Genomic DNA, 99,633 nt, shown 5'->3' on the forward strand with positions numbered 1-99,633 from the left:
TTGGAGCCGATGTAGAAGGCCGAGTCGTCGACGGAGACCACCTTGTGGTGCTGCGCGTACGGGTGGCCGTCGGCCCAGGTCGGGCTCTGGGAGCTGCGGAACGTGGCGAGCTGGAGGTTGGAGCACATCGTGGCCCTGGCCGCGCCCTGGTCGCCGGTCAGCAGGGCGAGGCGGTCGCGCAGGGTGTCGCTGATCTCCGAGAGCGACTTGATCTGGGAGTAGCCGCCGCTGCCCACGGCGCCGCGGTTGGCGGGGTCGCTGACGACGATGCGGACCTTGACCCCGGCCGCCATCCGCGCCGCGAGGGCGTCGTAGACGCGGATGTCGTAGCGGGGCAGGGGCGGGCAGGTCGCGTTGACGTCCTGCTGGGAGATCTCGATGTGCCGGTTCGCGCTGGAGATCAGCGTCCGCAGGGCGCTCTCCTCCGGGTTGACCGTGTCGTAGTCGCGGTCGGCGTTGGTGTTGTCGTGCAGGCCGACGACGCACTTGGTGTCCGGGGCACTGGGCAGTGCGGGCCGGAAGGCCGACGACGGATCGTTGCGCTTGATGCCGACGCCGAGTCCGCCGACGGCGACGGCCGGTACGTCGCCCGGGGCCGCCGGAGGCGTGGCGGGGGCGCTGTCCTTGGCCATGGTCGGCATGCAGGCGGCGCCGTTGGAGGAGGCGAACCAGACGCTGGCGATGTTGCTCTTGTTCTGGCAGGTCCAGGACCACAGCTCGTCCAGGTAGCGGCCAGCGGACGCGGCGGCCGGCCCGCGCAGGGCGAGGTCGACGTCGGCGACGGGGTGGGCCGTCTCCAGGTAGTCGTCCTTCCAGTCGTTGATGCCGCCGGTGATCACGGACTGGCCGTCGACCACGAGGAGCTTGGAGTGGTTCCAGGAGAACGCCGTCTTCGAGGTCGTCATCGAGGCGACGTTGAGGTCGACGTTGCGGGCGTCCGCGCCCAGCTTGGCGACGAGCTCGTCCCGGTACTTCGAGGGCAGCACGTTGAGGTGGTAGACCGGCGCGGCGCCGACCAGCACGCGCACCTTGAGCTTGTTGCCCCGCGCGGCCGAGGACTTGAGGCCCGAGACGATCGCGTCCTGGAAGGCTCCGTTGGGGAACGGCGCCAGGGTCGATATGTCGATGGTGCGCGTCGCCTGGGAGATGTTCCGGGTCATCTTCGCGAGCAGCTGCTCGGTCCCCGGGCGCGCGGTGCACGTGTCGTCGCCCCAGCAACCGGGGGTCTGCAGCAGCCAGTCGGCGCCGCCGGGCGTCGAGGCATCGAGGAGGTTGCCGCCGGTGCGCTCCCAGACCTGGCCTTCGAGGCCGGGGGAAACCTGGCGGAGGGTCTGCTCCACCGCGTCGAGGTGGGGCGCCGGGGCGGAGGGCCCGGGGCCGGCCGCCGGGGCGGCCGCGGCCGGGACGGCGGCGAACAGGGCCAGCAGGGCCGCCGGAACCGCCGCGCGGGCGGCGAGGGCTGACGGACGGTGAACGGACGGGCGGCGGAGCGGGGGGGTGTGGCGGTGCACGGTGACTTCCTTGCGAGAGGGATCGCCGTCGCCGCGAGGGGGCGACCGGCAAGATCAACTCGCGGAAGTTACCACCGGGTCACAAGGCCGGGGAATTCGCACTCATCGGATTCGGCCACCGCGGTGCGGCCGGCCGAACGCGAGGGCCGAAAAGGAGCCGTTCTGGCCGGATTGGACAAGTGGTCGATGGAGCGACCACGATGATGCGCGCTAGATCGCGGCAGCTCAGGGGGGCAAACCGGATACATGGTGATGTTCCTCCGATCCATCCGCTACGTCCCCGTTTCCGACACCGGAGAGTTTTCGCCATGAGCTTCGGCGACCCGAACAACCCGTACGGCCAGCAGCCCCCGCAGGGTCAGCCCGGCTACCCGCAGCAGGCCCCGCAGGGCGTGCCCCCGCAGTACGGCTACCCGCAGCAGCCTCCGCAGGGCGTCCCGCCGCAGTACGGCTACCCCCAGCAGGCCCCGCAGCAGACCCCTCCGCCGTACGGCGCCTACCCGCCGCCCGGCATGCCCGGCATGCCGGGTTCGGGCATGCCCCCGCTCGCGCACTGGGGCCAGCGCTTCGGTGCGTACCTGCTCGACGGACTCATCATCGCGGGCCCGATGTACGCCCTCGGCTTCATCGACCTGGCCGCCAGCAGCGACCCCGCGAACTCCGGCCCCGGCGTTTTCTTCATGATCGGGTGGCTGTACGCCCTGGGCATGGCCATCTTCCAGCTCTACAAGGAAGGCACCACCGGCCAGACGATCGGCAAGAAGGTCGTGGGCATCAGCCTGCGCCGCGAGGCCGACGGCGCCTTCCTCGGGTTCGGCATGGCCTTCGTCCGCAAGCTGGCCCACGCCCTCGACGGCATCCCCTGCTACATCGGCTTCCTGTGGCCGCTGTGGGACGACAAGAAGCAGACCTTCGCCGACAAGGTGTGCAACACCGTCGTCATCCAGGTCCCCAAGAGCTGAGTCCTCGAGGGCCGGCTCCTCACGGGCCGCGTCCTCAAGGGCCGCGCGCCCGAGGGGTGAGGCCGCTTCTCCCCCCTCCCCTCTCTCCCCACCGCCCACCCGGCAGCGGAGCTCCTCCGCCGCCGGGTGGGCGCGTTTGCGCGGCCGCCGCGGACGAGCGCCGTGCTCTTCCCGCCGGTGATGAAGGCGCCGACGGACCGGCCCGGGAGGAGGAGTCGGTTCGGCGGTACGGGCTGTGCGCATCCGTCGGCCCGTCACCTCCTCCTCCCGGTGGCGTTATCGGGCTGCCGCCCTGCGGGGACGCCGACCCGGGAGGACCCCCGATGCCACGATCCGACCGGCCCAGGCCGTCCCGCCGGTCCGGGCTCCCGGCCCTCCTCGCGCTGTTGGCCCTGGCGGCCGCCCCGGGCGGGGCCCCGGCCCTGCCCGTCCCCCGGCCTGCGGTCGCGGCCGCACCGGCCCCGGCCGTCCCCTCCGCCGGGTCGGCACGCTCCCGGCTGCCCGCCGCCCGGGCCGCGCTGCGCCGGCTGCTGCCGCCGCGGCACGCCCTCCAGTTCACCCTCCTGCCCGGCCCCCGCGGCGCCGACGGCCAGGACCGCTTCACCGTGTCCGGCCGGCCGGGAGCCGTCGTGGTCCGGGGCAGTACGCCCGCGACCGCGCTGACCGGGGTCGGCTGGTACCTGCGCAACGTGGCCCGGGTGGACATCGGCTGGCCGGGCGACAGCCTGGGCGCGCTCCCCGACGTCCTGCCCGGCCTCCCGCGGCCGGTCACCCGCACCGCCCTGGTCCGCCACCGGTACGCCCTCAACGACACCGACGACGGGTACGCGGGCGCGTACCGCACCTGGGAGGAGCGCCTGCGCCAGATCGACCTGCTCGCCCTGCACGGCATCAACGAGGTACTGGTCCAGGTCGGCGCCGAGTATCCGTACTACGCGGCCCTGCGGCGGCACGGGTACACGGCGGCGGAACTGCGCGCGTGGATCCCGGGCCCCGCCCACCAGGGCTGGTGGCTGCTGCAGAACCTGAGCGGGTTCGGCGGGCCGGTCGGCGAGCGGCTGGTCGAGGAGCGGGCGGCGCTCGGCGCGCGGGTCGCCGACGAGCTGCGCGCCCTCGGCATGACCCCGGTCCTGCCCGGCTACTTCGGCACCGTGCCGCCCGGCTTCGCCGACCGCAACCCCGGCGCCCGGGTCCACCCGCAGGGCACCTGGGACGGTTTCGCCCGGCCCGACTGGCTGGATCCCGCCGGTCCCGTCTTCGCCGATCTCGCCGCCGACTACTACGCCGCTCAGCGCGCCCGGTTCGGCGACAGCGCGATGTACCGGATGAGCCCGCTGCACGAGGGCGGGACGGCGGCCTCCGTCGACGTGCGGGCGGCCGCGGGCGCCGTGCAGCGGGCCCTCGACGCGGCGCACCCGGGCGCGATCTGGGCCGTACTGGGCTGGCAGGACGATCCGACCAGGGAACTGCTCTCCGGGGTGGACACCTCGCGGATGCTGATCGTGGACGGGATGTCCGAGCGCTACGAGAACCTGGACCGCGAGACCTCCTGGGCGCACACCCCGTACGCGCTGGGCACGATCCACAACTTCGGCGGGCACACGACGATCGGCGCCAACACGGGCGTCTGGCTGCGCCGGTTCGACGCGTGGCGGGCCAAGCCGGACAGCGCGCTGGCCGGCATCGCGTACATGCCGGAGGCGGGCGGGGTCGATCCGGCGGCCTTCGCGCTCTTCACCGATCTGGCCTGGGAGCCCGGTCCCCTCGACCGGAAGGAGTGGTTCGCCGCCTATGCGCGCCGCCGCTACGGCGGCGGGGACGGGTACGCGGCGGCCGCCTGGGAGGCCCTGCGCACCGGCCCCTACAGCACGGGGACGGACTCCGCCCAGCCGCAGGACGGCCTGTTCACGGCCCGCCCGAGCCTGACGGCGAACAGGTCGAGCGCCTGGACGCCCGGGGGCATGCGCTATCCGGCGGCCTCGGTGCGCACCGCGCTGGACGCGCTGCTGAAGGTCTCGCCCCGGCTGCGCGGTTCGAGCGCGTACCGCTACGACCTGGTGGACACGGCCCGCCAGGCCCTCGCCAACCACTCCCGGGTGCTGCTGCCGCGGATCAGGGCCGCCTACGGGGCCGAGGACCTGGGCCGGTTCCGGCTGCTGGTCGGGGAGTGGCAGCGCGACGAGCGGCTGCTGGCGGCCGTCACCGGCTCCGACCGGCACTTCCTGTTCGGGCGGTGGGCGGCCGCCGCCCGGTCCTGGGGCGCGGACGAGGCGGAGCGCGACCGCCTGGAATACGACGCCCGCTCCCTGCTGACCACGTGGGGCGCCCGTACCGCCAGCGAGCCGCCCTCCTCGCTGCACGACTACGCGAACCGCGAATGGGCCGGGCTGCTGGAGGAGTTCTACGCACCGCGCTGGGCGCGGTACTTCGACTCGCTGGACCGGGCCCTGGTCTCGGGAGCGGCGCCGCGGCCCGTCGACTGGTACGCCGTCGAGGACGCCTGGGCGCACCGTACGACCGGTCATCCGACCCGGCCGAGCGGGGATCCGTACGCCCTCGCGCGCGCCGTCGCGGACGCGCTGCCGCCCGCCGGCGCCCTCGCGTGAGCGGGGCCGGTCACTCCCCCGATCTGCCCGGGGCGAGCCGTTCGACGACCTCGGCCAGGTCCTCGCACACCCGCTCGATCTCCTCGCGGATGTTGTTCTGCTCGGTGACCAGTGCGGAGAGCAGCAGCGCGGTCAGGGCCGCCGAGCCGTTGAGCGCCTGGAGGTTGACCATGATCTCGAAGAGGGAGTGGCCGGCGAAGGGTCCGGCCTCGTCGGTCGCCGCCGAGATCGCCACGACGGACACGAGCAGCACGCAGGGCGCGCTGCCCGCCAGTTGGAAGCGTACGGCCGACCAGATGAGCAGCGGGAAGACGAGGAAGAGCAGCGACAGCGAGCTCCGGGTCGCCACGAGCACGACGATCCCGGCGGCGACGGCCAGCCCCACCCCCTCGGCGACCCGGTAGGCGTCCTGGGGCATCCGCACCCTGGGCACCACGAGCAGCAGCGGAGTCAGCACCAGCACGCCCATCGCGTCGCCGGCCCACCACGCCGACCACACCGGCCAGAAGCCGGAGGGATCCAGGTCACCGGTGGCCACCAGCACCGCGGTGCCGATGGAGGCGCTGAGCATCATCGGCACCAGCCCGCCCAGGAACACCAGGGCCAGGCCGTCCCGCAGCCGGTCGATCTCGACGCGGAAGCCCACGCGGCGCAGCAGCAGGTACGCGCACACCGGCGCGACGGTGTTCCCCACGATGATGCCCACGTCGGCGAGCTGGAAGCTGGCGAGGTGTTCGATGGCGAAGAAGGTGCCGAGGGCGATGCCCGGCCACATCCGCAGTCCGAACCAGAGCAGGGCGGCGACCGCGATGCCGGTGGGCAGCCACAGGGGCGTCACCACCGCGCCCTCGACCTCCACGCGCAGCAGGAGGCCGATCCGTCCTGAGGCGTAGTAGGCGGTGGCGACGACGAGGATCCCGAGAAGGGTTCCCCTGAAACGCCGCCATTCCTCGGTGCGCACCACAGCATCAGACAACAACCGCCGCCCCGGGCGGGCCGTGACACGCGCTAGGGGGTGTCTTGTCGATCGGGCCGGATCAGGGAGCGGCGGTGGGCGCCGTGGATCGCAAGGCGGACGAGGGAGGCGACGCGGTGGGGGCACCTCCCAGCGGTAGCTGGGGGACGTCGGCGACCGAGGACAACGCGGCGAGGCGCGGTGCCCACCGCCGCGAGCCCGGCATGATCGGCGAGACACCCCCTAGGGGGTGTCCGCAAAGTAGCGCCGTCCGCCCGAAGGGCGGTCTCGCGGCGTTCGGTGCGTGCTCTCGGTGTGCCGGGCGGAAGCCCGTGTACTGGACGTACTCGGGATTTCGTCCGGTGCGCCGAGAGCGCGTGCCGGGCGCCGCGGGGCAGGCGGGACTTTGCGGACGCCCCCTAGCGGCGCGCGGGTCCTGCCGCGTCGTGGCTGAGGACGAGCACCGCCGCGTCGTCCGCGTGGCCGGTGGAATCGGCCACCTTCATGATTTCGGCGGCGATCTCGTCGGGGTCGGCGCCCGCCGCCTCCCTGACCACGCGGGCCACCCGGTCCAGTCCCTCGTCGATGGGGAACGAGGGGCCCTCGACCACGCCGTCGGTGAGCAGGACGATGGAGCCCGCCTGGTCCAGCCTGCGCCGGGTCACCGCGTACCGCGCCCCGGGCTCCACCCCGAGCGGCAGGCCGCCCTCGTCGTCGGTGATGCCGTAGCGGCCGTCGACGGTGGCCCAGACGGCGGGCACGTGTCCGGCGCGGGCGCTTTCGAGCACCCGGGTCTCGGGGTCGAAGCGGAGCAGGGTGCAGGTGGCGAAGAGCTCGCAGTCCATCGACAGCAGGACGTCGTTGGCCCGGCTCAGCACCTCGCCGGGGTCCACGACGACGGTGGACACCGCGCGCACGCCGACGCGGACCTGGCCCATGAAGGCGGCCGCCTCCACATCGTGGCCCTGTACGTCGCCGATGGAGAAGGCCAGCCCGCCTCCGGACAGCCGGAATCCGTCGTACCAGTCACCGCCGATGTCCAGGCCGTGCCGGGCGGGCGCGTAGCGGGCCGCGCTGCGCAGCCCGGGCAGGGCGGGCAGGGAGCCCGGCAGCATCTCGCGCTGCAGGGCCTCGGCGAGCTCCACCCTGGCCAGTTGCAGTTCCGCCCCCGCGCGGGCCCGGGCGGTGAGCCGTCCCAGGGTGCTCAGGAGGTCGGCGGCGCTCACCGACTTCGGGGCTCGGCGCGGGGTCATGGACCGCTCCCGGGTGCATCCATAGGTCCCTGCTTATGTCCCTGCTCTCGGCACTCGGCTCCCGGCTTTCGCGGTGGGCGCTGCGCCGGGGAACCGACCACATCATATTTCCGCCATCCGGGGGTCGCGAGAGATGCGGACCATGCCCCCGGCACCGGCCCGGCCCGACCACAGGGCGTGAGCTATGTTTGAAGACGAGTGACATGAGAGGGAGGCCCATCGGTGTCATCGGGGCAGCAGGCACGCGCACAGGCGGCTGCGATCACGCCGAGTGGGCAGGCGCCGCCGGTCCATGAGCGGGCCCCCGGGGACCGGGTCCGCGCCCTCTTCGACGGCCACCGGCTGTCCCCGGGGCAGCGGCGGATCGCCCAGTACCTGGTCGACCACCTCACCGAGGCCGCGTTCCTCTCGATCACCGAGCTCGCGGAGCGGGTGGGCGTCAGCCAGCCGTCGGTGACACGTTTCGCCACCTCCCTCGGCTTCAGCGGCTATCCGGCGCTGCGCGACGCCCTGCAGCCGATGGCGCTGAGCGCGGTGGCGGGCTCCCCGGAGAGCCGCGAGCAGTTCCGCCGCAACGAGCTGCAGGCGGCCGTGGACGCCGAGATCGTGAACCTGGAGAACGTACGGCGCCTGCTCGCCGACACCGACCAGGTGCTCGACATCGGCCGCGAGCTGGCCCGCTCGGTGCCGCTGACGGTCCTGGGCCTGCGGATCTCGGTCTCGCTCGCGGAGTACTTCGCGTACGCGGCACGGCGCATCCACCCCGATGTCCGGCTGGTGACACGTGGAGGCAGCGTCGCCTACGACGCGCTGCTCCAGTCCCGGGAGGCCGGCGGGACCTGGGCGCTGGCCTTCGCGATGCCCCGGCACGCCAAGGAGACCCTGTCGGCGCTGCGGGCGGCCCGCAGCGCCGGGCTGAAGATCGCGCTGATCACCGACACCACTCTGGGTCCGCTGGTGGACGAGGCGGACGTGGCACTGACCGCGGGTACCGGTGCGCGGCTGGTCTTCGACTCGTACGCGGCCCCGGGAATGCTGTCCGCGGCCCTGCTGCAGGCGATGGCCGACGCGGACCCCGAGCGGACGCAGGCGCGGCTCGAGGGGTACGAGCAGGTCGCCGACCAGCACGGATTCTTCCTGTAAGGCCGATTTTCAACCGGTACGAGGCAGTCCACTTTCACGTCCCGTAGGCGTATGTAATTTTTCATTCTCTTGTCTACTCGACGGTATATATGTTTACTAAGCAGCGCGCCGGATCCACGGACGCCAAGGAGAGCGACCCCACGCCCTCCCAGAACGGACACCCGCGCGGGACGGCTCCTCCTCACGCCCCGCGCCGGGTGCCCGTTCCCGGCACCGACATCCACCAGAGCGCTTGTGGCGGCCTCGGTCAACCCCTGGGCCGAGGCCGCCCACCAACGTCTCGATCAGAGTTCGACACCATTCGGAAGCGACGAGAATGCGCCAGACGGCCTCCACCACGCTCAGCCCGGACTGGCCCTGCCAGGTCAAGGCCCCCGGTACCCACGACTGGGAACGCACGGCCATGCGCTGGCTGCGGGATCTGCTCCCGGCCCGCTACGGCAGCTACTCGACGCTGACCCGCAGCCCCGTCCTCCTCACCCGGCACGCCCAGCTCCAGCTGCAGCACGAGATGCGCGCGGTCCGGGTCGCCCTGGAGACCAGCCGGGCCGAACTGCCCTCGATGGGCGTGGCCGAGATCGTCATCGAGAGCTCCATCCGGATGTACGCCGTCGAACTCCAGCAGCTGGGCCGCCTCTCCCGCGCGGTACGCCTGGTCGGCGACGCGCTGCGCGTCACGCAGAGTTGACGCGGTTTCTCCTCGACGGGGACCGGCGGGACCGCATGGTCCCATGGCAGGCTGTCCCGCATGAGAATCCTGACAGTCGGCGCCGGCGCCGTGGGCGGCTGGTTCGGCGCCCGTCTCGCCCAGGCCGGGCAGGACGTCACCTTCCTGGTCCGCCCGGCGCGGGCCGCCGTCCTGCGCGAGCGCGGGCTGCGGGTGACGGGCCTCGGCGAAGACCTCACGCTCACCCCCGAGTTGGTGACCGCGGACGCGCTGACCGGCCCGTACGACCTCGTGCTGCTCTCGGTGAAGTCCACGGCCCTCGACCGCGCGGCGAAGGACCTGGCCCCGGCCGTCGGGCCGGGGACCGCGATCGTGCCGCTGCTGAACGGCATGGCCCACCTCGACCTGCTCACGGACCGCTTCGGCGGGGCGCCGGTCCTCGGCGGCGTCGCCAAGGTGGTGACCACCCTGAACGGGCACGGCGACATCGTGCGCATGGCCCCGCCGTCCGTCGTGGTCACCGGTGAACTCGACGGCCGCCCCTCCGCGCGCGTGGCCGCCGTGCGCGCCACGCTGACCGGGGCGGGCATCGACAGCCCCGGGACCTCGGACGTCGTCGGATCGATGTGGCACAAGTGGGTGTTCATCAGCACCCTGGCGGCCGTCACCTGCCTGGCGCGCGGCTCCGTCGGCGAGGTCGGCGCCGTGCCAGGGGGCGCCGCGCTCGGGGAGTCCGTACTCGCCGAGGCGGCGGCCGTCTCGGCAGCGGCCGGGCATCCCGTGCCGGACGCCGAGCTCGCGTTCACGGCCCGTACGGTGACCGCGCCCGGCTCCCCGCTCACCCCGTCGATGTACCGCGACCTGATCGCCGGCCTTCCCACGGAGGTCGAGCAGGTCTTCGGCGACCTGACCGCCCGGGCCCGCGCGCTCGGCGTGCCCACCCCGCTGCTGGACCTCGCCACCCTGCAGCTGCGGGTGCACCAGCGGCGCGTACTGCCGGCCGGCGGCGGCGCGTGATCCGCGGGGCGTGACCTCCGGGACCGCCCGTCGTTGAACACGGCGGTCAAGCGAAGTGCACCAGTGAAGTCCCGGGTCTCCCCGCGAGGCCCGGGATTTCGCTTGCGTGGACCCCGGGCCGATCCGGCCGGCGCGGCCGCCGCACCGGGCCCGGCCGGCGCCCCGCCCCCGCCCGGCCCGCGCCCCTGGAACGGAACTCGCTGGTCAGGGGGGACGGAGGGTGACAGACTGGGACGGCTTCAGGTCGACCCAGGAGGACACATGGCAGAAGAGTCGGACACCCCGCAGGACGAATCGCCGGCCGAGGAGGCCAAGCGCAAGTTCCGGGAGGCCCTCGACCGCAATGCCCGCAGTGCCCACGCACAGCAGGCCCACCAGAGCCGGGCGAAGATCCAGGGCGCCAGTGGTGGCGCGGGCGGCAAGAACAAGAAGACCCGCCGCAAGACGGGCTGACCGCCCGAGGTCGTCTCCACGGCGACGCCCTGAAGATGTCGGACGCAGGGGCCGTCTCCCGCTCACGGAGCAGGAGGGGGCCCCTTCGCGCACCCCGGGGCACGGCGGGCCCATTGGGCCACCCGGGTGACAGCCGATAACCAAGCGCGCGTATTGCAGTTGATCAGCTCGTCCCGCCGGGGGCAGCCATCCCATGCAACAGCGCTACAGAAGGAACCACCTCATGCTCAAGAAGCTCATGGCCACCACTGCGGTCACCGCCTCCGTGATGGGCCTCGGCGCCGCGGTTGCCGCCCCGGCGATGGCGATCGGCAACGACAACGGCGTCAACACGGTCAACGGCAACGACGCCGCGCAGATCTACGGCAACCAGGAGACCAAGGGCGCGATGAGCCCGCAGCTCAGCCTGGTCCAGGGCACCCTCAACAAGACCTGCATCGGCCTGCCGGCGAAGGTCAACGCCCAGTCCCTGCTGGCCCTCATCGCCAACGTCGGCGTCCAGGACATCAACGTCCTGCACAACCCGATGAACCAGCAGTGCACCGAGAACTCCACGCAGGCCAAGGGCGACGACTCCGCCTCGCACATCCTCAGCAACATCCCGGTCCTCTCCGGCAACCTCTCCGCCGGCAGCTGACCGCTTCCGAACGACCGGCAGGGCCCGTACGCGCCGTTGCGCGTACGGGCCCTGCCCGTTCGCGGGAGCGGGCGGCCCGGATGTTGTCCGAAACGGATGAATGCTGGTCTAGACCTTGACAGGTCCAGACCAGCTTCGCTTCAGTGGCGAGGAATGCCCCCCACGGCAATTCCCCCCATTGAAGGAGCAGTTACGTGATACGTGCGCTTCGCCGCCGAGCACTCGCCCTGGCCGTCGCCGCGGCCGCCACCGTCGGCCTCGCGGTCGCCCTCCCCGCCTCACCGGCCTCCGCGGCCGCGGCCTGCGCCTCCCCCTGGTCCTCCTCCGCCGTCTACACGGGCGGCATGAACGCCTCGTACAGCGGGCACAACTGGCAGGCCAAGTGGTGGACGCAGGGCGAGACTCCCGGCACCACCGGGCAGTGGGGCGTCTGGTCCGACCTCGGCACCTGCGGCGGTGGCGGCCAGGACCCGGACCCCGGCAACCCGTCCGGTTTCGTGGTATCGCAGGCCCAGTTCAACCAGATGTTCCCGAACCGGAACCCCTTCTACACGTACAACGGCCTGGTCGCGGCCCTGTCGGCGTACCCCGGCTTCGCCAACACCGGTGACGACACCGTCAAGCGGCGCGAGGCGGCGGCCTTCCTGGCGAACGTCTCGCACGAGACGGGCGGGCTCGTCTACATCGTCGAGCAGAACACCGCCAACTACCCCCACTACTGCGACGCGAGCCAGCCGTACGGCTGTCCCGCCGGGCAGGCCGCCTACTACGGCCGCGGCCCGATCCAGCTCAGCTGGAACTTCAACTACAAGGCGGCCGGCGACGCCCTCGGCATCAACCTGCTCGCCAACCCGTACCTCGTGGAGCAGGATCCGGCCGTCGCCATGAAGACCGCCCTGTGGTACTGGAACACCCAGAACGGGCCGGGCACCATGACCGCCCACGCCGCCATGGTCAACGGAGCCGGGTTCGGCGAGACGATCCGCTCCATCAACGGCTCCCTGGAGTGCAACGGCGGCAACCCGGCCCAGGTCCAGAGCCGGATCAACGCGTACCAGTCCTTCACGCAGATCCTGGGCGTGAGCCCGGGCGGCAACCTCGGCTGCTGACGCCCGCGCCCTGCGCTCCCGTCAGCGGGTGCGCAGGGTGGTGGCCAGCTGGGCGCGGGAGCGGACGTCCAGCTTCTGGTAGATCCGGGTCAGCCGGGCCTCGACCGTCTTGACGCTGACGAACAGCTTCGCGGCGGCCTCCTGGTTGCTGGCGCCCTCCGCGACGAGCAGGGCGAGCCGGGCCTCCGCCTCGGTCAGCGCCGCCAGGACCACGGCTCCGCCGCCCGGGGCGGGGGCAGGCTCCCGGTGCTCCGCGGCGAGTTCGGCCCACGGCTTCGCACCGGCCGCGGTGAACACCTCGGCGGCGGCGCGCAGCGCGGCGCGGGCGGGAGCGCGACGGCGCCGGCGCCGCTCCACCCGGGCCAGGGCGAGCAGCGTACGGCCGCGCTCCACGGGGAGCTCGAGCGCGGTGAAGCGCTCGGCCGTGGCCTCCAGCAGGTCCACGGCGGCGTCCGCCTCGCCGTGCGCCGACAGGCACAGCCCGCGGGCCCGGTCGAGCGCGGCGACCACGGCGGTGCGTCCGAGGCCGACGGCCACCGTGCGGACGGAACCGATCAGTTCGGCGGCCTCGTCGGGTGCATCGGCGGCCACCAGGGCCTCGGCCAGCTCCCCGTGCCAGCGCAGGATCGAGGGGTCGACGACCTGCTGGGCCTCCTCCAGTTCGGCGACGCGGCGCAGGGTCGCCACGGCTCTGGCGGCCTCCCCCGTCGCCAGCTCGGTCAGGCCGAGTGCGTACAGGCTGCGCGAGAGGAACACCTGGTCGTGTTCCTCCTCCGAGGCCTGGATGCCGCGCCGGGCGTATCCGGCGGCGCGGGCGAAGCTGCCGCCCATGGCCTCGGCCATCGCGGAGGCGTACCAGGCGGGGCCGGGCGAGAGGCCCGCCTCGATGGTGAGTTCGAGGGCGCGGCGGGCGTGCGCGGACGCGGACGTACAGCGGCCCCGGCGCAGCTCCACCTCGGTGAGGCTGCGCAGGACCTCGAAGACGTCCTCGGCGGATCCGGTGCGCCGCACGGCGGGGAGCAGGACGAGGAGCTGGCGCCGGGCGTCGTCGAGGCGGTCGTCGAACAGGGCGTGCCGTACGGCGAGGTACTGCGGCGCGTTGCGCATGCCGAGCGGCACCTCGGGGGCGGGCAGGGCCAGGGCCTCGGCCAGGATGTCCTCGGCGTCCGGGTCGCCGAGGATGCGGCCCATCCGGGCCCGTACGGTCAGGGCCATGGCCTCGGCGACCTGGTCGCCGCCGAGTGCGGCGAGCGCGCCGGCCTCGGCCGCGGCGTCGCGGGAGCGGACGGGGTCGCCGTCGCTGAGGTTGTACTTCGTGGCGATCCGCAGCTGTACGGCCGCTTGCAGGGCGGGGTCTCCGGCGGCGTCGTCCATGGCGTGGGCGAACGTCTCGTCGAGGGCGGCGAGGGCCTGTCCCGCGGCGTCGATCACGGCGAGCCGCGCCCGTACACGGTCGGCGGGCGAGGCGTCGCGGGCCAGCACGGCGCGGGTGGCGCGGCGGGCGAGGTCGGCGCGGCCGGCCCAGCCGGCGTCCTCGGCGGCGGCGACGAGCCGGGCCAGTTCGTCCCCGGGCCGGTTGGTGGGCGTACGCTCCGCCGCGAGCAGGCCGAGCTCGGCGGCCAGGGCCCGCTGGCCGCGTCTGCGGCAGGCGGCGGCGGCCTCGGTGATCTCGGCGGCGAGCCACTCGTCGGGGGTGTCCACGGCGAGGGCGCGGTGGCGTACGGCCTGGACGGGGTCGTCGACGGCGGCGGCGAGCGCGGAGTGTCCGGCGGCGCGTTCGGGCCAGCCGGCGTCGGCGGCCAGGGCCATGGGCAGGGCCCCGGCGGTGAAGGTGACCGCGCCGTCCTCCCCCACGGTGACCAGCGCGGCCCGTTCCGCCTCGGCGAGTTCGGCCTCGGCGTCCGGGCGGCCGGCCCGGCGCAGCAGGGCGGTGGTCGGGCGGGCCGCGAGGGCGGCGAGCAGCAGGGTGCGGCGGGCGGGGGCCGGGGCTTCGGCGAGGAGCCGGCGGGCGACCTCGCGGGCCTGGCCGGACAGGGGCAGGGGGTCGGCGTGGTGGGCGCTGGCGTCGCGGGCCTCGGCGGCTTCGGCGAGGGAGTGGCCGAGGGCGAGGGCCAGGCGCGGGTTTCCGCCGCTGGCCTGGTGGATGCGGCCGGCGAGGCGGGCGGGGAGGCCGTGGCGGGCGAGGAGTTCGGCGACCTCGTCGGCGCCGAGCGCCGGGACCCGGATCGCGGGGGTGCCGGGGCCGCACAGGGGGCCGCCGACGGGGGCGCCGCCCTGGACGCACTCGGCCACGAGGACCCGTACGCGGGGCGGGGTCAGCCGCAGGGCGAAACGGAGCAGATCGGTGCTTTCCGCGTCCAGCCACTGGGCGTTGTCGAGGACGAGCAGGACGGGGGTGCGGGCCGCGAGGGTGCGCAGGACCTCGACGATGGCGAGGCGCAGCGCGACGTGGTCGCGGCCGGCGCGGGGTGCGTCGGTCTCGCGGCGCAGGAGGGCGATGGCGGTGCGCTGGGGTCCGGAGAGCCGGTCGAGCGCGGCGCAGGGCACGGAGGCGAGGAGCGCGGCGGCCGAGGCCTCCGGTATCCACTGGTCGGCGGCTTCGGGGGCGAGGCGCAGCACGGTCTCGTGGCGGGCCTCGGCCGCGGCCGCGACGGCGCCCGCCACCTCGGTCTTGCCCGCGCCGGCGGGTCCGGTGAGGAGGGCCCTGCCGTGAGCGGTCAGCGCACGTTCGACCTCCTTGATCAGTTCACCGTGTCCGACGGTCGTGTCAGCGTTCCCCGTCGCCGCCACCACGCAACAGCCACCAGCCTCTCGTCCCCACTTCTGTGCATGTCCTGTGAGACGCGACAATACGAGGTCGGATGCCGGGTGGACCCGGATTGTGACGCAGAATTCAGTCAGCTGTCAGGAAACGGCTGCGGACCTGCCGATACGAGGTGTATCGGCAGGTCCGCGGGCTCATTGGTCCGTACTGCGCGGCCGGCCGGTGCTACCGGCCGGCGCGGCCGTCAGGTCCTCAGAAGCCGAGGCTCCAGGAGTCGATGAAGCCGGTGTCGCCGCCCGCGTTGTCGTTGACGCGGAGCTTCCAGGTGCCGTTGGCGACCTCGGAGGAGGCGTTCACGGTGTACTGCTGGTTGATGTTGGCGGTGCTGCCGCCCGCGCGGTTGTGCAGGGTGTAGACGGAGCCGTCCGGGGCGACCAGGTCGACCTTCAGGTCACCGATGTACGTGTGCACGATGTTCACGTTCACCTTGAGCGCGGCCGGGGCGTTGCCCGCGACTCCGCTGACGGTGATCGGGCTCTCGACGGTGGTGTTGTCGAGGATGTTCACGTTCGTACCGTTCTCGAAGCCCGGGGCGGGCGCCGAGGTGACGGCGGTGATGGTCGCGGCGGCGTCGGCGATGCCGGTGCCGCAGCCGCCGGTGCAGGTGCCGGGCAGCGGGCGGGCGTTGGCCTTGATGGCCGACTCGACCTGCGCCGGGGTCAGCGAGGGCTTGGCGGCGACGACGAGCGCGGCGAGGCCCGCGATGTGCGGGGCGGCCATGCTGGTGCCCTGGTAGGGCTTGTAGATCTCCGAGCCCGGGGTGGTGGCGCCGTTGTTCAGCGTGGAGAGGATGCCGTTCTCCGGGGTGGTGACGGTGCCGGGCGTGTCGGTGGCGCGGCGGGTCTCACCGCCCGGCGCGGAGACGTCGACGCGGCTGCCGTAGTTCGAGTAGAACGAGCGGTCGCCGGTGCGGTTGGTGGCGGCCACGGAGACCACGTTGTTGCAGCTGGCGGGCGAGAAGCCGGCCGCGTCCGCGTTGCTGTTGCCGGCGGCGACCACGACCGTGGTGCCGCGGGCGACGGCCGCGTTGATGGCGTTCTGGTAGCTGGAGGTGCAGGCGCCGGAGCCGCCGAGGCTCATGTTGATGACCTTGGCGGGGGTGGCGTTCGCCGGGATGCCCGCGACGGTGCCGCCGGAGGCCCAGGTGATGGCGTCGACGATGTCGGAGGTGGTGCCACCGCACTTGCCGAGCACGCGGACGGGCTGGATCTTCGCGTTGTACGCGATGCCCGCGACGCCCTTGGCGTTGTTGGTGGCGGCGGCGATGGTGCCCGCGACGTGGGTGCCGTGCCAGGAGGAGCCGCTGGCCGGGGAGCCGGTGCCGCACTCGCCGGCCGCGCTCCAGTCGCCCGCGTCGGCGGGGTTGTTGTCGCGGCCGTTGCCGTCACGGGCGCCGGCGGCGTCGGAGATGAAGTCGTAGCCCGCGACGATGTTCGGGGCGACGTCGGAGTGGGCCACGTAGCCGGTGTCGATCACGGCGACGGTGACGCCGGAGCCGGTGGTCTTGTCCCAGGCGGCAGGAACGTTCATGCCGCCGGTGGGCTCGAAGAGGTCCCACTGCTTGGAGTACTCGGTGTCGTTCGGGGTGGCCATCGCGTAGGCGCGGGAGTCCGCCTCGACGTACGCGACGTCCGGGTCGGCGCGGAACTGGGCCATCACGTCGGCCGCGGCGGCCGGGGCGACGGAGCCGCCCAGGTTGACGAGGGCGGCACCGGTGCCGAGGCGGCGGTCGAACTTCGCCTTCTTGCCGGCCTTCTTGCCCTTGGCGGCCGCGTCGTCCGCGGCGGCCTTGTTGGAGCTGGCCTCGGTGGCGGAGGACTTGTAGCCGACGATCAGGTTCTGCACCGGCGCGGCGTCCGGAGCGGCCGGCGCCCCCGCGGCCGGCAGGGTGGAGGCGGCGGCCGGGGCCGGCGCGGGCTCCGAGCCGGCGAGGGCCACGGAAGCGGTGGCGGAGCCGGCGAGCAGGGTGACGGACATCGCCACCACGGATATGAGCCTGCGTCGTCTCGTTGCGTGCACGGTGTTCCCTTTCGCGAGCCCTTTCCGGGCAGGCCGGAGCGGGCGGTTGGAGCTGTGTGGGAGGTGAACCGGCGGCTACGGGGCCGGGGACGGGTCGGTCAGTCCCGTCCCGGCCACCGCTGCTCGCCGCGTTGTCCCGGCCGCTTCGGCGGGGCTGGGGCAACGGCGGTGCGGGCGATCCGCCCGCCCGGACGGTTTCACACCATGTGGGGTTGGCGCGGGGTCCGTTCGGAGCGGGAGAGATCGCCGGTGGGCAGACAGTAGGCAACGCGGGGATGAACCCGATACAGGGAAAACCCTTGTCCGCACCCCTGCCGCCCCCCTACACCTCCCCCGGACCCTACCCCCCGCCCCCACGGCCCCGATCCCCAGGTCCCCCCGTGTCCCGCACCCCGCAACCGCGCCCCGAACCCCCCTCGGCCACCGGCCCGGCACAACCCGTGCCAGACCCCCTGAACCCGGACACGAACCTCGGCGCCGGGGGCCGCGTCCGGGCGCGTACGACCGCCCTCGGCGTCAGGGGCGGCCGTGGTGGGTGCGGAAGTAGGTCCAGCTCGTCTCGTTGGGCTCCGTCCACTTCTCCGGGGCGTGGGCGTACTCCGGGTGGCGGGCCGCGATGTAGGCGCGGGTGCGCTCCGGGACCTCGGCGTACGAGCCCAGCTTCCGGCCCCGGCAGTGGAAGGTGAGGCCGCCCGGGCGCCGGCCCTGCTCCATCCACGGCAGCCACGGGGACATCCGCGTCCAGGACATGGTGGACGGGACGCTCGGCTCGTCGGTCGTCAGCACCGTGGCCGGCGCGAAGAACTGGAAGAGCTCCAGCGCCCGGTACGTGTCGTCGGCGGAGTTCAGCGGGTAGTCGGCGACCGGCAGCGGCGACGGATAGGCGAGCGGGATCTCCAGGCTGAAGCAGACCTGGTCCCCGAGCTCGGTCAGCGGCACCGGGAAGGGCCGCAGCCGCAGATTGGCCGGATCGTTCCACACGTGGACGACGGGCTTGTCCTCCCAGGTCTCCAGGATCTCCCGGGTCTGCGGATCCAGGTAGAAGGCGGCCTCCCTGGTCAGCAGTTGGAAGCCGCCGCTGTCCGCGTCCGTGACGAGGCGGGCGACGTTGAGGCCTTCGAAGCCGAAGACGCGCCGGTACGGCTGGTCCGGGGCCCAGGACCAGATGTCCCCGGACCACCAGAAGGTCACCTCGCCGCCGTCGAGGCGGGCGCGGGCGCGGGCGAACGCGTGCAGGAGCTCAGCGGGTGTCATGCCGGTCACTGTGCGCGGTCCGCCGACGGCTCGGCAAGTTCGCAAGGTGCCCTGCGGCGGGCTCCGGCCGACATGCGGGACGCCAGGTTGACGCTGCGGCGCGCAGCGGCAACCGTGACCCGCATGGGGAACGAACGCCGACTGCTCACACTGCTCGTCTGCCTGGTGCTCGGCATCGGGCTGACGGCCGCCGTGCTGGGCGCCGCCAGGGTGGCGGGCCCCGACGGAACCTCGCATTCCGGGATGAACTCCCGCGACTACGTGGACATACGGGACGTTCCGCCCGGACCCCGCGATCCGGCGCCCGGACCCGACGCCTCGACGGGCACCGTGACGGTGGACTGCGGGCGCAACGAGGAGCGCCACTACAACGAGGACAACCTGGTGGTGTCGCCCGGGCTGCGCTCGGGCGCCCACCACACCCACGCGTACGTGGGGAACCTGACCACGGACGCGATGTCGACCGCCGCCTCCCTGGCGGCCGCCCCGACCAGTTGCCGCGGCGGTGACCGCTCCACGTACTACTGGCCCGTCCTGCGCCGGACCGACCGGGCCGGCAGCCGCCCCCACGAGGGCTCCGCCGGTCACGGCAACACGGGCGAGATCCTGCCCGAGGCGGCGGTCTCCGTGGAGTTCCGCGGCAACCCGGTGGGCAAGGTCGTGCCGATGCCGCGCTTCCTGCGCGCGATGACCGGCGACGCGGTGGCGTACACCGCGGCGAGCGACGCCGACGTGCGTGCCCGCTGGGGCTGTTCCGGCTCCCCGGACCGGTTCACCACCCGCTACCCGCGCTGCCCGGCCGGGGAGCGCCTCACCCGTACGCTCGTCTTCCCCAGCTGCTGGAACGGACTGGACACCGAGAGCCCGGGCCACCGCTCGCACCTCGGCTTCCCCGCGGCCAACGGGGTCTGCCCGCAGGGCACGTTCGCCGTGCCCCAGCTGCGCGTCTCCCTCGCGTACGACGTGCCGCAGGGGGCGCCGGTCGCCGTCGACTCCTTCCCCGAGCAGCGGCACAGCCCCAAGACGGACCACGCGATGTTCGTGGACGCCATGACGGACGCGCAGATGGCGGCCGTCGTCCGCTGCCTCAACGAGGGGCGTACCTGCCGCACCTGAGCGCCACCGCACGGGAGTGACGCGGGTCACATGAACCGGGTGCCGCCGGAGCGCGTGTTCTGACCGCACCAGATGGGCGAGGAAGACGGAGAGGGTGAGATGGCCGGACCACTGTGGCCCCGTACACGGCGGGGCTCGACCGATGAGGCACTGATCAGGTCGGTGTACGAGGAGCACGGCCACGCCCTGCTCGCGTACGCCACCCGGCTGACCGGAGACCGGGCCGCCGCCGAGGACGTCGTCCAGGAGACGCTCATCCGCGCCTGGCGGCATTCCGAGGTGCTGGTCAACGGGAAGGGTTCGGTGCGCGGCTGGCTGCTGACGGTGGCCCGCAACATCATCACCGACCGCTACCGGGCCAAGGCGGCACGCCCCGCCGAGGTTTCCGGGGAGGCGGCCGCTCCTCCGGTGGAGCTGGACCACGCGGACTCCATCGTGGACACGATGACCGTGCTGGGCGCCCTCGACCAGTTGTCCCCGGAACACCGGGACGTTCTCAAGGAGCTGTACTACCGCCAGCTGAGCGTGGCCGAGGCGGCCGACAGCCTCGGCATCCCGGCGGGCACGGTCAAATCAAGGGCGCACTACGCGCTGAAGGCACTGCGCGAGGTGTTCCGCCAAGGCGGGACCACGGAGGGCCGAGCGGGCAATCGAATGGGCAGGCCACCCCGGCAGGGCGCTGGACTGCGGGAGGTGGTGGCATGAACCGGCAGCGGCACGAGGAGGAGGAGCTGCTCGGCCCGTACGTTCTCGGCGTCCTGGCCGAGTGGGAGGTCCGCCGGGTCGAGGAGCACATGAGCGGCTGCGTGCAATGCCGTGAGGAGGTGAACGCGTTGCGCGAGATGGAAGCGGCGTTGGGCGAGGTGCCCGCGGAGGCCTTCCTCGACGGACCGCCGCAGGGCGGCGACCTGCTGCTGCAGCGCACGCTGCGGCAGGTGCGGGGAGAGGCGGCGAACGAGCGGCGCCGACGATGGGGCATCGCGGGACTGGCCGCGGCGGCCTCGCTGGCCGCCGTGTTCTGGGCCGGGGCGCAGTCGGGCTCGGCGGACGGCACGCCGGTGGCCCTGCCGCCGACGCCCTCGCCGTCGGTCTCGGCACAGCCTTCGCCGCCGCCGGCGGGTACGAAGGTGGCCTCGGCGACCGACGCGCGCACCAATGCGCGGATGACCGTACAGGTCACGCCGGCGGCCAAGTGGGTCCGGGTGCACGCGGCCGTGGCGGGGATCCCGCCGGGCGAGCGCTGCATGCTGATCGTGGTCGGGAAGGACGGCAAGCGCACCTCCGCCGGCAGCTGGGTGGTCGGGAGCCAGAACGGCGAGGGCAAGGGTGCTTCGCTGGACGGCTCGGCGGCGGTCGACCCGACCGACGTCAAGGAGGTCGTGGTCGAGAACGAGTCGGGCAAGCGGTTCGTGTCGGTGCCCATGCCGGTGTGACCGGCGGTCCGCCACGCGACGGGGCCCGGGCGGCCGTGAGGACGGCCGCCCGGGCCCCCTGCCGTGGGCGTCCGCCGGGAAACCCGCTTTCTCCCCGGCGGCGCCGCTGGGCACACTGGCCCCATGCAACAGTCTGTCGAACACCTGCTCGCCGAGCTCGATCCGCTCCCGCACGCCGCCCGGCTGCGGCTGCTCGCCACCACCGCCCGCGACCTCGCCCGCACCGGCGAACTGAGTGGCGTACTTGACGGATTGGCCGGCCGGGGCCGCTACGAGCGGCGGCTGGCCGCGCTGGCGGCCTTCGCGGGGCGGCAGACCGAGTACCTGGCGCGGCGGCTGGCCGACCCGGACCCGGTGGTCCGGTCCTTCGCCCACCGGGCCGTCCGTACGCTGCCCGTACCGGACGAGGCGATCGAGGCGGCGTACGACGACGCCTCCGCCGCGATCCGCTCGGAACTGACGTACGCCGTCTTCCGCGGCTCGCGCCGGGCGCTCGCACAGCGCTTGGCGCCCCTCGTGCGGGCCGAGTGGGGCGACCGCGAGGCGGCCGCCCTGCTCCCCGCCTGCGGCCCGGAGTTCGTCTCCCGGCTGCTGCCCGAGCTCGCCGACGCCGTCACGCACTGGGTCCGGCTGGGGCGCTGCCATCCCGGCCCGGTGCTGGACCAGGCGGCGGCCGAACTGGCGGAGCTGCCGGAGAACCTGCGCCCCGGCTGGTGGCTCCGCCGGGCGCCGGGAGTCGCCGCGGCCCTGCCCGCCGCGCCGGAGCGCGTGCTCGACCTGCTGGAGCGGTACGGGCCGGCCCGGCTGCCCCAGCCCCTGGAGGGCGGGATCCGCCACCTGATCGCCGCCGACGCGGAGCGGTTCGTACGCTGGCTGACCGCGCCCGAGCGGCCGACCGGGTACCAGGAGTACCTCCCGCCGTCCAACCGCCTGCACCAGCTCGTCCGGGCCGATCCGCCGTCCCTGCCCGCCCTCGGGCGCCGCTGGGCGGAGCGACCCGCGTACCTGGCCGCGCTGCTGAAGGCGCTGCCCCCGAGCGGGCGCGAGGCGTTCCACGACGCGGCCACCGCGCACACCCCCGCTCCGGGCGGGACCCCCTCCGACACCGTGCTGGCCCTGCTCCCGCACGAGCGCCGCCGGGCCGAGGCGCGGCGCGAAGTGGACCGCGCCCGCCGCAAGGCATTGCCGGACGAGCGGCTCCTCGCAGCCGTCTCGCGGCTTCCGGTCGCCGAGGCCCGGCCCGAACTCCTCGCCGCGACGCGGCGGTCCGACGCCGACGTCCGCCGGACGGCCTGGCCCCGGCTCGTCGAGAACGCGGTCCACGCGCGCGACGCCGAAGCGCTGGGCGAGGTGCTCGAGCTGGCGGCGGGGCGGCTGCGCAACGACCGCGACCCCGTCCGCGCCGCCGCGCTCACGGCGCTGGCCCGGGTGCCGGTGGCGCTGCTGGCCACCGAGGCGTCGGTCGCCTCCCTGGAGCGGATCGCCCTGGACGCCGTCGAGGCCCGCGACTGCTCCGCCGAGACCCGCGAGGCCGTGGAACGCCTGGTGTTCGCGGTACTGGAGAACCGGGCCCCCTCCGCCGTCCTGCTCGACTGGGCGCTGCGCACCCTCCACGGGCTCACCGTCCGCACGGGCCGTCTCGTGCACGGCGGTTACGGGGAGGGGCTCCCGCGCGGCCGGGAGCGGCAGGTCTTCGAGGCGCTGCGCCCCTGGCTCGACGTGCGCGCGGCCAAGGGCGAGTACGGGCCGCTGGTCACCTTCGCGTCCGCCCTCGGCGAGCGCGGCCACCGGCTGCCGGAGCTCCAGCGGATGCTCGACGAGGCCCGGACGCGCTGCTCCGACGGGCTGTTCACCCAGTTCGCCCGGGTCTGGCTGGCCGACCCGCGGACGCGCGGCGAGCGGGTGGCCGCGCTGCTGGAACAGGAGCCCTCGGCGGCGGCGCTGGCGCCCGTACTGGAGGTGCTGTCGGCGCACCGCACCGATCTGCTGGACCGCGTGCTCGCCGCGCGCCCGCCGTACGGCCGGTTCCTGCGCGAGGGGGCGGCGCGGCCGCTCCCCCGGTTCGACCGGGCGCCGCTGTGGTTGCCCCGGCAGCAGGAGGAGGCGGCGTGGCTGGCCGAGGTCGCCGTCGGCGACGAGTCCAGGGCGGTGTACGAGCGCTCGGAGATCCTGCGGGCCGCGGCGCACATCCCCGACCACGGGCTGGAGCTCGCACGTCGGCACGCGTCCTCGGCGGAGACGCGGCTCGCGGAGAGCGCGCTCGCCGCCTCGGCCCGGACGGTGGAGCCCGCCGCGGCCTTGGCCGACCTGCTCTCGCACGCGGGCGGCGACCAGGCCCGCGTCGCCGTGTACGCCGCCGGGCGGGCGGCGGCCGCGACCGCGCCGACGCGGCTCGCGGAGCTGCTGGACGGGCTGTTGGGGGCGTCCTCGGGGGTCAAGGTGACCAGCCGCAAGGAGGCGGTCCGGCTGACCGTGCGCTTCCTGCCGCCCCGGCGGGCCGTGGCGCTGCTGGCGCGCATCGCCGCCGACGACGACAGCCACCCCGATGTGGTGACCGCGGCGGTGAGCCTGGCGATCGGGCTCCTGTCGACCGGGGAGGTGTGGCCCCTGCTGGAGAGGGCCGCGGCGAGCGGAACGGCGGAGGCCGGGGCGGTGATCGCGCGTACCCCGGCGCTGTGGGTGGCGCGGCGGCACCGGCCGCGCTACGCCCGGCTGGTGGCGCTCCTGGCCGCGTCCTCCCACCGGTCCGTGGCCGCTCATGCGGTCACCGCGCTGCCGGACTGGGTCGCGTACGCGCCCGAGGTGGCGGACCCCGCACGGCGGGCCGTCTGCGATCTGGAGGACTCCCCCGGGTGGAAGAACGCAGCAGCGGCGCTGGAGAAGATCGCCGCTTCGGGGCTGGCGCACCCGGTCGGCGGCGGTGAGCCCGGGAGCCAGTTCCACCGTGCCGTGGAGGAGCTGTTGGCCACCGTGCGCTCCGGTGACGACCCGGAGGCCGAGGTCGAACGGGACCTGCCGGCTCTTCAGCGGGTGCGGTTCCTGAGCCGGATCGTCGCGGCGGAGCACCACGAGCTGCGTGCGGCCCTGGTGCGGCAGCTCGCAGGTGAACCGGCCCTGGCCACGGACCGCGTGGCGCTGCTGCGTCGCTCGGTGGACCTGCGCGCGGATCTCCCCGAGCTGCGTGCGGCCCTGGGCGCCCTGGTCGAGGCGCATGAGGGCCGGCCCGGGCTGGCCGCTTCGACGGCGGACTCGCTGCGCGAGGGGAACTGGCACGGCGACCTGGTCCGGGATCCCGCCGTGGTGCTGGAGGCCGTACGCGCACTCGCGCAGGACGGCGCTCCGGTGCCGGGGCTGTTCGCCGTCGCGCTCACCGCGGCCATGGGCCGGCGCTGCGACTGGCCGGCGCAGTGGCGTGAGGTGCTGCGGGAGCTGAGGCGCCACCCGGAGCAGGAGGTACGGGACGCGGCACTGGGGGCGTTCACGCACCGCGAGTGACCGGCGGCCGGCGGCAGGGCGGGCGCCCTCCCCATCCGGACTGATCATCACAATGCGGTCCATGACATCCTGTGACGTCACAACTCGCCGGACGGGATCGGCGGACGTCCGGGGAATATGGGGAAGGTCGATGAGGCTCTGCTTCCTGGTGGAGGAGCACTACCGCCACGACGGCATGCCGAACGAGGTGATCCGGCAGCTCACCGCATGGGGACACCAGGTGGACGTGGTGCGGCCGGGCGGCTCGCTGCTGCGCATGGACGAGGCCGTGGCCTCGGGCACGCACGACGCCTGGGTGCTCAAGACCGTGTCCGGCGGCCCGGGTCTGACCCTGCTCGAAGCCGCGGCCGCGGCCGGGATGACCACCGTCAACGACGCCCGCTCGATCCGGGGCGTACGGGACAAGGCGCTGGCCGCCGCCATCGGCCGGGCCGGAGGGCTGCCGATGCCGCCGACGTACGCCGTGGCGCGGCCGGACCTGCTGCGGGAGATATCCGCGGCGCAGTACCCGCTCGTGGTCAAGCCGGCGGACGGCAGCTCCGGGCGGGGCGTGCACCTGGTGTCCTCGCCCGGGGAGCTCGAAGCGCTGCTCCCGGAGCTGGCGGGCGAGCACATGCTCATCGCCCAGCCGTACGTGGCCAACTCGGGCACCGACATCAAGGTGTACGCGGTCGGCGGGGAGCTCTTCGCCACCGAGCGCTGCTCGCCCCTGCACCCGGATCCGGCGGTGCGGGAGCGGCGCGTGCCGCTGTCGGCCGAGGTGGCGGCGATCGCCGCACAGGTGGGGGCGGTGTACGGGCTCGACCTGTACGGGGTGGACGTGCTGCTGGGGCCGGACGGGCCGGTGGTGGTGGACGTGAACGACTTCCCGAGCTTCCGTCAGGTCCCGGACGCGGCGGCCCGGGTGGGGCGGGCCGTGCTGGGGCTGGCCCGGAAGGGCGGCCCGGCGGCAGCGGCAGCGGCCTGCCGTCCGCCGGCTCACGGACTGACGCCGCTGTCGATACCGGCGCAGGCGTCCGGGGTTGCCGTGGCACCGGCCTCGGCGCGGGCCGGCGAGGCCGCGCTGTGAGGGCGGTCAGGGTCTGCCTGGTCACGCCGGAGCCCGGCCATCCGCTGCTGGCCGCCGCGACGGCGCTGCTCGAAGCCGCCGGACACCGGGTGGAGTCGCTGGATCCGGGTGCGGCGGGCGCGGCCCCCGAGGACCTGGCCGACGTGTACCTGCTGAAGTCGAGGACACCGCGGGGGCTGGAGCTCGCGCGGGAGCTGGAGCGGCGCGGAGCCCCCGTGCTGAACTCCGCGGCGGCCACCGCGGCCTGCCAGGACCGCACCGGGATGGCGGAGCTCGCCCTGCGCGCCGGTCTGCCGTTCGCGGGCACCCGTACCTACGACTCCCTCGCGGCCTGGGCGGCCGGCGCACCGCTCGGCGGCCCGCCGCTGGTGGTCAAGAGCCGGCACAGCCGACGGCACGACCTGGTCGCCCGGGTCGACGACGTCGAGGGGCTGCGCGAGCTCGCGGACGCCTGGCCGCAGGAGCCCGTCGTGGTGCAGGAGTTCGCGCCCAACAGCGGCTGGGACCACAAGCTGTGGGCGATCGGCGACCGGGTCTTCGCCGCCCTGCGCCGCTCCGAGCTCGCTCCGGAGGGCCGGGGTCCGACCCGGTCGCTGCCCGTGGCCGAACTGCCGCACGGTTGGGCGGACCTGGTGCGCCGGACCGGCGAGGCGTTCTCGCTCGACGTCTACGGGGTGGACCTCATCGAGACCGGCGACGGCACCCCGCTCATCGTGGACGTCAACGCCTTCCCCGGCATCCGCGGCCAGGCCGGCGCCCCGGAGGCCCTGGCGGCCCTCGCCCTGGACCGGGCCGCCCGTCGCTGATCAGGGGTGAATCCGCGCCCCGGGGCGTGTCGGCGGGCCGGGCCGTCGCGGGCGCGTGAGGATCGGCGGATGGGCGTCGTACTGCCGGTCCTCTTCGCGCTGTTCGCGGCGCTCAGCAATGCGCTGGCCACCGTGCTCCAGCGGCGGGCCGCGCTCACCGTGCCGCAGAGCGAGGGCTTCCGGTTCGGGCTGGTCCTCGACCTGCTGCGCAGGCCCGTCTGGATCGCCGGGATCCTGGCGGTGATCGCGGCCGGGGTGGGGCAGGCCGCGGCGCTGGCGACCGGTGCGCTGGTCCTCGTACAGCCGCTGTTCGTACTGGAGCTGCCGCTGGCGCTGCTGATCGCCTCGCTGGTGACCCGGCGGCCGCTGCCCCGGGCGCTGTGGCTGGCCGTCGCGGGGGTGGTGGCCGGGCTGGGGGTGGCGCTGGCCGCGGCCTCCCCCGCCGGGAACCGGACGCACGTGCCGGTCGACCGGTGGATCCCGGCCCTCGTGGCGTGCGCGGGCGTCGTCGCGGTCTTGACGGTGGCCGGGCTGCGCCGCCCGCCGGGGCGCGCCCGGGCCGGCTGCCTCGGCGCGGCCACCGCCGTCTGCTACGCGATCACGGCCGCGCTGATGAAGCATTCCGTCTTCGTGCTGACCGAGCACGGCATCGTCGGGTTCCTGACCGCGTGGCAGACGTACGCCTTCGGCGCGACCGGCATCTGCGCCCTGCTGCTGCTCGAACACGCCATGCAGGGTGGGCCGCTGGTCGCCTCGCAGCCCGCGCTGACGCTGGGCGACGCGAGCGTGAGCGTCGCGCTGGGCGTGGTCCTGTACGAGGAGCACCTGCGGGCGGGCTGGTGGGTGCTGCCCCAGCTGCTGGGCGTGGCGCTGATCTGCGTGGGCGTCGTCGCCCTGGCCCGGGCCGGTGCGGGCGCCCCCTGACGCGGCGCCGCCCCCGGGGGTAGCGTGCGGGCAGTCGAGTGGAGGCGGTTTCCATGCGCGCGGTGGTGTTCGAGCGGTACGGGCGGCCGGCCGAGGTCCGTGAGGTGCCCGATCCGAGCCCGTCCCCCGGCGGGGTCGTGGTGCGCGTCGAGGCGACCGGGCTGTGCCGCAGCGACTGGCACGGGTGGATGGGGCACGATCCCGACATCGTGCTGCCGCACGTGCCCGGGCACGAACTCGCCGGTGTGGTGGAGGCGGTGGGCTCCGGGGTGACGGGCTGGCGGCCCGGGGACCGGGTCACGGTGCCGTTCGTGTGCGCCTGCGGGAGCTGCGCCGACTGCGCGGCCGGCGAGCAGCAGGTGTGCGCGCGGCAGACGCAGCCCGGGTTCACGCACTGGGGGTCGTTCGCCCGGTACGTGGCCCTGGAGCACGCGGACGTCAATCTCGTGGCCGTGCCGGAGGAGCTCTCGTACGCGACGGCCGCCGGGCTGGGCTGCCGGTTCGCGACGGCGTTCCGGGCCGTGGCCCAGCGGGGGCGGGTGGCGCCGGGCGAGTGGGTCGCCGTGCACGGGTGCGGCGGGGTGGGACTGTCGGCGGTGATGGTCGCCGTGGCGGCCGGGGCGCGGGTGGTCGCGGTGGACACGGCGCCGGGGGCGCTGGAGCTGGCGCGGGAGTTCGGGGCGGCGCACTGCGTGGACGCGCGGCCGGGCGGCACGGCCGAGGCCGTACGGGAGCTGACGGGTGGCGGCGCGCACCTCTCGCTCGACGCGCTGGGCTCGCCGGCGACCGCGGCGGCCTCGGTGGCGGGCCTGCGCCGGCGGGGCCGGCACGTACAGGTGGGGCTGCTGCCGGCAGCGGCGGGGGAAACGGTACTGCCGATGGACCGGGTCATCGGCTGGGAGTTGGAGGTCCTCGGCAGCCACGGGATGGCCGCGCACGCGTACCCGCCGATGATGGAGCTGGTCCGGTCCGGTGCCTTGCGTCCCGACCGGCTGGTCACCTCGACGATCCCGCTGGACGCGGCCCCCGCCGCCCTGGCCGCGATGGGCACGGCGCCCGGGCGCGGGGTCACGATCATCCTGCCGGGAGCCTCCGCGCGGGTCTGAGCTACGCTCTGCGCGCATCGACCGGATCGTGTTCCAGGAGGTGGCCGGTGGGCGTCAGCCCCCACGGCAGAGCGCCGATGTCCGTGACCGCCCTGCTGGCGGGCGCCCTGCTGCTCGGCGGGTGCGCCGAAGGCGCGTCGCCGGCGCCGGAGAAGTCCGGTTCGCCGACGCCCGGCACGAGCGCGAGCCCGAGCACGAGTCCGACGCCCTCGCCGGCCTCCGCGTCACCGACGCCCTCGCCCGCCTCCCCCGAGCCGGGCGGAACCCCGGACCCGGCGGACACTCCCGGCGCCCGGCCGCAGAAGCCCTCGCCGCCGCGCACCTCGCAGATCCCGCAGAACCCGAACCGCGGCCCCCACCCGCCGCCGGCTCCGCCGCGGCCCGGTCTGACGCCGGACTGGACGCCCAGCCCGAAGTACACGATCGCGCCGCTGCCTTAAGCCGTGTCTTGTCGACCAGGCCGGGGCGGGACCGGGCGGGGACGGTCTACGCCGTCTCCTCCAGGCCCGTGATCGTGCGGACGTGGCGCAGGCTCGGGTCCAGCAGGACCGCGTGGAGCTGCTGGAAGAGCTGGCGGGCCGCGACCGCGTTCCAGTCGGCCGGCAGGAGTTCGCTCGGCAGGCCCGGGTCGAGGTACGGGAGGCGGCGCCACTGCGTGAGCAGCGGCACGTAGTGGCGGAAGGCCTCGGCCGGGTCGGGCTCCCCCTCGGCCGCGAGGCGCGCGGCGACGGGGGCGTAGGTGTCCGTGAAGGCCGCGTACTGGGTCTGGATCGCCGGGAAGTCCCACCAGTCGCTGACCGTCTGCGCCAGGTCGCTGAAGGCGGCGTAGTCGGCGGCGAACAGGTGCACGTACTCGCTGAGGCCCAGCCGTACGAGCATCACGCGGGCGTCGTCGAGCAGCCGCCCGGGGGCCAGCCACACACCCGGCGCGATGTTGCCGAAGCCGAGCCAGGTCAGCCGGGTGCGCAACTGGTAGCGGTGGGAGCGCTCGGACTCCGGTACGGAGAACACCGCCATGGCCCAGCCGTCGGCCAGGTCCGCGGGTTCGAGGCTGGCGAAGATGCGGCGGTCGCCCTCGTCGAAGACGGGGTGCACGGCCGGGCTGAGCCGGTACCCGGTGGCGCCCCGGCGCTCCGGCTCCAGCACGCCGCGCTTCTTGAGCCGCGAGATGGCCGACCGCACCGCCGGGCCGTCCACGTCCAGCTCGCCCATCAGCGTGATCAGGTCCGCGATGGAGATCCAGCCGCCGAGGCGGCGCAGGAACGCTCCGTAGACCGTGTTGATCAACGAGCTGGGCCTGAGGGGGCTGTCCGACATGATCGCCTTCCGTAGTGCGCGGTCGCGATCATATCGAGCGCCTCCCCCCAGGGCCCCGGCCCCTACTGCGGAAGCGGCGTCCGTTCGTACGCGCCGGAGAGCAGGTGGCCCGCGCCCGGGGCCACCGCCGGCAGGTCGAGGGCGCGCAGCATCTGGTGGGCGGTGCAGACGGCCGCCGACACCACCGGCTTGCCCAGCAGCTGTTCCGCCTCCTCGATGGCGCCCAGGGAGGGCATCTGCACGCAGGCGGAGAGCACGACCGCGTCGGCGTCCGCGTACTCCAGCGCACGGGCGAGCCCGGGCAGCCTGGCCGGGTCGTGGGCGGCCACGTCGAGGTTGTCCGGGATTTCGAGGGCCTCGTAGTCGAGGACCTCGATGCCCTCGTGCGTGAGGTAGTCCACGACCGTCCGCGTGAGCGGGCGCATGTACGGGGCGAGCAGGGCGATCTTGCGCGCGCCCATGGTGTGCAGTCCGTGGACGAGGGCGCCCGCGCTGGTGACGACGGGTGCGGGGGCGCCGTTCTCGACCGTGCGGGAGTGCAGGCGCTGCTCCGAGGTGCGGTGGTAGCCGAGGCCCATGCTCATGATCGCGACCAGGCAGGCGTAGCCGAGCACGTCGACGCGGGCGTCGGACAGCTCCACCGCGCAGCGGTCGGAGTCGGCGTCCATGGCCTTGAGCTGTTCCGGGGTCACATGGGTCATGCGCATCCGGCTGGAGTGGAAGGTGAACCTCTCGTCGGGCAGGACCGCCTGGCGGGCGCGCAGGATGGCGGGGACCTCGGTCTCCATGGTCACGTTCGAGCTCGGCACGATCTGGCCGATGCGGTAGGTGCGGGGCGGCACGGGTGCTCCTCGGTGCTTGCTGGGCCTGCGGCGGTCAGCGGGCGTCGACGACGGGGTTGGCCAGGGTCCCGATGCGCTCGACGGTCGCCTCGACCGTGTCGCCCGGGACCAGGAACTCCGGCGGCACCATGCCCGCGCCGACCCCGGACGGCGATCCCGTCGCGATGACGTCGCCGGGCTCCAGGGTCACGCCGGAGCTGATGTCGGCGATGAGGCGGGCGATCGGGAACAGCATGTGCCGCGTGTTCGACTTCTGCTTGGTGACGCCGTTGACGCGCAGCGAGAGGTCCAGGCCCATCGGGTCGGGGATCTCGTCCGCCGTGACCACCACCGGGCCGAACGGCGCGTACGAGTCCTGCCCCTTGGAGAAGAACCACTGGCCGGAGCGGCGCTGGTCGCGGGCGCTGATGTCGTTGACGATGCTGAAGCCGAAGATGTGCTCGTACGCGTCCTCCTCGCTCACCCGGAAGGCGGTTCGGCCGATGACGACGGCCAGTTCGCACTCCCAGTCGAGCTGCTGCGTGAGGTCGCCGTTGTGCAGGATCGGCGCGCCGGGGCCGGTGACGGCGGTGGCGGGCTTGCTGAACAGGACCGGGCGGGGCGGGAGTTCCTTGTCGGTGTCCAGGCTGCGGCTGGACTCCTCGACGTGCTCCACGTAGTTGAGGCCGACGCCGATGATCTTTCCGGGGCGCAGCGGCGCGGCCAGGGTGACGTCTTCGAGCCGGTGGACGGACCCGGCCGGGCGGGCGGCGGGGTCGGCGTCGACGAGGCGCCGGGCGGCGTCCCGCGCGGCGGGGCCCGCCTGGACGAGGGCGAGCAGATCGCGCGGGAGGTCGACGCCGGCGTGGTCGGCCAGGACGCCGAGGTCGAGGACGAGGCCGTCGACGTCGGCTCCGAGGCGGGGTGCGCGGTCGCCGGCGGTGGTGGTGAAGGTCAGCAGTCGCATGGTGGGCTCCTCGGGGTCAGGCGGTGGCGGTCGGCGCGGCGGCCGGCATCGGCTGGTGGCCGTCGTTGTCCGGGTACGCCTCTTCGCGGTGGAAGCCGAGCGAGCGCATGACCGGGAAGTCGTTGAAGGAGAACAGGCAGGCGTCCTCGGACTGGTCGAGGTTGTGGTGTTCGTGCCAGGCCCAGGACGGGACGCAGAAGATGTCCCCCTGGCGCCATTCGAAGCGCTGTCCGGCGACGACCGAGACCCCGTGCCCCTTTGCGGCCGTGTAGATCACCGAGCCGGTGTGCCGGTGGGCGCGGGTGGCCTGCCCGGGGCGCAGCAGCTGCATGTGGGCGCCCATGGTGGGCATCACGGAGCCGCCCGTGACCGGGTTGGTGTACTCGGCGATGATCCCGTCGTACGGGGAGCCCTCGCTCGCCTTGGCGAGGCCGAGCAGGGCCTCGTACGTCGGCTCCCAGGGGTAGGCGAGCAGCGGCGAGTAGGGCCGGCTCCAGCGCTCGGAGCCGTACGGGAGGAGGTTCGCGGCGTACTCGAGCACGGAGGAGTTGACCACCTTGCCGGGTGTCTGGCGGAGCTCGGGGTGGACCTCGTAGAACCCGGCGTCCAGGGCGTTGACGAGCGGGATGTCGAGGCCGTCCTGCCAGATGACGGGCCCGTCCTCGCCGTCGTTGCCGTGCTCGTGCCAGGTGCCGTTGGGAGTGATCGCGAAGTCGCGCGGGCCGACCTTCAGCTTCTGGCCGTCGACGATGGTCCAGGCGCCGGTGCCCTCGTGGACGAAGCGCAGGGCGGCGGCCTGGTGGCGGTGGGCGGTCATGGCCTCGCCGGGGCCCATGATCTGGAGCCCGGTGTAGAGGAGGCCGGCCGCGGCGCTGACGTCCCTGCGGCCGGGGTTGACGAGCATCACGACGCGGCGCCCCGCGTCATCGGCCTTGACCATGCCGAGGGCCTTGTGGACGAGGGGCCGCAGCTCCTCGTAACGCCACAGCACGGGAACGGACTTGGGCTGCGGGTACCAGGGCTCGATGTCGTTGGCGACGGTCCACAGGGCGCCGGCGTCCAGGGCTTCGAGCTCGCCGTAGTAGGCGGTGAGCTCGGGGGTGTCGGTGACCCGGGCGCGGCCGAGCATGGTGTCGTCCTGCTCGATGGTCATACGTCCTCCTCAGGCGTGGTGGTCCGGGGGCCCGCGGGCGGCGCGGTGAAGGTCACCGGCAGGCGCGGGCGGTTGTCGACTTCGAGACGGAAGATGTCGAAGCGGTTGTAGTGGCCGGTGATGTCGTGCATCTGCTTGGGCTGTATGCACCGGCCGAGGTCGATCTCGCCGTAGACGATCCCCTCTTCGTCGACGAGCGGTTCGGTGACCGGGCGGCCGTCGGGGCCGAAGATCCCGGACAGGGCGCTGCGGGGCCGCTGGAACAGGGCGCGCAGTTCCTCGTCCTCACCGGCGAGCAGGTCCACGATCTCCGGGGAGACGGTGGAGCAGGCGACGACGGAGAAGACCTTGCCCTCGAAGCTGTGGGCGGCGGTTCGGACGGCGATGGCGTCGGCCATGTCGTAGTCGGCCGGGGCCACGGGCAGGGCGATGTAGCAGGAGGCGTGGACGAGTTCGCCCTGCGCCAGCAGGGTGAACCGGGCCAGCGTGTTGGTGTTCTCGCCGCAGGCGAGGGCCCCGAGCGGGCCGACGGCGGTGGGGTGGACGCGCAGGGAGCTGCCGTCGCCGCCGGTCCAGGTGAGCTTCTCGGCCCAGGTGGGCACCAGTTTGCGGTGCACGCCGAGGAGCGCGCCGTCGGAGCCGATGGTGAGCAGCGTGTTGTAGAGCACTCCGAGGCTGTGCGCGGCGCGCTCGTTGACGCCGATGACGAGGACGACCCCGTACTGGCGGGCCGCCGCGCGCAGGGCGTCCACGTACGGGCCGGGGACGTCCACCGAGGCGCGCTGGAGGCGCTCGAACCAGGGCGAGCCCTGGACGGGGTTCATCGTCCAGTTCCAGTACGGGTAGCCGGGGACGAACACCTCGGGGAAGACGACGAGTTCGGCGCCGTTCCCGGCCGCCTCGGCGATGAGCGCGATGGCCTTGTCGACGGTGGCGGCGGGGTCGAGGTAGACGGGCGAGGCCTGGACGGCCGCCGCCGTGAAGCGGGGCAGGTGGCTCAGGGGCAGGGGCGGACGGCCCTGGGCGGCCGGGGCCTTCGGGGGCGTGGCGCTCGGGGACGTGCCGTTCGGGGGCGGGGTTTCCATCGGTGTCTCCTCAGTTGGCCGGCGCGGTGGCGGCGAGGCGCGGCAGCCAGCGCTGGTGCACCGGCGCGGCGGGCTGCCGCAGCAGCTCCAGGCGCGGCGGGACCCGGTCGGTGCGGGCGGCGGGCGGTCTGCCGCTGCCCGCCTGCCAGCCGGGCGCCCAGGGCGCGGCCGGTCCGCGGTAGCCCTGGGCGGCCGCGGCGTGCAGGGTCCAGAGCGGGTCGTGGAGCTGGGCGCGGCCCACCCCGCAGAGGTCGGCCCGGCCGGCCAGGATGATCGAGTTCACGTCGTCGTACGTGGAGATCGCTCCGACGGCGATGGTGGGCACCCCGGTGGCGTTGCGGATCAGGTCGGCGTAAGGGGTCTGGTAGCTGCGGCCGTAGCGGGGCCGCTCGTGGGAGACGACCTCGCCGGTGGAGACGTCGATCCCGTCGGCTCCCGCGTCGGCCAGGGCCCGGGCGATCTCCACGGCGTCGGCCTCGCCGAGCCCCCCCTCGGCCCAGTCGGCCGCGGAGATCCGGACGAGCAGCGCCTTGCCGGCCGGCCACACCTCCCGTACCGCGTGCAGCACTTCGAGCGGGAAGCGCAGCCGCCCGGCGAGGTCGCCGCCGTACCCGTCGGTGCGCAGGTTGGTGAGCGGCGAGAGGAACCCGGAGAGCAGCTGCCCGTGCCCGTACTGGAGTTCCAGTGCGTCGAAGCCGGCCCGGTCGGCGCGCGCGGCCGCGCGGACGAAGTCCCGTACGACGAGGTCCATGTCGGCCCGGGTGGCCTCGCGGGGGACCCGGCTCCGCTCGTCCCAGGCCACGGCGGAGGCGGCGATCGGCGGGCCGTCTCCGACGTCGGCGCGGCGGCCGGCGTGGGTGAGCTGGATGCCGAGGCAGGTGTCGGACTGGCCGTGGACGAAGTCGGTGATCCGCCGCCAGGCGGCCTCCTGCTCGTCGGTGTACAGGCCCGGGCAGCCGGGGGTGGCCCGGCCTTCGGCGCCGACGGCGGTCATCCCGGCGAGGACCAGCCCGGCGCCGCCGAGGGCCTGGGTGCTCAGGTGGACGAGGTCGAAGTCCCCCGGGACGCCTTCGCGGGCCGTGCCGAGGGCGGTGGGCGGCACCACGACCCGGTTGCGCAGGAGCAGCCCGCCGAGGGGGAAGGGGCGGAACATCGGGGGCACGGGAGCGGAGGAGTTGACGGCGCTCGTGAACTCCTCGTCGCGCACCCGCAGGTTGTCGTAGGTCACGCGGCGGCTGCGGGTCAGCAGGTTGAAGGCGAACTGCGGCGGCTCCTGGGCCGTGTAGCGGCCGATGTTCTCGAACCATTCGAGGCTGGCCTGGGCGGCGCGCTGGGTGGATTCCACCACCGGGCGCCGCTCGTCCTCGTACGCGGCGAGCGCGCCCGGCACGTCCGGGTGCTCGTGCAGACAGGCGGCCAGGGCCAGGGCGTCCTCCATGGCCAGCTTGGTGCCGGAGCCGATGGAGAAGTGGGCCGTGTGGGCGGCGTCCCCGAGCAGGACCACGTTCTCGTGCCGCCAGGTGCGGTTGCGCACGGTGGTGAACCGCAGCCACTTGGAGTTGTTGGGCAGGAGCCGGTGACCGTCGAGGTGGGCGGCGAGCAGCTCCTCGCAGCGGCCGATGCTGTCGAGGTCGCTGGTGCCGGGCGGGTGGTCGCGGTCCGCGAACTCCGCGAACCCGGCGCGCCGCCACGCGGCCTCGTCCATCTCCACGATGAAGGTGGAGCGGGTGGAGTCGTAGGGGTAGGCGTGCACCTGGAGGGTGCCGAAGTCCCGCTCCTCGACGAGGAAGGTGAAGGCCTCGAAGACCTTGTCCGTGCCGAGCCACATGTAGCGGCCGGAGCGTTCGTCCAGGTCGGGCCCGAAGGTGTCCGCATAGGCGGCGCGGGTGGCGGACCGTACGCCGTCGCAGGCGACGACGAGGTCGTACGTGGCCGCCAGCTCGGCAGCGGGCGGGGACTGCGTGCGGTAGCGGACGTCCACGGCGAGCGCGGCGCAGCGCTCCTGCAGGATCCGCAGCAGCTGCCGGCGGCCGAGGGCGGCGAACCCGTGGCCGCCGGAGGTGAGGGTCCGGCTCCGGTGGGTGACGTCGATGTCGCTCCAGCGGGCGAACTCCGCCGACATGGCCGCGTAGATCTCGGGATCGGCCTGCGCGATGCCGTCGAGGGTCTCGTCGGAGAAGACGACCCCGAAGCCGAACGTGTCGTCGGGGGCATTGCGCTCCCAGACGGTGACGTCCCAGTGGGGGGAGAGCTGCTTGGCCAGGGCTGCGAAGTACAGCCCGCCGGGCCCTCCTCCGATGACTGCTACGCGCACGGCGTACCTCCTCGTGGTTCCGGAACAACATATGGCGCAGAATTAGCGACCGTCAACAATGCTCGACATCTCTCGTGGGGAGGTGAGGAGCTCGGGCGCCTGCGTGCCCGATTTCGTCAGCACCTCGCGTACGTCGGCGGGCCAGGGGGTGGTCCCGGTCGCGCGGGCCGCGGAGTGGGCGATGACCATCCGCCCGGTGGCGGCTTCGACACCCTCCTCGCCCTGGACCGTGAACACGTAAGTCAGCGAGCTGGAGCCGACCTTGGCGACGCTCAGCTCGATGCGCACGGCCTCGCCGAACCACAGCCGGGCCCGGTAGTCGGCCTCGAAGTGGACGCGCGGGGTGCTGCCGAAGAGGTGCGCCAGGCCCAGGCGGCGCAGCAGTACGGCTTCGGCCGCTTCGACCCAGCGCACGACGGTGGAGTGGTGGTAGTGCCCGGCGGCGTCGGTGTCGGGCCATTCGACGCGGCGCTCGATCACCACGCTGGGAAGGTGCGGGACGAGGGCCTCGGGGCAGCCGGCGGCGCAGCCCGCGTCGGCCTCGGCGGGCACTTCGGCCTCGGCGGGCACGTCGGCCGATGCTTCGACCGGCGCTTCGAGCGGCGCCTCGGCGGGCTGCGGCTGCCCCTCCGCCCGGCCGGGCCGGGCCTGCCCCGCGGCGGAGGCCCTGGCCCACTCGCGCAGTTCGCCGCGCTGGAGCTTTCCGTTGCCGGTGCGCGGGAGCCGCGGGACGAACTCCACGGCGCGGGGGTACTTGTACGGGGCGATGGCCCCCTTGACGTGGACCTGGAGCTCCCGGGCCGTCGCCTCGTCCGCCGGGACCCCGGCGCCGAGCACCACGTACGCCTTGACCAGCATGCCGCGCCGCTCGTCGGGGGCGCCGACGACCCCGCACTCCTCGACGTACGGATGGGCGGCGAGGGCCTTCTCGACCTCCGGGCCCGCGATGTTGTAGCCCGAGGAGACGATCATGTCGTCACTGCGGGCGACGTACCAGTAGTAGCCGTCCGCATCCCGGACGTAGGTGTCGCCGGTGATGTTCCAGCCGTTCCTGACGTACGCCGTCTGGCGCGGATCGGCCAGGTAGCGGCAGCCGGTGGGACCGGTGACCGCCAGCAGGCCGGGCTGCCCGTCGGGGACGGGATCGCCGTACCGGTCCACCACCGCGGCGCGGAAGCCGGGCACGGGCCGGCCCGTGGCGCCGGGCCGGATGTCGTCGTCGGCCGCGGAGATGAAGACGTGCAGCATCTCGGTGGCGCCGATGCCGTCGATGATGCGCAGCCCGGTGGCGGCGTGGAACTCCTCCCACACGGCGGCCGGCAGCGCCTCTCCGGCGGACACGCAGCGGCGCAGCCCGGCCAGCCGGCCCACCGCGCCGGCCGCCATGATCGCGCGGTAGGCGGTGGGCGCGGTGAACAGGACGGTCACCCCGTGGGCGGCGACCAGCTCGGCCAGCTGCTCCGGGGTCGCCTGCTCGATCAGCAGGGTCGCGGCCCCGACGTGGAGCGGGAAGACCACGAGTCCGCCGAGGCCGAAGGTGAAGGCGAGCGGCGGCGTGCCCGTGAAGACGTCGTCGGGGCGGGGCCTCAGCACGTGCCGCGAGAACGTGTCCGCGTTGGCGAGGACGTCGCGGTGGAAGTGCAGGGTCGCCTTGGGCCGCCCGGTCGTACCGGAGGTGAAGGCGATCAGCGCCACGTCGTCCGCGGCGGTGGGGACGGTGGCGAACACGCCGCTCTTGGCCGCGCAGCGCGCGGTCAGGTCCATGACGCCGGGGCCGCCGTACGCGAGGACCGGCAGGTCCGCGGGGCTCTGGGCGGCCGCGGTGGCGAGTTCCTCGACGTAGCGGTGGTCGCAGACGGCGACGGTGGGACGGCTGATCTCGCAGAGCTCGGCGAGTTCGGCGGCGCGCAGCAGCGGCATCGTCGTGACGGCCACGCCGCCCGCCTTGAGGACACCGAACCAGGCGGCCACGAGCCAGGGGTTGTTGGGGGCCCGCAGCAGGACGCGGTTGCCGGGCACGAGGCCGAAGTCCTCGGTGAGCACCTGCGCGACCTGGTTGGCGCGCTGCTGGAGCTCGCCGTACGTCCAGCGCTCGGTCGGGGTGAGGAGGCACGGGCGGTCGGGGCCCCAGCGCTCGACGGCATCGTCGAGCAGGCGTGCGGCGCAGTTGAGGCGGTCCGGGTAGTCCAGTTCGGGAAGGTCGAAGTGGAGTTCGGGCCAGAGGGGGAAGGCCGGCAGCCGGTCTCTGCAGAAGGAGTCGGCGTGGGCGGAAGGGGAGAGCTCCATGGGGCGGCACCTCAATCAGGGAGCAGCGGGGGAGATGCATGGAAGTTATCTCGATAATTTTGCGTCCGTCAACATTGCTCGATATTTCGATGAACGCCGGACCGTGGTCACGTCGACTCCGAGCAGGCCCCGGGACGCCCGCGGAAGGGTTCAGGCGACCGGCAGTACCACTCGCGCGGCGGCGCCGAACTCGCTTGCCGTGAAGGTGAGTTCGCCACCCGCCTCGGCGGCGAGCAGTTGGACGATCAGCAGCCCGCGACCGCTCTCGGCGTCCGGGTCGGCTTCCTCGGCGGGATCCGGCAGTCGGGGCGGCCGGGCACCCTGATCGGCGACTTCCAGCCACAGCCATCCCGCGCCGAAGGCCAGCCCGACCCGCATCCGGCCGCCGGCGGGGGCGTGCCGCACGACGTTGCCGGCGAGCTCGCTCAGGGCCAGCAGCAGGACGTCCGCCACCTCGGCGGAGACCGGCCAGCCCGCCAGGACGGACCGGGCCCGGGTGCGCAGCAGCGGGACGGAGGCCGGCTCGGGCTCCGCCACCCAGTGGGCGAAGCCGCGGACGCGGGGCGCGACCGGGGCGCTGACGGACGGGGCACTGCCGGACAGGGCACTGCCGGACGGGGCGCCGACAGGCGGGGCGCCGACGGGCACGACGCCGACAGGGGCACCTGCGGCCACGGCGCCGGCAGGGGCGCTCGAGGCGATCGCCCCGGCGGGGAGGGCGGCGGTGGTGAGCATGACGTGCTCCCGGAGGGGGAAGGCGACGGTCGCTGCGAGTGTCTCGTGTAACTACCTGGGAACTCAGATGCCCCGTGGGCTTGTGGTCAGCGGAAACGCGTCGCTAAAGTTGTGATTACACGTGTAACACGCTAAGCCTCCCCCGGTGCCCGCGCAAGCATTTCGGACAAAACGTTACGAAGCCCGGGCCGCCCGCACCGGACCCGCCGGCCGCCGAGGCCGCACACCGAATTGGGAAGAGCCTCAATGACGCAATCTCTCCCGGCCGAGTTCGACATCGCCGACATGACCTGGCCGCCCCCGCCGTACCAGCCGCCCGTCCCGTCCGTGACCGGCGCGGACGGCGTACGCCGCTTCGACGGGATCACGTACGCGACCACCCCCGGCTACCGCCCCCGCCTCCTCGACGTACAGGTTCCGGCGGGCGAGGGCCCCTTCCCGGCGGTGGTCTGGATCCACGGCGGCGGCTGGCTGGACGGCGACCGGCGCTACCCGCCGCCGACCGTGCCCGCCGCCCTGCTGCACGGCGCGGTCCTCGGCGCCGGGCTCGCGCTCGTCTCCATCGACTACCGGCACAGCCTCGAAGCCCCCTTCCCGGCCCAGCTGCACGACGTCAAGGCCGCCATCCGCTACGTCCGGCAGTTCGCCCCCGCCCTCGACATCGACCCGGACCGGATCGGCGTCTGGGGCGAGTCCGCGGGCGGCCACCTGGCCTCGCTCGCCGGGCTCGTCCGTCCCGGCGGCACGGACGCCGAGACCCTGGCGGCGCTGGAGGGCTCCCACGGGGTCGGCTCCGGCGACACCGGCGTCCTGGCCGTCGTCGACTGGTACGGGGTCCACGACCTGCCCGCCCTGGCCGCGCACCCGCTGCCGATGCCGACCGGCGCCGAGTTCCCCAACCCGTACGACGCCCTGCTGGGCGTCCCCGCGGCCGAGCAGGCGGAGCCGGCCCGGGTCGCGAGCCCGGTCACGTACGCCGTTCCCGGCTCGAACCCGCCGCCGTTCCTGCTGGTGCACGGCACCGCGGACGGGCTCGTCCCGTACAGCCAGAGCGAGACCCTGGCCGCCGCGCTGACGGGGGCGGGGGGCGAGGTGACGCTGAAGCCGGTGGCCGACGCCGACCACATCTTCCTCGGCTCCCCCGACATCCCCGCGATCGTCGCGGAGAGCGTGGCCTTCCTGGCCCGCCACCTGGGCGCGGGGGCCTGAGCCCCACCCCGGTCCCACTGCTGTCCCCTCGTGGGGGCGCGGCCCGGCCGCGCCCCCACGCGTACGTCGAAAGGCAGTCATGTCCCGGCACACACTCGCTCCGGCCCCTTCCGCCGCGGCCCGGCCGGGGGTGGCGGACCCGCGCCGCCGCCCCGGCATCCTGCTCCTGGCCGCGTTGCTGCTCGGCTCGGCCGCCGCACTGACCCTCACCGTCCGGGCGGACGTCGTGAACCCGCCCTTCCAGGCCGCGGACGACCGGTGGCTGGAGTGGATGGGCGGCCCGCACGAAGGGTTCCCGGCGGCCGTCGCGGCCGTACTCAACTGGTTCGGCGGCCCGCTGGGCGCCGTCGTACCGCTCGCGCTGCTGGCCTTCCTGCTCGTCCGCAGGCGCTGGGTCTCGGCGGGCTTCCTGCTCGGGGTCTACCTGCTGGGCAGCATGCTGGTGGTGCAGGGGCTCAAGCACCTGGTGGACCGCCCGCGTCCGGCGAACCCGATGGTCCGCGTCGACCACGGCTCGTTCCCCTCGGGCCATGCGGCGGGGGCGGCCCTGCTCGTCGTCCTGGTCGGCGTCCTGCTGATCCCGGCCGCGCGGCGGCGGGCCTGGTGGATCGGGGGCGCGGTGTTCACGCTCGCCATGATGTGGAGCCGCACCTGGCTGCACGCCCACTGGCTGAGCGACACGGTGGCGGGGGCCGCGGCCGGCGCCGGGGCCGCACTGCTGGCGTGGTGGGCCTTCTCCCCCGCCCTCGCCCGCGAACCCGCACGCGAAGGCGGCCGCGCCCGCAGCCGCAGCCGCGACGGCCTGCCGCGTCCCACCCCCTAGGCGGTGTTCTCGGCGCGGCCTTCTCCGGCCATGAACCGCCAGACCAGGGCGTGGCCCAGGACGATCAGTCCGATCAGCAGCAGGGCTTCGGCCTGGATGGGGCGCAGGCCGATGTGGCCGGCGAGTTCGGGACGGGCGCCGACGACGGCGATCAGTGCGTAGAGCAGAGCGGCCCCGGCCTGCTGCCGGGTGACGAACCGGTTGCCCCGGGCGCGGGCCAGCAGCCGCAGGGTGCACGCGCAGCCGACCAGGGAGAGGGCGACGAAGGCCGCCCGCCAGATCTGCGGCTGCTCGGTACCGCCGATCTGTGCGAAGAGACCCATCAGGGCGGGCAGCAGGAAGGAGAGGTAGATCCCTCCGACCACGCGCCGCAGGGAGGGGTCGCTCATCCAGGCGGCATGGCTCTGGACGACGTTCCACCACAGGCCGACCAGGGTGAAGCAGGTGGCGGAGAAGAGGGCGTAGAAGGCGCTGACATCCATGGACCACGAGAGTGGCAGCGGGTCCGGGAGCGGCGGGCGCCACACGCCCTGACACGGCCCCGGCCGCGCCGGGACGGCCTACGCGCCGCCACCCGGAACCCGCCCCCTCGGGGCTGCCGCACCCGCGTCGCCCACGCCCGCGTCGACCCTGGGCGGCCCGGCCCGGCAGGAGGTGCAGGTCCGCCAGGAGGCGCCGGTCCGTCAGGAAGTGCCGCGGTGGACGAGGAGCGCCTCGATGGCGGGGACCGGTGGCGTCGTCCCGGTCTCGATCAGCTCGTGCAGGGCGTCGGCGACGCCGGCCGGCGAGGGCAGGTCCAGGCGGACCGTGGTGAGGGCCGGCTGCTGCAGGGCGGAGAGGACCAGGTCGTCGGATCCGACGATGGCGACCTCGTCCGGCACCGCGATGCCCTCGGCCTGGAGGGCGTGCAGCAGCAGCGCCGCGTACTCGTCGTTGTACGCGAAGACGGCGTCCAGGCCCAGGCTCGGCCAGCGCCGGGCGAGGGCGGTCGCGGACTCCCGGGTGTACGCGAGCTCCACCGGGGTCACCGTCGCCATGTGCCGCGCGGCGACCGACTCGGCTCCGGCGAGGCGCGGGCGCGCCAGGGTGCCGAGGCCGCGCTCCTGGGGCAGGACCACGCCGATGCGCGTCCGGCCCCGGGCGATGAGGTGCTCGGCTGCGGTGGCGCCGATGTCGGCGTGGTCGAAGCCGATGGTGTGGACGCCCGCCACCGGGCGGGCGGCGAAGGCGAGCAGACCGCGCACACCGGCGCGGCTCAGCAGTTCGGCTGCCTGCTCGGTGAAGCGGTCGCCGTCGAGGGCGATGACCGCGGCCGGGCGCAGCTCGGCCCAGGCACGGGCGGCGTCGAGGGGGTCCGCGAAGCGGCCCGCGTGCAGGACGGCCGTGTAGCCGTGCCGGTCGAGCTCGCTGTGCAGGTCGTCGACCCAGTCGCTGACGAGCCGGCCGATGGCGGAGATCGAAGCGGGCATCAGGACGAGGTTGCTGCGGCCGGCGCGCAGGGACCGGGCCGCGGCGTGCGGTACGTAGCCGAGCTGCCGGGCCGCGTCGAGCACCCGCGTGCGGGTGCTCTCGCTGACCCGGTGGCCGGGGGTGTCGTTCAGTACGAACGACACGGTGGCGCGTGACACCCCGGCCAGCCGGGCCACGTCCGCGCTGGTGATCGACACGGGTGGCGCGGGGCTGCTCGCCACCTTGGCCTTGGGCTCCCTGGGCATGGTCCTCGGTGCTCCTCGGGTAGACCGGCACGCCTTTCTCCCCAGGTTACACGAGTTAGATCATTCGGCCTTGCGGGCTTCGTGCAGGCGCCGCGAGGCCCCGGCGAGGTCGTCGAGGGCGGTGACGGCCGAGTCGAATCGCATCGTGGTCCGCGTCCGCGCGCCGTACGGCTGCCACCGCGGCATGCCGGGGTGGTTCGGGTCGCCGGTGCGGACGAACGCGATCCACGCCCGGTGCATGGTGCGGGCGAGGCCGTCGCGTACGCCGGGGGCGAGCCCGGCGAGGAAGGGCGCCTGCGACCACTGCTCGAAGTTGTCGAACACGAAGGGGAGTTCGAGGCAGTGGGCGGCGCCGAGCCGGCCCTCGTACGCGGCCGCCTGGAAGTCGAACTGGTAGGCCCAGACGGGGTGCTCCGAGTCGGCGCGGGCCTCGGCCAGCCCGACGGACGGGACGCGGAAGAGCTCGTCCGTGATCAGGTCCATGAGGACGTCGGCGGGGCGGGCGCCCGCGCGGGCCGCCTCGTACGCGGCGTAGACCTCGGGGGCGGCCTCGGCTCCGAAGGTCTCCGCGATCCGGTCGGTCACCTGCTCCCGCGTGGCGGCGGCATACCCCTCGTCGAGGCCGAAGCCGAAGTTGGCCTCCTCGCGGGTCCAGCCGATCATGACGTCGACCTCGGCCGCGGCCCCGTGCAGCAGGGCCTCGACCGGGTGGCGCCCGAGGGTGGCCCCGTCGACCACGGGCAGGAACGGGGTCGGCCAGTAGCCCCAGCGCATCGTGCGGGCGAAGAGGCCGCCGGTCGCACCGATCAGGGCCGGCCAGGGCAGGGCGCGCAGCTCCTCCGCGGTCGCGGCGCCGGCCAGCTCCCGGAAGGCGGCGGTGCGCTCCCGGTAGGCGTCGGGGTCGGGGAGGTCCAGCCCGAAGGGCGGGCTCTGCAGGATCACCCGGCGGATCAGCCCAGCGGCCTGCGGATGCCCTGCGAGGGCGGCGGTGGAGACGGCGCCGCCGGACTGGCCGGCGACGGTGATGTTCCCGGGGTCGCCGCCGAAGGAGGCGATGTTCTCCCGCACCCAGTGCAGGGCGGCGAGCTGATCGGAGAGCCAGGGGTTGGCCGCCTCGTCGTCCTCGTCCGGGGAGAAGTAACCGAGCGGCCCGATGCGGTAGTTGATGCCGACGAACACCAGGTCGCCGTCGCGCGCGAAGGTCGCGCCGCCGTAGCCGGGCAGCGAGCCCGATCCGGATACGAACCCGCCGCCGTGGATCCACAGCAGTACCGGGCGCCGGGCGTCGTCCGCCCCGGGCGTCCAGACGTTGAGCGTCAGGCAGTCCTCGTCGAAGGGGGGTGACCCGTGGCCGCCGAGGACGGGGTCGCCGCCTTCGCTGTACATCTGCGGGGCGCTGGGGCCGTCGGTGCTCGCGTCGCGCGTACCGCTCCAGCCGGGGTGCGGCCGGGCGGGCCGCCAGCGCAGGTCGCCGACCGGGGGTGCGGCGTACGGGACGGTCCGGAAGACGGAGAGTCCGTCTTCGACCGCCCCGCGCAGTCGCCCCGCGGGGAGGTCGACCACGGGCGGCGGATTGCGGTGCTCGGTGTGTGCCATGGAGCCCTTCCTTCGTCGTTCCGGGGGCCGGCGGGCGGTGGACGCACGCCGGCCCCGGTCACGAGAATATGGTGAATCTCGGACGACCGTCAATGATTCTCTATATGAGCGAGGCGGGTCCTCAGAGCCACAGGCTGTCGGCCGCCATCCGCTCGGCCTCGACCCTCAGCAGCGGTTCGAACGCCCTCCACAGCAGCATGCAGCTGCCGGCCGCGGCCAGCGCCCCGGCGACGGTGTCGCTGAGCCACTGGGCGTGCAGCCAGGTCCGGCTGGCCATCATGGCGACGACGTACAGCGCCCCGAAGAGCCACCACCAGCGGCGGGCCCGCGGGGGGAACACGAGCACGGCGGCCACCACCACCAGCGCCACGGCGTTGAACACCTGGCCGGAGGGGAACGAGCCGTCGTTGACCAGGACCCACGGGTGCGGCGGGCGGGGACGGTCGACGAGCTGCTTGAGCGGGAGCACCACGAAGACGTTCGCCACGATGGCGGCGGTGAGGGCGAACAGCCCCGAACGCCAGCGCCCGTAGACGCAGAGGCAGCCGATCAGACCGAGCGGCAGGACCGTGCCGAACGGGCCGCCGAGCCGGTCGAGAACCGTGGCGAAGCCGGTGAGGGCGTCACCGCGCGAGCCGTTCACGGACGCGGCCCAGGCGTCGTCGAGGCCCTGGAAGAAGGGGCGTCGGGTGACCGAGACCAGGAGGCCGATCAGCAGCGAGCCGAGGAGGAGGGCGGAGCCGATGGCGACCGCGTGGCGGGGAGGGGCCGCCGGGAGGTGGTGCCGGGGAGCGGGGATCAGGGAGCGGGATGCGCGGTGCGCGGGCGGGGGCACGGCGGAGGGACGTGGCATGACGGGCCTTTCACGGCGGCCCCCCGAGCGGTGGGGGCACGCGGGGAGCGGACAGGCACGGGCGGGTGGAGGCATCGCGGGGGCGGTGAAGGACGGGGCGGGGTACGGCGGAAGCCATACGGCGGGAGCGAGTGCGGCCGAAGCGGGAACGGCCGAAGCGAGTACGGCGGGAGCGGGTACGGCGGGAGCGGGTACGGCGGGAGCGGGGATCGCGGACCGGCGAGGGGGACCGGGGAACGCGGGCCGGGAGCCATGGGCGCGGGCCGAAGAGCCGAGGACCAGGGGCCGCGGACCGGTAGGCCGGGGGAGGCCGGAGAGATGCGGGGAGTTCGGGGAGAGCCGGCAGCCGGCAGCCGGCCGCGAGCCCGTGCGATGAGCGGCGACGGGAGCCATCGCGATGCGGCACGGAGTATTGCGGATGCGTGACCGCCGCCACAAGTGCAAGACAGATTCCGGACACGTTCTCCCTGCTCAGTGGCCTTGACCGGGTGGTTACACGTCCTCGCAGCCCGGAGCTCGCCTCGATCACGATCCGCATACCGCCCGGCCTCAACCTCTAGCGGGACCCCGGAATGGGTGCTACACAGTGTCCAAGCGCCGAAGGTGACACGTGTAACAACATCACGTGAACGAATTGCGATCGCCTGCCGGGCCACCCCCGGGCGCCGTCACAACCGCCGAAGCCGCAGGTTGCGCCGCCTCCCCCGCGCCACACTTCCGCACCCCCTTCTCGCCCCGTCCCCCGAGGAGTCGTCATGGCCCAGAACGAAACCATCGACCCGCCCGCCCAGGCGGATCCGGAACCGCCCCGCCAGCGCGCGCTCCTGCCCCTGCTGCTGGTCGCCAACTCCGCCCTGCTGGCGGTGTACATGGGCGTCGGATCGATCCTGCTGCCCACGCAGATCGCGGAGATCGATCCCGCCAACAAGGTCGCCGTACTCGGTGTGATCGGCGGGATCAGCGCGGTCTTCGCGACCGCCTTCAACCCGATCGCCGGCGCGCTCTCCGACCGCAGCGGCCGTCGCAACCCCTGGATCCTCGGCGGTGCCTTCGCCTCGCTCGCCGCACTGGCCTTCCTCGGCTACGCGACCACCGCGCTCGTCGTCGGCATCGGCTGGTGCCTCGTCCAGGCGACCATGAACGTCTACCAGGCCGCGGTCACCGCGATCGTCCCCGACCGGGTGCCCGTCGCCCGGCGCGGTACCGCGTCCGCGCTGGTCGGGCTGGGCCTGCCGATCGGCGGTACGGTCGGGGTGCTGATCGCCTCCGCCACCGCGGAGCACCTCACCACCGGGTACCTGGTCTTCGGCGCGATCGTCGCCGTGTCCGCGCTGCTGCTCACCACGCTCTGCCGAGACGTGCCGCGCACCGGTCCCGCCCCGGCCGCCGTCTCCAAGCGGGCCCAACTGGCCGCGTTCCTCTCGGCGTTGGCGAACCACGACTTCCGGTGGGCGTTCATCGGCCGGGCCCTGATGGTCCTCGGCTACTTCTCCGTCGTCGGCTACCAGCTGTACATCCTCGACGACCACATCACCCTGCCCTCCGGGCTGACCCCGCCCGCCGCGATGGCGGTGCTGACCCCCGTGTCGATGGTGGCGATGGCCGTCTCGACCGTGGTGGGCGGGATGCTGTCCGACCGCTGGGACCGCCGCAAGGTGTTCGTCGGCGTCTCGGCCGCGCTCGCCGGGCTCGTCATGGTGGTCCCCGTGATCAGCCCGACCTGGACCGGCATGCTCGTCTTCAGCGCGCTCAACGGGCTCGCCTTCGGCTGCTTCATGGCCGTCGACACCGCCCTCGTCACGCTGGTCCTGCCCCGGGCCGAGGACGCCGCCCGCGACATGGGCGTCCTCAACATCGCGAACGCCGGGCCGCAGATCATCGCCCCCTTCGTCGCCTCGGCCGTCGTGACCGCCCTCGGCGGGTACACCCCGCTCTTCCTCGTCGGCGGAGCCCTCTCGCTGATCGGCGCCCTGGCGATCCTCCCGATCCGCAGCGTGCGCTGACCGCCCGCCGACCGCGTGCCGGCCACCCGCCGACCGTGCGTCGGTCACCCGCCGCTCCCCCGCCCGGGCCGCCGCTTCCGCTTCGCCGCGGCCCGGCCCCCGACTCCGGCGGGCGCATGCCGAGGGTCGTGCGCCCGCCGGTCCCCACCCACCGCACCCTCAGCGCACCTTCGCCTCCTCCCCTCCCTTTCCAAGGAGCCCTCTGTGAGACGCAAGCGAGTCCTGCCGCCGACCGTGCTCATCCTGTGCACGGCCGCCCTCGCGGGTACGGCCCCCGCGGTCGCCTCGCCGCTGACCGCGCCCGCGCAGCCTGCGGCAACTCCCGCTGCCCCGCTGCGCATCCTGCTGACGAACGACGACGGGTACAACGCGCCCGGCATCCGCAAGGCGTTCGAGCGGCTGACCGCCGCCGGGTACGACGTCACCATCGTCGCCCCGCTCACCAACCAGAGCGGCACCGGCACGAAGATGATGAGCGCCCCCTCCATCACGGTGAAGCACCCCGAGCCGAAGGTGTGGGCCGTCGACGGCACCCCCGGCGACTCCGTGCTCTTCGGCCTCTCCGAGGTCTTCGAGGGCCACGCCCCCGACCTGGTGGTCTCCGGCACCAACTTCGGCCCGAACGTCGCCGGTCTCGCCACCCACTCCGGTACGGTCGGCGGCGCCGTCGCCGCCCTCGAGAACGGGGTGCCGGCGATCGCGCTGAGCACCGGCGGCCTGGCCGTCCCCGACCCCACCGCCACGGTCAACGCGATGGGCCCCACCATGGACTTCGCGGTCAAGCTGATCGACCGCCTGCGCACCCGGGCGAAGTCCGGACCGCTGCTGCCCAAGGGCGTCGGCCTGAACGTCAACCACCCGGTCGTCGGCGCGGACGGCAAGGGCACCGCCGCCGGCGTGGCCGCGACCTTCCAGGACCCCCAGGCCCCGCTCCAGCCGGACTTCACCGACTCCGGGGACGGCACCTGGAAGGTGGACGTGCAGTTCCGCCCGCAGCCGGCCGCCAAGGGCGGTGACGTGGAGGCCGTGAGCGCCGGAAAGATCGCCGTGAGCCCGATGAACGCCGACTGGAACGCCGGACCCGCCGAGTCCGCCGTCGCCGCGGCCCTGATCGCGGGAGTCCGCCCATGAGGCGACCTCGTACCCGCACGGTACGGTCGCTGCTGGCCGCCGCCTGCGCGGCGGCGGCCCTGCTCACCTCGGCGCTCCCCGCCGCGGCGGCGACGGGGGCTTCGTCCGGCGGGTCCCCGCGCCCGCAGGCCACCGTGGCGCAGGGCGTACTGCGCGGGCAGGACCACGCCGGCGCCCAGGAGTTCCTCGGTGTCCCTTACGCCGCTCCCCCGGTCGGGGACGCCCGGCTGCGCCCGCCCCGGGAGCCGCGCCGCTGGACCGGGGTCCGCGAAGCCGTCCGACAGGCCCCGGCCTGCCTGCAGTTCTCGCCGTTCGGGCTGCGCGATCCGGCGGACGTCAGCGAGGACTGCCTGTACCTCGACGTGTACCGGCCCCGCACGGCCCGCCCCGGGGCCCGGCTGCCGGTGGTCGTGTGGCTGCACGGGGGTGCGTACAGCCAGGGCACGGGTACGCAGTTCGGCGGCCGCACCATGGCCGATCTCACCGGCAGTGTCGTCGTCAGCATCAACTACCGCCTGGGGCAGCTCGGTTACCTCGGCCTGCCCGAGATCACCGGCCAGAACGCGCAGCACTCCGGCTCCTTCGGACTGATGGACCAGATGGCCGCACTGCGCTGGACGCGGGAGAACGTCGCCGCGTTCGGCGGGGACCCCGGGAACGTCACGGTCTCGGGGCAGTCGGCCGGCAGCGGTTCCGTCTGCGCGCTGCTCGCCGCGCCGTCGGCGGCCGGGCTCTTCCACCGGGCCGTGCTGCAGAGCGGTCCGTGCACGCTGCTCCGTACGCCGGACGGCGCGCGGGCCGAGTCCGAGGCGCGGGCCTTCGCCGCGGCCGCGGGCTGTACGGATCCGGCCTCGCCGGCCGCGTGCCTGCGGTCCGCTTCCGGTCCGGCGCTGGTCGAGGCGGCCCGTACGGTTCCCGCCTCGGGTCCGGCGTCCGGTGACGGGCTGCTGCCGGTCGATCCGGCGACGGCCATCGCCGGCGGGCACTGGAACAAGGTGCCCGTGATGATCGGGAGCACCCGCTCCGAGGCACGCCTGTTCGTTGCGCTGACGCAGCCGTACCTGACGCAGGAGCAGTACACGGCGCAGGTCCTGGCGGGGTACGGGGCCGCCGGGCCCGAGGTGCTCGGCCGGTATCCGGTGTCGGCGTACGGGTCGCCGTACCTGGCGCTGTCCGCGGTCATGACGGACTCGACGTTCGCCTGCCAGACGGCGTGGACGGCGCAGCTGTTCGCCGCCCAAGTGCCCACCTTCGTCTACGAGTTCGATGACCCGGACTCGCCGACGCTGTACGGGGCGCAGGTGCCCGGCCTGGACGAGTCGAACGCGCACAGCGCGGAGCTGGCGTACCTGCACGACTTCACCATGGGTGAGCGCCCGCTGACGAGCGATCAGGTGGCGCTCGCAACGCGGATGAAGCGCTACTGGGGCGCGTTCGCGCGCCACGGGGCCCCCGTGGCGCCGGGTCAGACGGCCTGGCCCGCGGCCGGGTCCGGGTCCGGGTCCGGTGCCACGGTCCTCACGCTGAGCCCGTCGGCAACGCGGGCCGGCACTTCGTTCGGGTCGGACCACCAGTGCGCGTTCTGGCGGACCCAGCCACCCCGCCCGCTCTGACCGGCCGGGCACGGCCGTGCCCCGGGACCCCTGCGGTCCCGGGGCACGGCCGCGTCGCCGTGTCCGGGCGGGGCGGGCGGGCTCGCCCGAGCGGCCGGCGGTGCGTGGTGAGCGGCTACGCGAGGGCCTCGCGCAGCGTGTCGATCGCGAGGCCGATGGCGAGGCCTGCGGCCCGGGTCTCGCGCAGTACGTTCAGCATGACGAAATCGTGGATGGTCCCCTGCACGCGCAGGGCCGTGACCGGCACTCCTGCTCCGCGCAGCTTGGCGGCGTACGCCTCGCCCTCGTCGCGCAGGACGTCGGCCTCGGCGGTGATGACGAGGGCCGGCGGCAGCCCGGTGAGCTGTTCGACGGTGGCGCGCAGCGGGGAGGCGGTGATCTCGGCGCGCTGCGCGGCGTCGGTCGTGTACTGGTCCCAGAACCACTGCATGCCCTCGCGGCGCAGGTAGTGGTCGGTGGCGAACTGCCGGTAGGAGTCGGTGTCGAAGGAGGCGTCGGTGACCGGGTAGAAGAGCACCTGGTGGACGAGGCGGACGTCGCCGCGCTGCCGGGCCATCAGGGTGAGCGCGGCGCTCATGTTGCCTCCGACCGAGTCGCCCGCGACGGCGAGGCGGCTGCCGTCGAGGTCCTTGCCGGCGCCCTCGCGGACGATCCACTGGGCGACGGCGTAGTTCTGCTCGATGGCGACGGGGTAGCGGGCCTCGGGCGAGAGGTCGTACTCGGGGAAGACCACGGCCGCGCCCGTGCCCACGGCCAGCTCGCGGACGAGCCGGTCGTGGGTGCGGGCGTCTCCGAAGACCCAGCCCGCGCCGTGGATGTACAGCACGACGGGGAGCGGGCCGGTGGCTCCGCGCGCGCGCAGGATGCGGGCCCGCACCTCGCCGGTCGGGCCCGGCACGGTGACCCACTCCTCGTCGACGGCGGGCAGGGTGACGCCGTCGCCGCTCTGGAGGTCGTCCAGGGCCTTGCGGCCCTCGGCGACCGGGAGCTGGTACAGGAACGGCGGCTGGGCGGTGCTGTCGGCGAACGCCTGGGCGGCGGGCTCCAGCACGAGCCGGTTCGTCATGATCGGTGCTCTCCTCGGAGGATTCGTCACGGATTGCTCAGTACCGTCCTCCAGGATCACACCGATGACCGCCCCGGACCGGGACCCGGCCACGGCGTGTGGCGCGTGGTCGGGCGAGTGGTCAGGCGCGGCAGCGCAGCATCCGAAGCGGCGGGTACGCGAGGAGGTCCGCCCAGAAGTCCTTGCCGAACTCGCGGATGCCGGCGTCGGACACCTCCAGCGGGACCCAGGTCAGTTCGGTGAATCCGGCCGCCCGCAGGCACGCTTCGTAGACCTCGCGGCGCGGGGCGGTGGAGACGATGCTGATCGGCTGGGGTTCGAGGAAGGCCGTGACCCGCACGCGCGGACCCGTCTCGATCTCCTCGCCGGTCGGCTCACAGCGGAAGCCGTACTCCTCCAGGGACGGACAGTCGAACCGGTAGTCGGGATTCTGTGCCAGTACGAAGAACTCTCCGCCCGGCACCAGGCCGCGGTGGATGTTGCGGCACATCCGCTCCATCGTGGCGATGTCCTCGGCGTAGTTGAGGCACTGCACCCCGATCGCGATGTCGAAGCGCGGGTCGAGGGGCGCCAGCTCCGCCACGTCGCCCACCTCGTAGCGCACGCCCAGGGGGCCGCGCCGCTCGATCTCCCGCGCGGCGGCGATCATCTCGACGGAGATGTCGACGCCGAAGACGTCCGAGGCGCCGCGCCGCTTGAACTCCCTGCTGTAGAAGCCGGTGCCGCAGGCCACGTCGAGAACCGACTTGCCGCTCACGTCCCCGACCAGGCCCAGGAAGCTGGGCACCTCTCCGTACCGCATCATCGGCAGGGACTTGAACCCCTCGAACGCCTCGCCGATCTCGTCGTACTGCTGTCCGCTCATCGTGCCGTCCTCCCCGTGGTGGGTCTTGGCTGGCAGTCTCACCGAAGCCTGACGGACCGTCGCACTGGCAGAACGCACAAAGATCCGGATGCCGTCCCGGCTCCCCGTACGGGCGGGCGTCAGACGCGCCCGGTGCGGGACCCGCGCCGGCGGAGGGTGAACACGGCGGCCGCGAGGGCGAGGAGGACGGCCGCCACGGTCAGCAGCCAGGCCGGGATCCCGCCGACGGTGAGCAGTTCCCCGTGGTAGATCACCTTGCGGTACGGCGTGTCGGCGGCGGCGCGCAGTTCGTGGTCGCCGTCGATGCGGCCCGGCTCCGGGAACTCCTGGTCGATGGCGGTCAGGAACGCCGGCTTGCCGCCGGTGAGCGCGGCGAGGCCGCCCTCCGGGGTGACCTCGCCGGCGAAGGTGACCTTCGGCTTGGCACCGCCGATCGCGGAGGCGGGCTCCATCCGGTGGTCGGCCAGGATGTACAGACCGAGCGACTGCGGGCTCTTGGCCAGCCGGGACAGCCGCATGGGGTAGACCAGCCGGTCGCTGTCGAAGCGGATCTTCAACGGGTCGAGGGTGCCCGTCAGGGTCTTGCCCGGCCGGCTGGGGGCGAGGCGTACGGCGACGTACTCCCACTTCTGGTCCACGTACGGCTTCAGCTCGGCGGAGAGCCCGTCGGGCAGCTTGAAGCCGTTGGCCTCCAGCCAGCCGCGCAGCGCGTCGGGGTCGGTCGCGGTCAGGCGCGCGACATCGAAGTCGCCGAGCTGCTCACGGCCGACGACGCCGACCGAGGGCGCGCCCGCGCCGGGCGCCGCGTCGCCGACGGAGCGGGAGCCCGAGGCGAAGGGCCAGTCCCGGTCCCGGGGCCAGAAGTAGCTGCGGGTCTTGAACTCGGGCCGGGTCAGCCAGGTCAGCTGCCGGAACATCTCCCCGTCGCCCAGCTCCACCGTCGCCCGCCCCGGCACCGGCATGATCCAGGCCGCCCGCGGGGCGTCCCCGCGGACGACGAACCGCATCACGATCTGTTCCGTGCGGCCGTCGAAGCCCACGACCGAGGTCTCGCGTTCGACGCCGATCCGGGCGTAGCCCTCGGGGATCATCGCCCCGCAGCCGCACGCGTACGCCGGGCTGATCAGGGATCCCAACTGGGTCGCGAGCAGGGCCAGGAGCAGGGCGGCGATTCTTCGTTTCATCCACACGGGGTCTCAGACGAAGGCCCCCGTGATCCGGTTCCGGCCGGGGCGGTCACAGGGCTGTTCCGACTCGCGGAACCCCCTGGTCAGGCCGGTTCCCGATGCCCATACTGCTCGCATGAGAGGGACGGACAGCACGCCGCGCAGCAGCCCCCTGGTGCCCGACGCGGTGGGGGCGGAGATCGGCCGGCACGACTGGGATGCCGTCACGTGCGGCTGCGGCCGGGGCGCGGGGCATCTCGTGGACACCCTGTGGGCGGCGGCCGAGGGACACCCGGCCGCCTTCCGCGCCCTGGAGGGACACGCCTTCCTGTCCGGCCGTCTGCACCCGCCCGCTCCCGCGGTGTGCGGGGTGCTGATGGCCGTCTGGTCGGCGGGGCCGCCGCGGCTGGCCACCCGCGAGGCGCTGCTGTGGACGCTGCTGTCGCTGCTCGGCACCGAGGACGACGGGTCCTCGCACGAGGCCGGGCTGTACGGGCAGTGCGCGGCCTTCGTCCGTGCCGGTCTGCCCTCGCTGCGCCACGCGGCGGCCGCCGCTCCGGGCACCGCGACGGCCGCCTACGTGGACGGCGTCGTGGAGTTGCTCGGCCTGGGCTCCTGAGGCCGCCGCTCCCGACGGTCCTGCCGCGGCAGGACCGCGACGGCGCCGAGGCAGCTCCGCAGCAGCTCCGGGGTGACCTCCTCCAGGGACCGCGCGAAGGTGCGTACGGGCGAGGCCGGCACCTCCAGCAGGGAGGGCACCACCAGCACCCCGCACCCGGCCGCCTCCGCGGAGGCGGCGCCGTCCGGCGAGTCCTCCACCGCCACGCAGTCGCGTACGTCGGCGCCGAACCGCTCGGCGGCGCTCCGGTACGGGTCCGGGTGCGGCTTCGTGCGGTCGGTGTCGTCGGCGGACAGCGTGAACGCGAACGGGACATGGGCCAGCGAACCGCCGACGACCGAGTCGACCACCAGCCGCGGCGAGGCGCTGACCAGGGCGAAGGGCACGCCCTGGGCTTCGAGCGCGGTCAGCAGCTCCTGGGCGCCGGGCCGCATCGGCGCCCCGGCCTCCACCCGGCCGAAGAAGTCCGCGGTCAGGGCCCGCGCCACCTCGGACGGGTCTCCCCCTCCCGAGACCCGTACGAGGTGGGCGGCGGTGTCCTCGACGGCGCGCCCGACGACCTCGGGGGCGTCCGCGTCGGTGAGTGCGTGGCCGAGGCCCTGGGCGACCTGCTCGGCGGACTGCCACCAGAGCACCTCGGTGTCCACCAGGGTGCCGTCCATGTCGAACAGGACGGCGGCGAGGCCGCTCACGCGGGCCGGGCCACGACGAGCACCGGACGTTCGGCCAGGCCGACGGCGGCCCGCGCCCCCGGCGCCAGCTCGCCGGCGGCCCGCGAGGGCAGGTCCGCCTTGACGGAGGTGCCGCCGGGCAGGTCGAGGTGGAGCCGGGTCACCGCGCCGAAGAAGGACGCGGAGACCACGGTGGCCGTGCCCTCGGGGTCGGCGGTCGCGGTGACGTTCTCGGGCCGGACCAGCACCTCCACCTCCCGCGTGGCCGTCGGGACTGGGCCGTCGACGGGCAGCCGGGCGCCGGCCACCTCCACCAGGCCGGAGTCGGTGAGCCGTCCGGGCAGCCGGTTCATGGTGCCGACGAACTCGGCGACGAACGGCGTCGCGGGGCGCTCGTACAGCTCGGCGGGGGCCGCGCACTGCTCCAGGCGTCCGGCGTTCAGGACGGCGACCCGGTCGGCCATGGACAGCGCCTCCTCCTGGTCGTGCGTGACGAACACGGTGGTGATGCCGAGGGAGAGCTGGAGCCGGCGGATCTCGTCGCGCAGGTTGGCCCGCACCTTGGCGTCGAGCGCGGAGAGCGGCTCGTCGAGCAGCAGGACGCGGGGGCGCAGTGCCAGGGCGCGGGCGAGGGCCACGCGCTGCTGCTGGCCGCCGGACATCTGGTGCGGGTAGCGGTCGCCGTGGTCGGGCAGGCCGACCAGGTCCAGGAGTTCGGCGGCGCGCTCGCGGCGCTCGGCCGCGCCGACCTTGCGTACGCGCAGGCCGAAGGCCACGTTGTCGCGGGCGCTGAGGTTCGGGAAGAGGCTGTACGACTGGAAGACCATGCCGGCGTCGCGGCGGTTGGCCGGTACGCGGGTGATGTCCTGGCCGTCGACGAGGACTTCACCGGAGTCGGGCTGCTCGAAGCCCGCGACCACGCGCAGCGCGGTGGTCTTTCCGCAGCCCGACGGGCCGAGCAGGGCGACGAGTTCGCCCGGCTCGATGGTCAGGTCGAGCCCGTCGAGGGCGACGGTGGAGCCGAACGCCCGCCGCAGGCCGCGGAATTCGACGCGCGCGCCCGGCGTGGAGTCCGCGGACCGCTCGGGCTTCCTGGCCGCGGGAAGGGTGGTGGACATGGAGGTCAGGACTCCTTGCGGGAGGTGGGGGACGTACGGGGGGCGGAGGACACCGTGGCGGGGTTGGTCCCGGCCCGCGAGAGGAGGAGCAGCAGCAGCCAGGTGATGAGCAGGCTGAGGATGGAGACGGCGACCGACATCCGGGCGTGGGCTCCGGAGATGGTGACGATCCACACGGCGAAGGGCCGGAAGCCCAGCAGGGAGGCGATGGTGAACTCGCCGAGGACCAGCGCCAGGGTGAGGAAGGCGGCTCCGGCGAGCGAGGCCCGCAGGTTGGGCAGCAGCACGCGCAGGACCACGTACGGCCAGCTCGCGCCGCAGCTGCGGGCGGCCTCGACCAGCGTCGGCACGTCGATGGCGCGCAGGCCGGCGTCGAGCGAGCGGTAGACGAAGGGCAGCGCCAGCACGGTGTACGCGAGGACCAGTACGACGGGGAACCGCTCGTCCTGGACGGCCAGGAAGGTCTGGTAGAGCGGGGTCCGCGAGAGGTGCTCGGGGCCCCAGCGCAGCACGGTGGTGATACCGGTGACCAGCGCGATCGGCGGGACCACCAGCGGCAGCATGCACATCACCTCCACGACCGGGCGCAGCCGCGGCGAGCCGAGGCGCACGGCCACCAGCGCGGGCACGGCGAGCAGCAGCGAGGTCGCGATGGTGGCGGCGGCCAGCCCGAGGGAGAGCAGCATGCTCTCGGTGAACCCGTCGGCGGCCAGGAGCTGGGTGTACGCCTCGAAGTCGATGCCCTGGCCGGGCACGTGCACGGTGAACACGAAGGAGGCGATGAGCGGTACGAGGAAGTACGCGCCCGCCGGCAGGAGGACGGCTCCGCGCCAGACGCGGGGCCGGGGGCGGCGGCGCGGGGCGCCGGCCCGCGCCGTGACGCCGGCCGGTGCCTCGCCGGAGTCCGGGGTGGTCTCCGCGGCGCCCGGGGCGGTCGGTGCGGGCGTCGGGGTCATCGCAGCCATCGGGCGCTCCGTCGCTGGAGGGGCAGGTAGACCGCCATGACGAGGCCGGCGATCAGGATCATGTCGAGGCCGAGGGCGAGCGCCACGTTCTCCTGTCCGGTCAGCACGTTGCCGGACAGCGCGTCGGCGATCTTGAGCGTGACCAGCGGTACGGAGCCGCCGACGAGGGCGGCGGCGGTGGCGTGCGCGGCGAAGGCGGTGCCGAAGAGCAGCACGAACCCGCCGAGCAGGGAGGGGGCGAGCACCGGCAGGCCGACGTGGCGCCAGAACTGCCACCCGGTGGCCCCGTTGTTCTGGGCGGCCTCGCGCCACTGCGGGCGCAGTCCGTCGAGCGCCGGGGCGATCACGAGCACCATGAGCGGGATCAGGAAGTACAGGTAGACCACGGTCAGGCCGGTGAAGGAGTACAGGTTCCAGCCGAATCCGGTGAGGTCGGCGAGCTGGGTGACGACTCCGGAGATGCCGACGGTGGCGATGAACGCGAACGCGAGCGGCACGCCGCCGAAGTTGGCGAGGACGCCGGACGCGGTCAGCGCGGCGCTGCGCAGGGCCTGCGAGCGGGAGGTGACCACGGCCTGTGCGATCAGGACCCCGAGCACGCCGCCGATCAGTGCGGTGAGGGCGGAGAGCTGGACGCTGCCGACGAGCGAGCCGAGGTACGGGCCCTGGAGCGAGCGCGAGAGGTGCTCGCCGGTCAGCCGGGTGGCGCCGGTCGAGGGGTCGGTGCGGGTGACCGCGCCGAAGGCGATGGCGCCGAGCGGGATACCGAAGCAGAGCCCGGTGAAGGCGAGGAGCGGGAGGGCGGCCAGCCAGGTGCGCGGGCCGCGCCGCCGGCGGCGGCTGGTGGTGCTGCCGCCGGCGGTCCGCTCCGGGTGGGAGGCGGGGGTGGAGGGGGACATCAGGAGAGGGCCTTGTCCCACTTCTCGGCGAGGGTGGCCTTGGCCTTGTCCAGCTCCGCGGAGGCGGGGAAGGCCGGGGTGCCCTGGATCTGCGGGAGCTTGGCGGCGGCGTCCTTGTCGACGGTGCCGTCCTGGGTCAGGGCCGGGAGCAGGACCGCGCGGGCGTGGCCCTTGAGGTAGAGGTTCTGGCCCTCGGCGCTGTAGAGGAACTCCATCCACAGGCGGGCGGCCGCCGGGTTCGGGGCCTCCTTGTTGACGGCCTGGGAGTAGTACTGGGCGTAGACGCCGTCGGTGGGGACGGCGACCTTCCAGTCGACGCCCTTGCCCTTGAACTGCTCGGCGTAGCCGGCGTTCAGGTAGTCCCAGTCGATGGAGATGGGCGTCTCGCCCTTCTCGACGGTGGCCGGGGTGGACTCGACCGGGATGAAGTTGCCGCTCTTGCGCAGCTGGCCGAAGAAGTCGATGCCGGGCTGGATGTCGGCGAAGGAGCCCTTGTTGGCGAGGGCGGCCGCGTAGACGCCGCCGAAGGCGGAGCCGGACTTGGTCGGGTTGCCGTTGAGGGCGACCTTGCCCTTGTACTCGGGCTTCAGCAGGTCCGCGAAGGTCGCCGGGCAGTTCGGGATCTTGGCCGCGTCGCAGCCGATGGAGACGTAGCCGCCGTAGTCGTTGTACCAGCGGCCGTCGGCGTCCTTCTGGCCGGCCGGGATCTTGTCCCAGGCGGTGACCTTGTACGGGGCGAACAGGTTCTCGGCGGCGCCGCTGCGCGCGAAGGCGATGCCCAGGTCCATGACGTCGGGGGCGCGCTTCTGGCCCTTGCGGGACTTCACGGCGGCGATCTCGTCGGCGCTGGAGGCGTCCGGGTTCTCGCTGTTGACCTTGATCTTGTACTTGGCCTCGAAGGCCTTGATGATCTCGCCGTAGTTCGCCCAGTCCGGCGGCAGCGCGATGACGTTGAGCTGGCCTTCCTTCTGGGCGGCCGCGACGAGGGCGTCCATGCCGCCGAGGTCGGCCGCCGAGGCGGCGGCGCCCGGCTGGACCTTGGACTTGCCGTCGCCGGCGGCACCGGCGGCCTTGTCCGGAGCGGCGCCACACGCGCTGAGCGTGGTGAGGACGGCGGCGCTGAGCAGTACGGCTGCACCACGGCGAGCGGAGGAACTGAGCACGGTCTCTCCCGGAGACGGGTTCCTGACGGGGGTCGACTTGTCTGAACAAGTTGGCTCCAGTTCGCCCGGCCTCGCCATACGGGAGGTGAACGGCGACTGGACCGCGGGGCACGAGTCGAGGAAGAGACGAGATTGACCGAAAGAAGCCGTGACAAGGAGGGTGTAATGATCTTCAACGCCCTGGTCGGCAAACGCGCCGGGATACCGTCGGCGGCGTCAGGGGACACACCACGGCCGACGGCTTGGGGGCGGAGTACGGCATGGGCACGATCCGGTATCTGGAGATCGCCGACGCGCTGCGCGCGGCGATCCTGTCCGGCGAGTACGCGGTGGGCGCCCAGCTGCCCTCCGAGAGCGACCTGGCCGCCCGCTGGTCCGCCTCGCGCGGAACGGTCCGGCAAGCGGTGGCCACGCTCGCCGCGGAGGGGCTGATCGGCTCGCGGCAGGGCGCCCGGAGGATCGTCCTGCGCCACGAGCGGCGGCACAGCTTCGGCGAACTGAACAGCTTCGCCCAGTGGGCGGAGGGTCTCGGCCAGGAGGTCACGAGCCGCTTCCTCTCCCGGGTCCGCCGGCCGGCCACCGCCGAGGAGGCGGAGCGCCTCGCGCTCGCGCCGGACACCGAGGTCCTGGCCGTCGTACGGCTGCGGCTCCTCGACGGGGAGCCCACCATGGTGGAGCGGACCGCGTACGCCGACTGGGTCGCGGCCGCGGTCGAGGCGCTGCCGGACGACGTCCGCTCGGTGATGGACAGCCTCGCGAACGACTCCGGGATCGTCGCCCACTACGGCGAGCACCTCATCGACGCGCTCGGGGCCGGCAGCGAGGACGCGCGGCTGCTGGAGATCCGGCGCGGGAGCCCGCTGCTGCGCCAGCGACATGTATCGGCCACCGCCACCGGTCGCCCGATCGAGTGGACCGACGACCGCTACCGGCCCGGCAGCGTCACGTTCAGTGTGAGCAACTCCGCGGTAGCCACTCCCCTGGAGCGCCGTACGGGCGAGGGGTGACGGGGGGGCCGGGTCAGAGCGTGCCCTCGGCCATCACCTCGTCGATCGCCCCGGGCAGCCAGTCCGCCACCCGACCGAAGCGGTAACCCAGGCCCTCGGCACGGCTGTTGTCGAGGGCGTAGCCGCGGTCGAAGGAGAACGGCGAGGCGGGGGAGCCCTGTTCGACGATCCGGAAGGTGGCGGGGCGGCCGACCCGCTCGGCGACGCGCGCGCACAGCCCGAGGACGTCCAGCGCCCCGTGGGAGGCGGCGTCGACCACACCGGTGAAGGACTGCCCGGCCGTCCACCGCAGGAACCGCGCGATCTCGTGGTGGTGGACGAACGAGGTGGCGTACGGGGCCTCGTGCACGTCCACCGGGGTTCCGGCGGCGATCCGTCCGACGTAGTGCGCCAGGCGTCCGGTGAACTCCTCCCGGCCGCCGCCGAGTACGTGCGCGGTCCGTACGGCGGCGAAGCCGAAGGGGCCGCCGTCTTCGCCCGGACCGCGCAAGACGGCCTCGGCCTGCCGCTTCCCCTCCGCGTAGGCCCGGGCCTCGGGGGTGGGCGGCGCCGGGTCGTAGACCTCCATCGTCGAGGTCATCACGTAGCGCGCGGTCCGGCCGGCGAAGACCCGGCGGGCGACGGCGGCCTGGAGCGGCGTGTAGCAGACCTGGTCGACCACGGTGTCGAAGGTGCGCCCGCCGAGGGCTTCCAGCAGCCGGCCCTCGTCGTCGCGGTCGGCGACGAGGTGGCCGACGCCGGGCGGCGGGACGGCGGAGCCGCGGTTGAGGACGGTCACCTCGTCGCCCGCGTCCCGCAGGAGGGTGACCAGGTGCTTTCCGAAGTACCGGCTTCCGCCGATCACGAGAATCTTCTGCATGGGCTCGACTGTGCCGCTGTATGGTCCCCAGCAGAACCGATCACCTGCTGTACCGGTATGAAGGAAAACTGATGATCGACGTGCAGCGGCTGCGCATCCTGCGGTCCGTCGCCGAGCACGGCAGCTTCAACAAGGCGGCCGCGGCCCTGCTCCTGACCCCGTCCGCGGTCTCGCAGCACATCGCCTCGCTGGAGCGGAGCCTGGGCCATCCGGTGGCGGTCCGCAGCACGCGCGGGGTCACCCTGACCGAACCGGGGCGGCTGCTGGTGGAGGCGGCGGAGACGATCTCCGCCGAGCTGGACCAGGTGCGCCACGCGATCGACCGGCTGACAGCGGACCGGCCCCGGCTGACGGTGGCCACCTTCACCAGCGGCGGCCGACGGCTGCTGCCGGCGGCCCTGGCCCGGTTCGTGGCCGCGCACCCCGAGGTCGAGCTGACCGTACGGGAGGCGGAACCGGAGGCCGCGGTCCCCATGGTGCGCTCGGGCGACGCCGACCTGGCCCTCGCCTACCACTTCGACGGCCCGCCGCCCCTGCGCGCCGGGCTCGACTGGACGCCGCTGATGGACGATCCGCTCTGGCTGGCCCTGCCGCCCGGACACCCGCTCGCCGGCCGCTCCTCGCTCAGCCTGTCCGAACTCGCCGCCGACCGCTGGGTGCTGGGGTGCCTGAAGACGGAAGCCCATCTGCGCCGGTACGCGGAGCTCGCGCGCTTCGACCTGCGGGTGGCCGCCTCCACCACCGACTACTTCTTCGCCCAGACCCTGGTCGCGGCGGGCGTCGGCGTCTCGCTGATCCCGCACGTGTCGCTGGCCCCGGAGGCCGCCGTCGCCCTGGTGCCGATCGAACCCCCGCGCCCCGCCCGCCACATCGGCGTGGTCACCCCGCGCCGGCGGCGCCCCCACCCGTACGCGCGGGCGCTGACCTCGGCGCTGGCCGAGGCGGCGCAGCGGTGAGCCGGTCAGTCGTCCGAGGGGCCTGAGGCGTCGACGATGCGGCCGTCGCGCAGCTCCACCACACGGTCCGCGAGTTCGATCAGAGCCGGGTCGTGGGTGGCGACCAGGGCGGTGACCCCCTCGCTGCGCACCACCGCGCGCAGCAGCTGCATGATCGAGCGGCCCGTCTCGGAGTCGAGCTGACCGGTGGGCTCGTCGGCGATGATCAGGGCCGGCTCGTTGGCCAGGGCTCGGGCCACGGCGACCCGCTGCTGCTGACCGCCGGAGAGCTCGCCGGGCCGCTGCTCCGCGTGTTCGGCGAGGCCGACCAGCGCGAGCAGGGTGCGGGCGCGCTCCTCGCGCTGCTTGGCCGGGACCTTCCGCATCCGCATCGGGACGCCGACGTTCTCCACCGCGGTCAGGACGGGGATCAGCCCGAAGGACTGGAACACGAAGCCGATCCGGTCGCGGCGCAGCGCGAGCAGGCCCTCCTCGTCCAGCCCGGCGAGATCGGTGCCGTCGAGCACGACGCTGCCGCCGGTCGGGGCGTCGAGGCCGCCGACCAGGTTCAGCAGGGTCGTCTTGCCGGAGCCGGAGCGGCCCTTGAGCGCGGTCAGCCGCCCGCGTTCGACCTCGAACGACACCCCGCGCAGGGCGTGCACCGCGCGTTCGCCGCTGCCGAAACTGCGCTGGAGGCCGTGGGCCACGACCATGGGCGTCTGCGCCTCGTCGGCCTGGTTCTGCGTCATGGTGTGGACTCCCCCTGGAATCTGCCGACGATCGCCGCGGCGGCCAACGCAACCGCCTCAATCGCCCTCAATCGCTTCGTTTCGAATTTGTTCATCCGCCCCACCCTTCGCGCAAGCCCCTTCCGTCGCGCGTTCGAATCTGACAGCATCGTCCGCTATCCGGTGCCAACGGTCCGGATGGGGGAGGAAAACGGCACATGCTCGGCTTCGTCGTGCGTCGGCTGCGCGGGCGAGTGCCGCTCGCCGCCGCCGTGCTGCTGACCGTACTGATCACCACGACCGTGCTGACCGCACTGTCCGCGTTCACCCGCGGCGTGGGCGAGGCCGGGCTGCGCCAGGCCCTGCAGGGCCCGGACCGGGCCCGGACCACCGTCCTGGTGACCGCCGAGCACGCCGCGGCCGACCGCGGCAAGGACGACGAGGCCGTACGGGCCTTCGCAGCCGAGCTGTTCGGCCGGCTGCCCGTCGCCGTCGAGAGCGTGGCGCGCAGCCGTTCGTACGGACTCCCCGGCGCGCGCACCCCCGGCCGGGACGCCGACCTCACCCTGCTCGCCGCCCTCGACCACGCGAACGTGAAGCTGCTGGCCGGCCAGTGGCCCGAGGCCGTCGGCGCCCCGGGCGGCCGGGTGCCGGTGGCCGTACCCCGGGCGGCGCTGACCCGGCTCGGGCTGAGCCCGCAGGCGCTGCCCGCCGAGGTGCGGCTCGACGACCGGTACGGCGGCGCCCCGCTGACCGTGCTGGTCACCGGCGTGTACCGGGCCGCCGACCCCGAGGCGCCGTACTGGCGGCTGGACCCGCTCGGCGGCCGGGAGCTCCAGGTCGGCAGTTTCACCACGTACGGCCCGCTGCTCGTGGACGACACCGCCTTCACCGCGGGCGGGCTGGTGCAGAACAACCGCGGCTCGCTCCTCACCCCGGACCTCACCACCACCGCCGGCTCCGACGCGGAGGCGATCCGGGACCGTACGGGCTCGGCCGCCGAGACGCTGAAGCGCACCAAGTCCCTCCAGGCCAGAACCGAACTGCCGGAATTCCTCGGCGAATTGGCTTCGGCCCAGCTGGTCGCCCGGTCGACCCTGCTCATCGGCGCGCTGCAGCTGGCCGTCCTGGCCGCAGCCGCCCTGCTGCTCGTCGCACACCTCCTGACGGAGCGCCAGGAAGGCGAGCGCGTGCTGCTCGCGGCGCGCGGCGCCTCCCGCCGCCGCCTCGGCGCGCTGAGCGCCGCCGAGGCGCTGCTGCTCGCCCTGCCCGCCGCGGTGCTGGCTCCACTGCTCACCCCGCCGCTGCTGCGGCTGCTCGGCGGGTTCGGCCCGCTCGCGCGGGTGCCGTTCGACACCGCCGGGACCTGGCTGCTGTGGCCGGTCGCGGCCGGCTGCGCGCTGGCCTGCGTACTGCTGGCCGCACTGCCCGCCCTGCTGCGCGGGGTCGCGGCCGCGGCCCTGCGCCGCAGCGGACGCCGTCAGGCGCTGGTGGCCGGGGCCGCCCGCTCGGGCGCCGACCTGGCACTGGTGGCGCTCGCCGCCCTCGCCTACCAGCAGCTGTCGCAGCACGCCGGCGACGGGCTCACCGCCGGTGCGGCGGGCGACGGCGGGCCGATCGGCGTGGACCCGGTGCTGGTGGCCGCTCCGACGCTGGCGCTGTGCGCGGGCACGCTGCTGGTGCTGCGACTGCTGCCGTTCGCCGCGCGGCTGGGCGGACGGATCGCCGCCCGGGGCCGCGGGCTGGGCCCCGCGCTCGTCGGCTGGCAGCTCGCGCGCCGGCCCGGGCGGGCGACGGGTCCCGTGCTGCTGCTCGTACTGGCCGTCTCCAGCGGGGTGCTGGCCCTCGGCCAGCACACGGCGTGGTCCGCGTCCCAGCGCGACCAGGCCGAGTTCGCCACCGCCGGGGGGCTGCGGATCTCCGGCAGCGACCTCCCCGCGATGGGCCAGGGCGGCCGGTACGCGGCGCTGCCCGGCGGCGAGGGCGTGATCCCGGTGATCCGCAGGCCCCAGGAGCTGCCGGGCGGGCGGTCCGCGCAGGTGCTCGCGCTGGACGCGGCCGGGGTGGCCGAACGGGTGCCGTTGCGGGCCGACTTGCGCGACGGGCGCGGGATGTCCGCGCTGTTCGCTCCCCTGTCGGCGCGGCCCGCCTCCGGTGCGGGCGGCGTCGCCCTGCCCGGGAAGCCGCAGCGCATCGACCTCGACGTGGAGCTGCGGGTGTCCGGCGGTGACAGCGGCCACGCCGGGATCGGGCTGCTGCTGCGCGACCGGTTCGGGCTGACCTACCGGACGCCGATGGTCCAGCTGCCCGCGGCCGGCCCCGCCACCGCCTCGGTGGACCTCGGAGCGCTGACCGGCGCCCCGCTCGGTTCGGCCGCGGCTCCGCTGACCCTGGCCGGGATCGCGCTGTCGTACGGCGCCGGCGAGGAGGGCTCCGACTTCGGTGCGGGTGGATCCGCGGCCGCGGGCGCGGAGCTGACCGTACGCCGGGTGGCCGTGGCCGACACGGCGGCCGGCCGGGCCGAACCGGTGACCGCCGCGGCCGGCTGGTCGCTGTCCGGACCCGCGCTCACCGACGGCTCCCCCGCCGCGGAGCTGCTGCCGGTCGCGCAGGACGGCTCGGAGCTGCTGAAACTGCGCTATCGGGGCGGCCACGAGGCCAAGGGCGGGATCCAGCTGGCGCTGGTCCCGCCGGGTGCGCAGGGCGCCGCCGAGGTGCCGGGGATCGCCACCCGCGCCTACCTCGCCGGGGTCGGTGCGGCCGTGGGCGACCTGGTGCCCGTACCGCTGGGCGGGGTCTCCGTACCCGTGCGGATCACCGCCGCGATCGGCTCGCTGCCCGTGGCCGGGGACACCGCGCTCGCCGTCGATCTGGGCTCCGCGGGGCGCCTGCTGGCCGCGGGCGGCGCGCGGGAGCTGCCCGCGCCCACCGAGTGGTGGCTGCCCGCGAAGTCCGCCGCCGACACCGCGCCGGCCCGGGCCGCCGCCGAACTGCGGGCCGGCGCCGGGGTGCAGCAGGTGCGGCTGCGCGAGGAAGTCGCGGCGGGTCTGCTGGACGACCCGCTGAGCGCCGGCCCGCAGAGCGCGCTGGCCGCCCTCGCCGCGGCCTGCGCCGTGCTGGCGGCGATCGGCTTCGCCGCCTCGGCCGCGGCGGGTGCCCGCGAGCGGGCCCGGGAGTCGGCGGTGCTGCTGGCGCTCGGGTCGCCCGGGCGGACCCTGGCCCGGACGGCGGCCGCCGAGAGCTGCCTGCTGGTCGGGCTCGGCTGCGCCGTCGGGGTCGGGCTCGGCGCCGCGATCGTCCATCTGGTGGTGCCGCTGGTGGTGTTGACGCCCGCCGCGCGCCGTCCGGTGCCGCAGGTGGTCGTCGACCTGCCGAACGCCACGACGCTGCTGCTGACCGTCGCGATCGCGGCGGTGCCGCTGCTGTCGGCGGTTCTCGGCGGCCGCCGCGACCGGAACGTCTCGAACGCGGCCGCCCGGCTGCGGTACGTGGAGGAGCTGTGACCAGGCCCGCAGACACCCCGGACAGCGCGCGGGACGGCGCTCCGGACGCCGCGCCGGACGGCCCGCCGGGCCAGGCGCCGGCGTCCGGTCCCGCCCGAGTGCCCGGGGCACGACCGGCTCCGCCCGAGGACCGGCCCGCGGCCCCCTCCGGGGTGCGGCCGGCGCCGTGGGTGCGCACCCGCTTGCGGTCGGCGCCGTCGAGCGCCCTGCTCGCCGCCGCCCTCGCCTTCGTCGCCGTACTGCTGGCGGCCTCCCTGCCGCGCGCCCTGGACCGGGGCTCCGATCAGGCGCTGCGCTCCTTCCTGCACGACCGCGGTCCCGTCGCGACGAGCCTCCTCGCCACCTCCACCTCCCGGTACGGGCAGGAGTCCCCCGAGGACCTGGACTCCGTACGCAACGCGCTGCTCGCCCGCACCGGCGCCGGCTTCGCCATCGCCCCCACGGGAGTGGTCCACGGCACCCAGGCGGCCAAGCAGCGCGGCCTCGCCAACCCCGGACTGCCCAGCCCCGACGGCGTCCCGCCCCGGCTGGACCTGCTGTACCTGCGGGAGGCCGCCGCGCACACCGAGTTGGTGGAGGGCCGCTGGCCGAGCGGCGGCGCCCCGGGCGGGCCCGTGCCGATCGCGCTGTCCCAGCAGGCCGCGCAGACCCTGGGCGTCCGGGTCGGCACGGTGCTGGAGTCCATCGCCAACAGCTCCGAACCGATGAACGCCGAGATCGTCGGCCTCTACCGGGCCGCCGACGAGGGCGACGTCTTCTGGGCCGGGCTGCCCTGCCTCACCCGCGCCTGCCAGACCAACACCCCCACCGCTCCGCCGCAGCGGTACTGGCACACCGCCGCGCTCGTCGGGCCCGACGGGCTCGACCGGCTCGGGCCGTGGGGCGAGGGCGCCGAGGACTTCTGGCGGCTCCCGGTGGACACCGCGCGGCTGCGCGCGGACCTGCTGCCGGGCGTCGCCCGGGAAGTCGCCGCGTACGTGGGCGGCCCCACGGCCTCCGCGCTGCGCGCCACCACCCGGCGCAGCGATCTGCGGATCACCTCCCGGCTTCCCGAGCTGTTCAAGCAGGCCGAGGCCCGGCAGCAGGCGGTCGCACCGCTCGCCGCGATCGGCCCGGCGGGGGTCGCCGGGGTGGCGGCCGTGGTGTTCTGCCTGGCCGCCGCCCTGACCGGGGACCGGCGGGAGTCGGAGCTGCGGCTGCTGCTGGCCCGCGGCGGCTCCCCGCGCGGCATCGTCGGCCGGCTGCTCGGCGAGGGCGCGGTGAGCGTCCTGCCCGCAGCCGCCCTGGCGACCGTACTCGCGCTCTGGCTGCTGCCGACGCCGCGGGCGTCCGCGTCCCTGCTCGCGGCCGCCGCCGTCACCCTGCTGGCGCTGCTGGCCTTTCCCGTACGGGCCGCCGTGCTGCTGTCCGCGCGGCGGCGCGGGCCGGCCCCGCGGCGCCGGCTGGTCGCCGAGCTGCTGGTCGCCGCCGCCACCGCCGCGGCCGTGTTCGAGGTCCGTCAGCGCGGGGTGGCGCCCGCCGGCGAGGGTCTGGATCCGCTGCTGGTCGCCGCCCCGCTGCTGCTCGCACTGTGCGGCGGCCTGGTGCTGGCCCGGCTCCAGCCCGTCCTGGTCGGGGCACTGGCCCGGGCGGCCGGGCGGCGTCCCGGCCTGGTCGGCTTCCTGGGCCTGGCCCGCGCCGCCCGGGGCACCGGCGGCCGGGCGCGCCCTTCGGTGCTGCCGCTGGTCGCCCTGCTGCTGGCCGTCACCACCGGCGGGTTCGGGGCCACGGTGCTGGACGCGGTGGACACGGGCCGGCTGCGGGTGGCCCGCCTCGCCGTGGGCGGGGACGTCCAGATCGCGGCGCCGTACGGGGACGCACTGCCCCCGGCGATGGCCGAGGCCGCGGCCGCGCTCCCCGGCGTACGGACATCGGTCGGGGTGTGGACGGACGACCAGGCCTTCGTGTTCGGCACCGTCCAGGGCTCCACCCAGGTCACGGTGGTCGTCGCCGAGCCGGTGGCCTACGCGGAACTGGCCAGGACCGTCGGACGCGGGCAGTTCGACCCCGCGCTACTGGCGAAGGAGACCGGCGCCGACGCCCCGGTGCCGGCGCTGTTCAGCAAGGACCTGGCCAAGCTGGCGGCGGCCGGCACCTACCGGCTGTCGCTCGGCGACGGCGGCGAGCTGCAGATCGGCTCCGTCGGCGTGGTCGACGGGACCCCGGCCAGGCCCGGGGCGGGCGGCTCCGTGGTCGTCCTGCCCGCCGGACCGGCCACCGCGCGCCTGCCCAGGACCGGGCATCCCGACCGGTGGCTCGCGGCCGGGGCGATCGACGGGGACCGGCTGCGCGAGGCCGTCCGGGCCACCGCCCCGGCGGGGACCGCCGGGCGCTTCACCCTCCGCACCAGCGCCGACACGGCCGCCGAGCTGGGCAGCGACCCGCTCCAGCGGTCGGCGGGCCGGCTGTTCTGGGCGTCGGTGGCCGGGGCCGCGGGCTTCGCGCTGCTGGCCGTACTGCTCACGCTCGTACGGGCGGCGCCCGAACGCGCCGCGCTGCTGGCGCGGTTGCGGACGATGGGGCTCCGGCCCCGGGACGGCATCCGGCTGATCCTGACCGAGGCGCTGCCGCAGGCGCTGGCCGCCACCCTCGGCGGGGCGCTCGTCGCCGCGGCGGCCGTCGCCCTGCTGGGGCCGGCCATGGACCTGTCCGCCCTGGTCGGTTCGACGGTGCCGACGGGGCTGCGCCTGACGGCGCCGCCCGTGCTGACCCAGGCCCTGGGGCTGGCCCTCCTGGTCACCGTGGCCGTGCTCGCCGAGGCGGCGATATCCGGACGGCGCCAGATCACCACCGAGTTGAGAGCGGGAGACCAGCGTTGAACAGCGACCAGCCGACCTACGAAGAGCTGCGCCGGCAGGCCCTGGCCGCCGCCGCACCGCGCACCGGGCGGGCCGACACCGCCATCGCCTGCGACCGCCTGGTCCGCATCTTCAGCGCCGACGGGGTCGAGGTGCAGGCACTGCAGGGCCTGGAGCTGACCGTGCAGCGGGGCGACCTGGTCGCCCTGGTCGGCGCTTCGGGCAGCGGCAAGTCCACCCTGCTGAACATCCTGGCCGGGCTGGACGTCCCCACGGCAGGTTCGGCCACGGTCGAGGGCTTCGACCTGCTCGGGATGTCGGCGAAGGACCGGTTGCGGTACCGGCGCGAGGCGGTGGGCTTCGTCTGGCAGCAGACCGCCCGCAACCTCCTGCCGTTCCTGACGGCGGCCCAGAACATCGCCCTGCCGATGCAGTTGAAGGGGCGCATCGGGCGCCGCGGCGCGGCCGACCGGCAGGCGGACCGGGTCACCCGGCTGCTGGAGGCGCTGGAGATAGCCGATCTCGCGGACCGGCGCCCCGCCGAGCTCTCCGGCGGGCAGCAGCAGCGGGTGGCCATCGCGGTGGCCATGGCCAACGAACCGGCGGTGCTGCTGGCGGACGAGCCCACCGGCGAGCTCGACTCCGAGACGGGGGCCGCGATCTTCGAGGCGTTCCGCACCGTCAACCGGGAACTCGGCGCCACCGTGGTCATCGTGACGCACGACCCGCTCGTCGCGGGCGAGGTCCGCCGTACGGTGGCCATCCGCGACGGCCGCACCAGCAGCGAGGTGCTGCGCCGTACGGTCACGGACGAGCACGGCGCGGAGTCGGTGAGCGAGCGCGAGTACGTGATGCTCGACCGGACCGGCCGCGTGCAGCTCCCGCACAAGTTCCTGGAGGCCCTGGGCATGGAACACCGCGTCGCGGTCGACCTGGCCGCGGACCACATCGAGGTCCGCCCCGACACGGCGGAGGACCCGGCCGACCGGTGAGCCGACCGGTGAGACCCATGAGCCGACCGGCGAGCCACCCGGTGGGCGTCACTTCCGTGGGGCGGGTGTCGTTAGGGCCTCGGGGTTGACTCTGGGGGCGAAGGGATGACGGAATGCGGCAGTTTCCTCTGGAGATGCACCAGATGGCACCCGGTCGGGTCGTGGAGTGGCGGTTGCGGTCCACGGCCGGGGCGCCGGCGGGCGCGCCGGGCGGTGCGGCGGGTGACACGACGGGCAGGAGGGCTTCCTTCAACCAGGACAAGCACTTCACCGTCGCCGAGGAAAGCCGCGGAGCCGACGATCCCGTCGCGTCCTGGATCGCGGTCACCTTCGAGGTCAAGGGCGCGCTGGTGGAGCGGGCCCTGACCCGCGCCCTGCTGGCCTTCGTACGCCGGCACGAGGTGCTGCGGTGTGAATTCCGGCGCCTGGCGGGCGAGTTGGCGTGTGAGCCGATTCCCGTCGGCGAACTCGCCCTCGACACCGTGCCCGTGGCCGAGTTCGACTCCTCCGAAGCCCTGCGCGGCTTCCTCGCCGAGCGGTTCAAGCGCAGCATCGACACGCTGTCCTGGCCGCTGTTCACCATGGGCGCCGTGCTGCGCGAGGACTCCGCCACCGTCTACCTGGCCTTCGACCACATCGTCTGCGACGGCCTGTCGATGCCGATCGTCGTCCACGAGGTGCAGAACGCGTACGAGGCGCTGTGCCGCGGCGAGGAGATCGACCTGCCGCCCGCGCCGAGCTACCTGGACTTCGCCGAGGAGCAGCGCCGCCGCTACCTCTCCATCGCCGCCGACGACGAGCGCCTCGGCTACTGGAAGTCGTTCATGGCGCGCGGCGGCGGCGAGTTCTTCCCCCGGTTCCCGCTCGAGCTCGGCGTGGAGCCGGACCGGATGTACCCGATCGTCAACGAGGCCTCGCCGCTGCTGGACGCGGGCGAGGCCGAGGTGTTCGAGAAGGCCTGCCGCGCGGTGGACGGCAAGCCGTTCATGGGGGTCCTGGCGGCCGTCGCGGTCTGTCTGCGCGAGGCCGGCGGGCCGGGGGTGTACCGGGGCTTCATGCCGGTCAGCGAGCGCGGCCGGGCCGGCTGGGCCAACTCGGTGGGCTGGTTCGTCAACACCATGCCCATCGAGTTCGATGCCTCGCCCGGCCGGGACTTCGCCCAGGTCATGGCGGCGGTCCGGGCCGGTTTCGGCGAGATGATGGAGCACATCGACGTGCCGTTCGTACGGGCCTGGCAGCTGCTGGCGCCCACCGAGTTCGCCGCCCGCTCCTGGCCCTACCCGGTGAACTTCTTCTCGTACATCGACGTCCGCAAGTGTCCCGGCGCCGAGCGGCACGAGGACTGGCGGCCGACCTCGCACGTGTGGTCGGCGCGGGCCAACGGAGCCTGCTCCTGGTTCCAGCGGGACGCCGACGGCCTGCACATGAACTCGATCTACGTGGACACCGCCGCCGCGCGCCGCACCATGGACGACTTCCAGGAGGCGCTGCGCGCCACGGTCCGGGAGATCGCCCGGCACGGTTGCTTCCGGCGGCCGGTGGCCCTGACCGCGCCGCGCCGCCCGATGGGCGAGGACGCCCTGCTCGACGCGGCTCCGTACGCCCCCCGGCACTCCCGCTCCCGCTCCTGACGACCGCCGGCCGCCCGTGTTCACGCGCGGGCGGCACGCCCCAGCAGCAGGGCCCGTTCCCGTGCGTTGTGCGTGAGCGAGGCGGCCCGTTCGAACTCCGCCCGGGCCTCCTCCCCGCGGCCCAGCCGCTCCAGCAGGTCGCCCCGTACGCTCGGCAGCAGGTGGTAGGCGCGCAGGGCCGGCTCCTCGGCCAGGGCGTCGACCAGCGGGAGCGCGGCTTCGGGGCCCTCGGCCATCGAGACGGCGACCGCCCGGTTGAGTTCCACGACGGGTGAGGGGACCAGCTCGACGAGCCGTCCGTACAGGGTGGCGATCGTCACCCAGTCCGTGTCCTCGTAGCGGACCGCCTCCGCGTGGCAGCCGGCGATCGCGGCCTGCACGGAGTACGGACCGCTCCCCGCGTGCCGCATGGCCAGGGCGCCGCGGCGGATCAGCATCCGGTTCCACTTGGACCGGTTCTGGTCGGCGAGCAGCACCGGCTCCCCGCCGGGGCCGGTACGGGCGGAGATCCGGGAGGCCTGGAACTCCAGCAGCGCCGCCAGACCGTGCACTTCGGGCTCCTCGGGCATCAGGGCGGCCAAGACCCGGGCCAGCCGGAGGGCGTCCTCGCACAGGGCGGGGCGCACGAGGTCGTCGCCGGCGGTGGCCGAGTACCCCTCGTTGAAGATGAGGTAGATGACCTCCAGGACCGAGGCGAGCCGCGCCTCGCGGTCGGCTCCGTAGGGGACTTCGAAGGGCACGTCCGCCTTGGCCAGGGCCCGCTTCGCCCGGACGATGCGCTGGGCGACGGTGGGCTCCGAGGCGAGGAAGGCGCGGGCGATCTCCTGGGTGGTCAGCCCGCCCATCAGGCGCAGGGTGAGCGCGATCCGGGCCTCGGTGGCCAGGACGGGATGGCAGGCGGTGAAGATCAGCCGCAGCAGGTCGTCGTCGATGTCGTCCGGGGCCGCCGGCTCGGCGGGCGGCGGTACGTCCTCCAGGGTCCGGCCGACCTCGGCGAGCTTGCGGGCGTACGTCTCCTTGCGGCGCACGAGGTCGATCGCGCGGTGCTTGGCGGTGGCCATGAGCCAGGCGCCCGGCTTGTCCGGGACACCCTCCCGCGGCCACTGTTCCAGGGCGGCGACCAGGGCGTCCTGGGCGATCTCCTCGGCGATGCCGACGTCGCGCACGATGCGCGCGACACCGGCGATGATCCGCGCCGACTCGATCCGGAACACCGTTTCGACCGCCTGGGTCGCGCTCACTGCCGTCACGGCCACCCATCAGAGCAGCCGTGACGAGGCAGGGCAAACGCGGCGCGGTCGCGGGACTGCCGCGGGGCGGTCAGCTCCCGTCGATCTGGCGCAGCTCGGCGCCGACCGTCCACTCCTCGGGGTGGATCTCCAGGAACCGCTTGGTCCACTCCAGCGCCTCGGCCTTGTCCTTGGCCTGGAGGATGGCGTAGCCGCCGACGACCTCCTTCGTCTCGGTGAAGGGCCCGTCGGTGTAGCTCAGCTTGCCGCCGGACCAGGTCACCCGGGTCCCTTCGGAGGTGGGGAGGAGTCCGGCGGTGTCGAGCATGACCCCGGCCTTGGTGATCTCCTCCATCAGCGCGCCCATGCGCTCGCCGAACTCCGGCGGGAACTCGGTGTCGGCGGGAAGGGCCTGCTCGTCGATACGGATCATGGAAAGGAAGCGCGGCATGGTGACTCCTCGGTCGGACGGGCGGGGTCGTTCCCCGCCTCTCACTGCTTCGTCGAACGGGAGGCGCCCGGATCGACAGCTCCCCGGAGATTTCTTCAAAAAGAATCTTCCGGGCCGAAAAGCGCTACTCGCGAGTAGGATCGCGGACCCCGGCCGCCCTTCCGAGAGGACCTTCCGATGCCGCGCACTCCTTCTTCCCCCGTACTCCTCGCAGGCCTGCTGGCGACCGCGGGCGTCGCACACGCGGTCGCGCCGAAGCAGTTCGACGCGATCGTCCCGAGCGCCCTGCCCGGCACCGCCCGGCAGTGGACGTACGCCAGCGGCGCTGCCGAGCTGGTGCTGGCCGCGGGAATCGCCCATCCGCGGACCCGCCGGGTGGCCGCGCTGGCCGCGGCGGCGTTCTTCGTCGGGGTGTTCCCCGCGAACGTGAAGATGGCCGTCGACGCCGGCCGGCGCTCCCCCGCCGCCCGGGCCGTGACGCTCGCCCGGCTGCCGCTGCAGGTCCCGCTGGTCCTGTGGGCCAGGAACGTGAGCCGGGCCGCCGCCTGACGGCGGGCCGGCCCGGATCACGGACTGTCGCCCGACCAGTCCCAGTGCTCCGGATCGGCCGCGCGGCGCCGGTAGTGGGCTCGGCCGCCGGCGCCGTAGCGCCCTATCTCGGTGGGGAGCCGGGCCTCTTCGGCGAGTTGGCGCGGGCTCCAGCCCGTGATGTCCAGGAGGAGCCCGTCCAGCGGGCCGCCCACGAGCTCTCCGTAGAGGCGGCCGGGGCGCGGGCCGGGGTCGGGGTCGTCGTGGTCGGCGCCGTAGACCCGGCGCCTGAGCATCCTGTCGTCCATGCGCCCAGCTTCACAGCCGCCACTGACAACGGACCCCGCGGCGCCCCTTCGTGCGGACGGACACCACTTCTTCCCGGATGTGTGGGTCGCCGCCGCGTGCGCCGTCAGCAGGTCGGGGAGGGCCTGGGTGCAGTAGTCACCGGCCACTCCGCCGTGACGACCCTCGGCCCGGTCCGCCGGCGGGCGCCGTATGTCAGTCGTCACTTGGCCTCACCGGCTTTGCGGGGGCCGAACGGCTGCGATCCCGCTCTGATCCGGAGAGCACGCACCTTCAGCCCTGCACACATGCCGCTGCAACCCGTTGAAGTCACGCTGATCGCCGCATCCGTGACCTCGCCCGTGTCAACGGCGGCCGTGGTGGTCGCTGCTGGACGCGAAGTCGGCGCTGTTCGGCTCACCCGAGCGGCGGCGTGGTCCCTGCGGAACCGGATCGGAGCCAGAGCTGCACCCCCGGAATGGGGTGTGGCGGCGCCGGTCGTCAGCCTTCGAGCAGCTTCTGGCCGACGTACTCCCCCGGGGCGGCGCCGGCCGCCACCGCGAACAGGGCGGACGCCTCGTGCTCGGTGTACCGGGCGAGGGCGTCGCCGCGCGACAGCCGCCGCTGGACGGGGACGAAGCCCGTACGGGGATCCGCCTGCCAGGCGACGAAGAGCAGCCCCGCGTCCGGCGTGCCGTCGGGGCGCAGGCCGTCGTAGTACGACCAGCCGCGCCTGAGCATCGTCGCACCGGCGTTGGTGCGCGGCGCGGCCAGCCGGACGTGCGCGTTGGTCGCGATGACCGGGATCCCGTCCGGCCGGGCGGCGTCCAGGTCCACCGGGGTGCGCTCGGCGCCGCCGGTCAGCGGGGCCCCGTCGGCCACCCGCCGCCCCACGGCCTCCTCGCGGTGGTGGACGGGCAGCCCCTCCCAGGTGTCGAGGAGCATGCGGATCCGGCGTACGACCACGTACGAGCCGCCGGCCAGCCAGGCCGGCGCGTCCGGGCCGGCGACCAGGATCCGGGCCCGCCCGGCGGGGTCCTCGGCGGGGTCCGGATTGCCGGTCCCGTCGAGCTGGCCCATCAGGTTCCGGTGGGTGCCGGACCCCGCTCCCGGCCGGGTGAAGCCGGACATCACCCAGCGGGTCCGCGCCGCGCCGCGGGCCAGCCGCTGGAGGACGCGCAGGGCGTGCACGGCGACGAACGGATCGTCGGCGCCGACCTGCACGAACAGGTCCCCGTCGGAACGGGCCGGATCGAGCCGGTCGTCCGTGAAGGCGGGCAGCGGGGCGAGGGCCTCGGGCCGGGCCGCGGCGAGCCCCAGCCGGTCGAAGAGCCCCGTCCCGAAGCCGAAGGTGACGGTGAGCGCGGCGGGCCCTGCGTCGAGGGCGACGCCCGTGTCGCCGTCCGCCCCGGCCACCGCACCGGCACCGGCACCGGCACCCGCCCCCGCACCGGCCGGCGGCTCGCCGCGGCTCATCCGGGCCGCCGCCTCGGTCCAGGCGCGCAGCAGGGCGGCGGCCCGCGCCCGGTCGGTGCCGGTCCCGAGGTCCAGGGCGGCGAGGTGCGCGTACGGCTGGCGCCTGGTCAGGATCCCGGCCTGGTGGGGGCCGTGGAAGGGGATGACGGCGGCGGACCGCCGCTCCCCGGGCCGAGGGCCGGCCCCGGAGCCCGTCAGTACGGCGCCGCCCGCGGCCAGGGCGGCCAGCCCCCCGGCCCCGAGCAGGGCCCGGCGGGCGACCCGGGACCGGCCGCCGGGCGGAGCGCTCTCGCCGGACCGCCCGGCCTCCACCGTCACTTCGCCCCGTCGACCACCGGGTCGACGACCCCGACCCACAGCCGGTTCAGCTCGGAGACGTACCGGCCGCCCTTGGCGTCCTGCGGTACGACCAGCCGCGGTCCGGCCGCGTCGTCGAACGGAACGCCGTCCTCGGAGACCGCGAGCAGGATCTGGCTCTTGGCGAAGCCGGGGTCGAGTTCGGCCCAGGCGAAGACGGCGCGGTAGTCGCCGCCACCGGTCGCCGCGACCACCGCGCGCAGCTGGCCGTTCTTCTTGCTCTGGTCGAAGCGCGGCTCCGCCGTCTTCAGCACCTCGTACAGCGGCACGCCCGCGTACGTGTGCTCCTGGTCGCCCTTGGCGCTGGTGAACTTCACCGGCGCCGAGCTCTGGGGCAGCTTGCGCAGGTCGGCGAGGGTGAGGGTGTAGGGCTTGCCGACCTCGCCGCCGACCCGTACCTCGCCGGGCTTCAGCGGCGCGGCGGAGGCCTTCGCGGACGCGCCGCCCGAAGCCGCGGGCGAGGCGGAGGCGGAAGCCGCCGCACCCGTCTTCGCGTCCTTCCCCTCCGTCGGCGTCCCGCAGCCCGCAAGGACCAGCGTGCCCGCCGCGAGCGCGAGGCCCGCTCTGCGGAGATTCCTGCGGCGTTCCATGGACGACCCCTCCCGACGCGCCGATCATCAACCTCGCAGATGCAAGGCGATCAGCCCCCATGTGGCGAAAATGCCGTGCGCAACATACATGAAGTCCCGCATCTGCCCCACCCCTTGAAAACCGCCCTGGAGCATCGACCGAAGGGCCCTCCCGCAATCCGCGGCAAACGCCCCGGACCCTTGGCGGAAACACCCGTTCCGGACGGGAATTCGGGCGCGGCGGACCCGGCGGCGATGATGGGGGCGCGCGCACGCATCACCCGTCACACGAAGCAGGAGCACCGCCCATGGCCCGTCGGGTACACCAGCCGCTGGAGAACCAGGAGTTCGACTTCATCCTCGGCATGACCGAGGGGCCGGTTCTCGCCTACTTCATCGGGACCTGGCCCAAGGCCCTGGAGGCCTGCCGCGCGATGGACGCGCTCGTGGCCGCGGCGGCCGAGGAGTACGGCACGCGCCTGACGGCCGTGCGCACCGACATGACCCGCTGCCCCGAGCCGACCAGGCGTTTCGCCGTGACCGGTGCCCCCACCGTCGTCCTCGTCAAGGACGGGGAGGCGGTGGCGAGCCACGCGGGGGCGATGAGCGGCGCCGAGCTCCGGGCCTTCCTGGACGCCCACCTCTGAGCGCCCCGGCGGCCTCTGGGCCGGGCGGGTCAAAGTGGGGTATCTGGCCGAAAGTGGCATAGGTCAGATAGGTGCCTAGGGCATGTAATGGATTCCGGCGAGACGGACCACGGAACCATGCTTACGAGGTGCTGCATGTCAGAGACCGTTGCCTTTCCCCAGGACCGAACCTGCCCCTACCACCCGCCGACCGCGTACGACCCGCTCCGCGAGGGCCGGCCGCTCTCCCGGGTCACCCTCTTCGACGGCCGCTCGGTCTGGGTGGTCACCGGGCACGCCGAGGCGCGCGCCCTGCTCTCCGACGGACGGCTCTCCGCCGACCGGAGCAACGAGGCCTTCCCCGCTCCCACGAAGCGGTTCAAGGGCCTCCAGTACCGCCGTACGGCCCTGCTCGGCGTCGACGACCCCGAGCACAACGCCCAGCGCCGCATGCTCATCCCGAGCTTCACCCTGAAGCGGACCGCGGCCCTGCGGCCCGCCATCCAGGAGACCGTGGACCGGCTGATCGACGAGATGGTCGCCAGGGGCCCTTCGGCGGAGCTCGTGAGCGACTTCGCGCTGCCCGTCCCCTCGATGGTGATCTGCGCCCTGCTCGGAGTCCCGTACGAGGACCACGAGTTCTTCGAGGGCGCGTCGCGAAGGCTCCTGCGCGGGCCCGAGCTCGCCGATGTGGAGGCCGCGCGGGACCAGATCAACGGTTACCTGGCCGATCTGATCGAGCGCAAGCGGACCGACCCGGGCGACGGGCTGCTGGACGAGCTCGTCGCGACCCGCCTGGAGACCGGCGAGACCGACGTCGAGGAGCTGGTCGCACTGGCCGCGATCCTGCTGGTCGCGGGCCACGAGACCACGGCGAACATGATCTCGCTCGGTACGTTCACCCTGCTGCGGCATCCCGAGCAGCTGGCGGAGCTGCGCGCCGACCCGGCGCTGATCTCGGTGGCCGTGGAGGAGCTGATGCGCTTCCTGTCCATCGCCGACGGAATGCTGCGCGTGGCCACCGAGGACATCGAGATCGGCGGGGTGACGATCCGCCCCGACGACGGGGTGATCTTCTCCACCTCCGTCATCAACCGGGACGAGGCGGTGTTCGAGCGGCCGGACGCGCTGGACTGGCACCGGTCCGCCCGGCACCACGTCGCGTTCGGATTCGGCGTCCACCAGTGCCTCGGGCAGAACCTGGCCCGCGCCGAGATGGAGATCGCCCTGGGGACGCTGTTCGCACGGCTGCCGGGCCTGCGGCTGGCGGCCGAGCCGGACCGGATCCCGTTCCGACCCGGCGACACCATTCAGGGCATGGTCGAACTCCCCGTGGCATGGTGAGGAGCATGTCGCCACAGCGCATCGACATCAAGACGGACATCTGCATCGGCGCCGGACAGTGCGCCCTGACCGCCCCGGACGTGTTCACCCAGGACGACGACGGCTTCAGCCAGGTGCTCCCGGGCCGAGAGGACGGCAACGGCAGCCCGCTGCTCCGCGAGGCCGCCCGCGCCTGCCCGGTCGCCGCGATCAGCATCCGGGAGGAGTGAGCGCGGTACCGGGGTGACGCGGTACGGAGCGACTGGTCCGCGGGAGCCCGTACGGCTCAGAACGGCCCGTACGGCTCAGAACAGGGCGACGGCCCGCCGTTCCAGCTCCAGCGAGCGGTCCACGAGTTCGGCGCACTCGTCGAACAGGGCCCGCCGCGCGGCGGCGTCGGAGTCCGGATCGGCCGTACGGGCCGCGGCCGCCAGCCGCGACCAGTGCGCGGCGGACTCCCGCAGGAGCGCGGCCGCCTCGGGCCGCCCGGCGAGGTCGAGGAAGTCGGCGTACAACGGCCGGGTGGCACCGGGGGCGGTCCACTCCTCCTCCAGGCAGGCGTACAGCCGCCCGGTGCCCGCCCGGAACGCCTCCGGGGTGCCGAACCGCCGCTCCCAGCCCGCCTTGGTGGTCCGGTCGCGCAGCTGCGCGGCCAGCTTCTCCATGCCGGAGAAGCCGAAGTTGACGTCGAAGTGGTTGCCGAGCACCGGCCCGGTGAGGCGGGTGGCGGTCGCGGCGACGGCCCCCTCGACGTCCGGCTCGCCCTCGGCCGGTCCGGTGGGCACGACGAGCTGGTGGCGACCCTTGCGGTGCGCGGTCCAGGCCGCGCCGAACTCCTCGCGGTCGATCCGGTAGGGGGTCTCGGCCCCGTCCTCGATCAGCAGGTCGTCGCCGTCGTATCCGGCGATGACGACGGTGTACGGGTCGGCGCCGGTCATCTCCGCGTCCGCGTCGGCCTCGTGCCAGGGCAGCGAGGACCGGTCGACGACGCAGAAGGCGGGCTGGCCGCCGTCGAGCGCGGCGCGTACCCGGCCCCAGCGGGGTTTGGTGGCGCGCGTGGCGTCGTAGGGGATGCGCAGGCGCCGCAGCGCGACCTGCACCCAGGGCTCGGGATGAGCCTGCGCGACGATCGTCGCGATGGGCGCCCGGCCGGCGTACTCGAACACGAAGTACATGAAGCCGATCCCGCCGGCCAGGCCCGCGATCAGCTCCTCGTCGTGGGCGCTGCCCAGGGCGTGGCGGATCAGGGAGGCCTCGCGATGGCGTCCGGTTCCGAAGTCTTCGTACACGAGCACAGTCATGCGGTCAGCCTAGCCGCGCACCGACCATGGACCCGACGACGACTTCCTGTACAGTTGTCCAGGAAATCCGATCAAGTGGAGGTTGCCGTGCACACGGTCGCTCAGGTCCTCATAGGCGGCGTCGCCGCCCTGCACGTGTACTTCCTGGTTCTGGAGATGTTCCTGTGGCAGCGGCCGCCCGGCCGGGCCCTGTCGGGCTTCGACGAGGACCTCGCCCGCCGCACCGCGCCGCTCGCCGCCAACCAGGGCCTCTACAACGGCTTCCTGGCCGCCGGCCTGGTCTGGTCGCTGGTCATCGACTCGCTCGCCACCCAGGTCTTCTTCCTCGTCTGCGTGATCGTCGCCGGGCTGTACGGGGGCGCGACCGCCAATCGCCGCATCCTCGTCGCCCAGGCCCTGCCCGGCGCGCTCGCCCTGGGCGCGGCGCTGCTGGCCGCGTGAGCCCCGGGGACCCGCGCACCGCGCGCACCAAGGCCCGGCTGCGCGAGAGCCTCCTCGCCGAGTGCGCGGACCGGCCGCTCGGGGAGGTCAGCGTCTCGGCGGTGGTCCGCCGGGCCGGGGTCGGCCGCGCCACGTTCTACCTGCACTACGAGGACCTCCCGGCGCTGGCCGTCGACGCCTGCGCCGATGTGGTGCACGCGGCGGTCGACGCCCTGCACGCCTGGCAGACGGATCCCCGGGCCCAGGCCCCGGCCCGCCCCCCGGCCGCACTGGCCGGCTTCCTCTCCGACGCCGCCGCGCACGCACCCCTGTACCGCACCCTGCTCCTGCCGGGCGGCGGCGGACCGCTCGGCGAGCGGCTCCACCGGGAGCTGCGCGCCCGGGCCCGCGCCGAGCGCGCGGCGGCCGGCGCCCCGCACGCCGACCTGGTGGCCTCGGCCGTGGCCGCCACCTTCACCGGGATCCTCGCCGACTGGCTGCACGACAGCATTCCGGGCTCCCCGGCCGAGCTGGCGGACCACCTCTGGCCGCTGCTGCTGGCCCTGCACCGCGCGGGCTCCCGGCCTCCCACCGCGTGAGGGCGCCCGTGACGGCCATGAGCCCCGCCGGACCGACCGGCGGGGCTCATGTCACGGACCGGGCCCGTGAAGTGGCGTCACAGCGGCTTCACCGAAGAGTGACCACGTTCTCCGCCTGCGGACCCTTGGGGCCCTGGGTGACGTCGAACTCGACCGCCGCGCCTTCCGCCAGCTCCTTGAAGCCGGTGGTCTGGATGGCGGAGAAGTGCACGAACACGTCGGGCCCGCCGTCGTCCTGCTGGATGAAGCCGAACCCCTTCTCCGAGTTGAACCACTTCACGATGCCTGTTGCCATCAGTACTGATCCTTCTCAACGTTCCACGCGGGCCGCACGTGCGGTGCAGCCGGGACCATCCTGCCCTCACGCCCCACCCACCACACGTCAGGCGCGGCCGATCGGGGGGTGTTCGAACTACTGACCGGCCAGCTCGGCGGGCCGCGTCCGCGCAGCCGCCGCGGCGGCGCGGCGCGGTCCGCCGGCCCGGCAGCCCAGGCAGTTCGCGTGCCCGGTCCGCGCGGAGGTGTCCCGGGTGCGCCAGTCCCACTCGGCGCGGGGGCGGGGGCCGCTGGGCTTGCCCCAGCCGGCCAGGTGCAGGACCCAGGTGGCCACTCCGGCCACCGCGACGAGGCCGAGGCCGAGCCAGATCCCGGGAGCCCAGGCCGCGCACACGGCGGCCCCGGCCCCGGTACAGCCCAGCAGGGCCAGCACGGTGCCGGTCCAGCCGGCGACGGTGTGGCCCAGGTCGACGTCTCCGTGCGCGCTCATGATTCTCCCCAGACGGACGGGCGGCAGTAGGCTCGGAGGACGAGATGCCTTAGTGAACAAGATAAGCATCTCACGAGCTAAGTTACTTAGACACTAAGGAGTATCTGCGTGCAGGGCAAGTCCCGCCCCTCGGCCACGGCCCAGGAGGCGCTGTCGCGCATGGACCGGTACGTCGCGCTGGGCATCATCGGCCAGCAGGAAGTCGCGCAGCTGCTGGGGCTGAACGTCACCGACCTGACCTGCCTGGGCCACATCCTGGGAGCCGGGGACACCCCGCTGGGCGCCGGCGACCTCGCGGAGCTCACGAACCTGACCACCGGCGCCGTCACCGGGGTGCTCAACCGCCTGGAGCGGGCCGGATACGCCCGCCGGCAGCCGGATCCCGCGGACCGGCGCCGGGTGCGCGTGGTGGCCGACCCGGCGGCCGCCGCCCGCGTCTTCGCCGTGTACGAGCCCTTCTACGCCCGGCTCGGCGCGGTGTTCGCGCAGTACTCCCCCGAGGAGACCGCCGTCATCGCCGACTGGTTCGCGCGGGCGACCGTCGAGATGACCGCCCACCTCGCCGAGGTGCGCAGCGGGCGGCTCGGCCCCGCGACCCCGTAGTGCCCCGCGGCCCCGTGGCAACCGTGGCTCCCCGGCGCCCGCGGCCCCTGGGCGCCTCGGCCCCGATGGTAAAATTCGTCTTTTCACGTCTCACGGAAGGTTCTGCATGAAGAACCCGTCGGTTCACGGGCGCTTCGGCATCAAGGCCGGAGTCAAGGCAGGCCCCAAGGGCGGTGCGAAGTCGGGCGGCAAGACCCCTCGGACCGCCCCCCTGAAGGGCGAGTTCGCGATGCCGAAGACGGTCGAGCCGGCGCTGGCGCCGGTGGAGGCCTTCTCCGAGCTCGACCTGCCCCGTGAGCTGGTGAAGACGATGACCGACCTGGGGGTGACGCAGCCGTTCCCCATCCAGGCGGCCACGCTCCCCAACTCCCTGGCCGGCCGGGACATCCTCGGCCGCGGCCGGACCGGCTCCGGCAAGACCCTGGCCTTCGGCCTGGCCCTGCTGGCGCGCACCGCGGGCCGCACGGCCGATCCGAAGCGTCCGCTGGCCCTGGTCCTCGTACCGACGCGCGAGCTCGCGCAGCAGGTGACCGAGGCGCTCACGCCGTACGCGCAGGCCGTGGGCCTGCGGATGGCCACGGTGGTCGGCGGGCTGTCGATCGGCAAGCAGGTCGGCGCGCTGCGCACCGGCGCCGAGGTCGTCGTGGCCACCCCCGGGCGCCTGAGCGACCTGGTCGGGCGGCGCGACGTCCACCTGGAGCGGGTGAGGATCACCGTCCTCGACGAGGCCGACCAGATGTGCGACATGGGCTTCATGCCGCAGGTCACCGAGATCCTGGACCAGGTGCACCACGCCGGGCAGCGGATGCTGTTCTCGGCCACCCTGGACCGCAATGTGGATCAGCTCGTACGGAGCTACCTGAAGGACCCGGTCTCCCACTCGGTGGACCCGTCGGCGGCCTCGGTGAGCACGATGGACCACCACGTGCTGCACATCCACTCCGCCGACAAGTACTCGGCCGCCACCGAGATCGCGGCGCGCGAGGGCCGGGTGCTGATGTTCCTGGACACCAAGCACGGCGTGGACCAGTTCGTGAAGCACCTGCGGGCCATGGGCGTACGGGCGGAAGGGCTGCACAGCGGCAAGTCGCAGCCGCAGCGCACGCGCACCCTCGCGCAGTTCAAGACGGGGGCCGTCACGGTCCTCGTCGCGACGAACGTCGCCGCCCGCGGCATCCACATCGACGACCTGGACCTCGTCGTGAACGTGGACCCGCCCGCCGACCACAAGGACTACCTGCACCGGGGCGGCCGTACCGCCCGCGCGGGCGAGTCCGGCAAGGTCGTCACCCTGGTCACCCCGAACCAGCGCCGGGACATGGTCCGGCTGATGGCCGATGCCAAGATCCGGCCGACCATCACCCAGGTCCGCTCCGGCGAGGCCGCGCTGAGCCGGATCACCGGGGCCAAGGCCCCGTCCGGGGTGCCGCTGGCGGGCGCCGAGCCGACCGATGCCAAGGGCCGGCCCTCGGGCTCGGACCTCGGCTTCCGCGGGATCGGCACGCGTCCGGGCCGGCCCGGCGCGGGCAAGGAGTCCCGCAAGACCTCGGAGGCCCGCAAGCTCGCCGAGGCACGGCGCGCGGCCCGGGTCCGCAAGGGCGGCTGAGCCACCGCACGGCGCCACCTCCACACGTACGGTGCCGGCCCCCGACGCGGGGACCGGCACCGTACGCGTGTCCGAGGGCGGGCCGCGTCGCGGGTCAGCGGCGGCGGCGCCGCCAGGCCACGATCGCGCGGGTGACCACCGGCGGGAGCAGGTCCTTGGCCAGCCGGCGCCAGGCCGTGCCCGCCCGCGGGCGGGGTCCGGGCTGGTGCGCCTGCTGCGGCACGGGCGCCGCGACGGGCTCGGGAGCCGGACGCAGCGGCTTCGGCGGCGCCGGCGGGACGGCCCCTTCGTCACCGATGCGGACCAGGGACTGGCCCGCGACGAGGTCGACGCCGTGCCACAGGTCCTCGCGGCCCTCGAGCCAGGTGAGCAGCTCCGCCTGGTACGGCGCCGCGTCGTCCCAGGTCGCGTACAGCTTCGAGGCCGAGACGCAGATGAGGTGCAGCTCGCCGGTGGCCACCGCGGCCCAGACCGCGGCGGCGACGCCGGGGCAGTGCTCGGAGCGGTAGTCGTCGAAGACGACGACGGCTCCCGGGGCCGCCACGACGCGCGAGGAGGCTATGTCCTGGACGACGTGCTCGTAGAGGTGCGAGGCGTCGATGTGGACGAACCTGCAGCTCGCCGGGCGCACCCGGTCGGCGACGACGAAGGTCGGCGCCTGGATGATCGTGGGGAGCTTCTCGCGGAAGGCCAGGTAGTTGGTCTCGAAACCGCGGCGGGTGAGCGTGGGGTACGAGTCCTGCATCTCGGCGAGGTTGGAGTCGTCCGGTGCGGGCGAGTCGAAGAGGTCGCAGACCGTGAACTCCTCGCCCTCCCCCAGGTACCCCCCGAGGAAGATCGCGCTCTTCCCCATGAACGCGCCGAGCTCGAGAAGATCCCCCGGCTTCTCCTCCGCGCCGCCGCGGCGGGTCAGGAACCAGTCGAAGAGCACCTGGTCATAGCCCGAGAACCAGCCGTTGACCTGGTCGTACGCGGTGGGTTCGGGCGGGGCCGGCTCGCCGTCGGGGGTGGTGACGGGAGCTTGGGAAACGTGCGACACGGAGAGCAGCCTCCAGTGGAACGGCATCGGAATCAACGCTGATACCCGGCCAGGTAGGCAGACCTTAAACCCCCGAACGTCCGTGTGACGAGATTTTTGTACACAGCGGATGGAACCGCTGCCGCCGATTTCCCGTCTTGCTCCCGATTGACCCTTTCTTCCCGGCGGGCTTCCCCCGGTGGTTCCCGCCGCGCCCGCGGCCGGCCTCAGCCCGCGAGGTTCCGGCGGCGCAGGCGCGCGGCGGCGGCGCTGCGCACGCGGTGGGTCCGGGCCGTGGCGGCGAGCAGGTCCAGGGCCTCGTACGAGCCCAGCGACTGGGCGGCGGTGCGCTGGCACCAGTCGGAGGCGGCGGTGAGCTCGGCCGCGGACCACGGGCCGCCGTCGCTGATGGCCTTGAGCAGGGTCCACTCGCGCAGGCGGCGGGCCGGGAAGGCGCGGTCGCCGATCGCCGTGCCCACGGCGAGGGCCCAGCCGGGGAAGCGCGGGTCGGCCAGCAGTTGGGCGGCGCGGCGGTCGAGGTGGGTGACCACCGCACTCTCGGCCATCACCGGGTCGCGATCACGCAGTACGGCGGCCACGGCTTCCGCCTCGCCGGCCTCGTCCGCCCCGAGGGCCGCGGCGGCCAGGGTTTCGAGGTGGCGGGCGTAGCGCCAGTGCTCGACCGCGGTGGCCGTGGCCTCGGCCCGTATGTGGTTCTCGCTTCTCCCCATACACCCATTCCACACGACCCCGGTGAACCCCCGACGTCCAGGGGTGCCTCAGGCCGCGGGCGCCAGCAGCAGGGCCTCCGAGCCGACCGGGCGGAATCCGGCGGCCTGGAAGGCCCGGATGCTGCGGGCGTTGCCCGCGGCCTGCTGGGACCAGACCGGTCCGCCGTCGGGGACGAGGTGGCGGGCGGCGCGGGCCAGATCGCGGCCCAGGCCCCGGTGGCGGACCCCCTCGTCCACCTCGATGGCCGTCTCCCAGCGGCCCGCGACGCCGCGGCCGAGCACGAGCACTCCCCCGTCGGCCGCCCAGACCCGGACGTCGTCGCGGCGGCGCAGGGCCCGGCGCACCCGCGGGTGGTCGGGGTCGTCGACCTCGCGCAGCTCCAGCGGTGGATCGCCGGGCAGCGGGCCGGCGACGGTGAGCAGGTCGACGGTGTCGGTGGTCCGGCGGGTGCGGTCCAGCAGGGCGGCGAGGAACCGGGGGTGCATGGTGGCGGCCAGGGCGTCGCATTCGAGGGCGGCGAGGGCGGAGCGCACCCACTGCGGGTCCTCGTCGGTGAACACGACGGAGTGCGCGGTGAAGGCGACGACACCCGCGTCGCGGGGACTCGGCTGGGGCACCACCGTCGTCCCGCCGTCGGCCGGCGGGAACTCCCCGGCGGCCGCCGCGGCCAGGATCTCCGCGAGCGTGTCGCGCGTACCTCCCATGCCCGTCAGACCTGTTCGAAGGAGAAGGACTTGATGAAGCAGTCCCGGGGCTGGCCGACCGCGAAGAAGATGCAGTCCACCAGCGACTGGGCGGTCAGCGGGTCCTTCGCCGTGCGCGGGGCGCCCTCCCATTCCGGGGACAGCGGGTCGTGGTTGTCGAAATCCGGCGGGTAGAGGGAGATGACGCGGACGCCCTGTTCGCGCAGCCTGCGGGACAGGATCTCGGTGAAACCGGCCTGGGCGGATTTGGCGGCGTAGAAGGCGTCGTGCGCGTCGGAGCGGTGGTGGCCGCTTTCGCCGCAGGTGGAGACCATCGTCACGATGTCGGGCTTGTCGGAGTTCAGGAGCAGCGGGAGGAAGGCCTTGGTGACGAGGACGGTGCCGGTGGCCCCGGAGGCGAGGGTCTCGACGACGTCCTCGTCGGAGGCGGAGAGCAGGTCCGGACCGTGCTGGTAGCGGGAGCCGTTGTTGAGGAGCACGTCGACGCGGTCGGTGCGGGCGGCCACCGCGGCGGCGAACTCCCGCACGGAGGCGGGGTCCGCGAGGTCGCAGGCGTACGCGTGGACGCGATCGGCCCCGTGGCCCTGCGCCAGGATCTCGTCGCGGACGCGTTCGGCGGCCTCGGCGGTCCGCGCGGAGAGGTGGACCTCCGCGCCCCGTGCGGCGAACCGGAGGGCGAGGGTCCGCCCGAAGTCCCGCCCGCCGGCGGTGATGACGACACGGTGATGTTCAAACCCCATGGCCACGCTCCGGATCCGCTGTTCGATACACGCACATGATCGCAGCCGCTCCGTACGCCCGTTCGACCGGGGCGGCGTGCCCGAGCCGGCGCAGGGCCCGGCTCGGCGTGATCAGCGGGCCGACCCCTCCTCCGCCAGCTCGGTGAGGGGGGTGCGGGGTGGCGCAGGGAGGGAGAGGCGACCGCGGGCCTCGTGGACCGCCGCGAGTTCGGCGTGGCCGGCCGGGCCCCAGTCGGCGAGCTCGCGGACCTGCTCCGGGGTGGCCAGCAGGCGCGCGTACGCCGGGTCCGCGGCCGGGGGCGGGCAGGGAAGGCGGGCCACCGTCCGGGGATGGGCCGCGCCGTCGGCTTCGCGGTAGCCGAGCGGGGCGGAGCCCGCCGTCGGGGACGGGAGCCGTGCCGCGCCGGTGGCGCGGGAGACCAGCAGCAGTACCCGGCCGTCGGGGGCGAACAGCCAGGCCGAGGACTCCCGTACGGGCAGCGCCGCCGGCGCCGGGCCGGGGTGCCAGGCGCCGTGGAGCCGGGCGCGGGGGGCGCGCAGGACCCCGAGCCGGTCCAGCGCGGTCGGCAGGGTGGGGCGGCCGTCCTCCAGCAGGGCCGGGCCGCCGCCGTTGATGCGGGCGCACAGCGCCGACAGGGCGCGGCGGGCGTCGCCCGGGTCCATCAGGGCGGGCAGGTCGGCCGGTTCGGCGAAGTGGATGCCGGTGATCTCCTGGGCCGGGAGGCGGATCGCGTCGATCCGCTCCGGGGTCCAGGTGCCGCCGTCGTACACGTGCAGGATCTCCCCCGGGAAGCCCATCTCGGGCGGGATGCCGGGGGTGTCGGCCGGGATCCAGTCCACCGCGAGCCCGCGCGGATAGCTGCCGTCGACCCCGAGCTCCTCGCGCACCTCGCGGGCCGCGGCGGCGGCCGGGGCCTCGCCCGCGTCCACGGCGCCGCCGGGCAGCAGCCGGTCGGGGCGGTAGTCGACGCTCTGGACGAGGACCCGGCCGTCGGCGTCGGTGACCAGGACCACGGCTCCGGTCCAGAGCGCGGCCCGCGAAGCCCCGTACTCCTGCGGGGTCATCCACGTGCCCGCCCGGCCGCCCTCGTCTTCGGTCAAGGCCTCGTCGGTCAGCTGCGGCATCGGCACTCCGTTCACCGTGGATGGACCATCGGCCTGTGAAACAGCCCTGACGGCCCGGGGGTTACGCCGCTGCACCACTCCGGTCACTGACCGCCGCTTTGCCGTCGCTATACCTCCTTATTACCTTGTTACCTCCTCGTTGGTACGTTCGTCCCGCGGACCGGCGGCATGAAAACCGTCGGTCCGACCACGTCACCGGACCCGCCCCGGACCCCGCGGCACCACCGAGGAGAGGCAGAAGGATGCGACGCGCCTCCCGTACGGACTCGGGTGCGGGCACGGCCAACAGGGCCGCCCCCGACCGACGGTGGAGCATCGAGCCCGCCGTCGCACGCTCCGGTGCCGACCCGGTCACGCGCGGATGACGGGGGCGGGGGCAGGGGCGGGGGGCGCGCAGGCGGGGACCGCGACGGGTCAGGGGGCGGACAGCGGCAGTTGCGGCGGCAGCGGCAGCGGGCGGCTCGCCGCCGTCGACGCCGTCCGCGGGTTGGCCGTCCTCGGCATGTTCGCCGTGCACGTCGGTCCGGGCCCGCGGCCCGAGGGCGCCGGGTACCTGATCGTCGCGGCCGACGGGCGGGCGCCCGCGCTGTTCACCCTCCTCGCCGGCTTCTCGCTCGCCCTCGCCCAGCGCGGCCGCACCCCCGCGGACCAGCCGGGCGGCTGGGCGCACCGCTACCGTCCCCTGCTGATCCGCTGCGCGGTCCTGGCCGCGCTGGGCCTGCTGCTGGCGGCCCTCTGGCCGGGGATCCTGGTCATCCTGGCCTTCTTCGCCGTCTACTTCCTCGCCGCGGAGCCCTTCACCCGGCTGTCCACCCCGGTGCTGACCGCCGTGGCCGGGGTCGGTGTGGTGGCCGGTCCCCTGCTGTCGTTCCTGCTCGGCCCGGTCTTCGGGTACGAGGCCTCCGGGCGCGGCGCGGTCCCCGAACTCACCGCCCTCACCGGGTGGGACGGGCTCGGCCGGGTCCTGTGCGAGCTGCTGCTGACGGGCGCGTACCCGCTGGCCACGTACTTCCCGTACGTCCTGGCCGGGCTGGCCCTCGGCCGGCTCTGCGATCTGCGCGAAGGCCGGGCGGCCCGGCGGATGGCGGTGTGGGGCGCGGCCGCCGCGGCCGCGGGCCACGGGACCGCCTGGGTGGCCACCCATCCGCTCGGCGGCCGCGAGCGGCTGCTCGAGGTGATCGCGGCCCGCCATCCGGAGGCGCTGGGGGCGGCCGATCCCGTACGGGAGGTGCTGAGCGGGCAGTTCGGCGCCGTGCCGAGCACCTCGTGGGACTGGCTGCTGGTGGCGGATCCGTACAGCCAGACGCCGCTGGAGACGATCGGCAACGCGGGGGTGGGCTGCGCGCTCATCGGGCTCTTCGTGCTCGCCGCGCGCCGCCGGGCCGCGGCGCGGCTGCTGCGGCCGCTGACCGCGCTCGGCGCGATGGCGCTCAGCGCGTACGTCCTGCACGCGCTGGTCCTGGCCGGACCGGCCCACGGGGCCGCGTCCTGGGGAGCGCTGGCCGGCTTCGCGGGCGTGGCCCTGACGGCCGCCTGGGCCTGGCAACACCTCTGGCGGGACAGCCCGCTGCGCCGGGGGCCCCTGGAGCACCTGCTCCGGCTGGCCACGCACCCCGGCCGCTGAGACCCCGGCGCACCTGCGGGCCCCGCCGTGCCGTCACCCGTGTGTGTGACGGTGCGTAGGTTCCGGCGGCCTTCGTACGGCAGGGTGGGCGGATGCAGTTGCGCCGGGTGACCCTGCCCCTGCCCTTGATCCTCGCCGCGGTGGCACTGACCGCCGGGTGCGTGACCGTACGACCCGACCGGCCCGCGGAGGCGGCCCGTACGGCTCCGGCCGCGGACCGCACGGCGGACCGGTCGGCGGGCGGGGAAGCGGTGGCCGACGCCCTGCCGTTGGGGCGGTTGCCGGCGTCGCACACCCCGCAGGCCCCGCCGCCGCCCGCGCCGGAGCCTCCCGCACCGGCCGCGGCGCAGGCCGATGCCGACCGGCCGCCGCCGCCCCGGGCCCGTGACCGCGCGCCGGTGCGGCCGGTGCGGCCCGCGCGCCCCGCCCCGGCGCCGAAGCCCCGCAAACGCCCGCCGGCCCAGCCGAAAGCCCGGCCCGCGCCGCCCCGCACGTACGACATGGCGCCCCTGTGCGAGGCGGCCAAGGGCACCGTCTCCCCGTCGATCGTCGCCCTCTGCCATTAGATGTGGATCATCTGTGTGGACGCGGCCCGGCTGCCGGATGGCGGGGGGCCGGTTCGCTTGGATGGGCGCTGCGGGTCCGACCTGAGGCCCGTACCGCCTCCACCTCCCAGGGAGTCGCCATGGCGAAGATCGCCCTGTTCGGCGCGAACGGCACCATCGGAGCCCGCGTGCTGCGCGAAGCACTCGACCGGGGCCACCAGGTCACCGCGGTCGTCCGCGACCCCGCGAAGATCGCGGACTCCGGAGCCGAGGTGCTCGACGGCGACGTCCTCGACCCGCACTCCGTCGCCGAGGCGGCCGTCGGCCAGGACGTGGTCGTCAGCGCCGTCGGTCCCGGGGCGGGCGATCCGGGCTTCCTCGTGACCGCCGCCAAGTCCCTGATCGGCGGCGTCTGCACGCTCGGACCGGACGTACCCCGCCCCCGGGTGATCGTCGTGGGAGGGGCCGGCTCGCTGCGCACCCCCGACGGACCGCTGGTCTGGGACGCGGCGGGCGTCCCGGAGCCGGTGCGCGCCCTCATGCACGCCCACGGGGAGGCGCTGGACTTCCTGCGCACGGTGCCCGTCGAGGAGGTGCGCTGGACCTGTCTGAGCCCCGCCGCGCAGATCGCGCCGGGTGCGCGGACGGGCACGTACCGGCTGGCCCTCGACGACCTGGTCGTGGACGAGGACGGCCTCAGCCGCGTATCGGCCGAGGACTACGCCGTGGCCCTGGTCGACGAGATCGAGCGCGACGCGCATTCCGGCAAGCGGTTCACCATCGGCTACTGACCGGGCGGTGCGCGCCGCACGTCCGGCGCGTCCTCCGCGTCCCGCACGTCCCGCACGTCCGGCGCGTCCCCCGCGTCCCCCGCGTACACGGCCGTGAGTTCGGCGCCGAGCCGGGCCAGCCACTGCCGCACCTCCGGCGGCTCCAGTACCTCGACCCCCGCCCCCAGCCCGGCCAGATGGCCTGCCAGCGCCTTGGCGGCCGGGCCGTCGACCCAGACCTCGGTCCAACCGTCGGGCAGCGGACCGCCGACGCGCACCCGGCCGCCGAGGAACCGTTGCAGCAGGGCCAGCGTGTCCGGGTGGACGCGGGCCCGTGCGGTCACCGCGTTCATGCCGTCCTGGAAGGCCCCGGACAGCCCCCGCCAGGCCGTGGCCAGGTCGAAGCCGGGCGGCCGGACGACGGGTTCGCCGGTCGGCTCGACGGAGGTGACCCGGCTGAGCCGGAAGGTGCGCAGGCCCTTGTCCGTACCGGCGACCAGGTAGTCCACGCCCGCCTTGGCGACGAGCCCGAGGGGGTCGACCGTACGCTCGCCGGCCGGCTTGCCGACTCCCGCGTACCCGAGGCGCACGCGGACCCCGTCCACGACGGCGCCCTGGAGCGCGGAGCGGTGGGCGGCATCGGCGGTGACGGCGTTGCGGGACCAGTCCGTGGAGTCGACGACTCCGGCGCGGGTGGCGGCCTCGGCCTCCGCGCGCAGGGTGGGCGGCAGCGCGCGGACCAGCTTGCGCAGGGTGGTCCGCAGCTCGGGGGTGGCCGTCAGGGGCCCGGTGACGAGGAAGAGCGCCCGGATCTCGTCGGCGGTCAGGCCGGTGAGGTTGGTGCGGGCCCCGCCGACGAGGGACCAGCCGCCGCCGCGGCCGCGCTGCGAGTAGACGGGGATGCCGGAGGCGGCCAGGGCCTCCAGGTCGCGGCGCGCGGTGCGCTCGGACACCTCCAGTTCGGCCGCCACCTCGGGGACGGTGACGCGGCCCCGCTCCTGGAGGAAGAGCAGGGTCGCCACCAGCCGGTCGGCTCTCATGTGCCTCTTTCCTCGTGCGTCGGCATCGGCGCCCGCGTCGGCGCCGCTCCGTTTCATTCTCTTCGGGAAACTGGCCAGGAGGTGGCCACTTTGGCTTCCAGGATGAAGACATGAACGAGAACACGCAGCTCATCGACACCACCCCCGCCGACACCGACACCGTCACCGACACCTCCGTCGCCTCCTTCGATCCGCGGCTCGACCTCGCCGCGGCCGTCGAGCTGGCGGGCCGTACGCTGGCCGCCGTCCGGCCCGGGCAGTACGACGCCCCCACCCCCTGCGAGGAGTTCGACGTACGGCGGCTGTCCAGCCACCTCGTCGCCGTCGTCCGCCGGATCTCGGTGATCGGGCGCGGCGAGGACCCGTTCAGCGTCCCGTCCTTCGCCGACGAGCTCGCCGACGGTGCCTGGGCACAGGCCTGGGAGCCGGCCGCCCGCGAGGTCGCGGAGGTGTGGGCGGACCCGGGCATCCTGGGCCGGCGGCTGCGGCTTCCGATCGGCGAGCTGCCGGGTGCGGCCGCCGCGGCCGTCTACACCCACGAACTCGTCGTGCACACCTGGGACCTGGCGACGGCGACCGGCCAGCAGCCGGAGTGGGACCCGGCCCTGATCGAGCGCGTGATCGCCGTCGTACGCCGCGCGCTCCCGGCCGAAACCCGCGGCGGGCGGATCCCGTTCGCCGAGGTGGTGACCGTGGGCCCCGACGCCCCGGCCATCGACCGGCTGGTGGCCTGGGCCGGACGCCGGCCCTGAGCGGGCCGGTTCGGGGGATATCGGGTGGATGCCCCGGCTCCGGATACCTAGAGTGACGACGTACCCCCGTCGTCGAGCTGGAGCCGGCCATGCGCACGCACTACCCCCGCACCCCCCACCTGCCCTGGTCCCCCGGGGCGGCGGCGGACGACGTGCGCGCCGCCGGGTCCGGGGGGCTGGCCGGGCACGAGGTCGTGGTCACCGAGAAGCTCGACGGGGAGAACACCACCCTGTACGCGGACGGCCTCCACGCGCGTTCGCTCGACTCCGGCCACCACCCCTCGCGCGCCTGGGTCAAGGGCCTCCAGAGCCGGATCGGCGCCGGCATACCGGCGGGGTGGCGGGTGTGCGGGGAGAACCTGTACGCCCGCCACTCGATCCCGTACGAGGACCTCGACAGCTGGTTCTACGGGTTCTCGGTGTGGGACGGCGAACACTGCCTGGACTGGGACCGGACGGTGGGCTTCCTGCATGCCCTCGGCGTGCCCACCCCGCGCGTGCTCTGGAGGGGCGTCTTCGACGAGCGCGCGCTGCGCAGGCTGCGCCTGGACACGACGCGGCAGGAGGGGTACGTCGTACGGACCGCGGCCGGGTTCACGCGGTCCGAGTTCGGACGCCGCGTCGCCAAGTGGGTGCGCGGCGGCCACGTACAGACCGACACGCACTGGATGTACGCGCAGGTGGTGCCGAACGGGCTCGGTCCGCGGGCCCCGCTGTGGGCGGTGCGCTCGGGCTCCGAGCCGGACGCGGCGCAGCTGGCGGCGGCCCTCGGCCCGGTCTGCGGACCCGACGGCGGGGGCGGGTCGTACCTGTCGGCCGGCGAAGCGGGCGCCCCTGGCGTCGAGCCGGTCGTCGCCGAGGTGGCGGGCCGGCTCGACGCGTCGGGCCGCACCGGCGAGGCCCGGCTGGCCGGGGTACTGGCCGCCGTACTGCACCGCGCGCCGCGGGGCCGGATCGCGGCGCGGTGGGCGGCGGGGCCGCTGGGGATGCCGCTCGCCCGGCGGGTGGCCGACCTGGTCGGGCTGTACCCGTACCTGCAACGGCCGTTCCCCGAGGAGGGGCGGCGGGCCGGGCTGGTCCGGATGGCCTCCGCCGCCGATCTCGGCGTGCTGCACGCCCTCGCGGGGGCCGCGGCAGCGGGCGACGCGCAGGCCCGCGAACAGGTCGAGTGGTCCGCGCTGTACGCCGAGGAGGCCGGGCTGCTCGGCCCCGATCCGCTGGGTCCGCTGCGGGCCGGGCTGCGGGAGGCCCTCGGGGACCTCGGTCCGGACGCGGCGGACCGCTGCTGGGCGGAGGCCCGCGAGGCGTTCGGGCGGGGCGGGATCTCCACCGCCGAGGAGGCCGTCGCCGCGACCTGGCGGTGGCGCGACGGGCGCTTCCCGAGGCTGGTGCAGCTGTGCGGGCCCTCGGGCAGCGGCAAGAGCACGTACGCCCGGGGTCTGCCGGGCGTGGCCGCGTACATCGGCCTCGACGATCTGCGCGCCGCACGGGGTTCCCGGGCCGACCAGGGCGCCAACGCGGAGGTGCTGCGCGAGGGCCTGGACCGGCTGGACGCCGCGCTGGCCGCTGCGACGGACTCGGGGGGCACGGTGGTGTGGGACGCCACCTCCCTCACCGAGCAGCAGCGGGGCCTGGCGGGGGCGGTCGCGCGGCGCCGGGACGCGCTGGTCACCCAGGCCGTGGTGCTGGTCGAGGAGGCGGAGCTGGTCCGGCGCAATGCCGTACGGCCCCATCCCGTGCCGGCGCAGGTGCTGACCACGCAGCTGCACCGGTTCAGCCCGCCGTATCCGGGGCACGGGGGCGGCCACCGCATCCGGTACATCGGGGCCGGCGGGACCGTGGAGGACACGGCGGGGACCATCGGGGCGGTGCGGCAGGGGGCGCAGGTACCGGTGTCTTCGGCCGCGGCCGCGGCAGTGGGCGAGGACGGCTGATGCGTACCAGCGAGGAGCTCTACCACCAGGTCCGCTGGGACCCCCGCTTCGACCCCGCACGCTTCGTGTTCGGGCTGCACCAGCGCGGGGCGCCGCCCAAGCGGGTCCCGCTGCCGTCCTTCGTCCCGGGTGGCGACATCCCCTGGCACCGGGTGCTGTTCGTGGAGGCGGACGGCGAGCTCGTATGGGACCGGGCGAGCGGTGTGGACCTCATCGACTCCACCGAGGCCGGCCGGATCCGCGAACCAAGGCTGCTGCGGGCCCCGTTTTTCACCGCCCGGACCCCGCACGCCTGGGATCCGGCGGACGGCGGCGCCTGGCGCCCGGCCGGGGCCGGCGGCGGGACCCCCGACCTCGGACCGGGGCCTCGGAGCGTACGGCTGCTGACCTGGAACACCCTGTGGGACCGGTACGACGCCCCGCTCATCGACACCGCCCGGCGCAGGCCGCTGCTGCTGGTCGACCTGGCGGCCGCCGACGCCGATGTGATCGCCCTCCAGGAGGTCGAACCGGCGCTGCTCGACATGCTGTTGGCACAGCCGTGGGTGCGCTCCGGGTACACGGTGACCACCGATCCGCGTGGCAAGGACGTGGCCGCGAGCGGGCTGCTGGTGCTGAGCCGGCTGCCCGTACGGGAGGCGGGGCTGCATGTGCTGGGTCCGCACAAGGCGGTCGCGGCGGTGACGGTGGACACCGCGGGCGGCCCGCTCGTCGTGGCCTGCGTCCATCTGACGAGCGATCACACGGAGAACGGATCCGGACGGCGAGGAGCCGAACTGGCGCGGATCGCCGAGGGATTGAGCGGCATCGAAGCGGATGCGGCGCTGCTCGGCGACTTCAACGACGGCCGCTGCGGGCCGGAGGGTCCGGCTGCGGCGCTGGGCATGCGGGACGCCTGGACCGAGGTGCACGGGGCCGAGGACGCCACGCCCACCTTCGATCCGGTGGCCAATCCGCTGGCCGCGGTGGGCTCGCTGTCGGGGCGGCCCGGCCGGCTGGACCGGGTCCTGCTGCGCTCGGCCGGGGCACGGGTACGGGAGGCCGCCCTGCGGGGCAACACCCCCGACCCGGACGGCTTGTTCATCTCCGACCACTTCGGGGTGGAGGCGGTGGTGGACTTCGGCGAGCGCGCCGACGGGCGCGCGGTGCTCGACGTACGGGCGACCGCGCGGACGGCGGTGGCCTGGCTGCCGCCGCACGATCCGGCGGTGGAGGAGCTGCGCCGGGCGCACGACCCGGCCGTACACCGCTGGCCGGCGCACGTGAACCTGCTGTTCGGCTTCGTACCGGAGTCCTCGTTCGAGGAGGCGCTGCCCCTGCTGGCCGAAGCGGCCGCGCGGACGGCGCCGTTCACGGCCCGGCCGGCCGGGGTGCACAGCTTCGGGCACCGGGAGGACGCCACGCTGTGGCTGGACCCGGCGGCGGCCGGCGACGAGCCGTGGCAGCGGCTGCGGCGAGGGCTCGCGGAGCGGTTCCCGGGGTGCCGGGGGCGCGACGGCTTCACCCCGCACCTGACGCTCGGGCGCAGCCGGGACCCGCAGCGGGCCCTCGCGGAGTTCGCCGCGCGGCTCGGCGGATCCGGGACCGGATCCGGGACCGGGATGGCGGCCCGCGTCGGGGAGCTGGCGGTGCTGTCCCGGCGCGGGGACGGCCCGATGCGGGTGCGGGCGACGGTGGAACTCGGCACGGGTGCCTGGCGATGGGTGCCGGAGCCGGAAGCCGAGCCGGCAGCGCCGCCCGTGCGGGAGACCGGTGCCGAGGCCCTCACCGCCCGGATCGCACAGGCGCTGGGCGACGGCGTGGTGCACCTCGCGGGATCCCGCCGCATGGGCTGCGCCCTGCCCGGAGCCGACCTCGATCTGGTGGCCGCGCTCCCGGGCACGGCCTCGATCGCCGAGGTGCGGGAGCGGGTCGCGGCAGCGCTCCCGGAGGCCGAGCGGCTGCGGGAGGTCGTCGGTGCGCGGGTGCCGGGGCTGCGGCTGCGCGCGGCCGGGCTGGACGTGGACCTGGTGGTCGTCGGCACGGGAGCGGTGGATCCGACCGAGGCGGTGCGGCGGCGGGCGGAGCTCGGGGAGGCGGCCGCGATCGCGCTCGGCGCGGTCGCCGACGCCGACGCGGTACGGGACTTCGTGGGCGACGGGCGGCATGCGCGGTTCGTCGCGCTGGCCCGGGAGGTCAAGGCGTGGGCCCGCGCACGGGGCCTGGACTCGGCGCCGTTCGGCGGGCTGCCGGGGCTGGCCTGGGCGGTACTGGCGGCCCGTACGGTCCGCGAGGGCGACGGCCTGTCCCCCGCGGCCCTGCTCCGGGAGTTCTTCGGGACCTGGGCCGCTTGGGACTGGCGCGACCCGATCGCCCTGACGGCGGCGCCCCACGAGCCGCAACCCGGCCCCGTCACCGTCCTGACCCCCTCCGCACCGGTCCGCACCTGCACGGCCCAGGTCGGCCCGGGTCTGCGCGACCTCCTGGTCGGGGAGCTGTACCGGGGTTGGGAGCTCCTGGAGGAGGAGTCGGGCGCCGGGGCCCCTGCCGCGTCGCCCCCGCACCGGCGCCACGCGGCCTGGGCGGTGGTGACCGTACGGGCCGACGAGCCGCGGGAGTTCGAGGAGCGACTGGGCCGGGCCCGGGGCCGGATGCGGGCCCTGCTCGCCGCCCTCGCGGAGGCCGGTGTCGGGGACGCGCACGCCTGGCCGCGCCCCTTCGCCCGCTCCCCCGTGTCAGCCCGGTACGCGATCGGGCTCGGCGCCGCCCCGCCCGACGGGGCCGGACTGACCGCGCTCGCAGGCCGCTGGTCCGCCGGCCTCCCCGGCGTCGAGGTCACCTGGGCGGAGGGCGGAGCGGTCCCCTCACTCGGGTGAGCCTCGCAGGAACCGCCCCCACCCCCGCTCTCGCCCCGGCGCCAAGTAACGAACACACGCCGCTCCCGGCCCTCCGCCAAGGGCCACTCTCCGAAGACGGCCGGGCTCCGTCCCGCCCAGCGGGCGCGGCGAGACGGAGCGGTCAGGAGCCTCAGTAGAGTCCTGCCGTCTTTTTTCGTCAACACTTTTCACAAGGATTGAAGAAACTCCGAGTTCACAGGCCCGACCGGCAATTGACACCCACTCAGTCGTTCACTTCATGAACGCTCAAACCCTTGACGACCCTCCTGGCGGGCAGTTCACTCACGCTTCGATCCCCCCCGGATCCACGACGTCAGGAGAGCCCCCCATGCCCCGCCTCTCGGACCATCCGCCGCGACTGACGGTCGCCGCCCTCGCCGCCGCGCTCGTCGCGGCCCTCCTCGTGCTCCTCCCGGGCACCACCGCCCAGGCCGCGCCCGTCCTCCTCTCCCAGGGCAGGCCCGCCACCGCCTCCAGCCAGGAGAACGCCGGCACGCCCGCCTCCGCGGCCGTCGACGGCGACAACGCCAGCCGCTGGTCCAGCCAGTTCGCCGACCCGCAGTGGATCCAGGTCGACCTGGGCGCCCCCGCCCAGCTCAGCCAGGTCGTCCTGCGCTGGGAGACCGCGTACGCCAAGTCCTTCCGGATCGAGCTGTCCGCCGACGGCACCCAGTGGAGCACCGCCTACTCCACGAGCGCGGCCGCCGGCGGGGTCACCACCCACGACATCACCGGCACCGCCCGCTACGTCCGCGTGTACGGGACCCAGCGCGCCACGCAGTGGGGCTACTCGCTCTACGAGTTCCAGGTCTTCGGCACCTCCGGCGGCGGCCCCGCCCTCCCCGGCGGCGGCGACCTCGGCCCCAACGTGATCGTCTTCGACCCGTCGACGCCGAACATCCAGGGCCGGCTCGACGAGGTGTTCCGGCAGCAGGAGTCGGCCCAGTTCGGCGCCGGGCGCTACCAGTTCCTGTTCAAGCCGGGCACGTACAACGGCCTCAACGCCCAGATCGGCTTCTACACCTCCGTCTCGGGGCTGGGCCTCAGTCCCGACGACACCACCATCAACGGGGACGTGACCGTCGACGCGGGCTGGTTCGGCGGCAACGCCACCCAGAACTTCTGGCGTTCGGCCGAGAACCTCGCCCTCAACCCCGTGAACGGCACCGACCGCTGGGCCGTGTCCCAGGCCGCCCCCTTCCGGCGGATGCACGTCAAGGGCGGACTCAACCTCGCCCCCGACGGCTTCGGCTGGGCCTCGGGCGGCTACATCGCCGACTCGAAGATCGACGGCCAGGTCGGCAACTACTCGCAGCAGCAGTGGTACACGCGCGACAGCTCGATCGGCGGCTGGGGCAACGGCGTCTGGAACCAGGTCTTCTCCGGGGTCCAGGGCGCGCCCGCCCAGTCCTTCCCGAACCCGCCGTACACCACGCTCGACACCACGCCCGTCTCCCGGGAGAAGCCCTTCCTCTACCTCGACGGGACCGAGTACAAGGTCTTCGTCCCGGCCAAGCGCGTGAACGCGCGCGGCACGTCCTGGGGCAACGGCGCACCCCAGGGCAGCTCGCTCCCGCTGAGCCGGTTCTACGTGGTCAAGCCGGGCACCACCGCCGCGACGATGAACCAGGCGCTGGCCCAGGGCCTGCACCTGCTCTTCACCCCCGGCGTCTACCACGTCGACCGGACCCTCCAGGTGAACCGCGCGGACACGGTCGTACTGGGTCTCGGCCTGGCCACGCTCGTCCCCGACAACGGGGTCACCGCGATGAAGGTCGCCGACGTGGACGGGGTACGGCTCGCCGGCTTCCTGATCGACGCGGGGCCGGTCACGTCGCCCAGCCTGCTGGAGGTCGGCCCGGCCGGCACGACCACGGACCACGGCGGCAACCCGACGACCGTGCAGGACGTGTTCATCCGGGTCGGCGGCGCGGGCCCCGGCAGGGCGGACGTCGGCATGGTGGTCAACAACCACGACACGATCGTCGACCACACCTGGATCTGGCGCGCCGACCACGGCGACGGGGTGGGCTGGGAGACCAACCGCGCCGACTACGGGTTCCGGGTGAACGGTGACGACGTGCTGGCCACCGGACTGTTCGTCGAACACTTCAACAAGTACGACGTGCAGTGGAACGGCGAGCGCGGCCGCACGGTCTTCTACCAGAACGAGAAGGCGTACGACGCCCCCGACCAGGCCGCGATCCAGAACGGCTCGACCAAGGGCTACGCCGCGTACAAGGTGGCGGACTCGGTCACCGTCCACGAGGGCTGGGGGCTGGGCAGCTACTGCTACTACAACGTGGATCCGACGATCCGTCAGGACCACGGCTTCCAGGCGCCGGTGAAGCCGGGCGTGAAGTTCCACGACCTGCTCGTCGTCTCGCTCGGCGGCAAGGGACAGTACGAGCACGTCATCAACGCCACGGGAGCTCCCACCTCGGGGACGTCGACGACCCCGTCCACGGTCGTCTCCTTCCCCTGACCCGGGAGGGGACCGCGCGGGCGCGGGGGGGGCGCGGGCCCCCCCCCCCCCCCCCCCCGGGGGGGGGGGGGGGGCCCGCCCCGCCTGTGTTTACGGCCCGGGGGGCCGGGAGGCTGAGCGCGCAAGCCACCCCGAGCGGCGACAG

The 99,633-nt window shown here is 74.4% G+C and carries 86 protein-coding genes and 1 pseudogene (1 of these 87 cut by a window edge); 43 read left to right on the plus strand and 44 right to left on the minus strand.

All coding sequences use genetic code 11. The annotated features are described in order from the left end of the window. Window positions 1-1,511 carry the 5' portion of a phospholipase D-like domain-containing protein gene (locus ACFYZS_RS09060; protein ID WP_389008513.1) on the minus strand. It extends 154 nt beyond the left edge of the window, so the window shows 1,511 of its 1,665 coding nt (coding positions 1-1,511); its start codon is at window positions 1,509-1,511; its stop codon lies off the left edge, out of view. 308 nt (window positions 1,512-1,819) lie between these two features. Here ACFYZS_RS09060 and ACFYZS_RS09065 point away from each other — a divergent pair, with 308 nt between their 5' ends. Continuing rightward, window positions 1,820-2,473, plus strand: a complete 654-nt coding sequence (locus ACFYZS_RS09065; protein ID WP_389008516.1) for an RDD family protein — start codon at window positions 1,820-1,822, stop codon at window positions 2,471-2,473. A 323-nt stretch (window positions 2,474-2,796) separates the two neighbouring features. Continuing rightward, window positions 2,797-5,079 (plus strand): alpha-N-acetylglucosaminidase, encoded by a 2,283-nt coding sequence (locus ACFYZS_RS09070; protein ID WP_389008519.1) that lies wholly within the window; start codon window positions 2,797-2,799, stop codon window positions 5,077-5,079. 10 nt (window positions 5,080-5,089) lie between these two features. Here the strand turns inward: ACFYZS_RS09070 and ACFYZS_RS09075 are convergent, their stop codons facing one another. Both ACFYZS_RS09075 and ACFYZS_RS09080 read right to left on the minus strand, forming a co-directional pair. Beyond that, complete coding sequence (locus tag ACFYZS_RS09075) at window positions 5,090-6,043, minus strand: MASE1 domain-containing protein (RefSeq protein WP_389008522.1); 954 nt, start codon at window positions 6,041-6,043, stop codon at window positions 5,090-5,092. Between the two features lie 410 nt (window positions 6,044-6,453). Beyond that, entirely contained in the window at window positions 6,454-7,287 is an 834-nt protein-coding gene (locus tag ACFYZS_RS09080; protein WP_389008524.1) for a PP2C family protein-serine/threonine phosphatase, read from the minus strand. A 222-nt stretch (window positions 7,288-7,509) separates the two neighbouring features. Between ACFYZS_RS09080 and ACFYZS_RS09085 the strand changes: the two genes are divergently transcribed. The 6 genes from ACFYZS_RS09085 to ACFYZS_RS09110 all read left to right on the plus strand — a co-directional run bounded on the left by ACFYZS_RS09085 (window position 7,510) and on the right by ACFYZS_RS09110 (window position 12,313). Further along, window positions 7,510-8,430, plus strand: coding sequence for a MurR/RpiR family transcriptional regulator (locus tag ACFYZS_RS09085; RefSeq protein WP_030160961.1), 921 nt, complete (start codon window positions 7,510-7,512; stop codon window positions 8,428-8,430). Between the two features lie 316 nt (window positions 8,431-8,746). Then, on the plus strand, window positions 8,747-9,118 hold the full coding sequence (locus ACFYZS_RS09090) for a hypothetical protein (protein ID WP_389008528.1): 372 nt from the start codon (window positions 8,747-8,749) through the stop codon (window positions 9,116-9,118). 60 nt (window positions 9,119-9,178) lie between these two features. After that, window positions 9,179-10,114, plus strand: coding sequence for a ketopantoate reductase family protein (locus ACFYZS_RS09095; protein WP_389008530.1), 936 nt, complete (start codon window positions 9,179-9,181; stop codon window positions 10,112-10,114). 261 nt (window positions 10,115-10,375) lie between these two features. Beyond that, the gene (locus ACFYZS_RS09100; RefSeq protein WP_030860847.1) at window positions 10,376-10,567 is read left to right on the plus strand and encodes a DUF5302 domain-containing protein; all 192 of its coding nucleotides are present in this window, start codon (window positions 10,376-10,378) and stop codon (window positions 10,565-10,567) included. 223 nt (window positions 10,568-10,790) lie between these two features. After that, window positions 10,791-11,204 (plus strand): rodlin, encoded by a 414-nt coding sequence (locus ACFYZS_RS09105; RefSeq protein ID WP_389008534.1) that lies wholly within the window; start codon window positions 10,791-10,793, stop codon window positions 11,202-11,204. A gap of 194 nt (window positions 11,205-11,398) precedes the next feature. Next, the gene (locus tag ACFYZS_RS09110; protein ID WP_389008537.1) at window positions 11,399-12,313 is read left to right on the plus strand and encodes a glycoside hydrolase family 19 protein; all 915 of its coding nucleotides are present in this window, start codon (window positions 11,399-11,401) and stop codon (window positions 12,311-12,313) included. 21 nt (window positions 12,314-12,334) lie between these two features. Here the strand turns inward: ACFYZS_RS09110 and ACFYZS_RS09115 are convergent, their stop codons facing one another. The 3 genes from ACFYZS_RS09115 to ACFYZS_RS09125 all read right to left on the minus strand — a co-directional run bounded on the left by ACFYZS_RS09115 (window position 12,335) and on the right by ACFYZS_RS09125 (window position 18,410). Continuing rightward, window positions 12,335-15,106 carry an AAA family ATPase gene (locus tag ACFYZS_RS09115; protein WP_389008539.1) on the minus strand — a complete coding sequence of 924 codons (2,772 nt, stop codon included), beginning with the start codon at window positions 15,104-15,106 and terminating at the stop codon, window positions 12,335-12,337. Window positions 15,107-15,329: 223 nt separating this feature from the next. After that, the gene (locus tag ACFYZS_RS09120; protein ID WP_389008847.1) at window positions 15,330-17,114 is read right to left on the minus strand and encodes a S8 family serine peptidase; all 1,785 of its coding nucleotides are present in this window, start codon (window positions 17,112-17,114) and stop codon (window positions 15,330-15,332) included. A gap of 558 nt (window positions 17,115-17,672) precedes the next feature. Beyond that, complete coding sequence (locus tag ACFYZS_RS09125; RefSeq protein WP_389008542.1) at window positions 17,673-18,410, minus strand: DUF1838 family protein; 738 nt, start codon at window positions 18,408-18,410, stop codon at window positions 17,673-17,675. A gap of 123 nt (window positions 18,411-18,533) precedes the next feature. Between ACFYZS_RS09125 and ACFYZS_RS09130 the strand changes: the two genes are divergently transcribed. From ACFYZS_RS09130 to ACFYZS_RS09165, 8 genes are all read left to right on the plus strand, one after another. Then, window positions 18,534-19,526, plus strand: coding sequence for a DUF1996 domain-containing protein (locus tag ACFYZS_RS09130; RefSeq protein ID WP_389008545.1), 993 nt, complete (start codon window positions 18,534-18,536; stop codon window positions 19,524-19,526). A 99-nt stretch (window positions 19,527-19,625) separates the two neighbouring features. After that, window positions 19,626-20,231: a sigma-70 family RNA polymerase sigma factor gene (locus ACFYZS_RS09135; protein ID WP_389008549.1), complete on the plus strand. Its 606-nt coding sequence runs from the start codon at window positions 19,626-19,628 to the stop codon at window positions 20,229-20,231. Next, window positions 20,228-20,959: a zf-HC2 domain-containing protein gene (locus ACFYZS_RS09140; RefSeq protein WP_389008552.1), complete on the plus strand. Its 732-nt coding sequence runs from the start codon at window positions 20,228-20,230 to the stop codon at window positions 20,957-20,959. The genes ACFYZS_RS09135 and ACFYZS_RS09140 overlap by 4 nt, the downstream gene beginning before the upstream one ends. 123 nt (window positions 20,960-21,082) lie before the next feature. After that, the gene (locus ACFYZS_RS09145) at window positions 21,083-24,454 is read left to right on the plus strand and encodes a hypothetical protein (RefSeq protein ID WP_389008555.1); all 3,372 of its coding nucleotides are present in this window, start codon (window positions 21,083-21,085) and stop codon (window positions 24,452-24,454) included. A gap of 130 nt (window positions 24,455-24,584) precedes the next feature. Then, complete coding sequence (locus ACFYZS_RS09150; protein ID WP_389008558.1) at window positions 24,585-25,523, plus strand: RimK family alpha-L-glutamate ligase; 939 nt, start codon at window positions 24,585-24,587, stop codon at window positions 25,521-25,523. Continuing rightward, a complete protein-coding gene (locus tag ACFYZS_RS09155) occupies window positions 25,520-26,329 on the plus strand; it encodes a RimK family alpha-L-glutamate ligase (RefSeq protein WP_389008561.1) in 810 nt (269 codons plus the stop codon). The genes ACFYZS_RS09150 and ACFYZS_RS09155 overlap by 4 nt, the downstream gene beginning before the upstream one ends. 69 nt (window positions 26,330-26,398) lie before the next feature. Beyond that, entirely contained in the window at window positions 26,399-27,253 is an 855-nt protein-coding gene (locus tag ACFYZS_RS09160; RefSeq protein ID WP_389008563.1) for a DMT family transporter, read from the plus strand. Window positions 27,254-27,306: 53 nt separating this feature from the next. Further along, complete coding sequence (locus ACFYZS_RS09165; RefSeq protein ID WP_389008566.1) at window positions 27,307-28,359, plus strand: zinc-dependent alcohol dehydrogenase family protein; 1,053 nt, start codon at window positions 27,307-27,309, stop codon at window positions 28,357-28,359. Between the two features lies 1 nt (window position 28,360). On the opposite strand, the gene ACFYZS_RS09170 is transcribed toward ACFYZS_RS09165, so the two are convergent. From ACFYZS_RS09170 to ACFYZS_RS09215, 10 genes and pseudogenes are all read right to left on the minus strand, one after another. Beyond that, on the minus strand, window positions 28,361-28,780 hold the full coding sequence (locus ACFYZS_RS09170; RefSeq protein WP_389008568.1) for a hypothetical protein: 420 nt from the start codon (window positions 28,778-28,780) through the stop codon (window positions 28,361-28,363). A gap of 65 nt (window positions 28,781-28,845) precedes the next feature. Then, window positions 28,846-29,676: a PaaX family transcriptional regulator C-terminal domain-containing protein gene (locus tag ACFYZS_RS09175; protein WP_389008570.1), complete on the minus strand. Its 831-nt coding sequence runs from the start codon at window positions 29,674-29,676 to the stop codon at window positions 28,846-28,848. A gap of 62 nt (window positions 29,677-29,738) precedes the next feature. Continuing rightward, a complete protein-coding gene (locus ACFYZS_RS09180) occupies window positions 29,739-30,464 on the minus strand; it encodes an Asp/Glu racemase (protein WP_389008850.1) in 726 nt (241 codons plus the stop codon). An 88-nt stretch (window positions 30,465-30,552) separates the two neighbouring features. Next, a complete protein-coding gene (locus ACFYZS_RS09185) occupies window positions 30,553-31,464 on the minus strand; it encodes a fumarylacetoacetate hydrolase family protein (protein ID WP_389008572.1) in 912 nt (303 codons plus the stop codon). Window positions 31,465-31,480: 16 nt separating this feature from the next. Beyond that, window positions 31,481-32,617, minus strand: a complete 1,137-nt coding sequence (locus ACFYZS_RS09190) for a cupin domain-containing protein (RefSeq protein ID WP_389008575.1) — start codon at window positions 32,615-32,617, stop codon at window positions 31,481-31,483. Further along, complete coding sequence (locus ACFYZS_RS09195; protein ID WP_389008578.1) at window positions 32,614-33,702, minus strand: carbon-nitrogen hydrolase family protein; 1,089 nt, start codon at window positions 33,700-33,702, stop codon at window positions 32,614-32,616. The genes ACFYZS_RS09190 and ACFYZS_RS09195 overlap by 4 nt, the downstream gene beginning before the upstream one ends. 10 nt (window positions 33,703-33,712) lie before the next feature. Then, the gene (locus ACFYZS_RS09200; protein ID WP_389008581.1) at window positions 33,713-36,016 is read right to left on the minus strand and encodes an FAD-dependent monooxygenase; all 2,304 of its coding nucleotides are present in this window, start codon (window positions 36,014-36,016) and stop codon (window positions 33,713-33,715) included. A gap of 42 nt (window positions 36,017-36,058) precedes the next feature. Further along, complete coding sequence (locus ACFYZS_RS09205) at window positions 36,059-36,586, minus strand: acyl-CoA thioesterase (protein WP_389008853.1); 528 nt, start codon at window positions 36,584-36,586, stop codon at window positions 36,059-36,061. Window positions 36,587-36,685: 99 nt separating this feature from the next. Beyond that, window positions 36,686-38,302 (minus strand): annotated as a pseudogene (locus tag ACFYZS_RS09210) (AMP-binding protein); the annotation flags it as partial. Window positions 38,303-38,452: 150 nt separating this feature from the next. Continuing rightward, window positions 38,453-39,037: an ATP-binding protein gene (locus tag ACFYZS_RS09215; RefSeq protein WP_389008584.1), complete on the minus strand. Its 585-nt coding sequence runs from the start codon at window positions 39,035-39,037 to the stop codon at window positions 38,453-38,455. Between the two features lie 246 nt (window positions 39,038-39,283). Here ACFYZS_RS09215 and ACFYZS_RS09220 point away from each other — a divergent pair, with 246 nt between their 5' ends. Next, window positions 39,284-40,246 (plus strand): alpha/beta hydrolase fold domain-containing protein, encoded by a 963-nt coding sequence (locus ACFYZS_RS09220; protein ID WP_389008587.1) that lies wholly within the window; start codon window positions 39,284-39,286, stop codon window positions 40,244-40,246. A gap of 79 nt (window positions 40,247-40,325) precedes the next feature. Next, a complete protein-coding gene (locus ACFYZS_RS09225) occupies window positions 40,326-41,069 on the plus strand; it encodes a phosphatase PAP2 family protein (protein WP_389008590.1) in 744 nt (247 codons plus the stop codon). Here ACFYZS_RS09225 and ACFYZS_RS09230 read toward each other — a convergent pair. The 4 genes from ACFYZS_RS09230 to ACFYZS_RS09245 all read right to left on the minus strand — a co-directional run bounded on the left by ACFYZS_RS09230 (window position 41,066) and on the right by ACFYZS_RS09245 (window position 45,233). Further along, window positions 41,066-41,551 (minus strand): hypothetical protein, encoded by a 486-nt coding sequence (locus tag ACFYZS_RS09230; RefSeq protein ID WP_389008592.1) that lies wholly within the window; start codon window positions 41,549-41,551, stop codon window positions 41,066-41,068. The two genes, ACFYZS_RS09225 and ACFYZS_RS09230, sit on opposite strands and share 4 nt — an antisense overlap. A gap of 201 nt (window positions 41,552-41,752) precedes the next feature. After that, window positions 41,753-42,784 (minus strand): LacI family DNA-binding transcriptional regulator, encoded by a 1,032-nt coding sequence (locus ACFYZS_RS09235; protein ID WP_389008595.1) that lies wholly within the window; start codon window positions 42,782-42,784, stop codon window positions 41,753-41,755. Between the two features lie 60 nt (window positions 42,785-42,844). Next, a complete protein-coding gene (locus ACFYZS_RS09240) occupies window positions 42,845-44,380 on the minus strand; it encodes a carboxylesterase/lipase family protein (RefSeq protein ID WP_389008598.1) in 1,536 nt (511 codons plus the stop codon). A 121-nt stretch (window positions 44,381-44,501) separates the two neighbouring features. Next, window positions 44,502-45,233, minus strand: coding sequence for a phosphatase PAP2 family protein (locus ACFYZS_RS09245; RefSeq protein ID WP_389008601.1), 732 nt, complete (start codon window positions 45,231-45,233; stop codon window positions 44,502-44,504). A 755-nt stretch (window positions 45,234-45,988) separates the two neighbouring features. Between ACFYZS_RS09245 and ACFYZS_RS09250 the strand changes: the two genes are divergently transcribed. The 3 genes from ACFYZS_RS09250 to ACFYZS_RS09260 all read left to right on the plus strand — a co-directional run bounded on the left by ACFYZS_RS09250 (window position 45,989) and on the right by ACFYZS_RS09260 (window position 49,980). Beyond that, the gene (locus ACFYZS_RS09250) at window positions 45,989-47,236 is read left to right on the plus strand and encodes an MFS transporter (RefSeq protein ID WP_389008604.1); all 1,248 of its coding nucleotides are present in this window, start codon (window positions 45,989-45,991) and stop codon (window positions 47,234-47,236) included. A gap of 204 nt (window positions 47,237-47,440) precedes the next feature. Continuing rightward, window positions 47,441-48,367, plus strand: coding sequence for a 5'/3'-nucleotidase SurE (gene surE / locus ACFYZS_RS09255; RefSeq protein WP_389008607.1), 927 nt, complete (start codon window positions 47,441-47,443; stop codon window positions 48,365-48,367). Next, window positions 48,364-49,980: a carboxylesterase/lipase family protein gene (locus ACFYZS_RS09260; RefSeq protein WP_389008610.1), complete on the plus strand. Its 1,617-nt coding sequence runs from the start codon at window positions 48,364-48,366 to the stop codon at window positions 49,978-49,980. Before surE ends, ACFYZS_RS09260 begins: the two co-directional genes overlap by 4 nt. Window positions 49,981-50,095: 115 nt before the next feature. On the opposite strand, the gene ACFYZS_RS09265 is transcribed toward ACFYZS_RS09260, so the two are convergent. The 3 genes from ACFYZS_RS09265 to ACFYZS_RS09275 all read right to left on the minus strand — a co-directional run bounded on the left by ACFYZS_RS09265 (window position 50,096) and on the right by ACFYZS_RS09275 (window position 53,095). After that, a complete protein-coding gene (locus tag ACFYZS_RS09265; protein ID WP_389008613.1) occupies window positions 50,096-51,046 on the minus strand; it encodes an alpha/beta hydrolase in 951 nt (316 codons plus the stop codon). 121 nt (window positions 51,047-51,167) lie between these two features. Next, the gene (locus ACFYZS_RS09270) at window positions 51,168-51,911 is read right to left on the minus strand and encodes a class I SAM-dependent methyltransferase (protein ID WP_389008616.1); all 744 of its coding nucleotides are present in this window, start codon (window positions 51,909-51,911) and stop codon (window positions 51,168-51,170) included. A 119-nt stretch (window positions 51,912-52,030) separates the two neighbouring features. Then, entirely contained in the window at window positions 52,031-53,095 is a 1,065-nt protein-coding gene (locus tag ACFYZS_RS09275; protein ID WP_389008619.1) for a DUF2330 domain-containing protein, read from the minus strand. Window positions 53,096-53,213: 118 nt separating this feature from the next. Here ACFYZS_RS09275 and ACFYZS_RS09280 point away from each other — a divergent pair, with 118 nt between their 5' ends. After that, complete coding sequence (locus ACFYZS_RS09280) at window positions 53,214-53,696, plus strand: hypothetical protein (protein ID WP_389008622.1); 483 nt, start codon at window positions 53,214-53,216, stop codon at window positions 53,694-53,696. On the opposite strand, the gene ACFYZS_RS09285 is transcribed toward ACFYZS_RS09280, so the two are convergent. The 5 genes from ACFYZS_RS09285 to ACFYZS_RS09305 are packed head-to-tail and all read right to left on the minus strand — an operon-like array spanning window position 53,654 to window position 58,512. Further along, a complete protein-coding gene (locus tag ACFYZS_RS09285; protein WP_389008625.1) occupies window positions 53,654-54,388 on the minus strand; it encodes an HAD family hydrolase in 735 nt (244 codons plus the stop codon). The two genes, ACFYZS_RS09280 and ACFYZS_RS09285, sit on opposite strands and share 43 nt — an antisense overlap. Next, the gene (locus tag ACFYZS_RS09290) at window positions 54,385-55,485 is read right to left on the minus strand and encodes an ABC transporter ATP-binding protein (RefSeq protein WP_389008628.1); all 1,101 of its coding nucleotides are present in this window, start codon (window positions 55,483-55,485) and stop codon (window positions 54,385-54,387) included. Before ACFYZS_RS09290 ends, ACFYZS_RS09285 begins: the two co-directional genes overlap by 4 nt. Before the next feature lie 5 nt (window positions 55,486-55,490). Further along, entirely contained in the window at window positions 55,491-56,441 is a 951-nt protein-coding gene (locus ACFYZS_RS09295; protein ID WP_389008856.1) for an ABC transporter permease, read from the minus strand. Continuing rightward, a complete protein-coding gene (locus ACFYZS_RS09300) occupies window positions 56,438-57,349 on the minus strand; it encodes an ABC transporter permease (RefSeq protein WP_389008631.1) in 912 nt (303 codons plus the stop codon). The genes ACFYZS_RS09295 and ACFYZS_RS09300 overlap by 4 nt, the downstream gene beginning before the upstream one ends. Further along, window positions 57,349-58,512, minus strand: a complete 1,164-nt coding sequence (locus ACFYZS_RS09305; RefSeq protein ID WP_389008633.1) for an ABC transporter substrate-binding protein — start codon at window positions 58,510-58,512, stop codon at window positions 57,349-57,351. The genes ACFYZS_RS09300 and ACFYZS_RS09305 overlap by 1 nt, the downstream gene beginning before the upstream one ends. A 260-nt stretch (window positions 58,513-58,772) precedes the next feature. Between ACFYZS_RS09305 and ACFYZS_RS09310 the strand changes: the two genes are divergently transcribed. Further along, the gene (locus tag ACFYZS_RS09310) at window positions 58,773-59,519 is read left to right on the plus strand and encodes a GntR family transcriptional regulator (RefSeq protein WP_389008636.1); all 747 of its coding nucleotides are present in this window, start codon (window positions 58,773-58,775) and stop codon (window positions 59,517-59,519) included. A gap of 13 nt (window positions 59,520-59,532) precedes the next feature. On the opposite strand, the gene ACFYZS_RS09315 is transcribed toward ACFYZS_RS09310, so the two are convergent. Then, entirely contained in the window at window positions 59,533-60,378 is an 846-nt protein-coding gene (locus ACFYZS_RS09315; RefSeq protein ID WP_389008639.1) for a reductase, read from the minus strand. Window positions 60,379-60,449: 71 nt separating this feature from the next. Between ACFYZS_RS09315 and ACFYZS_RS09320 the strand changes: the two genes are divergently transcribed. Then, complete coding sequence (locus ACFYZS_RS09320; RefSeq protein WP_389008642.1) at window positions 60,450-61,334, plus strand: LysR family transcriptional regulator; 885 nt, start codon at window positions 60,450-60,452, stop codon at window positions 61,332-61,334. A 5-nt stretch (window positions 61,335-61,339) separates the two neighbouring features. On the opposite strand, the gene ACFYZS_RS09325 is transcribed toward ACFYZS_RS09320, so the two are convergent. Then, on the minus strand, window positions 61,340-62,062 hold the full coding sequence (locus tag ACFYZS_RS09325; protein WP_389008644.1) for an ABC transporter ATP-binding protein: 723 nt from the start codon (window positions 62,060-62,062) through the stop codon (window positions 61,340-61,342). Window positions 62,063-62,259: 197 nt separating this feature from the next. Between ACFYZS_RS09325 and ACFYZS_RS09330 the strand changes: the two genes are divergently transcribed. The 4 genes from ACFYZS_RS09330 (at window position 62,260) to ACFYZS_RS09345 (ending at window position 71,004) form a co-directional block, all read left to right on the plus strand. Continuing rightward, window positions 62,260-65,544, plus strand: coding sequence for an FtsX-like permease family protein (locus ACFYZS_RS09330; protein ID WP_389008647.1), 3,285 nt, complete (start codon window positions 62,260-62,262; stop codon window positions 65,542-65,544). Beyond that, on the plus strand, window positions 65,541-68,402 hold the full coding sequence (locus tag ACFYZS_RS09335) for an FtsX-like permease family protein (protein WP_389008650.1): 2,862 nt from the start codon (window positions 65,541-65,543) through the stop codon (window positions 68,400-68,402). The genes ACFYZS_RS09330 and ACFYZS_RS09335 overlap by 4 nt, the downstream gene beginning before the upstream one ends. Further along, a complete protein-coding gene (locus tag ACFYZS_RS09340; protein ID WP_389008653.1) occupies window positions 68,399-69,373 on the plus strand; it encodes an ABC transporter ATP-binding protein in 975 nt (324 codons plus the stop codon). The genes ACFYZS_RS09335 and ACFYZS_RS09340 overlap by 4 nt, the downstream gene beginning before the upstream one ends. A gap of 113 nt (window positions 69,374-69,486) precedes the next feature. After that, a complete protein-coding gene (locus ACFYZS_RS09345) occupies window positions 69,487-71,004 on the plus strand; it encodes a condensation domain-containing protein (protein ID WP_389008656.1) in 1,518 nt (505 codons plus the stop codon). Between the two features lie 20 nt (window positions 71,005-71,024). Here the strand turns inward: ACFYZS_RS09345 and ACFYZS_RS09350 are convergent, their stop codons facing one another. Beyond that, complete coding sequence (locus ACFYZS_RS09350) at window positions 71,025-72,245, minus strand: RNA polymerase sigma factor (RefSeq protein WP_389008658.1); 1,221 nt, start codon at window positions 72,243-72,245, stop codon at window positions 71,025-71,027. Window positions 72,246-72,324: 79 nt separating this feature from the next. Then, a complete protein-coding gene (locus tag ACFYZS_RS09355) occupies window positions 72,325-72,684 on the minus strand; it encodes a YciI family protein (protein ID WP_389008661.1) in 360 nt (119 codons plus the stop codon). Between the two features lie 177 nt (window positions 72,685-72,861). Between ACFYZS_RS09355 and ACFYZS_RS09360 the strand changes: the two genes are divergently transcribed. Next, window positions 72,862-73,233: a hypothetical protein gene (locus ACFYZS_RS09360; RefSeq protein WP_389008663.1), complete on the plus strand. Its 372-nt coding sequence runs from the start codon at window positions 72,862-72,864 to the stop codon at window positions 73,231-73,233. A gap of 17 nt (window positions 73,234-73,250) precedes the next feature. On the opposite strand, the gene ACFYZS_RS09365 is transcribed toward ACFYZS_RS09360, so the two are convergent. The 3 genes from ACFYZS_RS09365 to ACFYZS_RS09375 form a co-directional block, all read right to left on the minus strand. Continuing rightward, window positions 73,251-73,520: a hypothetical protein gene (locus ACFYZS_RS09365; protein ID WP_389008666.1), complete on the minus strand. Its 270-nt coding sequence runs from the start codon at window positions 73,518-73,520 to the stop codon at window positions 73,251-73,253. A 478-nt stretch (window positions 73,521-73,998) separates the two neighbouring features. Next, complete coding sequence (locus tag ACFYZS_RS09370; RefSeq protein WP_389008669.1) at window positions 73,999-75,291, minus strand: Dyp-type peroxidase; 1,293 nt, start codon at window positions 75,289-75,291, stop codon at window positions 73,999-74,001. Further along, a complete protein-coding gene (locus ACFYZS_RS09375; protein ID WP_389008672.1) occupies window positions 75,288-75,920 on the minus strand; it encodes a molybdopterin-dependent oxidoreductase in 633 nt (210 codons plus the stop codon). Before ACFYZS_RS09375 ends, ACFYZS_RS09370 begins: the two co-directional genes overlap by 4 nt. 287 nt (window positions 75,921-76,207) lie before the next feature. Between ACFYZS_RS09375 and ACFYZS_RS09380 the strand changes: the two genes are divergently transcribed. The 3 genes from ACFYZS_RS09380 to ACFYZS_RS09390 all read left to right on the plus strand — a co-directional run bounded on the left by ACFYZS_RS09380 (window position 76,208) and on the right by ACFYZS_RS09390 (window position 78,078). After that, window positions 76,208-76,546, plus strand: coding sequence for a thioredoxin family protein (locus ACFYZS_RS09380; RefSeq protein WP_389008674.1), 339 nt, complete (start codon window positions 76,208-76,210; stop codon window positions 76,544-76,546). A gap of 135 nt (window positions 76,547-76,681) precedes the next feature. Then, the gene (locus ACFYZS_RS09385; RefSeq protein WP_389008677.1) at window positions 76,682-77,869 is read left to right on the plus strand and encodes a cytochrome P450; all 1,188 of its coding nucleotides are present in this window, start codon (window positions 76,682-76,684) and stop codon (window positions 77,867-77,869) included. A gap of 5 nt (window positions 77,870-77,874) precedes the next feature. Next, entirely contained in the window at window positions 77,875-78,078 is a 204-nt protein-coding gene (locus tag ACFYZS_RS09390) for a ferredoxin (protein WP_099894249.1), read from the plus strand. A gap of 75 nt (window positions 78,079-78,153) precedes the next feature. Here ACFYZS_RS09390 and ACFYZS_RS09395 read toward each other — a convergent pair whose 3' ends face one another. Beyond that, window positions 78,154-79,149: a BtrH N-terminal domain-containing protein gene (locus ACFYZS_RS09395; RefSeq protein ID WP_389008680.1), complete on the minus strand. Its 996-nt coding sequence runs from the start codon at window positions 79,147-79,149 to the stop codon at window positions 78,154-78,156. Window positions 79,150-79,236: 87 nt separating this feature from the next. On the opposite strand from ACFYZS_RS09395, the gene ACFYZS_RS09400 reads away from it, so the two are divergent. Beyond that, window positions 79,237-79,590 (plus strand): DUF1304 domain-containing protein, encoded by a 354-nt coding sequence (locus tag ACFYZS_RS09400; protein WP_389008683.1) that lies wholly within the window; start codon window positions 79,237-79,239, stop codon window positions 79,588-79,590. After that, on the plus strand, window positions 79,587-80,168 hold the full coding sequence (locus tag ACFYZS_RS09405) for a TetR/AcrR family transcriptional regulator (protein ID WP_389008686.1): 582 nt from the start codon (window positions 79,587-79,589) through the stop codon (window positions 80,166-80,168). Before ACFYZS_RS09400 ends, ACFYZS_RS09405 begins: the two co-directional genes overlap by 4 nt. An 88-nt stretch (window positions 80,169-80,256) precedes the next feature. On the opposite strand, the gene ACFYZS_RS09410 is transcribed toward ACFYZS_RS09405, so the two are convergent. After that, window positions 80,257-80,463, minus strand: a complete 207-nt coding sequence (locus ACFYZS_RS09410) for a cold-shock protein (protein WP_389008689.1) — start codon at window positions 80,461-80,463, stop codon at window positions 80,257-80,259. Between the two features lie 117 nt (window positions 80,464-80,580). Continuing rightward, complete coding sequence (locus ACFYZS_RS09415; RefSeq protein ID WP_389008692.1) at window positions 80,581-80,934, minus strand: HGxxPAAW family protein; 354 nt, start codon at window positions 80,932-80,934, stop codon at window positions 80,581-80,583. A 108-nt stretch (window positions 80,935-81,042) separates the two neighbouring features. Here ACFYZS_RS09415 and ACFYZS_RS09420 point away from each other — a divergent pair, with 108 nt between their 5' ends. Together ACFYZS_RS09420 and ACFYZS_RS09425 are read left to right on the plus strand one after the other, a co-directional pair. Then, window positions 81,043-81,537 carry a MarR family winged helix-turn-helix transcriptional regulator gene (locus tag ACFYZS_RS09420; protein ID WP_389008694.1) on the plus strand — a complete coding sequence of 165 codons (495 nt, stop codon included), beginning with the start codon at window positions 81,043-81,045 and terminating at the stop codon, window positions 81,535-81,537. Between the two features lie 106 nt (window positions 81,538-81,643). Next, window positions 81,644-83,143 carry a DEAD/DEAH box helicase gene (locus tag ACFYZS_RS09425; RefSeq protein ID WP_389008697.1) on the plus strand — a complete coding sequence of 500 codons (1,500 nt, stop codon included), beginning with the start codon at window positions 81,644-81,646 and terminating at the stop codon, window positions 83,141-83,143. Window positions 83,144-83,237: 94 nt separating this feature from the next. Here ACFYZS_RS09425 and ACFYZS_RS09430 read toward each other — a convergent pair whose 3' ends face one another. From ACFYZS_RS09430 to ACFYZS_RS09450, 5 genes are all read right to left on the minus strand, one after another. Beyond that, the gene (locus ACFYZS_RS09430) at window positions 83,238-84,182 is read right to left on the minus strand and encodes a class I SAM-dependent methyltransferase (protein ID WP_389008700.1); all 945 of its coding nucleotides are present in this window, start codon (window positions 84,180-84,182) and stop codon (window positions 83,238-83,240) included. 206 nt (window positions 84,183-84,388) lie between these two features. Continuing rightward, window positions 84,389-84,892: a hypothetical protein gene (locus tag ACFYZS_RS09435; protein ID WP_389008703.1), complete on the minus strand. Its 504-nt coding sequence runs from the start codon at window positions 84,890-84,892 to the stop codon at window positions 84,389-84,391. 48 nt (window positions 84,893-84,940) lie between these two features. Next, on the minus strand, window positions 84,941-85,597 hold the full coding sequence (locus ACFYZS_RS09440) for a GNAT family N-acetyltransferase (protein ID WP_389008706.1): 657 nt from the start codon (window positions 85,595-85,597) through the stop codon (window positions 84,941-84,943). Between the two features lie 5 nt (window positions 85,598-85,602). Continuing rightward, window positions 85,603-86,337 carry an SDR family oxidoreductase gene (locus tag ACFYZS_RS09445; protein ID WP_389008709.1) on the minus strand — a complete coding sequence of 245 codons (735 nt, stop codon included), beginning with the start codon at window positions 86,335-86,337 and terminating at the stop codon, window positions 85,603-85,605. Between the two features lie 111 nt (window positions 86,338-86,448). Then, window positions 86,449-87,462 carry an NUDIX domain-containing protein gene (locus ACFYZS_RS09450; RefSeq protein ID WP_389008712.1) on the minus strand — a complete coding sequence of 338 codons (1,014 nt, stop codon included), beginning with the start codon at window positions 87,460-87,462 and terminating at the stop codon, window positions 86,449-86,451. Between the two features lie 361 nt (window positions 87,463-87,823). Here ACFYZS_RS09450 and ACFYZS_RS09455 point away from each other — a divergent pair, with 361 nt between their 5' ends. The 3 genes from ACFYZS_RS09455 (at window position 87,824) to ACFYZS_RS09465 (ending at window position 90,422) form a co-directional block, all read left to right on the plus strand. After that, window positions 87,824-89,086 carry a DUF418 domain-containing protein gene (locus tag ACFYZS_RS09455; protein ID WP_389008715.1) on the plus strand — a complete coding sequence of 421 codons (1,263 nt, stop codon included), beginning with the start codon at window positions 87,824-87,826 and terminating at the stop codon, window positions 89,084-89,086. Between the two features lie 92 nt (window positions 89,087-89,178). Beyond that, window positions 89,179-89,652 (plus strand): hypothetical protein, encoded by a 474-nt coding sequence (locus ACFYZS_RS09460; RefSeq protein ID WP_389008717.1) that lies wholly within the window; start codon window positions 89,179-89,181, stop codon window positions 89,650-89,652. Window positions 89,653-89,771: 119 nt separating this feature from the next. After that, entirely contained in the window at window positions 89,772-90,422 is a 651-nt protein-coding gene (locus ACFYZS_RS09465; RefSeq protein ID WP_389008720.1) for an NAD(P)-dependent oxidoreductase, read from the plus strand. Here ACFYZS_RS09465 and ACFYZS_RS09470 read toward each other — a convergent pair. Next, window positions 90,416-91,441 carry a helix-turn-helix transcriptional regulator gene (locus tag ACFYZS_RS09470; RefSeq protein WP_389008722.1) on the minus strand — a complete coding sequence of 342 codons (1,026 nt, stop codon included), beginning with the start codon at window positions 91,439-91,441 and terminating at the stop codon, window positions 90,416-90,418. The two genes, ACFYZS_RS09465 and ACFYZS_RS09470, sit on opposite strands and share 7 nt — an antisense overlap. A gap of 110 nt (window positions 91,442-91,551) precedes the next feature. Between ACFYZS_RS09470 and ACFYZS_RS09475 the strand changes: the two genes are divergently transcribed. From ACFYZS_RS09475 to ACFYZS_RS09490, 4 genes are all read left to right on the plus strand, one after another. Next, window positions 91,552-92,193: a TIGR03086 family metal-binding protein gene (locus ACFYZS_RS09475; protein ID WP_389008725.1), complete on the plus strand. Its 642-nt coding sequence runs from the start codon at window positions 91,552-91,554 to the stop codon at window positions 92,191-92,193. A gap of 89 nt (window positions 92,194-92,282) precedes the next feature. After that, window positions 92,283-94,127 (plus strand): RNA ligase family protein, encoded by a 1,845-nt coding sequence (locus ACFYZS_RS09480; RefSeq protein ID WP_389008728.1) that lies wholly within the window; start codon window positions 92,283-92,285, stop codon window positions 94,125-94,127. Next, complete coding sequence (locus tag ACFYZS_RS09485) at window positions 94,127-96,982, plus strand: poly(A) polymerase (RefSeq protein ID WP_389008731.1); 2,856 nt, start codon at window positions 94,127-94,129, stop codon at window positions 96,980-96,982. Before ACFYZS_RS09480 ends, ACFYZS_RS09485 begins: the two co-directional genes overlap by 1 nt. Window positions 96,983-97,331: 349 nt before the next feature. Further along, a complete protein-coding gene (locus tag ACFYZS_RS09490; protein WP_389008733.1) occupies window positions 97,332-99,488 on the plus strand; it encodes a discoidin domain-containing protein in 2,157 nt (718 codons plus the stop codon). Window positions 99,489-99,633 lie beyond the last annotated feature (145 nt).

Source organism: Streptomyces sp. NPDC001903 (assembly GCF_042891345.1).
Classification (GTDB): domain Bacteria; phylum Actinomycetota; class Actinomycetes; order Streptomycetales; family Streptomycetaceae; genus Streptomyces.

What these genes read in the sequence shown, in the direction of transcription:
- ACFYZS_RS09065 (WP_389008516.1), top strand. Translation starts at nt 1,820, where the DNA reads ATGAGCTTCGGCGACCCGAACAACCCGTACGGCCAGCAGCCCCCGCAG.
- ACFYZS_RS09070 (WP_389008519.1), top strand. Translation starts at nt 2,797, where the DNA reads ATGCCACGATCCGACCGGCCCAGGCCGTCCCGCCGGTCCGGGCTCCCG.
- ACFYZS_RS09080 (WP_389008524.1), bottom strand. Translation starts at nt 7,287, where the DNA reads ATGACCCCGCGCCGAGCCCCGAAGTCGGTGAGCGCCGCCGACCTCCTG.
- ACFYZS_RS09090 (WP_389008528.1), top strand. Translation starts at nt 8,747, where the DNA reads ATGCGCCAGACGGCCTCCACCACGCTCAGCCCGGACTGGCCCTGCCAG.
- ACFYZS_RS09095 (WP_389008530.1), top strand. Translation starts at nt 9,179, where the DNA reads ATGAGAATCCTGACAGTCGGCGCCGGCGCCGTGGGCGGCTGGTTCGGC.
- ACFYZS_RS09100 (WP_030860847.1), top strand. Translation starts at nt 10,376, where the DNA reads ATGGCAGAAGAGTCGGACACCCCGCAGGACGAATCGCCGGCCGAGGAG.
- ACFYZS_RS09105 (WP_389008534.1), top strand. Translation starts at nt 10,791, where the DNA reads ATGCTCAAGAAGCTCATGGCCACCACTGCGGTCACCGCCTCCGTGATG.
- ACFYZS_RS09120 (WP_389008847.1), bottom strand. Translation starts at nt 17,114, where the DNA reads ATGTCCGTCACCCTGCTCGCCGGCTCCGCCACCGCTTCCGTGGCCCTC.
- ACFYZS_RS09125 (WP_389008542.1), bottom strand. Translation starts at nt 18,410, where the DNA reads ATGACACCCGCTGAGCTCCTGCACGCGTTCGCCCGCGCCCGCGCCCGC.
- ACFYZS_RS09130 (WP_389008545.1), top strand. Translation starts at nt 18,534, where the DNA reads ATGGGGAACGAACGCCGACTGCTCACACTGCTCGTCTGCCTGGTGCTC.
- ACFYZS_RS09135 (WP_389008549.1), top strand. Translation starts at nt 19,626, where the DNA reads ATGGCCGGACCACTGTGGCCCCGTACACGGCGGGGCTCGACCGATGAG.
- ACFYZS_RS09140 (WP_389008552.1), top strand. Translation starts at nt 20,228, where the DNA reads ATGAACCGGCAGCGGCACGAGGAGGAGGAGCTGCTCGGCCCGTACGTT.
- ACFYZS_RS09145 (WP_389008555.1), top strand. Translation starts at nt 21,083, where the DNA reads ATGCAACAGTCTGTCGAACACCTGCTCGCCGAGCTCGATCCGCTCCCG.
- ACFYZS_RS09150 (WP_389008558.1), top strand. Translation starts at nt 24,585, where the DNA reads ATGAGGCTCTGCTTCCTGGTGGAGGAGCACTACCGCCACGACGGCATG.
- ACFYZS_RS09160 (WP_389008563.1), top strand. Translation starts at nt 26,399, where the DNA reads ATGGGCGTCGTACTGCCGGTCCTCTTCGCGCTGTTCGCGGCGCTCAGC.
- ACFYZS_RS09165 (WP_389008566.1), top strand. Translation starts at nt 27,307, where the DNA reads ATGCGCGCGGTGGTGTTCGAGCGGTACGGGCGGCCGGCCGAGGTCCGT.
- ACFYZS_RS09175 (WP_389008570.1), bottom strand. Translation starts at nt 29,676, where the DNA reads ATGTCGGACAGCCCCCTCAGGCCCAGCTCGTTGATCAACACGGTCTAC.
- ACFYZS_RS09180 (WP_389008850.1), bottom strand. Translation starts at nt 30,464, where the DNA reads ATGGAGACCGAGGTCCCCGCCATCCTGCGCGCCCGCCAGGCGGTCCTG.
- ACFYZS_RS09185 (WP_389008572.1), bottom strand. Translation starts at nt 31,464, where the DNA reads ATGCGACTGCTGACCTTCACCACCACCGCCGGCGACCGCGCACCCCGC.
- ACFYZS_RS09190 (WP_389008575.1), bottom strand. Translation starts at nt 32,617, where the DNA reads ATGACCATCGAGCAGGACGACACCATGCTCGGCCGCGCCCGGGTCACC.
- ACFYZS_RS09195 (WP_389008578.1), bottom strand. Translation starts at nt 33,702, where the DNA reads ATGGAAACCCCGCCCCCGAACGGCACGTCCCCGAGCGCCACGCCCCCG.
- ACFYZS_RS09215 (WP_389008584.1), bottom strand. Translation starts at nt 39,037, where the DNA reads ATGCTCACCACCGCCGCCCTCCCCGCCGGGGCGATCGCCTCGAGCGCC.
- ACFYZS_RS09220 (WP_389008587.1), top strand. Translation starts at nt 39,284, where the DNA reads ATGACGCAATCTCTCCCGGCCGAGTTCGACATCGCCGACATGACCTGG.
- ACFYZS_RS09225 (WP_389008590.1), top strand. Translation starts at nt 40,326, where the DNA reads ATGTCCCGGCACACACTCGCTCCGGCCCCTTCCGCCGCGGCCCGGCCG.
- ACFYZS_RS09230 (WP_389008592.1), bottom strand. Translation starts at nt 41,551, where the DNA reads ATGGATGTCAGCGCCTTCTACGCCCTCTTCTCCGCCACCTGCTTCACC.
- ACFYZS_RS09235 (WP_389008595.1), bottom strand. Translation starts at nt 42,784, where the DNA reads ATGCCCAGGGAGCCCAAGGCCAAGGTGGCGAGCAGCCCCGCGCCACCC.
- ACFYZS_RS09240 (WP_389008598.1), bottom strand. Translation starts at nt 44,380, where the DNA reads ATGGCACACACCGAGCACCGCAATCCGCCGCCCGTGGTCGACCTCCCC.
- ACFYZS_RS09245 (WP_389008601.1), bottom strand. Translation starts at nt 45,233, where the DNA reads ATGCCACGTCCCTCCGCCGTGCCCCCGCCCGCGCACCGCGCATCCCGC.
- ACFYZS_RS09250 (WP_389008604.1), top strand. Translation starts at nt 45,989, where the DNA reads ATGGCCCAGAACGAAACCATCGACCCGCCCGCCCAGGCGGATCCGGAA.
- ACFYZS_RS09260 (WP_389008610.1), top strand. Translation starts at nt 48,364, where the DNA reads ATGAGGCGACCTCGTACCCGCACGGTACGGTCGCTGCTGGCCGCCGCC.
- ACFYZS_RS09265 (WP_389008613.1), bottom strand. Translation starts at nt 51,046, where the DNA reads ATGACGAACCGGCTCGTGCTGGAGCCCGCCGCCCAGGCGTTCGCCGAC.
- ACFYZS_RS09270 (WP_389008616.1), bottom strand. Translation starts at nt 51,911, where the DNA reads ATGAGCGGACAGCAGTACGACGAGATCGGCGAGGCGTTCGAGGGGTTC.
- ACFYZS_RS09275 (WP_389008619.1), bottom strand. Translation starts at nt 53,095, where the DNA reads ATGAAACGAAGAATCGCCGCCCTGCTCCTGGCCCTGCTCGCGACCCAG.
- ACFYZS_RS09280 (WP_389008622.1), top strand. Translation starts at nt 53,214, where the DNA reads ATGAGAGGGACGGACAGCACGCCGCGCAGCAGCCCCCTGGTGCCCGAC.
- ACFYZS_RS09290 (WP_389008628.1), bottom strand. Translation starts at nt 55,485, where the DNA reads ATGTCCACCACCCTTCCCGCGGCCAGGAAGCCCGAGCGGTCCGCGGAC.
- ACFYZS_RS09295 (WP_389008856.1), bottom strand. Translation starts at nt 56,441, where the DNA reads ATGACCCCGACGCCCGCACCGACCGCCCCGGGCGCCGCGGAGACCACC.
- ACFYZS_RS09300 (WP_389008631.1), bottom strand. Translation starts at nt 57,349, where the DNA reads ATGTCCCCCTCCACCCCCGCCTCCCACCCGGAGCGGACCGCCGGCGGC.
- ACFYZS_RS09310 (WP_389008636.1), top strand. Translation starts at nt 58,773, where the DNA reads ATGGGCACGATCCGGTATCTGGAGATCGCCGACGCGCTGCGCGCGGCG.
- ACFYZS_RS09315 (WP_389008639.1), bottom strand. Translation starts at nt 60,378, where the DNA reads ATGCAGAAGATTCTCGTGATCGGCGGAAGCCGGTACTTCGGAAAGCAC.
- ACFYZS_RS09320 (WP_389008642.1), top strand. Translation starts at nt 60,450, where the DNA reads ATGATCGACGTGCAGCGGCTGCGCATCCTGCGGTCCGTCGCCGAGCAC.
- ACFYZS_RS09325 (WP_389008644.1), bottom strand. Translation starts at nt 62,062, where the DNA reads ATGACGCAGAACCAGGCCGACGAGGCGCAGACGCCCATGGTCGTGGCC.
- ACFYZS_RS09330 (WP_389008647.1), top strand. Translation starts at nt 62,260, where the DNA reads ATGCTCGGCTTCGTCGTGCGTCGGCTGCGCGGGCGAGTGCCGCTCGCC.
- ACFYZS_RS09345 (WP_389008656.1), top strand. Translation starts at nt 69,487, where the DNA reads ATGCGGCAGTTTCCTCTGGAGATGCACCAGATGGCACCCGGTCGGGTC.
- ACFYZS_RS09355 (WP_389008661.1), bottom strand. Translation starts at nt 72,684, where the DNA reads ATGCCGCGCTTCCTTTCCATGATCCGTATCGACGAGCAGGCCCTTCCC.
- ACFYZS_RS09360 (WP_389008663.1), top strand. Translation starts at nt 72,862, where the DNA reads ATGCCGCGCACTCCTTCTTCCCCCGTACTCCTCGCAGGCCTGCTGGCG.
- ACFYZS_RS09365 (WP_389008666.1), bottom strand. Translation starts at nt 73,520, where the DNA reads ATGGACGACAGGATGCTCAGGCGCCGGGTCTACGGCGCCGACCACGAC.
- ACFYZS_RS09375 (WP_389008672.1), bottom strand. Translation starts at nt 75,920, where the DNA reads ATGGAACGCCGCAGGAATCTCCGCAGAGCGGGCCTCGCGCTCGCGGCG.
- ACFYZS_RS09380 (WP_389008674.1), top strand. Translation starts at nt 76,208, where the DNA reads ATGGCCCGTCGGGTACACCAGCCGCTGGAGAACCAGGAGTTCGACTTC.
- ACFYZS_RS09385 (WP_389008677.1), top strand. Translation starts at nt 76,682, where the DNA reads ATGTCAGAGACCGTTGCCTTTCCCCAGGACCGAACCTGCCCCTACCAC.
- ACFYZS_RS09390 (WP_099894249.1), top strand. Translation starts at nt 77,875, where the DNA reads ATGTCGCCACAGCGCATCGACATCAAGACGGACATCTGCATCGGCGCC.
- ACFYZS_RS09395 (WP_389008680.1), bottom strand. Translation starts at nt 79,149, where the DNA reads ATGACTGTGCTCGTGTACGAAGACTTCGGAACCGGACGCCATCGCGAG.
- ACFYZS_RS09410 (WP_389008689.1), bottom strand. Translation starts at nt 80,463, where the DNA reads ATGGCAACAGGCATCGTGAAGTGGTTCAACTCGGAGAAGGGGTTCGGC.
- ACFYZS_RS09415 (WP_389008692.1), bottom strand. Translation starts at nt 80,934, where the DNA reads ATGAGCGCGCACGGAGACGTCGACCTGGGCCACACCGTCGCCGGCTGG.
- ACFYZS_RS09425 (WP_389008697.1), top strand. Translation starts at nt 81,644, where the DNA reads ATGAAGAACCCGTCGGTTCACGGGCGCTTCGGCATCAAGGCCGGAGTC.
- ACFYZS_RS09435 (WP_389008703.1), bottom strand. Translation starts at nt 84,892, where the DNA reads ATGGGGAGAAGCGAGAACCACATACGGGCCGAGGCCACGGCCACCGCG.
- ACFYZS_RS09440 (WP_389008706.1), bottom strand. Translation starts at nt 85,597, where the DNA reads ATGGGAGGTACGCGCGACACGCTCGCGGAGATCCTGGCCGCGGCGGCC.
- ACFYZS_RS09445 (WP_389008709.1), bottom strand. Translation starts at nt 86,337, where the DNA reads ATGGGGTTTGAACATCACCGTGTCGTCATCACCGCCGGCGGGCGGGAC.
- ACFYZS_RS09450 (WP_389008712.1), bottom strand. Translation starts at nt 87,462, where the DNA reads ATGCCGCAGCTGACCGACGAGGCCTTGACCGAAGACGAGGGCGGCCGG.
- ACFYZS_RS09455 (WP_389008715.1), top strand. Translation starts at nt 87,824, where the DNA reads ATGACGGGGGCGGGGGCAGGGGCGGGGGGCGCGCAGGCGGGGACCGCG.
- ACFYZS_RS09460 (WP_389008717.1), top strand. Translation starts at nt 89,179, where the DNA reads ATGCAGTTGCGCCGGGTGACCCTGCCCCTGCCCTTGATCCTCGCCGCG.
- ACFYZS_RS09465 (WP_389008720.1), top strand. Translation starts at nt 89,772, where the DNA reads ATGGCGAAGATCGCCCTGTTCGGCGCGAACGGCACCATCGGAGCCCGC.
- ACFYZS_RS09470 (WP_389008722.1), bottom strand. Translation starts at nt 91,441, where the DNA reads ATGAGAGCCGACCGGCTGGTGGCGACCCTGCTCTTCCTCCAGGAGCGG.
- ACFYZS_RS09475 (WP_389008725.1), top strand. Translation starts at nt 91,552, where the DNA reads ATGAACGAGAACACGCAGCTCATCGACACCACCCCCGCCGACACCGAC.
- ACFYZS_RS09480 (WP_389008728.1), top strand. Translation starts at nt 92,283, where the DNA reads ATGCGCACGCACTACCCCCGCACCCCCCACCTGCCCTGGTCCCCCGGG.
- ACFYZS_RS09485 (WP_389008731.1), top strand. Translation starts at nt 94,127, where the DNA reads ATGCGTACCAGCGAGGAGCTCTACCACCAGGTCCGCTGGGACCCCCGC.
- ACFYZS_RS09490 (WP_389008733.1), top strand. Translation starts at nt 97,332, where the DNA reads ATGCCCCGCCTCTCGGACCATCCGCCGCGACTGACGGTCGCCGCCCTC.